At 62.1% G+C, this 111308-nt stretch carries 108 protein-coding genes, 4 tRNA genes, 1 rRNA gene and 1 pseudogene (1 of these 114 only partly in view); 51 read left to right on the top strand and 63 right to left on the bottom strand.

From position 1 onward, the window contains the following. The 4 genes in view from U1E20_RS06700 to U1E20_RS06685 are tightly spaced (at most 33 nt apart) and all read right to left on the bottom strand, a layout consistent with a single transcriptional unit that may run on beyond the window. Positions 1 to 417, bottom strand: the 5' portion of a protein-coding gene (locus U1E20_RS06700) for a DUF2182 domain-containing protein (RefSeq protein WP_409979819.1). It extends 393 nt beyond the left edge of the window; only the first 417 of its 810 coding nucleotides appear in the window; it begins with the start codon at positions 415 to 417; its stop codon lies beyond the left edge, outside the window. Continuing rightward, entirely contained in the window at positions 405 to 1028 is a 624-nt protein-coding gene (locus U1E20_RS06695; protein ID WP_409979818.1) for a DUF1326 domain-containing protein, read from the bottom strand. Before U1E20_RS06695 ends, U1E20_RS06700 begins: the two co-directional genes overlap by 13 nt. 33 nt (positions 1029 to 1061) lie before the next feature. Next, a complete protein-coding gene (locus U1E20_RS06690) occupies positions 1062 to 1808 on the bottom strand; it encodes an SDR family NAD(P)-dependent oxidoreductase (protein ID WP_409979817.1) in 747 nt (248 codons plus the stop codon). A gap of 25 nt (positions 1809 to 1833) precedes the next feature. Beyond that, on the bottom strand, positions 1834 to 2493 hold the full coding sequence (locus U1E20_RS06685; RefSeq protein WP_409979816.1) for a DUF938 domain-containing protein: 660 nt from the start codon (positions 2491 to 2493) through the stop codon (positions 1834 to 1836). 251 nt (positions 2494 to 2744) lie between these two features. Between U1E20_RS06685 and U1E20_RS06680 the strand changes: the two genes are divergently transcribed. Beyond that, positions 2745 to 3710 carry a LysR family transcriptional regulator gene (locus tag U1E20_RS06680; RefSeq protein WP_409979815.1) on the top strand — a complete coding sequence of 322 codons (966 nt, stop codon included), beginning with the start codon at positions 2745 to 2747 and terminating at the stop codon, positions 3708 to 3710. Positions 3711 to 3825: 115 nt separating this feature from the next. Here the strand turns inward: U1E20_RS06680 and U1E20_RS06675 are convergent, their stop codons facing one another. After that, positions 3826 to 4290 (bottom strand): SRPBCC domain-containing protein, encoded by a 465-nt coding sequence (locus tag U1E20_RS06675; RefSeq protein WP_409979814.1) that lies wholly within the window; start codon positions 4288 to 4290, stop codon positions 3826 to 3828. 10 nt (positions 4291 to 4300) lie between these two features. After that, positions 4301 to 4624, bottom strand: coding sequence for an ArsR/SmtB family transcription factor (locus U1E20_RS06670; protein ID WP_409979813.1), 324 nt, complete (start codon positions 4622 to 4624; stop codon positions 4301 to 4303). A gap of 212 nt (positions 4625 to 4836) precedes the next feature. On the opposite strand from U1E20_RS06670, the pseudogene U1E20_RS06665 reads away from it, so the two are divergent. After that, positions 4837 to 5595, top strand: a pseudogene (locus tag U1E20_RS06665) (IS5 family transposase). 14 nt (positions 5596 to 5609) lie between these two features. Here the strand turns inward: U1E20_RS06665 and U1E20_RS06660 are convergent. Next, a complete protein-coding gene (locus U1E20_RS06660; RefSeq protein ID WP_409979812.1) occupies positions 5610 to 6323 on the bottom strand; it encodes an MgtC/SapB family protein in 714 nt (237 codons plus the stop codon). A 310-nt stretch (positions 6324 to 6633) separates the two neighbouring features. Between U1E20_RS06660 and U1E20_RS06655 the strand changes: the two genes are divergently transcribed. Both U1E20_RS06655 and glpD read left to right on the top strand, forming a co-directional pair. Further along, positions 6634 to 7956, top strand: a complete 1323-nt coding sequence (locus U1E20_RS06655; RefSeq protein WP_409979811.1) for a DEAD/DEAH box helicase — start codon at positions 6634 to 6636, stop codon at positions 7954 to 7956. Positions 7957 to 7991: 35 nt separating this feature from the next. Continuing rightward, positions 7992 to 9458 (top strand): glycerol-3-phosphate dehydrogenase, encoded by a 1467-nt coding sequence (glpD, locus tag U1E20_RS06650; RefSeq protein ID WP_409979810.1) that lies wholly within the window; start codon positions 7992 to 7994, stop codon positions 9456 to 9458. A gap of 145 nt (positions 9459 to 9603) precedes the next feature. Here glpD and U1E20_RS06645 read toward each other — a convergent pair whose 3' ends face one another. Continuing rightward, on the bottom strand, positions 9604 to 11343 hold the full coding sequence (locus U1E20_RS06645; protein WP_409979809.1) for an acyl-CoA dehydrogenase: 1740 nt from the start codon (positions 11341 to 11343) through the stop codon (positions 9604 to 9606). Positions 11344 to 11489: 146 nt separating this feature from the next. Here U1E20_RS06645 and U1E20_RS06640 point away from each other — a divergent pair, with 146 nt between their 5' ends. The 5 genes from U1E20_RS06640 to U1E20_RS06620 all read left to right on the top strand — a co-directional run bounded on the left by U1E20_RS06640 (position 11490) and on the right by U1E20_RS06620 (position 14594). Continuing rightward, positions 11490 to 11714: an FmdB family zinc ribbon protein gene (locus U1E20_RS06640; protein ID WP_409979808.1), complete on the top strand. Its 225-nt coding sequence runs from the start codon at positions 11490 to 11492 to the stop codon at positions 11712 to 11714. After that, positions 11711 to 12586, top strand: a complete 876-nt coding sequence (locus tag U1E20_RS06635) for an alpha/beta fold hydrolase (RefSeq protein ID WP_409979807.1) — start codon at positions 11711 to 11713, stop codon at positions 12584 to 12586. The genes U1E20_RS06640 and U1E20_RS06635 overlap by 4 nt, the downstream gene beginning before the upstream one ends. Before the next feature lie 170 nt (positions 12587 to 12756). Beyond that, positions 12757 to 13296, top strand: a complete 540-nt coding sequence (gene infC, locus U1E20_RS06630) for a translation initiation factor IF-3 (protein ID WP_409980363.1) — start codon at positions 12757 to 12759, stop codon at positions 13294 to 13296. A 170-nt stretch (positions 13297 to 13466) separates the two neighbouring features. Continuing rightward, positions 13467 to 14372, top strand: coding sequence for a hypothetical protein (locus U1E20_RS06625; protein WP_409979806.1), 906 nt, complete (start codon positions 13467 to 13469; stop codon positions 14370 to 14372). A 24-nt stretch (positions 14373 to 14396) separates the two neighbouring features. Next, positions 14397 to 14594 carry a hypothetical protein gene (locus U1E20_RS06620; protein WP_409979805.1) on the top strand — a complete coding sequence of 66 codons (198 nt, stop codon included), beginning with the start codon at positions 14397 to 14399 and terminating at the stop codon, positions 14592 to 14594. 21 nt (positions 14595 to 14615) lie between these two features. Here U1E20_RS06620 and U1E20_RS06615 read toward each other — a convergent pair whose 3' ends face one another. The 6 genes from U1E20_RS06615 to U1E20_RS06590 form a co-directional block, all read right to left on the bottom strand. Next, a complete protein-coding gene (locus U1E20_RS06615) occupies positions 14616 to 15446 on the bottom strand; it encodes an ABC transporter permease (protein WP_409979804.1) in 831 nt (276 codons plus the stop codon). Continuing rightward, on the bottom strand, positions 15443 to 16189 hold the full coding sequence (locus U1E20_RS06610; RefSeq protein WP_409979803.1) for an ABC transporter ATP-binding protein: 747 nt from the start codon (positions 16187 to 16189) through the stop codon (positions 15443 to 15445). Before U1E20_RS06610 ends, U1E20_RS06615 begins: the two co-directional genes overlap by 4 nt. Positions 16190 to 16289: 100 nt before the next feature. Continuing rightward, entirely contained in the window at positions 16290 to 17231 is a 942-nt protein-coding gene (locus tag U1E20_RS06605; RefSeq protein ID WP_409979802.1) for a YVTN family beta-propeller repeat protein, read from the bottom strand. 143 nt (positions 17232 to 17374) lie between these two features. Beyond that, positions 17375 to 18553, bottom strand: coding sequence for an ABC transporter substrate-binding protein (locus U1E20_RS06600; protein WP_409979801.1), 1179 nt, complete (start codon positions 18551 to 18553; stop codon positions 17375 to 17377). Positions 18554 to 18619: 66 nt separating this feature from the next. Beyond that, positions 18620 to 19021, bottom strand: a complete 402-nt coding sequence (locus tag U1E20_RS06595) for an EF-hand domain-containing protein (RefSeq protein ID WP_409979800.1) — start codon at positions 19019 to 19021, stop codon at positions 18620 to 18622. Between the two features lie 71 nt (positions 19022 to 19092). Then, positions 19093 to 19824: a DUF1614 domain-containing protein gene (locus U1E20_RS06590; RefSeq protein WP_409979799.1), complete on the bottom strand. Its 732-nt coding sequence runs from the start codon at positions 19822 to 19824 to the stop codon at positions 19093 to 19095. A gap of 239 nt (positions 19825 to 20063) precedes the next feature. Here U1E20_RS06590 and U1E20_RS06585 point away from each other — a divergent pair, with 239 nt between their 5' ends. Together U1E20_RS06585 and U1E20_RS06580 are read left to right on the top strand one after the other, a co-directional pair. Next, positions 20064 to 23633, top strand: a complete 3570-nt coding sequence (locus U1E20_RS06585) for a plasma-membrane proton-efflux P-type ATPase (RefSeq protein WP_409979798.1) — start codon at positions 20064 to 20066, stop codon at positions 23631 to 23633. Between the two features lie 352 nt (positions 23634 to 23985). Beyond that, the gene (locus tag U1E20_RS06580; RefSeq protein WP_409979797.1) at positions 23986 to 24348 is read left to right on the top strand and encodes an STAS/SEC14 domain-containing protein; all 363 of its coding nucleotides are present in this window, start codon (positions 23986 to 23988) and stop codon (positions 24346 to 24348) included. Positions 24349 to 24353: 5 nt separating this feature from the next. On the opposite strand, the gene U1E20_RS06575 is transcribed toward U1E20_RS06580, so the two are convergent. Further along, positions 24354 to 25676 (bottom strand): ATP-binding protein, encoded by a 1323-nt coding sequence (locus U1E20_RS06575; RefSeq protein WP_409979796.1) that lies wholly within the window; start codon positions 25674 to 25676, stop codon positions 24354 to 24356. Between the two features lie 101 nt (positions 25677 to 25777). On the opposite strand from U1E20_RS06575, the gene U1E20_RS06570 reads away from it, so the two are divergent. Beyond that, positions 25778 to 26398, top strand: coding sequence for a response regulator transcription factor (locus U1E20_RS06570; protein ID WP_409979795.1), 621 nt, complete (start codon positions 25778 to 25780; stop codon positions 26396 to 26398). 172 nt (positions 26399 to 26570) lie between these two features. On the opposite strand, the gene U1E20_RS06565 is transcribed toward U1E20_RS06570, so the two are convergent. Both U1E20_RS06565 and pqqA read right to left on the bottom strand, forming a co-directional pair. Further along, positions 26571 to 27608: a cytochrome-c peroxidase gene (locus tag U1E20_RS06565; RefSeq protein ID WP_409979794.1), complete on the bottom strand. Its 1038-nt coding sequence runs from the start codon at positions 27606 to 27608 to the stop codon at positions 26571 to 26573. A gap of 160 nt (positions 27609 to 27768) precedes the next feature. Next, a complete protein-coding gene (gene pqqA, locus U1E20_RS06560; RefSeq protein ID WP_083481414.1) occupies positions 27769 to 27846 on the bottom strand; it encodes a pyrroloquinoline quinone precursor peptide PqqA in 78 nt (25 codons plus the stop codon). Between the two features lie 346 nt (positions 27847 to 28192). On the opposite strand from pqqA, the gene U1E20_RS06555 reads away from it, so the two are divergent. The 7 genes from U1E20_RS06555 (at position 28193) to U1E20_RS06525 (ending at position 36654) form a co-directional block, all read left to right on the top strand. Beyond that, positions 28193 to 29293 carry a formylmethanofuran dehydrogenase gene (locus tag U1E20_RS06555; protein WP_409979793.1) on the top strand — a complete coding sequence of 367 codons (1101 nt, stop codon included), beginning with the start codon at positions 28193 to 28195 and terminating at the stop codon, positions 29291 to 29293. Further along, positions 29284 to 30921: a formylmethanofuran dehydrogenase subunit A gene (locus U1E20_RS06550; protein WP_409979792.1), complete on the top strand. Its 1638-nt coding sequence runs from the start codon at positions 29284 to 29286 to the stop codon at positions 30919 to 30921. The genes U1E20_RS06555 and U1E20_RS06550 overlap by 10 nt, the downstream gene beginning before the upstream one ends. Then, positions 30909 to 31817, top strand: coding sequence for a formylmethanofuran--tetrahydromethanopterin N-formyltransferase (gene fhcD / locus U1E20_RS06545; RefSeq protein WP_409979791.1), 909 nt, complete (start codon positions 30909 to 30911; stop codon positions 31815 to 31817). Before U1E20_RS06550 ends, fhcD begins: the two co-directional genes overlap by 13 nt. Further along, positions 31814 to 32623, top strand: coding sequence for a formylmethanofuran dehydrogenase subunit C (locus U1E20_RS06540; protein ID WP_409979790.1), 810 nt, complete (start codon positions 31814 to 31816; stop codon positions 32621 to 32623). Before fhcD ends, U1E20_RS06540 begins: the two co-directional genes overlap by 4 nt. Positions 32624 to 32685: 62 nt before the next feature. Next, on the top strand, positions 32686 to 32901 hold the full coding sequence (locus U1E20_RS06535) for a hypothetical protein (protein ID WP_409979789.1): 216 nt from the start codon (positions 32686 to 32688) through the stop codon (positions 32899 to 32901). A 40-nt stretch (positions 32902 to 32941) separates the two neighbouring features. After that, complete coding sequence (gene putA / locus U1E20_RS06530) at positions 32942 to 36049, top strand: bifunctional proline dehydrogenase/L-glutamate gamma-semialdehyde dehydrogenase PutA (protein WP_409979788.1); 3108 nt, start codon at positions 32942 to 32944, stop codon at positions 36047 to 36049. A 95-nt stretch (positions 36050 to 36144) separates the two neighbouring features. After that, positions 36145 to 36654 (top strand): Hsp20/alpha crystallin family protein, encoded by a 510-nt coding sequence (locus U1E20_RS06525; RefSeq protein WP_409979787.1) that lies wholly within the window; start codon positions 36145 to 36147, stop codon positions 36652 to 36654. Between the two features lie 35 nt (positions 36655 to 36689). On the opposite strand, the gene U1E20_RS06520 is transcribed toward U1E20_RS06525, so the two are convergent. Then, on the bottom strand, positions 36690 to 37967 hold the full coding sequence (locus tag U1E20_RS06520) for an FAD-dependent monooxygenase (protein WP_409979786.1): 1278 nt from the start codon (positions 37965 to 37967) through the stop codon (positions 36690 to 36692). 104 nt (positions 37968 to 38071) lie between these two features. Between U1E20_RS06520 and U1E20_RS06515 the strand changes: the two genes are divergently transcribed. The 4 genes from U1E20_RS06515 to rlmH all read left to right on the top strand — a co-directional run bounded on the left by U1E20_RS06515 (position 38072) and on the right by rlmH (position 41180). Beyond that, positions 38072 to 38824, top strand: a complete 753-nt coding sequence (locus U1E20_RS06515; protein ID WP_409979785.1) for a CDP-alcohol phosphatidyltransferase family protein — start codon at positions 38072 to 38074, stop codon at positions 38822 to 38824. Further along, positions 38817 to 39788 carry a quinone oxidoreductase family protein gene (locus U1E20_RS06510; protein ID WP_409979784.1) on the top strand — a complete coding sequence of 324 codons (972 nt, stop codon included), beginning with the start codon at positions 38817 to 38819 and terminating at the stop codon, positions 39786 to 39788. The genes U1E20_RS06515 and U1E20_RS06510 overlap by 8 nt, the downstream gene beginning before the upstream one ends. Before the next feature lie 421 nt (positions 39789 to 40209). Further along, complete coding sequence (gene rsfS, locus U1E20_RS06505; RefSeq protein WP_409979783.1) at positions 40210 to 40638, top strand: ribosome silencing factor; 429 nt, start codon at positions 40210 to 40212, stop codon at positions 40636 to 40638. A gap of 62 nt (positions 40639 to 40700) precedes the next feature. Beyond that, a complete protein-coding gene (gene rlmH, locus U1E20_RS06500; RefSeq protein WP_409979782.1) occupies positions 40701 to 41180 on the top strand; it encodes a 23S rRNA (pseudouridine(1915)-N(3))-methyltransferase RlmH in 480 nt (159 codons plus the stop codon). Positions 41181 to 41316: 136 nt separating this feature from the next. Here rlmH and U1E20_RS06495 read toward each other — a convergent pair whose 3' ends face one another. After that, positions 41317 to 41673: a hypothetical protein gene (locus U1E20_RS06495; protein ID WP_409979781.1), complete on the bottom strand. Its 357-nt coding sequence runs from the start codon at positions 41671 to 41673 to the stop codon at positions 41317 to 41319. Between the two features lie 992 nt (positions 41674 to 42665). On the opposite strand from U1E20_RS06495, the gene U1E20_RS06490 reads away from it, so the two are divergent. Then, positions 42666 to 45263 (top strand): TonB-dependent receptor, encoded by a 2598-nt coding sequence (locus U1E20_RS06490; RefSeq protein ID WP_409979780.1) that lies wholly within the window; start codon positions 42666 to 42668, stop codon positions 45261 to 45263. 361 nt (positions 45264 to 45624) lie between these two features. Here the strand turns inward: U1E20_RS06490 and U1E20_RS06485 are convergent, their stop codons facing one another. Next, complete coding sequence (locus U1E20_RS06485) at positions 45625 to 45780, bottom strand: hypothetical protein (protein WP_409979779.1); 156 nt, start codon at positions 45778 to 45780, stop codon at positions 45625 to 45627. A gap of 489 nt (positions 45781 to 46269) precedes the next feature. Continuing rightward, positions 46270 to 46345: transfer RNA gene (locus U1E20_RS06480), tRNA-Ile, on the bottom strand. 103 nt (positions 46346 to 46448) lie between these two features. Here U1E20_RS06480 and U1E20_RS06475 point away from each other — a divergent pair. After that, the gene (locus tag U1E20_RS06475) at positions 46449 to 47099 is read left to right on the top strand and encodes a class II aldolase/adducin family protein (RefSeq protein WP_409979778.1); all 651 of its coding nucleotides are present in this window, start codon (positions 46449 to 46451) and stop codon (positions 47097 to 47099) included. An 18-nt stretch (positions 47100 to 47117) separates the two neighbouring features. Here U1E20_RS06475 and mtnA read toward each other — a convergent pair whose 3' ends face one another. Further along, positions 47118 to 48206: an S-methyl-5-thioribose-1-phosphate isomerase gene (mtnA, locus tag U1E20_RS06470; protein ID WP_409979777.1), complete on the bottom strand. Its 1089-nt coding sequence runs from the start codon at positions 48204 to 48206 to the stop codon at positions 47118 to 47120. 118 nt (positions 48207 to 48324) lie between these two features. Here mtnA and U1E20_RS06465 point away from each other — a divergent pair, with 118 nt between their 5' ends. The 3 genes from U1E20_RS06465 to U1E20_RS06455 all read left to right on the top strand — a co-directional run bounded on the left by U1E20_RS06465 (position 48325) and on the right by U1E20_RS06455 (position 51320). Then, entirely contained in the window at positions 48325 to 49509 is a 1185-nt protein-coding gene (locus tag U1E20_RS06465; protein ID WP_409979776.1) for a GNAT family N-acetyltransferase, read from the top strand. 90 nt (positions 49510 to 49599) lie between these two features. Beyond that, a complete protein-coding gene (locus tag U1E20_RS06460; protein WP_409979775.1) occupies positions 49600 to 50358 on the top strand; it encodes a peptidase in 759 nt (252 codons plus the stop codon). After that, entirely contained in the window at positions 50355 to 51320 is a 966-nt protein-coding gene (locus U1E20_RS06455) for an L-threonylcarbamoyladenylate synthase (RefSeq protein ID WP_409979774.1), read from the top strand. Before U1E20_RS06460 ends, U1E20_RS06455 begins: the two co-directional genes overlap by 4 nt. Here the strand turns inward: U1E20_RS06455 and U1E20_RS06450 are convergent. Next, positions 51317 to 52357, bottom strand: coding sequence for a hypothetical protein (locus tag U1E20_RS06450; RefSeq protein ID WP_409979773.1), 1041 nt, complete (start codon positions 52355 to 52357; stop codon positions 51317 to 51319). The two genes, U1E20_RS06455 and U1E20_RS06450, sit on opposite strands and share 4 nt — an antisense overlap. A 165-nt stretch (positions 52358 to 52522) precedes the next feature. On the opposite strand from U1E20_RS06450, the gene pgi reads away from it, so the two are divergent. Beyond that, positions 52523 to 54157, top strand: a complete 1635-nt coding sequence (pgi, locus tag U1E20_RS06445) for a glucose-6-phosphate isomerase (RefSeq protein ID WP_409979772.1) — start codon at positions 52523 to 52525, stop codon at positions 54155 to 54157. Positions 54158 to 54254: 97 nt separating this feature from the next. Here the strand turns inward: pgi and U1E20_RS06440 are convergent, their stop codons facing one another. From U1E20_RS06440 to U1E20_RS06420, 5 genes are all read right to left on the bottom strand, one after another. Continuing rightward, entirely contained in the window at positions 54255 to 54542 is a 288-nt protein-coding gene (locus U1E20_RS06440; RefSeq protein ID WP_409979771.1) for a GIY-YIG nuclease family protein, read from the bottom strand. 107 nt (positions 54543 to 54649) lie between these two features. Next, on the bottom strand, positions 54650 to 55765 hold the full coding sequence (locus tag U1E20_RS06435; RefSeq protein ID WP_409979770.1) for a methyltransferase: 1116 nt from the start codon (positions 55763 to 55765) through the stop codon (positions 54650 to 54652). Positions 55766 to 55907: 142 nt separating this feature from the next. Then, positions 55908 to 57065 carry a glutathionylspermidine synthase family protein gene (locus tag U1E20_RS06430; protein WP_409979769.1) on the bottom strand — a complete coding sequence of 386 codons (1158 nt, stop codon included), beginning with the start codon at positions 57063 to 57065 and terminating at the stop codon, positions 55908 to 55910. Next, the gene (locus U1E20_RS06425) at positions 57065 to 57421 is read right to left on the bottom strand and encodes a hypothetical protein (RefSeq protein ID WP_409979768.1); all 357 of its coding nucleotides are present in this window, start codon (positions 57419 to 57421) and stop codon (positions 57065 to 57067) included. The genes U1E20_RS06430 and U1E20_RS06425 overlap by 1 nt, the downstream gene beginning before the upstream one ends. Before the next feature lies 1 nt (position 57422). Further along, positions 57423 to 57815, bottom strand: coding sequence for a DUF350 domain-containing protein (locus U1E20_RS06420; RefSeq protein WP_409980362.1), 393 nt, complete (start codon positions 57813 to 57815; stop codon positions 57423 to 57425). A gap of 388 nt (positions 57816 to 58203) precedes the next feature. Between U1E20_RS06420 and U1E20_RS06415 the strand changes: the two genes are divergently transcribed. Then, positions 58204 to 58280: transfer RNA gene (locus tag U1E20_RS06415), tRNA-Arg, on the top strand. Positions 58281 to 58381: 101 nt separating this feature from the next. Here the strand turns inward: U1E20_RS06415 and U1E20_RS06410 are convergent. After that, a complete protein-coding gene (locus U1E20_RS06410) occupies positions 58382 to 59200 on the bottom strand; it encodes a hypothetical protein (protein ID WP_409979767.1) in 819 nt (272 codons plus the stop codon). Between the two features lie 440 nt (positions 59201 to 59640). Between U1E20_RS06410 and U1E20_RS06405 the strand changes: the two genes are divergently transcribed. Further along, positions 59641 to 61965 (top strand): arylsulfatase, encoded by a 2325-nt coding sequence (locus U1E20_RS06405; RefSeq protein ID WP_409979766.1) that lies wholly within the window; start codon positions 59641 to 59643, stop codon positions 61963 to 61965. Positions 61966 to 62027: 62 nt separating this feature from the next. Beyond that, entirely contained in the window at positions 62028 to 64457 is a 2430-nt protein-coding gene (locus U1E20_RS06400) for an arylsulfatase (RefSeq protein WP_409979765.1), read from the top strand. A gap of 70 nt (positions 64458 to 64527) precedes the next feature. On the opposite strand, the gene U1E20_RS06395 is transcribed toward U1E20_RS06400, so the two are convergent. Next, on the bottom strand, positions 64528 to 66861 hold the full coding sequence (locus U1E20_RS06395; RefSeq protein ID WP_409979764.1) for a multiheme c-type cytochrome: 2334 nt from the start codon (positions 66859 to 66861) through the stop codon (positions 64528 to 64530). 356 nt (positions 66862 to 67217) lie between these two features. On the opposite strand from U1E20_RS06395, the gene U1E20_RS06390 reads away from it, so the two are divergent. Further along, entirely contained in the window at positions 67218 to 68954 is a 1737-nt protein-coding gene (locus tag U1E20_RS06390) for an outer membrane protein (RefSeq protein ID WP_409979763.1), read from the top strand. Positions 68955 to 69075: 121 nt separating this feature from the next. On the opposite strand, the gene U1E20_RS06385 is transcribed toward U1E20_RS06390, so the two are convergent. The 3 genes from U1E20_RS06385 to U1E20_RS06375 all read right to left on the bottom strand — a co-directional run bounded on the left by U1E20_RS06385 (position 69076) and on the right by U1E20_RS06375 (position 71575). Further along, the gene (locus U1E20_RS06385; protein ID WP_409979762.1) at positions 69076 to 69294 is read right to left on the bottom strand and encodes a hypothetical protein; all 219 of its coding nucleotides are present in this window, start codon (positions 69292 to 69294) and stop codon (positions 69076 to 69078) included. 338 nt (positions 69295 to 69632) lie between these two features. Continuing rightward, on the bottom strand, positions 69633 to 70721 hold the full coding sequence (locus tag U1E20_RS06380; RefSeq protein ID WP_409979761.1) for a GSCFA domain-containing protein: 1089 nt from the start codon (positions 70719 to 70721) through the stop codon (positions 69633 to 69635). After that, the gene (locus tag U1E20_RS06375; RefSeq protein ID WP_409979760.1) at positions 70718 to 71575 is read right to left on the bottom strand and encodes a WcbI family polysaccharide biosynthesis putative acetyltransferase; all 858 of its coding nucleotides are present in this window, start codon (positions 71573 to 71575) and stop codon (positions 70718 to 70720) included. The genes U1E20_RS06380 and U1E20_RS06375 overlap by 4 nt, the downstream gene beginning before the upstream one ends. Before the next feature lie 485 nt (positions 71576 to 72060). Between U1E20_RS06375 and U1E20_RS06370 the strand changes: the two genes are divergently transcribed. Beyond that, complete coding sequence (locus tag U1E20_RS06370; protein WP_409979759.1) at positions 72061 to 73110, top strand: hypothetical protein; 1050 nt, start codon at positions 72061 to 72063, stop codon at positions 73108 to 73110. Positions 73111 to 73226: 116 nt separating this feature from the next. Here the strand turns inward: U1E20_RS06370 and U1E20_RS06365 are convergent, their stop codons facing one another. Next, entirely contained in the window at positions 73227 to 74390 is a 1164-nt protein-coding gene (locus U1E20_RS06365; RefSeq protein ID WP_409979758.1) for a hypothetical protein, read from the bottom strand. Positions 74391 to 74755: 365 nt separating this feature from the next. Here U1E20_RS06365 and U1E20_RS06360 point away from each other — a divergent pair, with 365 nt between their 5' ends. Then, positions 74756 to 75688 carry an alpha/beta hydrolase fold domain-containing protein gene (locus U1E20_RS06360; protein WP_409979757.1) on the top strand — a complete coding sequence of 311 codons (933 nt, stop codon included), beginning with the start codon at positions 74756 to 74758 and terminating at the stop codon, positions 75686 to 75688. Between the two features lie 193 nt (positions 75689 to 75881). Here U1E20_RS06360 and U1E20_RS06355 read toward each other — a convergent pair whose 3' ends face one another. Together U1E20_RS06355 and purE are read right to left on the bottom strand one after the other, a co-directional pair. Next, positions 75882 to 76949: a 5-(carboxyamino)imidazole ribonucleotide synthase gene (locus U1E20_RS06355; RefSeq protein WP_409979756.1), complete on the bottom strand. Its 1068-nt coding sequence runs from the start codon at positions 76947 to 76949 to the stop codon at positions 75882 to 75884. Beyond that, positions 76949 to 77413, bottom strand: coding sequence for a 5-(carboxyamino)imidazole ribonucleotide mutase (gene purE, locus U1E20_RS06350; protein WP_409980361.1), 465 nt, complete (start codon positions 77411 to 77413; stop codon positions 76949 to 76951). Before purE ends, U1E20_RS06355 begins: the two co-directional genes overlap by 1 nt. 202 nt (positions 77414 to 77615) lie before the next feature. On the opposite strand from purE, the gene U1E20_RS06345 reads away from it, so the two are divergent. Continuing rightward, positions 77616 to 78818 (top strand): cation:proton antiporter, encoded by a 1203-nt coding sequence (locus U1E20_RS06345; protein ID WP_409979755.1) that lies wholly within the window; start codon positions 77616 to 77618, stop codon positions 78816 to 78818. A 52-nt stretch (positions 78819 to 78870) separates the two neighbouring features. Here the strand turns inward: U1E20_RS06345 and U1E20_RS06340 are convergent, their stop codons facing one another. The 4 genes from U1E20_RS06340 to U1E20_RS06325 all read right to left on the bottom strand — a co-directional run bounded on the left by U1E20_RS06340 (position 78871) and on the right by U1E20_RS06325 (position 81358). Further along, on the bottom strand, positions 78871 to 79248 hold the full coding sequence (locus tag U1E20_RS06340) for a VOC family protein (RefSeq protein ID WP_409979754.1): 378 nt from the start codon (positions 79246 to 79248) through the stop codon (positions 78871 to 78873). Between the two features lie 6 nt (positions 79249 to 79254). After that, positions 79255 to 79470, bottom strand: coding sequence for a YdcH family protein (locus tag U1E20_RS06335; protein ID WP_409979753.1), 216 nt, complete (start codon positions 79468 to 79470; stop codon positions 79255 to 79257). Between the two features lie 99 nt (positions 79471 to 79569). Continuing rightward, the gene (locus U1E20_RS06330; RefSeq protein ID WP_409979752.1) at positions 79570 to 80988 is read right to left on the bottom strand and encodes a protein adenylyltransferase SelO; all 1419 of its coding nucleotides are present in this window, start codon (positions 80986 to 80988) and stop codon (positions 79570 to 79572) included. 190 nt (positions 80989 to 81178) lie between these two features. Continuing rightward, positions 81179 to 81358: a YdcH family protein gene (locus U1E20_RS06325; RefSeq protein WP_409979751.1), complete on the bottom strand. Its 180-nt coding sequence runs from the start codon at positions 81356 to 81358 to the stop codon at positions 81179 to 81181. Positions 81359 to 81610: 252 nt separating this feature from the next. On the opposite strand from U1E20_RS06325, the gene U1E20_RS06320 reads away from it, so the two are divergent. From U1E20_RS06320 to U1E20_RS06310, 3 genes are all read left to right on the top strand, one after another. Beyond that, positions 81611 to 81685: transfer RNA gene (locus tag U1E20_RS06320), tRNA-Val, on the top strand. 767 nt (positions 81686 to 82452) lie between these two features. After that, entirely contained in the window at positions 82453 to 82884 is a 432-nt protein-coding gene (locus tag U1E20_RS06315) for a hypothetical protein (RefSeq protein WP_409979750.1), read from the top strand. Positions 82885 to 83320: 436 nt separating this feature from the next. Further along, the gene (locus U1E20_RS06310; protein ID WP_409980360.1) at positions 83321 to 84178 is read left to right on the top strand and encodes a patatin-like phospholipase family protein; all 858 of its coding nucleotides are present in this window, start codon (positions 83321 to 83323) and stop codon (positions 84176 to 84178) included. A gap of 198 nt (positions 84179 to 84376) precedes the next feature. On the opposite strand, the gene U1E20_RS06305 is transcribed toward U1E20_RS06310, so the two are convergent. After that, a complete protein-coding gene (locus U1E20_RS06305) occupies positions 84377 to 84538 on the bottom strand; it encodes a hypothetical protein (RefSeq protein ID WP_409979749.1) in 162 nt (53 codons plus the stop codon). A 96-nt stretch (positions 84539 to 84634) separates the two neighbouring features. Between U1E20_RS06305 and U1E20_RS06300 the strand changes: the two genes are divergently transcribed. Next, positions 84635 to 85246 (top strand): hypothetical protein, encoded by a 612-nt coding sequence (locus tag U1E20_RS06300; protein WP_409979748.1) that lies wholly within the window; start codon positions 84635 to 84637, stop codon positions 85244 to 85246. Between the two features lie 131 nt (positions 85247 to 85377). On the opposite strand, the gene U1E20_RS06295 is transcribed toward U1E20_RS06300, so the two are convergent. Further along, the gene (locus tag U1E20_RS06295; RefSeq protein WP_409979747.1) at positions 85378 to 85584 is read right to left on the bottom strand and encodes a hypothetical protein; all 207 of its coding nucleotides are present in this window, start codon (positions 85582 to 85584) and stop codon (positions 85378 to 85380) included. 586 nt (positions 85585 to 86170) lie between these two features. On the opposite strand from U1E20_RS06295, the gene U1E20_RS06290 reads away from it, so the two are divergent. Beyond that, positions 86171 to 87442: a hypothetical protein gene (locus tag U1E20_RS06290; protein ID WP_409979746.1), complete on the top strand. Its 1272-nt coding sequence runs from the start codon at positions 86171 to 86173 to the stop codon at positions 87440 to 87442. Positions 87443 to 88086: 644 nt separating this feature from the next. Here the strand turns inward: U1E20_RS06290 and U1E20_RS06285 are convergent. The 15 genes from U1E20_RS06285 to U1E20_RS06215 all read right to left on the bottom strand — a co-directional run bounded on the left by U1E20_RS06285 (position 88087) and on the right by U1E20_RS06215 (position 97419). Further along, entirely contained in the window at positions 88087 to 88599 is a 513-nt protein-coding gene (locus U1E20_RS06285; protein WP_409979745.1) for a hypothetical protein, read from the bottom strand. Position 88600: 1 nt separating this feature from the next. Next, positions 88601 to 89020, bottom strand: a complete 420-nt coding sequence (locus U1E20_RS06280; RefSeq protein WP_409979744.1) for a hypothetical protein — start codon at positions 89018 to 89020, stop codon at positions 88601 to 88603. A 1-nt stretch (position 89021) separates the two neighbouring features. After that, the gene (locus U1E20_RS06275; RefSeq protein ID WP_409979743.1) at positions 89022 to 89354 is read right to left on the bottom strand and encodes a hypothetical protein; all 333 of its coding nucleotides are present in this window, start codon (positions 89352 to 89354) and stop codon (positions 89022 to 89024) included. 242 nt (positions 89355 to 89596) lie between these two features. After that, the gene (locus U1E20_RS06270; protein ID WP_409979742.1) at positions 89597 to 89887 is read right to left on the bottom strand and encodes a hypothetical protein; all 291 of its coding nucleotides are present in this window, start codon (positions 89885 to 89887) and stop codon (positions 89597 to 89599) included. 42 nt (positions 89888 to 89929) lie between these two features. Then, positions 89930 to 90433, bottom strand: coding sequence for a hypothetical protein (locus U1E20_RS06265; protein ID WP_409979741.1), 504 nt, complete (start codon positions 90431 to 90433; stop codon positions 89930 to 89932). Between the two features lie 28 nt (positions 90434 to 90461). Next, complete coding sequence (locus U1E20_RS06260) at positions 90462 to 90719, bottom strand: hypothetical protein (protein ID WP_409979740.1); 258 nt, start codon at positions 90717 to 90719, stop codon at positions 90462 to 90464. Continuing rightward, on the bottom strand, positions 90712 to 91491 hold the full coding sequence (locus U1E20_RS06255; protein ID WP_409979739.1) for a hypothetical protein: 780 nt from the start codon (positions 91489 to 91491) through the stop codon (positions 90712 to 90714). The genes U1E20_RS06260 and U1E20_RS06255 overlap by 8 nt, the downstream gene beginning before the upstream one ends. Next, entirely contained in the window at positions 91436 to 91630 is a 195-nt protein-coding gene (locus tag U1E20_RS06250) for a hypothetical protein (RefSeq protein WP_409979738.1), read from the bottom strand. The genes U1E20_RS06255 and U1E20_RS06250 overlap by 56 nt, the downstream gene beginning before the upstream one ends. Before the next feature lie 9 nt (positions 91631 to 91639). After that, a complete protein-coding gene (locus tag U1E20_RS06245; RefSeq protein ID WP_409979737.1) occupies positions 91640 to 92098 on the bottom strand; it encodes a single-stranded DNA-binding protein in 459 nt (152 codons plus the stop codon). Continuing rightward, positions 92095 to 92340 carry a hypothetical protein gene (locus U1E20_RS06240; RefSeq protein WP_409979736.1) on the bottom strand — a complete coding sequence of 82 codons (246 nt, stop codon included), beginning with the start codon at positions 92338 to 92340 and terminating at the stop codon, positions 92095 to 92097. Before U1E20_RS06240 ends, U1E20_RS06245 begins: the two co-directional genes overlap by 4 nt. Beyond that, complete coding sequence (locus tag U1E20_RS06235; RefSeq protein WP_409979735.1) at positions 92337 to 93908, bottom strand: YfjI family protein; 1572 nt, start codon at positions 93906 to 93908, stop codon at positions 92337 to 92339. Before U1E20_RS06235 ends, U1E20_RS06240 begins: the two co-directional genes overlap by 4 nt. Next, on the bottom strand, positions 93905 to 94804 hold the full coding sequence (locus tag U1E20_RS06230; protein WP_409979734.1) for a toprim domain-containing protein: 900 nt from the start codon (positions 94802 to 94804) through the stop codon (positions 93905 to 93907). The genes U1E20_RS06235 and U1E20_RS06230 overlap by 4 nt, the downstream gene beginning before the upstream one ends. 305 nt (positions 94805 to 95109) lie before the next feature. Further along, positions 95110 to 95328 (bottom strand): hypothetical protein, encoded by a 219-nt coding sequence (locus tag U1E20_RS06225; protein WP_409979733.1) that lies wholly within the window; start codon positions 95326 to 95328, stop codon positions 95110 to 95112. A gap of 42 nt (positions 95329 to 95370) precedes the next feature. Then, positions 95371 to 96072, bottom strand: coding sequence for a hypothetical protein (locus U1E20_RS06220; protein WP_409979732.1), 702 nt, complete (start codon positions 96070 to 96072; stop codon positions 95371 to 95373). A gap of 66 nt (positions 96073 to 96138) precedes the next feature. Beyond that, entirely contained in the window at positions 96139 to 97419 is a 1281-nt protein-coding gene (locus U1E20_RS06215) for a tyrosine-type recombinase/integrase (RefSeq protein WP_409979731.1), read from the bottom strand. 574 nt (positions 97420 to 97993) lie between these two features. On the opposite strand from U1E20_RS06215, the gene U1E20_RS06210 reads away from it, so the two are divergent. The 3 genes from U1E20_RS06210 to U1E20_RS06200 all read left to right on the top strand — a co-directional run bounded on the left by U1E20_RS06210 (position 97994) and on the right by U1E20_RS06200 (position 98992). Further along, entirely contained in the window at positions 97994 to 98209 is a 216-nt protein-coding gene (locus U1E20_RS06210) for a hypothetical protein (RefSeq protein WP_409979730.1), read from the top strand. Positions 98210 to 98348: 139 nt separating this feature from the next. Beyond that, positions 98349 to 98573 carry a GCG_CRPN prefix-to-repeats domain-containing protein gene (locus U1E20_RS06205; protein ID WP_409979729.1) on the top strand — a complete coding sequence of 75 codons (225 nt, stop codon included), beginning with the start codon at positions 98349 to 98351 and terminating at the stop codon, positions 98571 to 98573. Positions 98574 to 98716: 143 nt separating this feature from the next. Next, a complete protein-coding gene (locus tag U1E20_RS06200; RefSeq protein WP_409979728.1) occupies positions 98717 to 98992 on the top strand; it encodes a hypothetical protein in 276 nt (91 codons plus the stop codon). Positions 98993 to 99051: 59 nt separating this feature from the next. On the opposite strand, the gene U1E20_RS06195 is transcribed toward U1E20_RS06200, so the two are convergent. Next, a complete protein-coding gene (locus U1E20_RS06195; protein WP_409979727.1) occupies positions 99052 to 99255 on the bottom strand; it encodes a hypothetical protein in 204 nt (67 codons plus the stop codon). A gap of 233 nt (positions 99256 to 99488) precedes the next feature. On the opposite strand from U1E20_RS06195, the gene U1E20_RS06190 reads away from it, so the two are divergent. From U1E20_RS06190 to cmk, 4 genes are all read left to right on the top strand, one after another. Beyond that, positions 99489 to 101012 carry a PLP-dependent aminotransferase family protein gene (locus U1E20_RS06190; protein WP_409979726.1) on the top strand — a complete coding sequence of 508 codons (1524 nt, stop codon included), beginning with the start codon at positions 99489 to 99491 and terminating at the stop codon, positions 101010 to 101012. Between the two features lie 129 nt (positions 101013 to 101141). Next, positions 101142 to 101216, top strand: a tRNA-Gly gene (locus tag U1E20_RS06185). 115 nt (positions 101217 to 101331) lie between these two features. After that, positions 101332 to 102681, top strand: coding sequence for a 3-phosphoshikimate 1-carboxyvinyltransferase (gene aroA, locus U1E20_RS06180; RefSeq protein WP_409979725.1), 1350 nt, complete (start codon positions 101332 to 101334; stop codon positions 102679 to 102681). Continuing rightward, complete coding sequence (gene cmk / locus U1E20_RS06175; protein WP_409979724.1) at positions 102678 to 103316, top strand: (d)CMP kinase; 639 nt, start codon at positions 102678 to 102680, stop codon at positions 103314 to 103316. Before aroA ends, cmk begins: the two co-directional genes overlap by 4 nt. A 21-nt stretch (positions 103317 to 103337) precedes the next feature. Here cmk and U1E20_RS06170 read toward each other — a convergent pair whose 3' ends face one another. Both U1E20_RS06170 and U1E20_RS06165 read right to left on the bottom strand, forming a co-directional pair. Beyond that, entirely contained in the window at positions 103338 to 104387 is a 1050-nt protein-coding gene (locus tag U1E20_RS06170; protein ID WP_409979723.1) for a helix-turn-helix transcriptional regulator, read from the bottom strand. Positions 104388 to 104657: 270 nt separating this feature from the next. Then, complete coding sequence (locus tag U1E20_RS06165) at positions 104658 to 104903, bottom strand: hypothetical protein (RefSeq protein WP_409979722.1); 246 nt, start codon at positions 104901 to 104903, stop codon at positions 104658 to 104660. Between the two features lie 125 nt (positions 104904 to 105028). On the opposite strand from U1E20_RS06165, the gene gluQRS reads away from it, so the two are divergent. After that, complete coding sequence (gluQRS, locus tag U1E20_RS06160) at positions 105029 to 105943, top strand: tRNA glutamyl-Q(34) synthetase GluQRS (RefSeq protein WP_409979721.1); 915 nt, start codon at positions 105029 to 105031, stop codon at positions 105941 to 105943. Here the strand turns inward: gluQRS and U1E20_RS06155 are convergent. Beyond that, on the bottom strand, positions 105938 to 106300 hold the full coding sequence (locus U1E20_RS06155) for a type II toxin-antitoxin system VapC family toxin (protein WP_409979720.1): 363 nt from the start codon (positions 106298 to 106300) through the stop codon (positions 105938 to 105940). The genes gluQRS and U1E20_RS06155 overlap by 6 nt on opposite strands. Continuing rightward, positions 106297 to 106494: a type II toxin-antitoxin system VapB family antitoxin gene (locus U1E20_RS06150; protein ID WP_409979719.1), complete on the bottom strand. Its 198-nt coding sequence runs from the start codon at positions 106492 to 106494 to the stop codon at positions 106297 to 106299. Before U1E20_RS06150 ends, U1E20_RS06155 begins: the two co-directional genes overlap by 4 nt. A gap of 154 nt (positions 106495 to 106648) precedes the next feature. On the opposite strand from U1E20_RS06150, the gene U1E20_RS06145 reads away from it, so the two are divergent. After that, a complete protein-coding gene (locus tag U1E20_RS06145; protein WP_409979718.1) occupies positions 106649 to 106915 on the top strand; it encodes a phosphopantetheine-binding protein in 267 nt (88 codons plus the stop codon). Positions 106916 to 106975: 60 nt separating this feature from the next. Here U1E20_RS06145 and U1E20_RS06140 read toward each other — a convergent pair whose 3' ends face one another. After that, the gene (locus U1E20_RS06140; protein WP_409979717.1) at positions 106976 to 108994 is read right to left on the bottom strand and encodes a M23 family metallopeptidase; all 2019 of its coding nucleotides are present in this window, start codon (positions 108992 to 108994) and stop codon (positions 106976 to 106978) included. Between the two features lie 663 nt (positions 108995 to 109657). On the opposite strand from U1E20_RS06140, the gene U1E20_RS06135 reads away from it, so the two are divergent. Then, a 16S ribosomal RNA gene (locus tag U1E20_RS06135) occupies positions 109658 to 111143 on the top strand. The last annotated feature ends 165 nt before the right edge of the window (positions 111144 to 111308 follow it).

The raw sequence follows: 111308 nt of genomic DNA, 5'->3' as shown, positions 1-111308 counted from the left end.
ATCGAGACGCGTCGCGATCGACTCCGCGGCAAGCGCGCCAACATAGGCTGCGACGCCTGAAGCGACCCAGACGACAAGATATCCGGCGAGGAAGACCCATGTTCTGACGAAGGCCTGTCTTCGTTTGCGCCGTGCGCTCTGCGCCTTGTGGAAGGTGAGCGCCATCGGCGCGGCCGTCGGAAACATCATCGCAATTGTCATCGCCAGCCAGACGGCGAGGAAGAGCGGCGCGCCGAGACCCATGGACGGGGAAGCCATGCGGACGTCGGTCTCATGCGCGGCGCCCTGCCAGATCAGAACGAGCCAGGCCAGAAGCGACAAGGCGATCAGCGCCGCGAAGATCGCCTTGCGGTAAATGGCGATCGGGTCCGGACGGCTCAGTTCCATGCGCTCAGCGACGCCATTCAGTTCGACCATTCGATCGGCGCGTAATGACCGTTGCGGCCGGAGTTGTTCCAGTTCCAGCCGTGATCGTTGAAGCCGTTGCCCGCGCGCCCAACGCCGAAGGCGATTTTCTCCGGGGCGAGCGGATGCCCGGTCATGCCCCAGATTTCGCCGCTCGGATGCATGCTGGCGAGCGGGTCGACGGCGACGGAAAGCACGCCGGGAATTTCGACCAAGCGCGATTTGCCCTCGATCGCATAGCGGATCGGAGCCTTCTTGACGCCGAGATGCGCTCCGACGAGCGCCCCGAAGATCGCCATCGGTCCGCCTTCGTCGCCGCCGAAAATTGCTTCGAGAGCCTCCGTCTGCTTGTCGGTTGCGCGCTCGTCGATATAGGCGGCAAGCGTCCAGTCGCCCTCCGCCATGGGACCCGGCGCATGCGCCGCAAGCACGACGTTCAGCCCGTCCAGCACGACGTCGCCATAAATTCCCAGGTTGATGTGAAACGCCAGAATGTTGTCACAGCAACCTTGCGTCGGCGTCGCCATCATGGCCTTGGTCGAGACCAGGCAGGGACAGACGATGTCGCAACTGCAGTTCTCGAGATAGTCGCCGATAAGCCGCCATTTTGTTCGCGTCGGCATTTTCCGATGTCTCCGCCGCCGTTATGTACGGTCCTAGAAGGGTTCTTTGAAGGGCCTGAGGTCCATTTCGTGAGTCCAGGCGCTGCGTTTCTGACAGTGCAGCGCCCAATAGGCGTCGGCGATGTCGTCCACGGCAAGGACGCCGTCCGGGCCCTTGGAGCGCGCGTATTCGGCAAAATTCGTCGCCGCATATTCGCCGGCAATGACGCCGTCGATGATGATGTGTGCGACATGAACGCCCTTTGCGCCATACTCGCGGGCGAGGCCCTGGGCGACGGCGCGCAAGGCGGCTTTGGCGGCGGCGAAGGCAAGGAAGGGCGGACGCGCCCGCAAGGACGCCGTCGCGCCGGTGAAAAGGATCGTGCCCTGTCCGCGTTCGGAGAAGCGCAGGGCGGCTTCCCGGCCAACAATGAAGCCGCCGAGGGCGTTTTGTCGCCAAAGGCGCTCGAAGATTTCGGGCGTCGTGTCCCGAGCGGAAGCTGCGAAATTGTTCCCTACATTATAGGCGACGAGCTTGAGGTCGCCGTCGCGATCCGCTTCCTCGATAAGGGCGGCGACATCGGCTTCGCTTGTGGCGTCGGCGGGTTTGATCGAGACTGCGCCGGCCGTCGCGGCGATTTTCTCGGCGACGACCCGCAGCCGCTCCGGCGTGCGGCCGGCGATCGTGACTCGCAGACCTTCTCGCGCAAAACGCCGCGCCAGCGCCGCGCCGAGACCAGTCTCGGCGCCGACGCCAACGACGATTGCGGCGCCCTCATTCAACGTCGGCTCTTGTGTCATCGCGCATCAACTCTCTTGGCCGCCCTCATGCGCGCCCAAAGAGAAGAATGAAGTTGTTCGCCGGCATGTCCACGATTCTCTTAAGCGCGATATTGTGCGGCTTGGCGGCGCGTTCGAGATCGCGCACGTCCTTGAGGCCCCATTCGGCGACCTTGGGGGCGAGTATTTCCTGATCGAAGGCGGCGTTCGACTCAGTCGTATATTTGCCGTCGACCTTGAAGGGCCCATAGATTGCGACAAACCCATCCTTGGTCAATACGCGGTCAGCGACTTGAGCGATGCCGTCGCAGATCGACGCTGGCGCGACCTGGAAAAGGTTGACGACGAAAATGACGTCGAAGAGCCGATCGCTGGCGCTGGGCCAGCTCTCGGGCGCCGTCAGATCGATCTTAATGGGATCGAGGATGTTCTTGGCGCCAGCTTCGGCGCGCTTCTTTTTGATCGAGTCGAACACCTCGACGTTATAGTCGGATGGCTGGAAAGACAGAGTCGGGAAATTCGGAGCGAAATAGCTTATGTGGTTGCCGGCGCCGCTCGCAAGTTCGAGCACATTTCCGCTTTTCGGAAAAATCTCCTTGAATACTGCCAGGATGGGATCCCGGTTTCGATTCCCCGCCCATGCGACATAGGGGCTTAGCGGATGCGGATCGATCTGCGGACGGTCTGCAGGCACATTGACGGACATGGCGGCCCTCCTCAGCTTTCCTTAAACGCTTGCGTCGCTCACCCGGCGGGGCGAAAGCGCCCTTAGGTGCATTGCGCGCGGTCTATTTTGGCTCTTTTCGTGAGCGAGCTCGCGCCGAAGAGCTTTATCGAACGCGGCCGACACGGTAAAATTCGAAAAATTCATGAGCCTATTCGGGAAATTAAAATCCCGGAAAAGCTGCAATGCGAGTGCTCGACCGCGGACGCCGCTCGCGATAGTCGGGCTGAGTCATGGTCAACCTCAGGTCTTTCGACCTCAATCTGTTGCTGGCGCTAAAAGCTCTTCTCGAAGAGAAAAACGTGTCGCGCGCCGCCGAAAAGCTATGCCTGAGCCAGCCCGCCATGAGTCATGTCTTGGGCAAGCTGCGCCGCCAACTCGACGATCCGATACTGGTGAAGTCGGCGTCGGGCATGGTTCCTACGGCGCGCGCGCTGGCGTTGCTGGAGCCGACGGTCGCGGTGCTTCGGGAGATTGAAAGGATCGTCGAGTCGCCGCCGAAGTTCGATCCGGCGACAAGCCGCCGGCGTTTCGTCATCGCCACAAGCGACTACGTCGTGTTCGCGGTGCTGCCGAAGCTTGCCGAGTCGATCATGCGCACCGCTCCCAACATAGAAGTGCATATTCGGCAGCCGATTGTCGGGCCGCCTCACATCGCGCTCGAGGAAGACAATATCGACGTAGCGATCGGCTTCGACGCCATCTTTGGCGCCACGCCGCATATCTGCTCGGACGCATTGATGGACGAGAGCATGGTTTGCCTGACAAGGCAGTGCAACGCCGCGGTCCCGGGCGATGAGATCACCCTCGCGCAATTTCTGGAATGCAAGCATATGCTGATATCATGGCGGGAAGTGGGGACGGGCCTCATCGACGACTGTCTCGCCAAGCAGGGACTGCGTAGAAACATATCCTTCATCCTACCGAATTTTTTGACGACCCCTTGGATTCTCGAGAGGACGGACTTGCTGCTCTGTCTGCCTCGGAGGATGGCCGATAAGTTCATAGAGCTCGCTCCGCTCAAAATCCTGCCGATCCCGATCGAGCTGCCTCACTACGAGTTGAGGATGCTCTGGCATCCGCGCCACGAGAAGGATCGCGCGCATATGTGGCTAAGAGAGCGCCTGCTTATAATTTGCCGCCGCGACAGCGACAAAAATGCGAAGGCCGAGGATGGGGCCATGGGACTGCTTCATTAGGCCGTGTGCTCATAAACGATAGCTGACCTATCTTCGCTTTCGGCGCAGCTACGAAGCCTATCAATCGACCGCGGAGGTCTGCGACGCGGACTAAGCTGTCATTCAATACCGTCGTTTAAGCTGTTTCCACTTCTGCGGCCAAGCGGTCAAGCAGCACTGACCAACCGCCTTCGTGTTCGGCCCGCATATTTCGGCCGTGGAACCACGCCACCTGCTCATGACAAGTAAGGCGTGTTTGTTCGCCCACTGCTCGAAATTCCGCCGTATGTTGCGAACAGGACATGGCGTTACCGCCTGCGACTGCGCGAACATGTGAGACCACCCGACTACAATCAACAATGTCAATAAACCTGGTTTCGAACTCGACCAATATTTGACCGTCCTTCGACATCCGGCTTTTTTCATAACCGCCTATCCGGAAATCGTGGCCATCATACTCGGCTGTAATTCCCTCCGGCGTCGGTTCCCAACGACGGCGTGCCTCATGATCCGTCCAAGCGGCGAACACGCGGGCAGGAGACGCTTTAAGAAGGCGTTCTGCCTTAATTGTATCGTGAACAATCGCGGGGATGTCTGACATGCGAAATTCCTCACTGTTGACGGTTGCGATCAAGATACGATTCAAGGGCATTCAGGCGCGATTCCCAGAGAGCGCGGCGGTCGGAAAACCAGTCTTCAATCCGGGCCATGGCTTTCGGATTGATCGCGCAAATTCGTATGCGTCCAACCTTTTTGCTCGTAATAACGCCAGAGCGCTCTAGGACGCTGAGATGTTTCATGAAGGGCGCCAACGCCATGTCAAAAGGCTTTGCAAGCTCACTGACCGTTGCGGCGCCCCTCAAGAGTCGCTCGACGACGGCCAACCGCGTCGGGTCTGCGAGGGCACGGAACTGCGCGTGCAATTGATTACCCATTTGGATAAGTTAGATCCAAATGTATGGTCCCGTCAACAACATTTATCCAAAAAGCTAAGTGTTTCATCAAACACTTCAACGCCGATTTCAATGCGGGCCACGGGCGCGGAACAGTCGGTTCGCCAAAATCAAATCACCGATTCTCGAGGCATAGTGGACATTGAACTTTGGCATGTCGACGTGATCCAACTCGAAAAAAAGGAGCCTGGAAGATTCGACACGCCCTTAGCGACGCCGAATGGCGGATGATTTGTCGGATCCTTCCCTGTAAGCCGGGAGGCGTCCCGAGTGCGGATGACAGGCGAGCGCTCAACGGCATCTTTTTAGTCTTGAAGTCAGGCGCGCCTTGGCGTGATCCGCCAGCGCATTACGGCCCCTACACGACCTGCTACAACCGGTTTGTTCGGTGGCGTCGGGCAGGCGTCTGGGACCGCATACTGATTGCCAGCTCGCATCGAGATAACTTCGACGTTCAAATGATCGATGGCACGATTGTGCGCGCCCAACATGCGACCTGTATCAAGCACGGGGCTAGCGAACAGCTTGGCCGCTCCCGGGGCAGGCTGACGACCAAGATTCATGCCATAGTCGATTCGAACGGTCTGCCGCTGCGTGTTGCTATCACGGGCGGTCAGCAGCATGACGGTTTGGCGGCGCGTGCACTTCTTGATGGCTTGCCAAGCGGCGGAATGGTTCTCGCCGACAAGGCTTACGACTCAGCCGAGATCAGAACGTTTGTGAATTCACGCGGAAGTTGGGCGAACATCCCGCCTCGACGGAACCGGCCTGATCCAATCTGCTTCAGCCCCTATCTCTACCGTAATCGAAATTTGGTCGAAAGGTTCTTCAACCGTATTAAGAACGGTCGCCGCATTGCAACGCGCTAAGAGAAACGCGCCGCTAACTTCCTAGTCTTCGTCAAGCTCTCAGCCATCCGTCTATGGCTGCGGGTTTACGAATCCACGTCTTAGAGCGAAACATCTATTCAGTCGCTGGTGCGAGACGACCAGGTCGCATGGGAGACGCCGTCGAGGCGGGCGAGGGATTCGACCACGGCGTCGAGCTGTTCGCTGGTGGCGCTCGACGTCGCCAGCGTCGCGATGATTTCGACGTCGTCTTCGCGCTCATGTTCGGCGACTTCCTGAATGGGGTAGGCGGCGGCCTCCAGCCTTTCGATCATCTGGTCGCGAATGGCGTCGCGCCGCGTTTCGCTCGTCGCGACGCGGACCTCATAGACCGCCTCGGTCGCACTCTCGTCGATCGGCGCGCGTTCGATGAGATGCACCAGCGGCCGGAGGAATGTATTGCCCGCAAGAATGAACGCCGTCAGCAAGACGGCTTCCGCCGGCCGGTCGGCGCCGGCGAAACCGCCCATCACCGCCGAGCACCATATGGTCGCGGCGGTGTTCAGCCCGCGGATGTTCATGCCCTCCTTGAGGATGACGCCGGCGCCGAGAAACCCGACGCCCGACGCGACATAAGCAAGGACCTGGGTCGCGCCCTGATTGCCCATCAGCCGCATGCCGAGATCGACGAAGGCCGAGGCGCCGAGCGCGACCAGCGCATTGGTGCGCAGCCCGGCGGTGCGCTGGCGATATTGCCGCTCGGCGCCGATCGCGGTGCCGAGAGCGAGCGCCACGGTGAGCGAGACGAAGGTGTTGAGAATTTCCGCGCCGTCGAAATTTGCGATTGCGTTCATAGCGCCTGGTCCATCGGCATTTCGCTTTCGGGCTTATAGTCGGACCGACGAGGGCTGTCGCGCCTAACGCCGACCTCGCGGTTTTGTTTTGACCGCAGCCCATTGCTCCTGTATGAAGGCTGCGCTGCGTCGCAGCATGAGGCGCTCCAGCCGCGTAGGGTCGATCTTTCGTCGACGAGCTGTCGAGCGCCCCCTCTTCCCATACCGACGGTCCGTTACGCGGGACCCGAACTCCTTTTTGGCCCTGGGCCGGCGCGATTCACGCGTCCGGTTCTCGCGGCTCGAATCGACAACTGAAAGCAACAACGAAGTGACCACATTCTCCGATCTCGGCCTGAACGAGATCCTGCTGCGCGCGCTTAACCGCGAAGGCTATGAAATTCCGACGCCGGTCCAGGCGCAATCGATCCCCGCGCTTTTGCAGGGACGTGATCTTCTTGGCGTCGCCCAGACCGGCACCGGCAAGACAGCGGCTTTCGCTCTGCCGATCCTGCATCGGCTGCTCGAAGACCGGCGCCGTCCGGCGCCGAACACGGCGCGCGCGCTGGTTCTCGCGCCGACGCGCGAACTCGCCACCCAGATCGCCGACAGTTTCCGCGCTTACGGCCAGTTTTTTCGTCCGAGCGTCGGCGTCATCGTCGGCGGCGTGTCGCATCGTCCGCAGATCGATATGCTGGCGCGCGGGCTTGACGTGCTGGTGGCGACGCCGGGCCGGCTCCTCGACCATATCGGCAGCGGCAGGCTGAAACTCTCCGCGACCGAGGCGCTGGTGCTCGACGAAGCCGATCATATGCTCGATCTTGGATTCATCGTGCCGATCCGCCAGATCGTCGCGAAACTGCCGAAGCGCCGCCAGACGCTGCTGTTCTCTGCGACCATGCCGCGCGAAATCGCGGCGCTCGCCGACGATATGCTGCATGAGCCGGCGAAGGTTTCCGTCACCCCGGCGGCGACCACCGCCGAGCGCGTCGAACAGCATGTCTATCTCGTCGCCAGCGGCGCCAAGCGTGACCTGCTGGTGGAATTGCTGGGCGATCGCGACATTGCGCGCGCCATCGTGTTCACCCGCACCAAGCGCGGCGCCGATCGCGTCGCGCAGCATCTCGAAAGCGCCGGCGTCGGCGCCGACGCGATTCACGGCAACAAGAGCCAGAGTCAGCGTCTGCGCGCGCTCGATGGATTTCGCAAGGGTCGCACGCGGGTGCTGGTCGCGACCGACATCGCCGCGCGCGGCATTGATGTCGACGGCGTGACTCATGTGGTCAATTACGAATTGCCGGAAGTCGCCGAAGCCTATGTGCATCGCATCGGCCGCACCGCGCGGGCCGGCGCGACGGGCAGGGCGATTTCGCTCTGCGACAATGGCGAGCGCCCGCTGCTGCGCGCGATCGAGAAACTGACCCGCCAGACGCTTGAATTCACCGACCGGCGCGGCGCTGATGCGCGGGAGGATGACGCCGCGCCGCCGCGCCGTCAGCCCAACCGGGCGCCCGCGCCGCATCGAAACGGCGCGCAGCATCCGCGCCGCGACGGCCAGCGTCCCGCGGCGAAGCGATCCGGCGCGCCGAACGGCCAGAAGCGGCGCGCCAATGGCGGCGCGCGCCATAAGCAGGCGGGCCGTCCGCAAGCGTAGCGCTATAGTCAAGGCGTCTCGAATCGAGTGACGCCATGATCTATGACCTTCTCATCGTCGGCGGCGGAATCAACGGTTGCGCGATCGCCCGCGACGCGGCGGGGCGCGGCCTGTCGGTGAGGCTCGTCGAGCAGGGCGATCTCGCGCAGGGCACGTCTTCGGCATCGACGAAGCTTATTCACGGCGGCCTGCGTTATCTCGAACTCTATGAATTTCGCCTCGTGCATGAGGCGCTCGCCGAGCGCGAATTGCTGCTCGGCGCCGCGCCGCATGTCATCTGGCCCTTAAAGTTCGTTCTTCCTTACGAGAAGGGGCTGCGGCCGGTCTGGCTGCTGCGTCTCGGACTTTTCCTTTACGACCATCTCGCGCGCCGCAAGCGGCTTGAAGGCTCGCATACGGTGCGGCTTGCCGGCGACGCGCTCGGCGCGCCATTGCGCGAGACGTACCGCGTTGGCTTCACTTACGCCGATTGCTGGGTGGATGATTCTCGCCTGGTCGTGCTGAACGCGCGCGACGCGGTGGAGCGCGGCGCGGCGATCAGCGTCGGCGCGAAGCTCATTCGCGCTGAACGTCACGGCGAGTATTGGCGGGCGACGCTTGCTGGCGGCGAGACGATCGACGCGCGCGCGCTCGTCAACGCCGCGGGGCCCTGGGTGTCGCAGGTGATCGAAGACGCGCTGCGCATTCCTTCGCGTAAACATGTGCGTCTGGTGAAGGGGTCGCATCTCGTGCTGCGCAAGCTTTTTGAGGGCGCGCAGGCCTATATTCTGCAGAACCCCGACGGCCGCATTGTCTTCGCCATTCCCTATGAGCGCGACTTCACGCTCGTCGGCACGACGGACGTTGCTTATGACGGTCTGCCCGGCGCTGTCGCGATCAGCGAGGAAGAGACGGATTATCTGCTCGCTTCGCTCAATCATTTTCTGCGTCAGCCGGCGACGCGCGACGACATCGTCTGGAGCTACGCCGGCCTGCGGCCGCTTTATGACGACGGTTCGCTCAAAGCGTCGGTGGTGACGCGCGATTACGCCTTCGATCTCGATGCGCCAGAAGACGCCGCGCCTTCGCTCTCGATTTTCGGCGGCAAGATCACCACGGCGCGCCGCCTCGCCGAACATGCGCTCGATGAACTCGCAAGCTTTCTTCCGGCGCATGGTGGCGCCTGGACGGCGGGCGCCGTCTTTCCCGGCGGCGACATGCCGCAAGGCTTCGATCAATTTCTCGATGATCTCAAACGCGACAGGCCGTTTCTCGGCGATGAGCTGACGCTGCGTCTCGCGCGCGCTTACGGAACGCGCGTCTTTCAAATATTGAACGACGCGCGTTCGCTCGACGATCTCGGCCGTGACTTTGGTTGCGGGCTGAGCGAAGCGGAGATCGCCTATCTGCGCGAACAGGAATGGGCGCGCACAGCCGACGACATTCTCTGGCGCCGCTCAAAACTCGGCCTGCATGTGAGCGATGCACAGCAGCAGGCATTGCGCGCGTTCGTCGGCGCCTGACGATTTCTCTCGCGTCATGGCCGCGCTTGTCGCGGCCATCCACGCATCGCCGCCACGGTCCATTGACGATTATTCGGCTAGGTCGTGGCGTGGATGGCCGGCACGAGGCCGGCCATGACGTCGTTGGACCGCGCCCGGAGTTTCCTTATTCCCCAAGCGCCGCATGCGACTCGTTTACCGACGCCGCGCCGTCGATCACCGTCTTCGCCAGCCCCGGCGCGGCGACCGCGAAATGGTCGGCGAAGAAGCGGGTGAGCGCGGCGTAGCGGGCTGCGTTGGGATTATTCTCTTTCATCGCAGTTTTGGCACCTTTCGCCTGCAGCGTGGCGCCGCGCGCCAGCGCGAAGAGCCGCAGATAGGGCGTCGCGCCGGCGAGCGCGGTAGTCGCGTCGGCCTTCGTCAGAAATTCGCTTGCCTGCGCCAGCGCTTCGACAGACTCGCGCAACGCCTCCTGCGAGAGCTCAGCTTCGCGTGCGATGGCGCGCATGTCCTCGATCTCGGCGGCGAGCGCCGCGCCGTCGCTGTCGCGGATTTTGCGCGTGACGAGATCGATCGCCTGAATGCCGTTGGCGCCTTCGTAGATCGCGCAGATGCGCGCGTCGCGCATGAGCTGCGCGACGCCGGTCTCTTCGATATAGCCCATGCCGCCGAAGACCTGAATGGCGAGCGACGTCGCCTCATTGGCGATATCGGTCGAAAACGCCTTGGCGATGGGCGTGAGCAGGCTGGCGCGCGCATGCGCCGCCGCTGCGCGCGCGGCATCGCTATCGCGGCGCGCGCGATCGATGGACGCGGCGGTTTCGTAGCAGATCGCCCGCGCGGCGGCCGTCGAACTCGCCATCGTCAGCAACATGCGTGCGACGTCGGGATGTTCGATGATCGCGCTCGTCTCCTTGGCGCCCGGCGCGTGGCCCTGTTTGCGCTCGCGCGCGTAGGCAAACGCCATCTGCGTCGCGCGCTCGGCAAGCGCCACGCCTTGCAGCCCGACGGCGAGGCGGGCGTTGTTCATCATCGTGAACATGCAGGCGAGGCCCTTGTTCTCCGCGCCGAGGAGAAAAGCGACGGCGCCGCCCTCATCTCCATAGATCATCGTGCAGGTCGGCGAGCCGCGGATTCCGAGCTTGTGTTCGATCCCGGCGCAGCGCACATCGTTGCGCCGCGTGAAGGCGCCCGCCTCGTCGGGCAGGAATTTCGGCGCGAGAAACAGCGAGATGCCGCGCGTGCCCGCCGGGGCGTCGGGCAGACGCGCGAGCACGAGATGCACGATATTGGGCGCGAGATCATGCTCGCCGTAGGTGATGAAAATCTTCTGGCCAAAGAGGCGGTAGGAGCCGTCGCCGGCGCGTTCGGCGCGGGTGCGCATCAAGCCGAGATCGGAGCCGGCGCCGGTCTCGGTCAGATTCATCGTCGCGGTCCATTCGCCGCTGACGATCCTGCGCAGATAGGTTTCCTTCAGGGCATCGCTCGCATGCGCCTCGATCGCCTCGATCGCGCCATGGCCGAGCAGTGGACAGACGGCGAAGGCCATGTTGGCCGCGTTCCAAATCTCGGTGCAGCCGGCGTTGAGCAGGGCAGGGAGGTCGAGTCCGCCATAATCCGCGCCGGCCGCGATGGCGTTCCAGCCGCCGTCCTTCCAAAGAGCATAGGCCTCTCGCCAGCCGGGCGGCGTCGTCACCGCGCCATTGGCGTAGGACGCGCCGACGCGATCGCCGATCTTGTCGAGCGGCAGCAGAATTTCTTCGGCGAATTTCGCCGCCTCGGTCAGCGTCTGCTCGGCGACCCCGTCGGCGAGATCGCTATAGGCGCCGCCGGGCTCGATCGCGCCTTCGCCGGCCGCGAGGCGAAGCGCGAAGAGAATGTCGTCGAGCGGCGCGCGGTATGTCATCCGAATGTCCCTGATACGAATTAATGGACCGGTTCTAGCGCGCCGCCTGAAAGGCAGGGCCCGTCTCGCTTCCCCGACACGCCTTGCGCCGGGCGAGCGGTCCGGTAAAATCGCTTATCCATCCGACGAGCCGCCTGAGAGGGCTAATGCCGCTTTTCGCCTATCGCTGCAATGATTGCGCGCATGAATTCGAGACCCTGTCGCGTTTTGACGAAACGCCGGAATGCCCGGCCTGTGGCGGCGCCCAAGTCGAGCGCCAGCTCTCCTTGATCGCGCGTCCCGCCGCGGGCGGAGAGTCCGGTGAAAGCTGCGCGGCCATGATGGGCGGTGCGCCCTGTCCGAGTTGCCCGGCGCTCGCGGGACAGATGTGACGTCGGCGGCGACCCTTCTCGGGGCGCGTCGCATCATCGTTCCAGCCAACGGCATTGAATTCGAGGTTTTCGAAGCTGGCGCGGGCGACCGTCTGGCGCTCCTGCTGCATGGCTTTCCCCAGCACGCCATCATGTGGCGCCACCTCGTGGGTCCGCTCGCCGCGGCGGGATTTCGCGTCTGGGCGGTCAATCAGCGCGGCTATGGCGCGACCACGCGCCCCGCGCAAAAAGACGCCTATTCGCTCGAGGCGCTGACGGCCGACGTCGCCGGATTAATCGACGCCGCGCGTCCCGCTTCGGTCGCGCTCATCGGCCATGATTGGGGCGGCTTCATCGCCTGGGTCGTCGCGATACGCCGGCTGCGTCGGATCGACGCGCTGGTGTTCTTAAATATTCCGCATCCTCTTTGCTTTCGGCGGGCGCTCGAACAGAAATGGCGGCAGAAGCTCAAATCCGCCTATGCCGCCTTTTTTCAGCTGCCCTGGTTGCCCGACCGGCTGTTATCGGCGCGCGGCGGCGCCTTCGCGGAGTGGCTGATGCGATGGTCGGCGGGCCGCGAAAGCATCTTCTCGAAAGACGCGATGGCGATCTATCGCGCCAATGTCGCTTCGCCCGGCGCGGCGACGGCGATGCTCAACTGGTATCGCGCCGCGGGGCGCGAGATTCTCGAAGCCGAGGACCTCGATTCGCCGATCGATTCGCCGACGCTGGTCGTCTGGGGGCTTCGCGACGCGGCGCTCGGCGAATCCTGCCTTGAGGGCGTCGAGCGTTACGTGCGCGATCTCAAGATCGAACTTCTGCCGGGCGTCTCGCACTGGACTCCGGAAGACGCGCCGAAAGAGGTTAACGCGCTGATTTTGGGTTTTGTCTAACAATATTCGACGCTCGCTGCGCAAAAAGCGGCGTCGGGGAGCCTCGAAAGGTTGACTTGGCGCGCTGGCGTGGGAATCTGTCCCATGGTCCCGGACCTGCGAGTCCGGCGGTCGCTGTTTTGCGCCTATGGCTCTGCGGCCGGCTATTGGCCAAGAGAAGGAGATGATCCATTCGCCGTCCACAGAAGAGCGTCGCAGCCCCCCAGAAGGAAGGGCCGCGCATCAATCGGGAAATTCGCGCGCGAGAAGTGCAGCTAATCGATTCCGAGGGGAAAAATCACGGCGTCATCCAATTGCCGGAGGCGCTGGCCATGGCCGAGGGCGCGGGCCTTGATCTCGTCGAGATCGCGCCAAATTCCACTCCCCCCGTCTGCAAAATTCTTGATTACGGGCGTTTCCGCTTCGCCGAGCAGAAGAAGGCCGCCGAGGCGCGTAAAAAGCAAAAGGTCGTCGAGGTTAAGGAAATCAAGCTTCGGCCCGGCATCGACGACCACGACTATGACGTGAAAATGAAAGCGGTGCGTCGCTTCTTCGAAGAAGGCGACAAGGTCAAGGTCACCCTTCGCTTTCGCGGTCGCGAAATCGCGCATCAGGACATCGGCTATCGGCTGCTGTCGCGCGTGAAGGCGGAAACGGCCACGCTGGCCAAGGTCGAACTCGAGCCGTCCATGGAAGGACGGCAGATGGTGATGGTGCTCGCGCCTCGATAGCGCGCGCCTCGCCGCTCGATCACGCTGCATTTTGGCGGAATCGCCAAAATGCAGATAACATGATTGATTTCAAAAGTATCGAGCGCGCTATGCGCGAAAGGCCGGTTCCCACTTTTTCGTAACGCGCTCTAGGGCAGGGGCCGGGCCGCGGCCGGGGGATGGCGAACGCCATGTTTGAATCAGGGTTTCGGACTTTGGCGGCGCGCCGCGCCCGCATGTTCGGCGCGGCGGCGCTCATTGCCGCCGGCGTCGCTTCCGCCAGAGCGCAGCTGGTGCTCCCCGGAGCGGTTGCGCCGAGCCCGGAGGGGACGGTCGCCGGCGGCGCGAAGAAAAAGGACGTCGGCGGCGAGATGGGCGCGGCGGCAGGCCCGGCGATCATGCCGAAGGCGCCCGCCGAAGACGCCATCGTCGGAAAATCGCTCAAGCGCGACGGCGAGGGGAGCGCCATCGAATTCTCCCGCGCCGGCGCCGAACTGCAGGTCGCGAAACTCACGCTCGTCGGCGATGACTTGCGGCGCTCGGGCGAAGCCTGCCGGGTCGAGGTCGCCGGCATGCCGCTGAAACTCACGTCGCGCGAGAGCGACACAGGACTGCGTCGCTATCAGATCGCCTTTCCCGCCTGTCCCTTTACCTTCAGCGTTCTCGACGGCGCGATCCTTGTCACCAATGAGGGCAAGGCCTGCGAATTGAAGGAGGCGGGCTGCCGCGCCGATCCGGAAGGGCTGTGGGGCATGGGCGCCGACGAAATCGACCCCAAGAAGGGCGCAGAAATGCTTGGCGCCCGCGCCCGCGTGGAGAAGACCGTCCGCAACACGTTTCGCGAACTCTACGACCGCAACAAGAAGGAAAAGCCGATCCGCAACTATCTCGTCAAGGAGCAGGCGGGCTTCTCCTCCTGGCGCGAGGAAGTCTGCCGCTCCTATGCGCGCGAACCGGATTTCGGCTATTGCGCCCTGCGACTGACCGAGGCGCGGGCGATCGCGCTCGGCGCCCAGCTCGCCTCCGGCGTCAAGCTGCCGCCGGGAGTCGCCGAGGAGATCGCGGCCGAGAACGCCAAGAAGGATGTGAAGAAATAGGCGCGAGCGGAAACGGAGGGCGCGATGTCGAGATTGGCCGTGACGACGATCTTTCTGGCGATGCTTTTCTGGCCGCATGCCGTTACGGCCAGCGCCTGGACCGAAGGGCAGGCCGAGTGGTTTAAACATGGCGCGCGGCACGGGCGCTGGGACTGCTACGGCAATTGTCCCGAAGGCCGCGCCCATCGCGAAGGGCGGCGCCACTATTATCGCCAGCGTTGATGCCGAGAGCGCCAGCGCTCCTCAGCCGCCTTTTCGCATCAACATGCCGCGCGCCGGGTCATAAGCGAGGATCGCGGCGATGAGGAACGCGCTCGTATAGGCGGCGACAACCGCAAGCGACGTCCAGGCGACTTTTTCGTAAAAGGCGAAACGGATCAGTTCGACCGCGTGGCTGAACGGATTCACCTCGCAGACGTAATAGAGCCAGGGGCTCGACTCTTTCACGCGCCACAGCGGATAGAGCGCGGAAGAGGCGAAGAACATCGGAAAGATCACGAAGTTCATTACGCCGGCGAAATTCTCGAGCTGTTTGATCAGCGAGGAGAGCAGCATGCCGAGCGCGCCGAGCATCAGCCCGCTGAGCGCGAGCGCCGGCAGCACGGTGAGATAACCCCATTTCGTCGGCGGCTCGATCTCCCAGAAATAGGCGATCAGCAGGAAGGCGTAGACCTGCAGAATCGAGATGGCGACGCCGGCGAGAAGCTTGGAGCCTAGCAGAAACCATCGCGGGAAAGGCGAGACGAGCAGGGTTCGCATATTGCCCATCTCGCGGTCATAGACCATCGAGAGCGATGATTGCATGCCGTTGAAGAGCTGGATCATCGCCATGAGGCCCGGCGCGATATAGACCTCATAGAGCACATAGGTTTCGTAAGGCGGGATGATCGATACGCCGAGCACCTGCCGAAATCCAGCCGCGAAGATGAAGAGCCAGACAAGGGGGCGCACCAGCGCCGAGACGAAGCGTTCGCGCTGATGCAGAAAGCGCAGGCCCTCGCGCCAGACGACGCCCGAGAGGCAGATGAGATATTGGCGAGGGGTAAAGCCCTTGGGCGCGGCGAATTCGCTCATGCCGAAAGCTTCTCCTCGCCAGCGCCGGTAATGCGCGTGAAGGCGTCGCTAATATTCGCGGCGCCGCGCTCGGCGACGATCGTCCGCGCATTGTCGGCCGCGAGCACTTTGCCGTGATGCAGGATGACCACCTGATCGTCGTCGGCGATCTCGTCGATGAGATGCGTCGCCCATAACACGCCGAGCCCTTCGTCGCGCACAAGGCCCCGCACAAGCGCGAGAAGATCGGCGCGCGCCTTGATGTCGAGTCCGACCGTCGGTTCGTCGAGCAGCACCAGTCGCGGATCATGCAACAAAGCGCGGGCGATTTCGACGCGGCGCATCTGTCCGCCGGACAGGGCGCGCGCCTTGTCCTTCGCGCGATCGGCGAGCCCCGCCCGCGCCAGCGCCGCCTGTGCGAGGCGATGCGCCTCGATCGGGCCGATGCCATGCAGCGCCGCGTGGTAGATGAGATTCTGCATCACGCTCAATTCGAGATCGAGCGTGCGCGCCTGAAAGACGACGCCGAGCCGGCGCAGCGCGGCGCCCGGTTCGCGCATGACATTATGGCCGAAAATATCGATCTCGCCGTGGCGCGCCGCGTAAAGCCGCGTGATCAGCGAGAACAGCGTGCTCTTGCCGGCGCCGTTGAGGCCAAGAAGCACGGTGAAACTGCCCGGCGGCACGCAGAAGCTCACGTCTTCGAGCGCCTGGCGCGCGCCATAGGAATGGCTGACGTTTCTGATCGCAAGCGCGGGGGTCATTGCGGCGCTCGCGTCATCGCGAGCGAAGCGAAGCAATCCAGAATCGCGCGCGCCGTTCTGGATTGCTTCGTCGCTGACGCTGCTCGCAATGACGTTGTCCTCATTGCGGCGCCACGACGACGCCCCAGGGGAAGGCGCCGACAGGAATCGACTTCACCACTTTCAGCGATGCGACGTCGATCACCGATACGTCGTTGGAGACGCCATTGGCGGTGAGCAGATATTTTTCGTCGGGCGTGAAGGCGAGATGCCAGACGCGCTGGCCGACCAGCAGATATTTTTCGATTTTCTTGGTTTCGGCGTCGATCACCGCGACGCGATTGGCGGGCCCGAGCGCCACGAAGGCGCGTTTTCCGTCGCGCGTGATGGAAATGCCGATCGGCTGAATCGCTTCCTTCGACATCGCCGGAATGTCAAAACTGATCTTCTGCTTCAACTCGCGCTTTACCGGGTCGATGATCGCGACCGTCCCCCCGACTTCCGACGACACCCAAAGCTCGGAGCCGTCCTTCTTGAACTCGGCGAAACGCGGCCTGCCGTCGACGAGAATATTGGCGACGATCTCTTTCGACTGCGTGTCGATGAGATGCGCCATATTGGTGGTCTCCGACGTGTTGACGAGCAGCCTGCCGTCGGGACTGACCGCCATGCCCTCGGGTTCGACGCCGACCGGAATGTCGCCGATCATCTCCTTCTTCTTCACGTCGATGAGCGTGACGAGATTGTCGTTTTCGTTCGAGACATAGATGATATTGCCGTCGGGACTGAGGGCCAGAAGTTCGGGATCAGGTCCCGACGGCAGCTTGCCGGTGATTTTCAGAGTCTTCGTGTCGAGCACCTGAATCGCGTCGTCGTCGCCGGCGCAGATGTAGAGTTCCGAGCCATCTTTGTTGAGTTCGATGCCGCGCGGTCGCCGGCCGACTTTGACCGTCGCCGTCGCTTCGAGCTTCTCAGTGTCGATGATCGTGATGGAATTGCCCTTCTCGTTGCTGACATAGGCCTTATAGGCGTGGGCGGGCGTGATCAGCATCGCGAACAGCATCGCGACGCCGAGCCCCCTCCCTCTCCCTCCCCCGTTTCGCGGGAGAGAGGACGCCAATGATCGGCGTTTCGCGAAAAGAAAGAAAAGGCCGAATCCGCTCCCTCTCCCGCGCCAGCGGGGGAGGGTTGGGGAGGGGGCTGTCGTCACTTCAATCTGCATTTCGTCTCCGGCTGGTCGAGACCCAGCGTGTCGAGTTCGCTGACTTGATGGAGGAAGCCTTCCTGCGGCGAAACCGAGACGACCATCCGTCCGTCCGACAGCAGGATCGGCTGGCGCAATTGCAGATTCCATGGCCGCAGCGTCAACCGCACGCCCTTAAAGGCAGCGATGGAGAATTCCTTGCCGAGCATATAAAGGCGCAGCGTCTCGGGATCGTTTGAAGCGGCGCGCGTCGCGGCTTCGCCGATCATCCGCATGGCGAGCCAAGCGGCATTGTCGCGGGCGTTCATCAAACGCCGGAACGTTTGGATGAAGCGGTTCTGCAATTGCAGCGCGCCCCATTGCTCATGCGCCGGATCCCAATTCGTCGGCATCAGACCGGCCGAGCCGGCGACGGGTCGCGGATCCCAGCTGCGATAGGGAAGATAGTTGGCGAAGACTTGGCTCTCGTCGGCGGCGATGAGCGCGTCATAGGCGGGCGCGTTCTGGGTCAGCACGGGAATCTGCCGCTGCGTCTGCACCGAGCCTGAGTCGCTGCGCCGCCCGCCGCCGGTGTCTTCATAGACTCGCTCTTCGACGATTTTCGCGCCGAATTTCCTGGCGCTGTTGCGCAAGGCCTGCGCCAGGAGCTCGTCCTTCGGATGCGATCCTTTGAAGAGCAGCCAGCGTCGCCATTGCTTCCAGACGAGATATTGCGCCAGACCGTCGGCGAGCATCGAACGCGTCGGCGCCACATGGACGACATTGGCGCGGCAGTCTTCCTCGCGCAGCCTGTCGTCCGGCGCGGAGACATTGAAAAGTAGCGCGCCCTTCGCTTTGGCGCGCTCGGCGGCTGCGAGCAGGCGCTCGAGCGAGAGATCGGCGATGATGAACAGCGCGCCCTTGTCGATCAGCGCGTCGAGAGCCACGACGGCATCGTCGCCTTCCTCGAGTCTGGCGTCGATCGCCTCAAAACTTTGGTTGGTGAACTTGCCCGTCGTATTGTTGTCGGCGACGCCGAGCAGGACGCCGGCGAGCGTGTCGTCGGCGGCCGGTATGTCGAGTATTGAGAGGGTCTCGCGCGAATGCGTTTCGCGCAGAACGCCGACTTTGAGATTGAGCGTTTCCGCCGCGACCGGCGCGGCGAGCAGCAGCAAACAGAAGGCGGCGACCAAGCTTTTCATCTCGCCTAAATGGCCGCTTTGGCGCGCGGGATCAAGTTGCTCGGCGCTCCCTGGCGCCCTCGCCAATCACCTCGTCATGCGCAGCAGCGCCTTGCCCTTCTTGGAGGCAAGCTCCTTGGCGTCGAGCGTGCCGTCGCTGTCGGGGTCCGCGTCCTTGAACATGCCGGCGACGAGCGCGAGAAATTCCTCCTTCGACAGCGTGCCGTCATTGTCAGGGTCTGCCGTATTGAAATCCTTCTTGGAGACGCGGCCCTTCATCTCCTTGAGGTCGACGGTCCCGTCCGCGTCGTTCTCGAGACGGGTAAACAGGTCGCTGGCGGATTTGTTGATCTCGTTGAGATCGACTGTGCCGTCATTGTCGGCGTCCAGCGCGGCGACCGGGCCGGCCGCCTTCGCGAGCGCCGATGTCGCCGGCGACGCCAAGACTCCGGCGAGCGCCAGCGCGACGAGCAGCAATGCTTTGTTCATTGGCGACTCCTTTGAATAAGTCTATCGGGAAGAATATAACGCGGGCGTCGTCGAACCGGCTAGAGCCGAACTTAAGGCGGCGCGTGCGACACGCCGGAAGGCTTCCGGCGCAACGGCAGGCTCGCGATCAGCACCGCAAGAATGCCGGTGACGAATATGCCGTCAAAAGTTCCCGCGCCGCCAAGCGACGCGATCGGCGTCCCGATCGCTCGCATCTTGTCGAGATTGAGCAGATCCGCGCCGATGAGCGTGCCCAGGCTGCCGCTGACATAGGCGACCGGCGCCGCATGGTCGCGCGACAGCAAGAGCGCCAGCGCCGCCGAAACCAGCGGCGGCGCGACGATCGGAACGCCGACGCCGACGCCGGGCACGATTCGCGCCAGGAGATGGACGACCAGAGCGACGATCGCCGTCGCCGCTGCGCCGACAATCCAGATACGGTTGCGGGCGAGCAGATAGATCGACAGGAAAAACGGAATCACGGCGCCGCCGACATTGACCGCCAGTATCATGCCCGGCCAATCGACGACCTTGGGAACGACATAGCGCCTCCCGAAAAAGTCGATCACTTCCTGCGGCACGACGCGCTCGCCGGAAAAATGCGCGATCGGTATATTGACGTAGCTGCCGAGAAGCGAAGCCAGCAACATAAGCGTCGCGGATTTAGAGCTAAGGCCGATGCGGCCATAGGCGTAGCTGAGGACGCCGATCTGGATCAGCACGAAGAGCGCCAGCAGCGCGCCCAGCAAGAGCGCATAGACGATCGGCGGCAGAGGAAGATAATGAAGATGTTGCGAGTACACGCGTCGCCCTTGGATTCGTCAACCGTTAAGCGGCATATAGCGGAAGAGCGACGCGGGTCGAGTTGACGCGCATCAAAGAGGCGAAAGACTGGCGAGCCGAACGGAAGGCTTGGACCAGACGCGAGCGCGGCCCAAGGATGCATCCTTGCGCGTCGTTCACAAGAGCACGGCTTGAGCATGCCCTAACGGTCGTTGAGAAGTTGTAGTCGTGTAGCTTGGTCGTTCGATTGGAGCGCAAAATGCTGATGGACCCTGCGAGTCGCAGCGACCTGAATGTCACGCCGCAAGACCTTGCGACCAATCCTGTGGAAGGCCTGACGCGGGACGAGGCGACGCGCAGATTGTCGCGCTTCGGCGAGAATAGGCTGGCCGAAAGCCGCGAAGGCCTGTTCTCGCGCCTCCTCCGCTTCTTCTGGGGTCCAATTCCCTGGATGATTGAAATCGCGGCGATCCTGTCGGCGGTGGTGAGGCATTGGGCGGACCTGGCGATTATCCTGCTGATGCTTGTCGTGAACGCCGCCGTCGGCTTTTGGCAGGAGTTCAAGGCGGACAATGCGATCGCGCTGCTCAAGCGGCGCCTAGCGCTAAAAGCGCGCGTGCTGCGCGACGGCCAATGGACGGAGACGCCGGCAAGTCAGCTTGTGCCCGGCGACATTGTCAAGATTGCGTTGGGCGCGGTCATTCCTGCCGACGTTCGGCTGATCGACGGCGAATATCTCAGCGTCGACCAGGCGGCGCTGACCGGCGAGTCGCTGCCGGTCGACAAGAAAGTCGGAGACGTCGCCTATTCGGGTTCGATCGCCAAGCTCGGCGAAATGACGGCGCTCGTGACCTCGACCGGAATGCACACCTATTTCGGCCGAACGGCGCGGCTTGTGCAGCAGGCGAGGACCGTCTCACATTTTCAGCGCGCCGTGCTGAAAATCGGCAACTTCCTCATTCTCTCGACGATGGGGCTCGTGGCGGTCATCGTCGTCGTCGGGCTGTTCCGTCACGATCCGTTGATCAAGACGGCGCAATTCGCGCTTATTCTCGCCGTCGCCTCCATACCTGTGGCGTTGCCCGCGGTGCTGTCGGTGACGATGGCCGTCGGCGCCGAGCAGCTGGCGAAACTCAAGGCCATCGTCTCCCGTCTGGTCGCGATCGAAGAACTCGCGGGAATGGACATATTGTGCTCGGACAAAACCGGCACCCTGACGAAGAATGAATTAACGCTCGGCGATCCGCAGCCGGCGCAAGGCGTCGATGCGCGCGAATTGGTTCTGGTCGCAGCGCTCGCGTCCGAACGCGAGGCGCCGGACGCGATCGATGCCGCGATTCTCGCCGCGGCGCCTGAAGACATGCAGCGCTATCGTCTCAAGGCGTTCCATCCGTTCGATCCGGTCAGCAAGCGAACCGAGGCCGAATTGACGCTGGACGACGCGCCCATTCGCGTCGCAAAAGGCGCGCCGCAGGTGATTTTCTCACTTTGCGAGATGCCGGAGGACGCAAAGCGGGTCGCCTCGGCCGAGGTCGACGCCGACGCCGCGAAGGGCTTTCGCACGCTCGGCGTCGCGCGCGCGGAGGAGAATGGCGCGTGGCGATTTTTCGGCCTGCTGCCGCTGTTCGATCCGCCCCGCGATGACTCCGCCCAGACGATCGCAGACACGCGCGCGATGGGCGTCGACATCAAGATGGTTACTGGCGATCACGAAGCGATCGCGCGCGAAATCGCGGGAAAACTGCAGCTCGGTCAGAACATCGTCGTCGCCGACAAGGTTTTCCGCGGCGAGGCGGCGAGCGTGAGGTTGCCGGCGATTCTTGCGGCCGACGGATTCGCCCGAGTCTTTCCAGAGCATAAATTCGCCATCGTCGAAACCTTGCAAAAGGCCGGCCGCATCGTCGGCATGACCGGGGATGGCGTTAACGATGCGCCGGCGTTGAAGCAGGCCGACGTCGGCATCGCGGTCAGCGGCGCGACGGACGCGGCCCGCGCCGCGGCCGATCTGGTGTTGACGGCGCCGGGCTTGTCGGTGATCACGACGGCGATCGGTGAAGCGCGCCGCATCTTCGAGCGCATGACCAGCTATGCGATCTATCGCATCGCCGAGACGATCCGAGTCTTGTTGTTCATCGCCGCGAGCATTCTCGTCTTCAATTTTTATCCGGTGACGGCGGTGATGGTCGTCCTGCTGGCGCTGCTCAATGACATACCGATCATGATGATCGCCTATGACAATGCGCCGGTGGCGGAAAAGCCGGTGCGCTGGGACATGGCGCGCGTTCTGACGATCGCTTCGGTTCTCGGCGTTTACGGCGTTATCGCAAGTTTCGGACTGTTCTGGATCGTGCGCGACTATCTGATGCTTCCCGAGCCGACCGTCCAAGCGCTCATATTTTTGAAGTTGCTCGTGTCCGGCCATATGACGATCTATCTCACGCGCAATAAGGGCCCGATCTGGGAGCGTCCCTGGCCGAGTTGGAAGCTCGTCGTTCCCTGCGAGGCGACGCAGCTCATTGGCACGCTTGTGGTTGTCTATGGCCTGTTCATGGAGCCGACCGGCTGGCGGCTCGCGGCGCTGGTATGGGCCTATTCGCTGACGATATTTCTCGGCGCCAGCGCGGTCAAGCTCGCCGCCTATCGACTGATGGAACATCGACTGCTCGAACAGGCGCGCCATCTCGCGCGCGTCGAACTCTCTTTCGTCGGCCGGCCCGCAGAGGCGTCAGTTTCGACAATGCTGCTTGGACTCGTGGCGGCGACGGCGATCGGCTTTGGCGCCTATTGGGCGGTGGAGCGGATAGAAGCGCCGCCGACTTATCGCACGGCGGAGATCACGCGGGGCGCCGTCACGCGGACGATCGAAGCGACGGGCGTGGTCGAGCCGACGCAAATGGCGGCGATCTCGGCGCGCGTTCCTGGAATCGTCGAGAGCGTGTCGTGCGACGTGGATATGGCCGTCCAGCCAGGAACGGTTTGCGCCAGGCTCAATCCCCGTCGCTACGCCGAAGCAGTCGCGGCCGCCTCGGCCAATCTTATTCAAGCCCAGGCCAAACTCGCCAGAAATGAGATCGCGATGGCAAAGACGAGAGTCGCGTTCGATGCCGCACAACGCAGAAGAGGGCGCCATCCCTTATCTCGTCGTCAGCGCATCGCTCGCAAGGCGGCGTATGATGCGGCGCAATCGCAAGTCGTTCTTGATCGAGCGGCGATTGACGATCAGGAAGCGCTACTGCGCGCCGCCAGGATCGATCTTGCCGCTACCGAGCTCATAGCGCCTTCGTCCGGCATCATCGTCGCGCGGAATATTGCTGTCGGACAAAGAGTGACTGCGACCGCCGATTCCGCCGCTCTATTCACCATTGCCAGCGAGACGGCGGAAATGCGCGCCGAGGCTCACGCGCCGGCGCGCGATATGGGGGAAATCAAGGTCGGCGACAAGGCGTCCGTCTACGTCGAGAATTTTCCCGGCCGCGCTTTCGAGGCTTCGATCTCAAAGCTGCGCCTAACTCGGACGACCCAAGACGCCGTGATCTATGACATCGCTCTTGATGTCGATAATTCGCAGATGGCGCTCAGGCCGGGAATGTCGGCGAGCGCGAAAATCATTGTGGCGCGCCGCACGGACGCGCTGAGAGTTCCGGATGAGGCGTTGAGCTTTTCGCCGCGCGGCGCGTCGCCTGTTCCAGAAGGAAAAGCCCGAGTCTGGGCGTTGCGGGAGGGAAGTCCAGAGCCGGTTCCGCTTACCCTCGGCCTGGATGACGGCGAGTATTCGGAAATTCTCTCAGGCGCCGTGGCGCCAGGAGATCAGGTCATCGTCGGCGACTAGCGCGCGCTTTCCACGCGCGTCGCTTACGATCGCCGCTCGACAAAATTTCAGGCGCCGTCTTCAAATCATTCGCGGAAGCGCGAACTGCTACGAATTCCAGCTGATCGGTTCGCTTGGGCTGTGTCATTCCCGGCAGGCCGAAAGCCTGACCGGGAATCCAGGGCCAGTCCAAGAACGCTGGTTTTGCACTGGATTCCCGATCGCGCTGCGCGCGTCGGGAATGACAGCCGAGCACATCAAAGGGATTACGTATGGCGCAATGTCCAGGGTTCTCGAGAGCGGAAAGTGTAAGGGTCAAGGCTTGCGCTCAGCGGCCATATATTCTCGCGCTCTTCATTTAGGGAGAACGCCGGTGATCGAGCGGCTGCCGAATTTCCCCGAGAATGTCGTTGCCATTCTCTGCAGCGGTCGCGTGACCAAGGCGGATTATGACTCCGTCCTGGTTCCGGCGGTCGAGAATGCGCTCAAGAAACATGAGAAGGTCAGAGTCTATTATGAGATTGCGCCCGACTTCTCGGGAATCGATCCCGGCGCAATGTTGGAAGATTTCAAGGTTGGGATGGAACATCTTTCCCGCTGGGAGCGAATCGCGCTGGTTGCCGACGTCGAGTGGATCAAGCACACGATGCAGCTTTTCAGCTTCATTACGCCTGGCGAGATGAGGCTGTTTCCAAGATCGCAAGCCGACGACGCGCGCGCCTGGATTTCAGCCTAACGAGGCTATTCAACGCCCTCGCGCAAAGGCAGCGATGCGGCAAGCCGCGCGCCGCCTTGCGGGTCGTTGGTCAGCGTGAGCGCGCCGCCAAGCGCGCCGACTCTTTCACTCATCCCGCGCAAGCCGAGGCCGCCGCTCGACGATGGATCGCGCGTCGCGTCGAGACCGGCGCCATTGTCGCGGACGACGATATGCAACGCGCCCTTTGCCCGCGCGACGCTCACCTCGACCTCTTCGGCGCCTGAATGCCGCAGCGCATTGGCGAGTCCTTCCTGCACGATGCGATAGGCGGTGAGCGCTATTCCTTCTTCGAGGTCGCCGGACGCGCCATCGAGCGAAAGCGCGATGGCGACGCCGGGGTTCGCCTCGCGCCAACCCTGCGCCAGCGCCTGCAAGGCGTCGGCGAGTCCCATCTCTTCGAGCGCGGCGGGCCGCAACCGCCCGAGAATGCGCCGGTTGACCTGCTGCAAAGCGGCGATCTGCGCATCGATGCGCGCGCAATCTTCGGCGAGACGCGCCGGCTCGGCGCCGGGCGCGGCGGCGCGGCGCGCTAATGCGCCGACGCCGGCGCGGACAGTGAACAGGAAGGGACCGATCTCGTCATGCAAATCGCGCGCGATGTCCTTGCGCTCTTCGTCCTGCACATGGATCATCCGCCGCACCAGCCGGCGATTTTCTTCATCGAGCTGCTGCAGCGTCGCGGCCAGCGCGTTGATCCGCTCGGCGATGACGACGAATTCCGGCGAGCCGTCGGCGGGAACGCGCAGAGAATGTTCTCCGCGCTCCAGACGCTGCAGGCCATCGGCGAGAGTCGCGACGGGGCGCAGCGTTCGGGACACGGCGAGCGAAACCAGCCCAAAGGCGGCGGCCGCGATGCCGGCGCCGCCGATCGTCAGCCAGACGATTTCCTGCCAAATCTCGGCGATTTCATCGGCGGGATTGGGGGAGATCAGGATCGCGCCATGGCCGGTCTCGATCCGCATTACGGCGGCGTTCGGCAGCACGAGACGGGCAAACCACCGCGGCGCGCGATCGACATCGTCCTTCGCTGGCGTCGTCTCTCCAGCGAGCGTAACGTTGATATGGCGCAGCCGCCGCACGTCGGCGAGAAGTCGCGCGATCTCGGCCTGTGGATCCGGCGCCGCTTCGAGTCGCGGCAGAGTGGCTTCGACAAGTTCGCGCGCCAGTCGCGTCGCGCCGTCGGCCTCGGCGCGAACCCGCGCGCCGGCATGCAGGACAAGCAGGCCGACGCCGAGCGCCAATCCCAGCGCAAGCACGGCGCCGAGCAGCAGCGACAGGCGAAGGCGCAGGGAGAGCCTTCGAAACATGGCCCTGTCTCTAGAGAAGCGCGCGACTTTACGAAAGGCCTTAATGCCGTCAATGTCCTGCCGCCGGTTCAGCAGATTGGGGCAGTGGAGCCAATTCGAATATGCGCGTTCTCATCGTCGACGACCATCCGATCATCGTTTCCGGCTGCGCGGCGATGCTCGCCGGCGAGGGCGACATCGAGGTCGTCGACGCGCGCGACGCGGAGACTGGCCTTGCCGCCTTCACGGCGGAAAAGCCCGACGTAACGGTTGTCGATATCGGGCTTCCGGGCGTTTCCGGCTTCGAACTGACGCGGCGGATTCTGGAATCCGATCCTGCCGCGCGCATCGTCATTTTCAGCATGAATGACGATCCGATCTTCGCGGCGCGGGCGATCCAGATGGGCGCCAAGGCATATGTGACGAAGAACGACGACCCCTATCTCCTGCTGACGGCAGTGCGCGAGGTCGCGTCAGGCGGCGTTTTTCTCATGCCGAAAATCGCCAACCGGCTCGCATTCGAAAAAAGCGGCGCGGCGGCCAGCCCGCTCTCGGCGCTGACTGCGCGAGAATTGGAGATTTTACGGCTGCTCGGACGCGGGCTCGGCATGGCGGAGATCGCCGAGGCGACGAAGGTCTCCTACAAGACGATCGCCAACAGCTGCTCGATCATGAAGCGAAAGCTCGGCGCCCGCACGCCGATGGAGCTGATGCGCATCGCGCTTGAGCACAGGCTGACGTGAGCGCGCGCATTCACCCGGGGAAGGTCGGCGCGAAGCGCCGGGATGGGGTGGAGCGACATCGCAAATCTTTGTGGCGGCGCGGTCCGCTTTTGAGGGATTCATCCGGGTGTTCACCCCTCCCCGTATTGCTTCGCAATGCGACCCTCCCCCTCAAGGGGAGGGTGTCTCCGCCCTACTTTCCTGGCGCGTCCGGATAGGGCTCCAGCGGCGAATAATTCGCCGGGACGGGGCCGGTCAGCGCGCCGAGAAAGGCGACGATGTCGGCCGCGTCCTTGTCCGACACATCCTGTCCGAGCTGAGTCTTGCCCATAATTTTCACGGCTTTGGTGAGATCGTCGACCGACCCGTCGTGAAAATAGGGCGATGTTTTCGCGACATTGCGCAGGCTTGCGACCTTGAAGACATAAAGGTCGGCGTCGTTCTTGGTGACGTCGGCGCGGCCCTTGTCGGGCGCCGCGACGCCGGTTTCCTTCCAATAGTCGCTTGCGACGCCAAATTTCTGGAAGGAATTGCCGCCGACGCCCGGGCCGTTGTGGCAGGAGACGCAGCCGAGATCGATGAATTTGCGCAAGCCCGCCTGCTGTTGCTTCGTCAGCGCCGAGGCGTCGCCGGCGAGGAAAGCGTCGAATTTGGAGGGCGTCAGCAAGGTGCGCTCGAAGGCGCCGACCGCGACGCCCCAATTATGCGAATTGATCGGGTCCTTGTCGCCGGGGAAGGCTTTGGCGAAGGCGTCAGCGTAAGCCGGAATCGCCTTGAGTTTGCTCATCGCCGTCGCCTGATCGGGATTGCCGAAGCTTGCGGCGCCGAGCAGCGATTTTTCCGCCTGGTCTTCGAGCGACTCGCGCTCGCCGCGCCAATGCTGCTTGAAATTCAGCGCGGCGTTGAAGACCGACGGCGCGTTGCGCGGATTCTCCTTGCCGAACACGCCAATCGCCTTCGGCAATCCGTCGCTCGCCTGATTCTCCGGCGGATGGCAATGGGCGCAACTAACATTGCTGTCCATCGACACGCGATTTTCGAAAAACAGCCGTCGACCAAGCTCGATGCGCGCGGCCGCCACGGGATCACTCGCGGGGGAGGGGACGGCGATCGGCTGAAAATTCTGCTTCGCGTCGTCGAGGAGCGACTTGGCGTTTGCACTTTCCGCTCGGGCGGTCGTCGCGGCGAATAGTGCGAAGACGCAGACGATGAAAAAAGTAGACTGACGCATTTTGAGGCCTCCCGCTGGCGGCCAGCCGCGCCGCCGTATCGCCGTAAAAACGATTCGAGCCGGCGTTTCGAAAAGCGCGGCCGCTTTGCGCAGCGCTCTTCATGCCGGCTCGATTCGGGAATTCTTTGTCGCCTTCGCCGGGGCGAAGGCCGCGCCGGATTTAGATCTCGGCGGACTCGTAGCTGGTGATTTCCATGCCGACGCAAACTTCGACAATCACGGGGGTCGTCCAGGCCATTTTTTCCTCCGTTTGGGACTCTCTTCGGCTTTGCCCTGCTTATCTTGGCGTGCGCCCGCAGGTTTAAGCTCGGCGCAGCATTTAACATGATCGCCGTCGCCGCGCAAATGGGATGCGGCGCACAATCGATATCTTCCGCCGCGCGTCAAAAATCCTCTTGTGGCGGCCGCTGATGCAAATGACGCAGCCGGACGTCTCGACAGGCGACGTGACGGCTGCTAGGCATAGCGAAACGCGGGAGGAGCCGCCCGGCTCGGCGAGTAGGCGCTAAAAAACAATTGGATAGCGCTAATTCGAGCGATATTATTTTGAGCTTGGCCGGGACAGGTCGCAAATCGGGGTAGGGATGGGGACAGCGACGCTCGACGGCAAGGCGATTGCGCTTGACGACGCCTATCGGCATGCCGCCAAAATTCTCAACAATGCAGCCTTTCCGCTGATCGCGGGCCTCGGCGCCGACATCGCCGGCGCGCGCGCCGCGATCCTTCTGGCCGAGCGGCTGAAGGGCGCCTTCGACCATCTAGCGTCGCGCGAGACGCTGGCCGACATCGACGTCAAGCGCTCCTTCGGCATGTTCACGACGACGGCGAATGAGGCGCGTCTGCGCGGCGACTGCGTCGTGCTCATCGGCCCCGGCCTCACGCAGGCGTGGCCCGGCATGCTGGAGCGGCTGGCGCTCGATCAGCCGCCGCGCCGCGGCGCGCAGGCGCAGCAGCCCCGCAAGGTAATCTGGCTTGGACCGGCGGAGGGCGAAGCCAGCGCCGTCCCCGGCGCCAAAATCATCCCGGCTTCCGTGCAGGAACTCTCGCATGTGCTCGCAGCGTGGCGCGCCCGATTCGGCGGACGACCCGTCGCGCTCGACGCCGCGAAGGTCGGCCTCATCGACGGTCTCGTCGAGACGCTGCGCAACGCCCGCTTTGGCGTGTTCGTCTGGTCGGCGTCGACGCTCGATGCTCTGGCGATCGAGATGATGCAGGGACTGGTGATCGATCTCAACGCCACGACGCGCTTCACCGGAGTCCATATCGGCGCCCGCGGCGGCGCTTCCGGCGTCACGCAAACCGCCGGCTGGATGACAGGCTTTCCGCCGCGCACCGGCTTTGGCCGCGGCTATCCGGAGCACGACCCGTGGCGCTTTGAAGCCACACGCCTTGTCGACAGCGGCGAGGCCGACGCCGCGCTGTGGATTTCCGCTTTCGACGGCGAGAAGCCGGGCTGGTCCCGCGCCGATATTCCCCTCGTCACGCTCGCGCCGGCGTCGGCGGCGCCGTCTCGCGGGCTTTTCATTGAGGTCGGTCAGCCCGGCGTCACCCATGATTCTGTGCTGATGAGTCAGGAAACCGGCGGCATGACGCTGCGCAAAGCCAGCGCGCCGACCGACGCGCCGAGCGTCGCGCAGGCGATCGACGCCATCATGGCGGAAGTTTCGGAGGGCGCATGGCGCTGACAGTTTTGCGCGGCGGCCATATCGTCGATCCGGCGACCGGCCAGGATTCGATCGGCGACGTCTGGTTCGAGAACGGCCGCATTGTCGAGCGTCCCGACGGCCGCAGCGCCGATGAGGAGATCGACGTCTCCGGCCATATCGTCATGGCCGGCGCGATCGACATTCATTCCCACATCGCCGGCGGCAATGTGAACACGGCGCGGCTGCTACTGCCGGAGCTTCATCGCGCGATTCGGGCGCGACTTGCCGGCACGCCGCTGTCGACCGCCAAATGGTCGAGCTATGAGATCGGGCGTCTTTACGCGCAGATGGGCTTCACCACCGTCGTCGAGCCGGCGATGGCGCCGCATCACGCGCTGCAGACCCATCTCGAATTCAACGACGCGCCGATCATCGACAAGGGCGCGCTCACCGTGCTCGGCAATGACGATTTTCTGCTCGGCATGCTGCGCGACGGCGAGACGGAAAACGCGATAAACGATTATGTCGCGCAGACCGTCGAGAACACCCGTTCGCTCGGACTAAAGTGCATCAATCCCGGCGGCGTCGAAGCCTTCAAGGAAAACATGCGCGCCTTCGGGCTCGATGATGTCGTGCCGTTTTACGGTCTGACGTCGCGCCAGATTTTCCAATCCTTGCAGAAGGCGACGCAAGCGGTGGGCGTCGCCCATCCGTTGCATCTCCATATGAACAATCTCGGCATCGCGGGAAATATTGACACGGCGCTCGCGACCATCGACGCGGCGCAGGGCCTGCCGCTGCATCTCGCCCATGTGCAGTTCTATGCCTATGGCAAGGAAGGCAAGAACGGCTTCTCGTCGGCCGGCGCGCTCTTCGCCGAGAAGATCAACGCGAATCCCAATGTCAGCGTCGATGTCGGCCAGGTGATGTTCTCCGACACGGTGACGATTTCTTCGGACGTTCTGAAACAGTTCAACAGCCTGCCGGGCGCGATCCCGAAGAAGGGCGCGATTTTCGACGGCGACGCCAATGGCGGCGGCATCGTTCCTTACGTCTACAAGATTTCGAACTACTACAACGCCATTCAATGGGCGGCGGGGCTGGAGCTGTTCCTGCTCATCAACAATCCCGAGCAGGTGTTCTTCACCACCGACCATCCGAACGGCGGTCCGTTCACGACCTATCCGGAACTCTTCGCGCTGCTGATGAGCGCCGACCTTCGCGCGCAATATCTCTCGCGCTTGCCGGCCGACGTGCTGGAGCACACCACGCTGCCGTCGCTCTCGCGCGAATATACGCTTTACGAAATCGCCCAGATGAGCCGCTCCGGCGCGGCGAAGCTGTTCGGCTTTAAAGACCGCGGCCGGCTTGGCGCCGGGGCGGTCGCTGACATCGCCGTCTATAAGCCGGGGCGCGACGTCGCCGGCATGTTCCGCCGCGCGGCCCTCGTGTTCAAGGACGGAAATCTCGTCGTGCGCGATGGCGAAGTCTCGCATTACACCCGCGGCAAGACGCTGCATATTCGTCCGCGCTACGATCAGCAGATCACCAAGCGCCTCGATTCCTATTACGACGATCTTTACGGCCTGCCGCGCAGCATTTTCGACGTGCCCGACGCCGCGCTGCCGCATAAGGACGCCTTTTCGGAGGTTCCATGCCGGATATAATTCGCAACGGCGTGAAGATAGACGACAATTTCGCCGAAGCCTTCCCGATGAGCGGGACAGGCATTCTGATCACCGCGCCGAACGCCAAATGGGCGCGGCAGGCGGGACTGACGATGACCGGGTTCGCCACGTCCGTCATCGGCTGCGGCTGCGAGGCCGGCATCGATCGCGAAGTGCCGCCGGAAGAAACGCCGGACGGGCGTCCGGGCGTGCGGGCGCTGCTCTTCGCCATGTCGTCGAAGGACGCGGAGAAGCAGCTCGTCAATCGACTCGGCCAATGCGTGCTGACTTGCCCTGGCTCGGCGGTCTATTCGACGGTCGCCGGCGAATTCGAGATCAAGGTCGGCGACGCGGTGCGCCAGTTCGGCGACAAATGGCAGATGTCCAAGGTCGTCGACGGAAGGCGTTATTGGCGCGTGCCGGTGATGGACGGCGAATTCTTCTGCGAAGGCAAGGTCGGGCTGACCAAGAAATCCGTCGGCGGCGGCAATCTTTTGATCATGGGCGCGGACTGGGACAAGACCATGCGCGCGACAGAGGCCGCCGTCTCGGCGATCGACGGCGTCGCCGACGCGATTGCGCCATTCCCCGGCGGCATCGTGCGCTCAGGCTCCAAGGTCGGCTCGCAATATAAGGGCATGAGCGCCTCGACCAATGACGCGTACTGTCCGACTTTGCGCGGCGTCACGAAGAGCGCGCTCGACGAAGATATCGGCTGCGTGCTCGAAATCGTCATCGACGGGCTGACTGACAATGCGGTGAGCGAAGCGATGCGCGCGGGGCTGCGCGCCATCATCGAGATGGGGCCGGAGCAGGGCGCCAAGCGCGTCGGCGCCGGCAATTACGGCGGCAAGCTCGGCCCGTTCCATTATCATCTGAAGGATTTGCTGCCGTGAAGCCGTTTACCTTCACGCTTCGTCAGGAGCCGTCCCAGCGCGTCGATCTTTCGCCGCTGACGCCCGATCGTCTCGCTGGAAAGTCGATCGCGCAGATCGAAGCGATCGAGCTCGGCGAGACGCGCATTTCGACGAAAGTCGGCGATCTTTTTAAAGTTTCCGAGGGCGATCTAAGAAATGTTCGCTACGAAGGCGGCTCGTCGCGCTTCGATCTTCTCGGCGCGAAACTTCTGCCCGGCTTCGCGATCCATGTCGAAGGCGACGTCGGCGCGCAATGCGGCCGCCTCGCCAAGGGCGGCAAGATCACGGTCGCCGGAAGCGCCGGGCCCCATACGGCGTCCGGCAATCTCGGCGCTGATTTGGAGATCAAGGGCGACGCCGGCGATTTTCTCGCCGGACCGCTCGCCGGCGAACTTACTGGGATGGCCGGAGGCCGGATCGTCCTGCGCGGCAAGGCTGGCGCCCGCGCCGGCGACCGGCTGCGCCGCGGCATTATCATCATCGAGGGCGACGCCGGCGAAGATCTGGGTGCCCGCGTCATCGCCGGCACGATTCTCTGCCTGGGCGAGGCTAAGGGCCGGATCGGCTATCTCAACAAGCGCGGCTCGATCGTGCTCGCGCGCGGCGGCTGCTTCGGCTCGACCTATGTCGATTGCGGCGCGCATGAGCTGACTTTCGCGCGGCTTTTCGCCCGCAGCCTGCGCGACCACAGCGCCGCGGCCGCCGATCTCCTGTCGCAGAAGCTGCGCCGCTACGGCGGCGACACGGCGGTCTATGGCAAGGGCGAGATATTGACCCCGGACTGACCGGCATTACCCTTGCTAAGAAGCAAACGTCCGCTGAGCGGGCGCTTAGCCAGGGGATTGCGATGAATTTCGTCGAACTCATCCTTACCGTCTGCACGCTGGCGCAGCCCGCCGCCTGCGACGAACGCAAAATCGTGCTCGAATCCGCCACGGGCTCGACCAACAATTGCATGATGCAGGCGATGCCTTATATCGCTCAGTGGTGCGGCGAGCACCCGCAACTGACCGTCACCAAATGGCGCTGCGCCCGGCCGGGATCGGAAGGCGACAAGATCTGATCAGCCTTCGGGCGCTGTCTATCCATGACGAATGAGTCGAATGGACGATTGGCCGGCGCCCTTTGCGGCGCCTTACGCGCCTCCCGACGAGAGCTTCGCCGAGGCTTTCCTGAAGTCGCGCCCGGACGCCGCGACGCGACACGCTACGGAAGAAACTGCGTTGACGCTGGTGCGCGGCATTCGCGCCAGGCGCGATCTTCTCGGCGGCGTCGAAGACTTTCTCCACGAGTTCTCGCTCTCGTCGCATGAGGGTCTCGCGGTGATGGCGCTCGCCGAGGCGCTGCTGCGGGTTCCCGACGACGCGACGGCCGATCAACTCCTCGCCGATAAGCTCGTCGAGGGCGATTTCTCCCATCACGAATCATTGAGCGACGCGCTTCTCGTCCAAGCCTGCGCTTTCGCTCTGGGGATTTCGGCGCGCATCGTCGATGTGACCGAAGCGCGCGGGCTGGTCGCCGATCTTACGCGCCGTCTCGGCGCGCCAGCGTTGCGGACCGCGTCCCGACAGGCGATGCGGCTGATGGGCGCGCATTTCGTTTTCGGCGAATCCATCGAAGCGGCGATCAGACGCGCTGAGGGACGGGGCGAGCGCTTTTCCTATGACATGCTCGGCGAAGGAGCGCGGACCGCGCAAGACGCCGAGCGCTATTTTACGGCCTACGCCCATGCCATTCGCGCCATCGGCGACTCTGCTGTCGCCGTGCGACTGCCGGCGCGGCCCGGCATTTCGATCAAGCTGTCGGGATTGCATCCGCGCTATGAGGCGATGTCGCGCGAACGCGTATTGCGCGAATTGCCGCCGCGCGTCCTCGACCTCGCCCGCCTCGCCAAGGACCGCGATCTTGCTTTCACCATCGACGCGGAAGAGGCGGATCGTCTCGAACTCTCGCTCGATGTGGTCGCGCGCGTGATCGAAGACGCGTCGCTTTCCGGCTGGGAGGGCTTCGGCCTCGCGGTGCAGGCCTATCAGAAGCGCGCCTCGGCGGTGATTGACTACGCCGCCTCGCTTGCCGATGCGTACCATCGCCAGTTGATGGTTCGGCTCGTCAAGGGCGCCTATTGGGACAGCGAGATCAAGCGGGCGCAGGAGCGCGGCCTCGCCGACTATCCGGTGTTCACCCGCAAGGCGATGAGCGATCTCAATTTCGACGCCTGCGCGGCGCGGCTTTTCGCGCAGCCGCGTCTTTTTCCGCAATTCGCCACCCATAACGCCCGCAGCGTCGCCGCCGTTCTGTTGATGGCGGGCGAGCGGCGCGACTTCGAATTTCAGCGTCTGCATGGCATGGGCGAACCGCTTTACGAGTCGCTTGCCGAGATCAGCGACGCTGCGGTTCGCGTCTATGCGCCGGTCGGGCCGCACCGCGATCTCCTTGCCTATCTCGTGCGGCGTTTGATTGAGAACGGCGCCAATTCTTCTTTCGTTGCGCGCGCGGCCGATCCTGATACGCCGGAAGGCGCGCTCGTCGCCGACCCATATGAAGCGCTCGGCGCGCCGGACCGCGCGCGCCATCCGCGCCTGCTTTTGCCGAGCGACATCTATTTGCCGCATCGCGCTAATTCGAAGGGCGTGGAGTTCGGCGATCGGAGCGCGCTCGCGGCGTTGACTGAGGAGACGCGCGCGCGCTTTCCATCGCCTTTTGCGCGCCCGAGCGTCGAGACGCGCAATGCGGCGCGCAATGTCCCGTCGCCGATCGACGGCTCCATTGTCGGTCAGGTGGTCGAAGCGGATGAAGCCGCCGCGCATGCTGCGATGGCCGCCGCCGCGCGCGCATTCCCGGCCTGGGCCAGAACGCCATCCGAAACGCGGGCGCGGATGATTGAACGCGCCGCCGATCTCATCGAAGCGCGACGCGGTCCGCTGATCGCGCTTCTGCACAGCGAAGCGGGCAAGACTCTCGACGACGCGCTCGCCGAAGTGCGCGAGGCGGCCGACCTTTGCCGCTATTATGCCGGTCAGGCGCGCATCGTTTGCGCCGACATGCCGCTCCCGGGCCCGACCGGCGAAGCCAATGTTCTGCGTCGTCATGGGCGCGGCGTTTTCGTTTGCATCTCGCCCTGGAATTTTCCGCTGGCGATTTTCATCGGCCAGGTCGCTGCTGCGCTGGTTACCGGAAATTCCGTCGTCGCCAAACCCGCCGAGCAGACGCCGCTTGTCGCCGCGATGGCGATTGAGCTCCTGCGCGAGGCGGGCGTTCCAAAAAATGCGCTGCAATTTGTTCCCGGCGACGGCGCGATCGGCGCCGCGCTTGTCGGGGATTTGCTGACGGCGGGCGTCGTCTTCACCGGCTCGGCCGAAGTCGCGCATCGCATCAACCGCGCGCTCGCCGCGCGCGACGGCGCGATCGCGCCGCTCATCGCGGAAACTGGCGGGATCAATGCGATGATCGTCGATTCGACGGCGCTGATCGAGCAGGTCGTCGACGACGTTTTGACCTCCGCCTTCCGATCGGCCGGCCAGCGCTGCTCGGCCTTGCGGCTTTTATGCCTGCAGGAGGAGATCGCGCCCGCCTGTCTGAAAACCCTGATCGGGGCGGCGAGCGAGTTGCGCGTCGGCGATCCGCGCGTGATCGGGACTCATGTCGGGCCAGTCATCGACGCCGAGGCGAAATCGAAACTCGCCGCCTATCTTTCGCGTCAGCGCGCATCGGGCAAAATACTTTACGCCGGCGCGGCGCCGGAAGCCGGAATCTTCGTCGCGCCGCATATTGTCAAGATCGATCGGGTCAAAGACTTACAGGAAGAAATCTTCGGGCCGGTGCTGCATGTCGCGACCTGGCGGTCGCAACGCCTGCCGCAACTCCTCGCCGAGATCGAAGCCAGCGGATATGGGCTCACATTCGGCATGCATACGCGCATCGAGCAGCGCATTCGCGCGCTGTCGCGCGAAGCGCCGGCTGGCAATATCTACGTCAATCGCAATATGATCGGCGCCGTCGTCGGCAGTCAGCCGTTCGGCGGATTCGGCTTGAGCGGCACCGGACCCAAGGCGGGCGGGCCGGATTATCTTTTGCGATTCCTTCATGAGACAACGCTGACGATCAACACCGCATCGTCCGGCGGCGACGCCAGCCTGTTGTCGCTCGAAGAATTCGACGAACTTGATCGCGACAAATTGGCGCAAACGCTCGGCTTGAAGTCACATCGCTGACGCGCCACTTCACTAACGTTTCCATATCGATCGTCGGCTCCATCGTTGCTGAAGAACGGCTGCCCGGCGATCGTTTGATCACGAGGGAGATCAGCATGGCCGAAGAAAGCAAGCTGCCAGCGTCAAAGCAATCGGATCAGCCGCCCGGCATTTTCGATTGGCATCCTTTGGAATCCTTTCGGCGCCAGTTCGATCGCCTGTTCGACGAGTTTCCGTCGCGCCGAAGCCTCGCCGAGTTTCAGCCGTTCGACCGGATGATGTCGCAATGGTCGGCGAGCCCGCCTGTCGATTTCGTCGAAAAGGACGGCGGCTATGAAATCACCGCCGAACTTCCCGGCCTCGACGAAAAAAGCGTCGACGTAAAGCTCTCGAATGGCGTGATTTCGATTTCCGGCGAGAAGAGCGAAGAGAAGGAAGAGAAAAAGGAAGGCTATTATTGTTCGGAGCGCCGCTACGGCTCCTTCCGGCGCGCGTTTCGCGTGCCTGAGGGCGTCGACCAGGACAAGATCACGGCGGATTTCGAAAAGGGCGTGCTGAAAATCACGCTGCCCAAAACGGCTCAAGCCAAGAAGGAAGAAAAGAAAATCGAAATCGCCGCGAAATAGCGCCGCGCTTTATTCGGCGCCAGTCGCCTGCGGTTTCAAGATCGCCAGCCGGCGCGCCCGTGCGGCGCGTCGTCGATTTCATGTTTATGCGCCGGCCGGCGCATCAGCCGCGGCAGCACGAGATGCGGCAACACGCCCTCGCGAATGACGGCGCGTCGCAGCGGACCGAGCGCCGCCATCGCGATGAAGCCGGCGCCGCGCAGCAGATCGACCGGCAGATAGGGAATGATCAGCGACCGGTTGAGCAGATCGACGCCATGCGTTCGAAAACCGATGTCGGCGCGCCGGTGACGGTCGTAGCGCGCCAGCGCGCGTGACAATTCGCGCGGATTCTTGAGATCGACGCTGGCGAGACAATCTTCGAGGTCGGCGACGTCGCGCAGGCTCAAATTCAAACCCTGCGCGCCGATCGGCGGAAAGATGTGACAGGTCTCGCCAACCAGAGCGAGACGCCCGGTCGCATGTTTCGACACCTGCATGCCGCCCATCCGGAACTGCCCGACGTCGCCTTCGATGCGCATCGCGCCGAGTTCCGACTTGGCGTAATCCTCGATTTCATATTCGAGCTCCTCGCGCGGCTTGGCGAGCCGCCGCCGCGCATCGGCGACGCTCATCAGCCAGACGAGGCTCGAACGATGCGGCGCATCCTCGCGCGGGGGCAAGGGCACCAGCGTGAAGGGTCCGGAGCGCGTGTGATATTCCGTCGAGACATTCTCGTGCGGAAACTCATGGCGCAGAAGCATGGTGAGCGCCATCTGCGGATAGGTCCATTCCTTCACGTCGATGCCGGCGACAGCGCGGGCGCGGCTGTTGCGGCCATCCGCCGCGACGATGAAATCCGCCTTCAGGCTTCGCCCGTCGGCGAGAATGACGACGGCGCCGTCGCTGTTGAATTCATAATCGGCGATATCGGCGTCGACGAATTCGATTTCAGGCCGATCGCGACTAAGATCGAGCAGGATCGCGACGAGGTCGTCATTCGACACATTGACGCCGAGCGCCGGCAGGCCGATCTCGCGGGCGCGCAGGCTGAGTTCCGGCACCGGCAGGAACTGGTCGGTGTCGTCGACCATATGGATCGCCTCGACCGCGCAGCCCCGCGCCCTGACGCGCTCCAGCGCGCCAAGCGCGTCGAGGAAGCGGACGGATGCTTCAAACAGCGCGACAGTGCGCCCCGGCAGCGGCGGTGGAATTCGTCCGGCGAGCGTCGTTTTGAATCCGGCGCGCGCGAAGGCGAGCGCCGCGGCGAGGCCGGTCGCCCCTGCGCCGGCGATAAGAATTTCCGAAGTGCCGTTTTCCTGCGCCGTTTCCATTTCGCCCAGTCTCCTTGCGACTGTTATAGCGTCAGATGTTTCGAAGCGCGAGCAACGCGGCTTTGGCGAGGCGGCTTTGGTCGCTGGCGCGCGGCGGTGTAGTCTTGCGCTCAGCGTCTTCACATTTCACCCGCGCCCCCAACGTGATCTCTTCCCGGCTCATCGGCCTTTCCATCCATCTTTTCACGGCGAGCGGCGCGGCGCTCGGCATTGTCGCGCTGTTCCTCGCGGCGGAAGGGCGCTTCGCCGCCATGTTTGCCTGGCTTGGCGTCGCGCTTGTCGTCGACGCGGTTGACGGCCCGCTGGCGCGGCGCTTCAAAGTGACCGAGACGGCGCCCTTCATCGACGGCGTCGCGCTCGACCTCGTCGTCGATTTTCTCAATTATGTGGTCACGCCGCTTGTGGCGCTGTGGCGCTCCAGCCTTCTCGAGCCGGGTGTCGCCGGCGCGGCGAGCGCCCTGGTCTGCGCCTCTTCGGCGCTCTATTTCGCCGATCGGCGCATGAAGACCTCCGATTGCTGGTTTCGCGGATTCCCGGCGCTCTGGAATGTGGTTGTGTTCTATCTTCTTGTCCTGCGGCCTTCGGCGAGCGCGAGTCTTGCGCTGATTTTGGCGGCGGCGGCGCTGATGTTCGCGCCGCTCGTCTTCATTCATCCTTTGCGCGTCAAGCGCCTGCGCGTCTTGACCATCGTCGTCACCGCCATTTGGGCCGCGGCGGCGATTGCGGCGGTGGCGCAGGACCTTACGGCCGCCTCATTCGGCGTGAAGGCGGCGTTGGTCGCGACCGGGTGCTATTTTATGGCTTTGCCGCTTTTTCGCGAGGGCGGCGCGGTCGCGAAAGGAGAGGTCGATGGTTAAGGCGATACGGGTGCATCAGCCCGGCGGACCGGACGTTCTTGTCATGGAAGAGATCGATCTGCCGGCGCCGGCGGACGACGAAGTGCAGATCCGCCACCGCGCCATCGGCGTTAATTACATCGACATCTATCGCCGCTCCGGCGCCTATCCGGCGGACTATCCCTTCATCCCCGGACATGAGGGCGCCGGCGAGGTGATCGCCGTGGGCGAAAAGGCGAAGTCGTTCAAGGTCGGCGAGCGCGTCGCTTATGTCGGGGCGCTCGGCGGCTATTCGGAAGCGCGCAATATCGCCGCCGATTCAGTGATCCATCTGCCGAAAGCCTTCAGCTATGAGCAGGGCGCGGCGATAATGCTAAAAGGGCTGACCGCGCAATATCTGCTGCGCCGCACCTTCAAGGTGAAGAAAGGCCATCGCGTGCTCGTCCACGCCGGCGCCGGCGGGGTCGGGCAAATCCTTTGCCAATGGGCGAGCGCGCTTGGCGCGAAGGTCATCGCCACCGTCGGTTCAGCTGATAAGGCGAAGATCGCTGAAGAGGCGGGCGCCAGGCACACGATCCTCTACCGGGAGGAAAACTTCGTCGAACGGGTAAGGGAATTGACCAAAGGCAAGCTCTGCGACGTCGTCTATGACGGCGTCGGTCGCGCGACCTTTCCCGATTCGCTCGACTGCCTGAAGCCTTTCGGCATGTTCGTCAGCTTTGGCTCGGCGTCAGGTCCGATCGCCGCTTTCGACATCGGCCTTCTGGCGCTTAAAGGTTCGCTTTACGCCACCCGTCCGTCGCTCTTTACCCATATCGCGCGCCGGCGCGATTATGAGGCGATGATGGACGATCTCGTCCGTGCGGCGAAGCGGGGCTTCGTGACTTTCGGCGAACCGGCGCGGTTTCCGCTGGCCGAAGCGGCCAAGGTTCATGCCGCGCTCGAATCACGCGCCACCAGCGGCTCCATGGTCCTGATCCCATGATTTCGCCATAATTGACCCCGTGAAAAGCAGCGCTTTAGCAACAAACTTGACATGTGTTGTAATTTGACCACTGGGCCGATTAGGCGCTTCCCAAGACATTGTTAACATGATCAGATTCTGCGCAAACGCTGCGGTTTTCGGGGCGCGATTCGGCGGCTTTTCCCCGCTTTTCGCCCCGCCGAAGCGGCTAACGATAAATTCGCACTACGTTTTCGTCGCAAATCGATTATGCTTCGCATGTTCCGGCTTTGAGGTTCCTCCCGCCTCTCGATTAGCCCGAACCGCCTTCAAAAACCCGGCGCCCGAGCCGGGTTTTTTTCTTGTTGGCGCTCGGCACACCGTCGTTTCTATTGCAATTTTTTGGGAAGGGCCGCATCCTTGTCGCGCGGTCCCCCTACTCGCGGGCTTTGGGCCGCGAAGCATGAGGGTTGCAACGCTGTCGACAAGTGTTCATCCGGGGGCGGATCCTGTGCCGCTCCGGCCGGGAATTGGCGCAGGAGCGCCGTTGGCCGGCTCAATCGTGCAAAAGGTTCTCGCCAGCCTGGACGAAACGAAGGCCGAGGACATCGTCTCGATCGATCTGCGCGGAAAGACCGCCCTCGCCGATGACATGATCGTCGCGACGGGACGTTCGACCGTGCATGTCGGCGCCATTGCCGACAAGGCGATCAAGGCCCTGAAGGCCGCGGGCGTGGTTGCGCCGCGCGTCGAGGGCCTGTCCCAGTGCGACTGGGTGCTGATCGACGCCGGCGACGTCATCGTCCATATCTTCCGCCCCGAAGTGCGCCAGTTCTACAATCTCGAAAAGATGTGGGGCGGCGACCGTCCGGTGGAGATTCGCCTGGTCTGACGGCGCCGACCGAGCGTCTCCCTTGGGCGCTTGTCGGTCCGCCCGTCTTGCTGGGCCGCCGGATGAAACTGGGCCTGATCTGCATCGGCCGCCTGAAAGCCGGTCCGGAGCGAGAGCTTTACGCGCGATACGCCGAGCGCATCGGCGCGTTCCGGCGGCTAGGCCTCGAAGGGCTCGACCTTAGGGAGATCGACGAGAGCAAGGCCGCGGCTGCTGCCGAGCGGGCGTCGCGCGAGGGCGCGGGACTGCTCGCGGCGCTGCCGCCAGAGTCGCGTCTAGCGGCGTTCGACGAACGCGGCCGCGCGATAACCAGCGCCGCTTTTGCGCAATTTCTCGCGGACGAGAGAGACCGGGGGCGTAAGGCGCTGTGGTTCGCCATCGGCGGCGCTGAAGGACTAGATGAGAGCGTGCGCGCGCGGGCGTCCGCGGTCTTTTCCTTTGGCGCGATGACTTTGCCGCATCAGCTGGCGCGCATTCTGGCGGCGGAACAGATTTATCGGGCGATGACGATTCTATCCGGCCAGCCCTACCACAGGGCGTGATCACCGACGAAGCCTGATGCCCGTTCGTCTGGCGTGGGGCTTTTGGAGCCCCGCGCTTTCCTGGATGCCGAGCCCCAATCTCCTCGTCGGCGCCGGCGCGGCGCATAGTTGGAGATCGGAGCGTCGGATTTTCAGCTTAATAGCAGACCCAAATCCAGCCGGCGGGAGTCCATCTCCAGCACCGACCGACGCCAAAGGGGTACCAGCGGCCGCCCCAGTAGCGGCCTCGTCCCCAGCCGCCGCCGTGTCCGCCCCAGCCGCCGTGTCCGCCCCAGCCGCCGTGTCCGCCCCAGCCGCCATGACCGCCCCAACCACCATGGCCTCCCCAGCCGCCGCCATGTCCGCCCCAGCCGCCGCCGTGGCCGCCACCGCCCCAGCCGCCGCCACCATGACCGCCGCCACCGCCGCCACCGCCGCCATGTCCGGCGAGCGCGGCCGATGGCAGCGCGAAGGCGCCGAGCAGTGCGAAGACTAAGGATATTTTGCGAAGCATAGCGTTCCTCCGTTTCAGATTCAAAGAGAGGGCATTGAGCGGCGCCTCTTTAGTTCCTCCGGTAGAAGCATTCTAACTATGTCACTCGGTTCAAGCGACAATAACAAGCGTCCCTGTTATTTTCTTGTGCGTCAAATAAATTAGCATAAGCTACTCCACCGCTGCGTATAATCCAAAAAACCTCGCGGATACCCTGTCTCGGATGTTTTTATTCTGGCCTGAACTTAATTGGAGTCAGCCAGGTTTTGCACTTGCCCGGAGGCCGGACTCGACCTGCGCTCAAGCCTTCAAGCTCGTTCCCGGTGCGACCAGGAACCGACTGTGACGCATTTGACACATAATAAGCTTTTTTTATCGTAGTACGATATGTTAGGTCTTGTCATGTCGCAAGTGATTGTAAAGGATTGATCGCTGAGTTTTCCTGAGGAATGGCGAATGCGCCTCCCACTGCTTCGCGCGCTGCTGCTTGTGCTCGCCATGGTCTCACAGACCGTGGCCGGTACGGCTGTCATGGCGCGCGCCGCATCGGGATCCGCGCAGCAGACGCTTTCGGCTCCGTGTCGGCTTTTGCCGGCGGCCGAAACCGTCGGGCAGGGCGATCAAGACAAAGCCCATCGACATCACGGTTGTGAGCCGTGTTGTCGACACTCCGAGCCGCCGCCCCTATGGAGCGCTGATTGGACCGACCATGCTCCAGCGTTTTTCAGCTATCGGCCGATCAGCTTCCAATTCGTAGAATTTCCTTCTTTAGCCGCGAGCGCCGATAGACGCGAGCGCGCGCGAGGGCCGCCGACCGCCTGACGCCATTAGGCTAGCGCGCGCCGCATCGGCGCGTGACGCGCATCCTTTGGGCTCTGCGCGCAATTCACCACACGCCGACATCGATACACGCCGACATTCCGTCCGGCGCGCCGCCTCGCCGCGTCCAACTTGAGTTGGCCGCGGGTTGCAATGGCGCGTCCGCGCGTCGGCATCGCCAGGAAGCTACTGTCATGAACCGTCGTTTTCATCACCTCGGAGGAGCATCCTTCTCCGTGCTCAGCCTATTCGTCGCCTCGGGCGCCGAAGCGCAGCAAGCGCTCCCCACCATCAACGTCGGCGGCGCGCGGGCCGCCGCGCATCGCGGCCCGGCGGGCCATACCGCCGGCGGACCGGGACGCGTCACCGCGGCGACGCCGTCGCCGGGGACCGGGTCTGGGAATGGGGTGGCGGATCGCTACGCCGAGCCAAAGCCCGCGCCTTTCAGCCGCACCTTGCCGGCCAATATTCCGGCGGTGGTCGAGAGCAGGACGCGCAAGGAAATCCAAAAAACCACGAATATCATGACGTCTGAAGACGCATTCAGATACATGCCGTCGATTCTCGTCCGCGAGCGCTTCATTGGCGATCGCAACGCGATCGTCTCGACGCGCACGAGCGGGACGATTCAGAGCGCCCTGGCGCTGGTCTACGCCGACAATGTGCTGCTTTCGAATCTGCTCGGCAACAGCTTCAACTTCGCCCCGCGCTGGGGCATGGTTTCGCCCGCCGAAATTTCGCGCGTCGATGTGATGTACGGGCCGTTTTCGGCGCTCTATCCCGGCAATTCGATCGGCGCCGTGCTGACCATGACGACGCGCATGCCGGACGAGTTCGAGGTCCACGCCATGGGCACCGCGGCGGTGCAGCCGTTCAGTCTCTATGGCACCAAGGAACTCAATCTCGGCGGCGTGGCCAATGTGCTGATCGGCGATCGGATCAACGATTTCCGTTACTGGGTTGGGTACGAGCATCTCGACAATCAGGGTCAGGCGCAAACCTTCCCCGGCAATTTCCTGACGCCCGGTTCAGGCGCGGCGTTCTTTGGCGGACACCAGGACTTCGACCAGCAGGGCCGGCCGCGCATCATCACCAATTCCGCCGGCGCCGATTACTTGCAAACGGATCTGGCGAAGGTGAAAGTCTCCTATGACATCGCGCCGCTGGTGCGCGCCAAATATCAGGTCGGTTTCTGGACGCTGAATGATACGACCAGCGTCGAAAGCTATATTCGCGACAGGAACGGCATGCCGATCTACAACACCCAGACCGGGCGTGTGCAGCTCGGTCCGTTCTCTGTCACGCCGGGCGGCGTCAATCCCAACCATGGCGCCGCCAACCATCTGATGCAGGCGTTCGAGCTGAGACAAGATACCGGCGGGGTCTTCGATTACGATTTATCGGCGACGTCATTCAATTTCCTCCGCGACTACACCAACAGCGCGCAATCCTACGGACCGCGCATCAATAATGCGGGCACCGCCTATAATATCGATCCGCGCGGTCGCAACACCAATAATGGCGGAACCTTTTGGCGCACCGGCGACGCGCGCTTCATCTGGCGCCTGCCTCAGGATTTACTCGGCAAGCATGAAGTGTCATTCGGCGCGCATGGCGACCTTTATTCGCTGGCCACGAAGCAGACCAGCACCATATCCTGGCCTAACAATTACTATCTGGGCATCCTGGCGCAGAACTATGGCAAGACCGAAACCAAGGGCGTCTATGTTCAGGAAGTCTGGCGGCCTCTGCCGGACTGGAAATTCACCGCTGGCGCGCGCGGCGAATGGTGGCGCGCCTTTGGCGGCATGAACGCCACCGGCGGCTTCGGCAATCCATCCAATCCTACCGGACTGCCAATCGTCGGCATTCCGCTTCGAGCCGCGAGCATCACCTATTTCCCCAATTCCTATAAGGGCGCGTTCTCGCCGAAGGCGGCGTTGGAGCACTATTTCACGCCGGAACTCTCCGTGCGTGGATCGATCGCCCGCGCCTATCGTTTTCCGACCGTCACCGAACTGTTCCAATCGCTTTCGAGCCCAAGTTCTGTGATCATCAACAACCCGAATCTGCAGCCTGAAATCTGCACCTGTTACGATGTGACCACAGAATATCGGAAAGTCGACGCCTTCGGCGGCGCGATCGGTCTCTTCAACCCGCGCATCAGCTTCTTTCTCGACGATAGGTGGAACGCCATCGCCAGCCAGACCGCGCTCTCGCCCTTCGGCATACAGGTCTCGCAGAACGCCAATCTGGACAAGGTGCGGTTTCGCGGCGTTGAGGTTGCGGCTCGCATGAAGGACATTTTCATTCCAGGGCTGGACTTCGAGGGCGGCTTCACGCTTACCGACGCAAAAATCCAGACCAATCTTTCGAGCCGCAATCTCGACAGCATTCTTTTCGCGGGCAATCAATTCCCGCGCGTGCCCAAATATCGCTTTCGCGGCGTCGCGAGCTACAGCCCCAATCCTGACATGTCCTTCGCCCTCGGCCTGCGCTATTCGTCCCCGGCCTACGTCACCTTCGCGAACACGGACTTCAACCACAACAACTATGGCAATGTGGACAGCGAAATCCTGGTTTTCGATATGAAGGCGAGATACCGGCTGGAGCCGAATTGGTGGCTGTCGGTCGGCGTCAACAACATCGGTCGCTGGAAGGCCTATGTGAATCCGAACCCCTATCCGCAGCGCACCTTCTTCATCGCGCTGAACTACGACTTCGGCGGCCCGGACGGCGCAGGCGTAACGATCGATCGGGGCGCCTCCGGCGGCACATCCACATTCAGGTGATGGTCGCTCGCCGGACCCGGCGGGCGTGCGGTCATGATTTCTTGGCGAGGCTGCCGGTTCGAAGGAGCCTCGCCGATTTTTTACGGCGGAGTTTCTGGAGGAACGCCAGGGACTCCCCACAATCAAAATGCCGAGACGTCACGGGATGTATTGGGCGAAGCGCGCGCAAAACATTGGCTAAGCCTGGTGGAGGAGACGGGTTCCTCGAACCGGTCTCCACAGGAGAATTCCCTGCTGATGCGGGAATTGCGTTGCAAGCGACGAAAAACGCTTCGTCCAGGTCTGGAAGGCTCGGCAGCCAAGACTAGTTGCGTGTTGAGTCCTGGCGAAAAGAAGAAACTTCGACCGAAAACTTCACGGTTTATCCTCGCGACTTGTAGGAGGTACAGATGTCGCTTTTCGCAAGAACCGCCGCGGCCAGTGCAATTTGCGCGGCAATGGCCATCGTGACGCTTCCGGCCAGCGCCGGTGTGATGACGGTCGTCGACAAGGCCAGCCTGGGCGTGGCCTCGGTCACGGATCAGGTCGATTGGCGACCCTATTGCCATCGCCATTATCGGCGCTTGGGCTACTATGGCTACGCCGCGCCCGCCTTTTACGGTTATTCCGCGCCTGTTGTGAATGGGGGAAGCGTGGCGGCTGGCGGAAATTATTGCGCAACCTCTGTTAAGACATGCCTGCTCTATGAGCCGGGATGGCTTGGAACTGGCTGTTCCTGCAGGGTTCCCGGCGGGCTCGCGCGCGGGACGGTCATTCAGTAGAGTTTCGCAAATTCGCACGATGCGAAACGTTCGACGAGACTGCGGCCGAGTGAGGGGCTCGGCCGCAGTTGAGCGTCGCTTCTACCGCAGTTGAGCGTATGACCCGCTCCAAAACGCGTGGACCGGACGGCGCGTCCTTGATTCGCGTCTATGAATTTTCGAATAGCAAAAGGGTTTTGATTGGCGGATTGGTGAGAAAAGTTTTGAACGATTTGCGAAAGAGGTCAGTATGACATTGATTTTGCTGGTGGGCCGGGCAGGACTCGAACCTGCAACCAGACCGTTATGAGCGGCCGGCTCTAACCATTGAGCTACCGGCCCCGAGAGGGGACGCCTCTCCTATACCGCAACCCCGAGGCGCGCAAAATCGCCCGGTCGGGTCCGCGCTTGTCATGGCGGGCGCCGCGCCTGTAAGGCTGTTCGCATGAACGAGAGCGACGCGCGCGCGGCGATCGTCGAGGCCGCGCGGGAGATGGAGCGGCTGGGCCTCAACCACGGCTCCGCCGGCAATCTGTCGCTGCGCGCGGGCGACGCCGCGCTGGTCACGCCGAGCGGCGTGCCAAGCCGCGAACTCTCGCCCGAATCCATCGCGCGCATGCCGCTCGCGGGCGAGGGCGCTTTCGACGGTCCCTTGCCGCCGTCGAGCGAGTGGCGCTTCCACCTCGACATCTATCGCGACAGGCCGGACGTGAACGCCGTCGCCCATATGCATTCGCCCTATGCGACGACGATCGCGACGCTGCGGCGCGAAATTCCGGCGGTGCATTACATGATCGCGGCCTTCGGCGGCCCGACGGTGCGCTGCGTCGATTACGCGCCTTACGGCACAGCCGAGCTGTCGCGGCTCGTCGTTACCGGACTTAAAGATCGCGACGGCGTGCTGCTCGCCAATCATGGCGCGATCGTCACCGGCGCGACGATGCGCCGAGCCCTGTGGCGCGCCGTGGAGCTTGAAGCGCTCGCGCAAGTCTTCTATCTCGGCGCGCTGGCCGGCGAACCCGTCGTGCTGTCCGACGATGAGATCATGCGCACCGTGGAGCGCTTCAAGAATTACGGAACGCGCGAGACCGCGTGAGCCGCTGGTTGTGAAGGCTTAGCCTGCGAGGTCCGGGAACAATCCCTGCAGCCCTTTTTCCGTTGCGGCGCAGACGCCGCGCTCGGTGATCAGCCCTGTGACGAAGCGCGACGGCGTCACGTCGAAGCCGAAATTGCGCGCCGGGGAACCATCGGGGGTAAGCTGAATCTCGATCGGCGTCCCGTCGGCGCCGCGTCCGCTGATATGGGTGACTTCGCGCGGGCTGCGCTCTTCGATCGGAATGTCGCGCACGCCGTCGGCGATGCGCCAGTCGACGGTCGACGAGGGGAGAGCGACATAGAAGGGCACGTTATTGTCATGCGCGGCGAGCGCCTTGAGATATGTGCCGATCTTGTTGCAGACATCGCCGGCGCGCGTCGTGCGGTCGCTGCCGACGATGACGAGATCGACAAGCCCGTGCTGCATCAGATGGCCGCCCGCGTTGTCGGCGATGACGGTGTGAGGCGCCTCTTCGCCTAAGAGTTCGAAGGCGGTGAGACTTGCGCCCTGGTTGCGCGGTCGCGTTTCGTCGACCCACACATGAATGGGGATTCCTTGCCGCGCCGCCGCATAGATCGGCGCCAGCGCCGTGCCCCAATCGACGGCGCAGAGCCAGCCGGCGTTGCAATGGGTGAGAATGTTGACCGGGCGGTCGCCCCGGCGCGCCTTGTCGATGAGTTCAGCGCCGGCGCGGCCGATCGCCTGACAGGCGGCGACGTCTTCTTCGGCGATTTTCGCGGCCTCCGCATAGGCGAGGCTGACGCGGTCCGAGACCGGCGCGGAAAGGAGAAGCGCGCGCAGCCGATCGAGCGCCCAGCGCAGGTTGACCGCCGTCGGCCGCGTGGCGAGGAGCAGGGCGTGGGCGCTCTCGATCGCGGCGTCGCTCGGATCGCGCCAGGCAGCGAGCGCCATGCCATATGCCCCCGTCACGCCGATCAGCGGCGCGCCGCGCACGTTCATATTCGCGATCGCTGCAGCGGCGTCTTCGCAACTTGCAAGCGTTTTCGTCTCGAAGCGATGCGGCAGCCTTGTCTGATCGATGATGTGGACGCGCCGTCCGTCCGGGTCGAGCCAAATCGTTCTGTAGTCGCGGCCGTCGATTCTCATGCTTGATTTTCGCCTGCTCAAAAGTCGCGCTTGGATGGCGTCGCGATGAGCGCCATGATAGCGGGCGCCGCGACGCCATGCCAGCAGGCGCTTGAAACGCGGCGGCTTCACTGGACAGATGGCGCAAGGATTTTCGGTTCGATACGCGGAATCGCTCGAGTCCGTCGCCGCGGCGGACTGGGACAAATGCGCCAATCCGCCCGGTCCGCCGGACTCGGTCGGCGAACGCTACAATCCCTTCGTTTCGCACGGCTTTTTACGCGCGCTCGAACTGTCGAAATCGGTGGGCGCGCGCAGCGGCTGGATCCCCGCGCATACGCTCGTCGAGGATTCGCACGGCCGTCTAGTCGCCTGCGCGCCAACTTATATCAAAATGCACAGTCTCGGCGAGTATGTGTTCGACCACAACTGGGCTCAGGCCTATGAACACGCCGGCGGGCGCTACTATCCAAAGATTCAGGTGGCTTCGCCCTTCACGCCGGTCACGGGGCGCCGGCTGCTGGTCGCGCCCGACGCCCCGGAGGGCGCGCGCGAGGCGCTGATCGGCGCATTGGAGGAATTACGCAAGGCGACCGGCGCCTCTTCCATCCATGTGACTTTTTGCACGGAGGACGAGCGCGTCGCGCTCTCCGGCGCCGGCTTCTTCGATCGCGCCGGAGAACAGTTCCACTTCGTCAATGACGGCTATGCCGACTTCGAGGATTTTCTGGCGCGGCTGACGGCGCGCAAGCGCAAGGCGATCAGGCGCGAGCGGCGCGACGCGCTCGGCGGCGGGCTTGAGATCGATCTCCTCACCGGAAACGACATTCGGCCCGCGCATTGGGATTCGTTTTTCGCCTTCTACATGGATACGGGGGCGCGCAAATGGGGCCACCCCTATCTGACCCGCGCCTTTTTCGACGAGATCGGCGCGCGCATGGCTGACCGCGTCCTGCTGGTCATGGCGCGCCGCGGCGCGCGGCATATCGCCGGCGCGATCAATTTTCTCGGCGACGACGCGATCTATGGGCGCAACTGGGGCGCATTGGAGGAAGTCCCCTTCCTGCATTTCGAGGTCTGCTATTATCAGGCGATCGACTTTGCGATCCGCCACGGTTTCAAGCGGGTAGAGGCCGGCGCGCAGGGCGAGCATAAGATCGCCCGCGGCTATCGGCCGGCGATCACCCATTCGGCGCACCTTTTCGCCGACCCCCGCCTCGGCGAGGCGGTTTCGGCCTATTTGGCGCGCGAGCGCGCCGCCGTGGCGGAATGGGCCGCCGAACATTCGGCCGAACTTCCCTACAAGGCCGAAAATGACGGCTGATTTCGTCGCGCTGTGGCTTCGCCGCACTTGTGCGCTGGCCTGAAACTTGTAAGTCGTGGGCCGTTTGGCGCGAACGGCGGCGGGACTCTCATGACCTATTGTTGCGGCATTCTGGTGCGCGATGGGCTGGTGATGATCGCCGATACGCGCACCAACGCCGGGCTCGACAATATTTCGACCTTCCGCAAGCTCTATCTCTTCGAGCGGCCCGGCGAGCGCGTGCTGATGCTCGCCGCCTCGGGCAATCTCTCGGTGACGCAGGGCGTCGTGAATTTCATCAGCGACGGGATCGAACGGCCCGAGACCGACGTGGTCGAAACGGTGATGAACACGCCCAATATGCTGCACGCGGCGCAGCTCGTCGGACGCGCCGTGCGCCTGTCGCGCGCGCAGACGAGCAGCGCCGAGGGCGAGCCGGCGGCGCAGGGCGTCAATTTCGACGTGTCTCTGCTGCTCGGCGGCCAGATCGCCGGCGGTCCGCTCCGCCTCTTCATGATCTATACCGCCGGCAACAGCATCGAATGCACGCCGGACACCAATTATCTGCAAATCGGCGAGCACAAATACGGCAAGCCGATCCTCGACCGCGCCGTCACCTTTGACACCGACATTTATGACGCGCTGAAAATCGGGCTGATTTCGATGGATTCGACCATGCGCTCGAATCTTTCGGTCGGCATGCCGATCGACGTCGCGCTGCTGCGGCGCGATGCGCTGCACATCGAAATGGCAACTCGGATCAATTCGGACGACGCCTATTTTCGCAGCCTGCGGAACAGCTGGTCGCAGGCGCTGCGCGACGCGCATATGGCGATCCCGAAGCCGCCTTACAGCGGCCGCGACGCGTGACGATCATCGCGCCGGCCGACGCCGCGGCGATCGGCAAGGCCGCGGCGATCCTGCGCGACGGCGGGCTCGTCGCCTTTCCGACCGAGACGGTCTATGGGCTGGGCGCCGACGCCACGCTGGCCTGGGCGGTGGCGCGCATCTACGATGCCAAGGATCGCCCGTCGTTCAATCCGCTGATCGCTCACGTCGCCGATATTGAGGCCGCGCGCCGCGAGGCGGCGCTGCCCGAGCTCGCGCTGCGTCTCGCCGCGGCCTTCTGGCCGGGGCCGCTGACGATCGTTGCGCCGCTCGCGCCGGGCGGCTCGATCTGCGATCTCGCCCGCGCCGGCCTGCCGAGCGTCGCTGTTCGGATTCCCGCGCATCCGGCAGCGCAAGCGCTGATTGAGGCGCTGGGCCGGCCGATCGCGGCGCCGTCGGCCAACCGGTCCGGCCATGTCAGCCCGGTGACCGCCGCGCATGTCGCCGAAGACCTTGCCGGCAAGGTCGACATGATCCTCGACGGCGGCCGCACGCCGGCCGGGCTCGAGTCGACGATCGTGTCGTTCTGCGAAGCTTCGCCGGTTCTGTTGCGGCCCGGCGCGGCGCCGCGAGAGGCGATCGAGAAAATCCTGGGCGAGAAGCTTTCAGCGCCGGCGCGGGCGGAAATCCTCGCGCCGGGCATGACGCCGTCACATTACGCCCCGGCCGCGCGGTTGCGGCTGGACGCGCATGAGATCAACGCGGGCGAAGCAGCGCTCGATTTCGGCGGCAGGCTCGCCACGCAGGCCGGACCGGAGACTTTGGTGCTCGACCTTTCGCCGTCGGGCGATCTCGTCGAGGCGGCGGCCAATCTTTTCGCTTATTTGCGCGAGTTCGACGCGCGCGCAATCGCCAACGTCGCGGTGGCGCATGTGCCCGAGCGCGGATTGGGCGAGGCGATCAATGACCGGCTGCGGCGCGCCAGCGCGCGGAAGCTGGATTAAGCCGCGAGCGCCGTCGGCGTCGCTGCGCGCAGGCAGAAATCCTGCGTCGCCGCGGCAGGTTGACCCTTAACATAGGGGCATTCGTAACCTCGCGCGGCAAAATCGCCGGCGCCGACCGAGCACATTTCCACCGCGAGGCGGGTCAGCCGGTTGAGCACCGGCTCCTGCACCCAAGAGAAACGCGGGGCGTCGGGCGCCACGGCGCGCATCGCCGCCTTGCGGCTCAAATTATTTTCATAGCTCATGCGCGCCTGCCATCCGGCCTGCGGCTCTTGCCAATCGTTCACGACGATGACCGGCCCGCGCAGAACCCGCGCGTCGTGCTCGGTGCGCTCGATCAGCGCCATTTCGCCGCGCCTGACGCCGGCCAGGGTAAAGAGCGTCGGACGCGCCAGCGGCGCGCTGGCGATGCAATCGACCGCCTCTTCAAAATTCGCGCAATTTTCAAAGGCGTAGCGCAGCAGATGGTCCGGCGGCCAGCCGCCTTCGCTGGCGAAGGCGTCGCGCAGATTGAGCGCGGCGTCATAGGCGAAGCCGAGCGTCCCCTGGGTGCGCCGCTTCATCGGCGCCTGGTTGATCGCGGCGCAAAAGCGCCCGGGCGCCATGGCGCTGAGCACGCCGACCGCGCCGGGCCAGGTGGCGTTGTAAAATTCGCCGGCCGCGCCGGACTGCCAGGCGATCTCGACCGCCTTTCCGAGACCTTGGAAGGGCCAATCGAGCGTGCGCCGCAGCCGCGGCCGGCCGTGTTTGTCCTCATAGGCCTGGGTGGTGCAGGCGAAAAGATAGGACATGTTCAGCGTCATCGCGCCGGGAAAGCCGAGAATGGCGACGATGCGCTCGAGTTCCGCCCGATAGGCGGAAGCGGAGCGCTTCAGCCAATTCGCCGCGATGCGGTCAATCGGCGGCAGGCACACGCGCCCCACCGGCGCCACCGCGCCAAGGCAGGCTTTGCGCAGCGCCGCGGCCGCATCGACCCGCGCCGTCGCATGGGCGACGGGACCGCCGTCGCGCACGTCGAGGAAGGGAATTGCGTTCATCGTCGACCTGCTGTCAGAAAACCGTCATGGAACGGATATGGATTTCACATCCCGCTGTCACAATACAGTAAAAATTTAGGGCGCTTCGTTGCGTCGCACAGGCCGGCGTTCCCAAGACTGCGAATCGGTTACAAAGGGCCTCACTGTTTGCTCGTCGAGAATCCAATGTCGGACGCCGTCGCCGTCGCTTTTGACGCACTGAAATTTCACGCCGCCGCCTTGGAGCGGACTCGAACGCTCGATCTCTTCTCCGAGGACCCGACGCGCTTTAAAAAATTCAGCGTCCATCTCGACGATCTCATCTTCGACTTTTCCAAGCACAAAGCGACGCGCGAAACGATCGCGCTGCTGGTTTCGCTCGCGAATTCGCGCGATCTCGAAGCGCGGCGCGATGCGCTGTTCTCAGGGGATCCGATCAACAACACCGAAAAGCGCGCCGCCATGCATATGGTGCTGCGCGATCTCTCCATGCGCCCGCTTCTCGTCGGCGGCGAGGACATGCGGCCGCTGATCGAAGCTGAACGCGAGAAGGTTTTCGCTTTCGCGCGGGCGGTGCGTTCGGGCGAGGTCCGCGGCGCGAACGGCGCGCCGTTCAGCGATGTGGTCAATATCGGGATCGGCGGCTCTGATCTCGGCCCGGCGATGGCGTCGCGCGCGCTTTCGCCCTTTGCCGGCGAGGGACCGCGCATGCATTTCGTCGCCAATGTCGACGGCGCCGATCTCGCCGATACGCTGCGCAATCTCGATCTGGCGCGCACGCTGTTCATCGTCTCGTCGAAGACTTTTACGACGCAGGAGACGATGGCGAATGCAAGAAGCGCGCGCGCCCAAATCGTCGCGGCGCTTGGCGAAGCCGCGGTGAAAGCCCATTTCGCCGCCGTCTCGACGCGGCTCGACAAGGTCGCGGAATTTGGAATCGATCCTTCGCGCGTTTTCGGTTTCTGGGATTGGGTCGGCGGACGCTATTCGCTGTGGTCGTCGATCGGCCTGGCGCTCGCGATCGCCGTCGGGCCCAAGCATTTTCTTGAGTTTCTGCGGGGCGGCCACGATATCGATACGCATTTTTGTGAAGCGCCGCTCGAACAAAACATCCCCGCGCTGATGGGATTGCTCGGCGTCTGGCACAGGAATGTGATGGGTTGCGGCGCGCATGCGGTCATTCCCTATGACCAGCGGCTCGCGCGGTTCCCCGCCTATCTGCAACAGCTCGATATGGAGTCGAACGGCAAGTCGGTGACGCGCGACGGCGCGCCGGTCAGATTTAAGACCGGCCCGGTGATTTTCGGCGAACCCGGCACCAATGGCCAGCACGCCTTCTTTCAGCTGCTGCATCAGGGAACCGACGTTATTCCGATTGATTTCCTGGTCGCGGCCGAACCCACCGCCGCTAACGAACATCACCACGAACTGCTCTTCGCCAATTGCCTGGCGCAGGCCGAAGCTTTTATGCGCGGCAGGACTCTTCAAGAAGCGAAGGCGCAATTGCGCGGGCAGGGGCTGAGCGAAGAAGAAGTCGAGCGTCTTGCGCCGCACAAGACTTTTTCCGGCGACCGTCCGTCGAGCGTGCTGCTCTACCGCCGGCTCGATCCGCGCACGCTCGGTCGACTGGTCGCGCTCTATGAGCACAAGGTCTTCGTTCAGTCGGTGATCTGGAACATCAATCCCTTCGACCAATGGGGCGTCGAGCTCGGCAAGGAGCTGGCGAACCGTCTGGCGCCGATCGTCGAGAACAAGGATGAATCGACCCAAGGACTCGACGGATCGACGGCGGGGCTGATTGCTTGGAGACGGGCGCATTGAGTCGCGCGTCATTGTGAGCAAAGCGAAGCAATCCAGCCTTCCGCGCCCTCTTGGATTGTTTCGTCGCCTTTGCCTCCCCGCCATGGCAGCTTGCCCGTCACAGCAACTGTTCATAGAGATCGCGCCATTCGGGATTCATTGTCTCGATCAACGAAAGTTTCGTTTTGCGCGATCCGGCTTTGATCTGTTTCTCTCGCGCGATCGCGTTTGGCATCGTGTCGTAGAATTCATACCAAACGAGCTTGTTGCATCCGTAACGAGACGTGAAGGCTGGCGACGCAGCCTGACGGTGCTGCCAGATGCGCTGCGACAGGTTTGACGTGACGCCGGTGTACAGCGTGCCGTTGCGTTTGCTCGCGACGATATCGACAGCCGGGCATTTCATAATCCCGGACGTTATGCCGTCATTGCGAGCGAAGCGAAGCAATCCAGCAGCACGCGGCGATTTCTGGATTGCTTCGTCGCTGCGCTCCCCGCAATGAGGAGCTGGTCTCACACCGCCTTCGCCACAAGAATGCTGGCAAGCGCCGGCAAGGCGTTGCGCAGCAGCCGAAAATCGCCAAACCCTGCTTCGCGCAGCAGCGCCTCGATGTCTTCGACGCGGCGTGGTTCGCCGCGGCCCATCGCCAGCGTGTAAAAGCCGTAATAGGCGTCGAGCGGCTCGGCGCCTTTGACGCCGGACATGCCCTCGATGATGAGCAGCGTCGCGCCGGGCGCGAGCGCCTTGCGCACATTGCGCAAGAGTCTGAGCGCCGACGCATCGTCATGATCATGCACGATGCGGATGAGCGTTGCGACATCGGCGCCTTCGGGCAGAGGATCGTTGAGAAAATCGCCGGCGCAAATGTTTGCGCGCGCGAGCAGGCCCGCCTCGTCGAGCCGCACTCTCGCCCGCGCCGCCACGGCGGGAAGGTCGAAGAGAGTTAGCTGCAAATTCGGCGCGCGGGCTGCGGCGGCTGTGAGGAACACGCCTTCGCCGCCGCCGATGTCGAGGAGGCGCCGATGACGCGAAATATCGTAAGCGTCGAGCGCTTCCTGCGCGACCATCGGCTGAGTCGCCGCCATGAAGGCGCTGTAGGGGGCGACTTGCTGCGCTGAAAGAGTCTCCGGCGCGTTCCCGTCCGAATAGGGCCAATAGTCGGCGAGGCGCCCGCGCTTTTCCCCGCGCAGCAGCGCCACCGGATCGATAAGATCGGCATAGAGCATCGGCTGATGCTCGACGATCATGAGCGCCGCGGCATTGCCGGCGAAGGCGGCGCCGAGCAGCCCGAGCCCATATCCGCCGCCGCGCCGCTCGGCGAGATCCAGCGAAACGGCCGCCTCAAGCAGGCGATGCGTCGCGGGTTCCGACAACGCGAGTCGCGCCGCGAGCGCGTCGAGGCTCAAAGGGCCGTCGCGCAGCGCGTCGAAGAGCTTGAGTTGCGCGCATGCGACGAGAACCTGCGAATAGACAAAGCCGGCGGCGAGATCGAGTCCGGCGCGCGCGCCGCGCCGCGCCAGAGGCCGCGTGAGAGGATTGTTCAGCGCAAAGCGCTGAAATCGAGGATCGGCGACGCGCCTGTCGCGGACGCGGCGCAACCGATCCAAGCATTTGTCGAGAAAATTCAAGACGACGCCTCGGGTTGACGGTTTTCGCCTTAGCATGGCGAGTGGACGTCGTCTTGTCGGGCGGAACCGGCGCTGCGGCGCAATGGTCCTTCCTACGGGAAAGCCGCGCGTCTGCGCCCGTAGCTCAGTTGGAGAGAATGCTTCAACCGACGATCGCATGCGGCGTGAAGCGCGAGCGGTTGGAGGTGATGAGCGCGGTATCCTCCCGGATGCCGAGACCAGCCGGCGCATCGCCAACGAGCCAGCAGCCGAGGACCGGATACCGACCGTCGAAAGCGGGCAGGGGGCAAAGCGCCTGGCGCACATATCCTTCCTGGCCATAGCCGTCCGTTTCTCCGCGGGCGACGCAGTCGCCGTCGATCAGCTCGACGTCGGCCCCCTCGCGCGAGTAGAGCGGCTTGCGCGCATAACGCGCGCCGAGATCTTTCGCTCGCGGGTCGTCCTCGAAATAGCAGGGCAGAAGGTTCTTGTGTCCCGGCGCCATGTCCCAGAGCAGCGCCAGCGCGCCCTTGTTCGACAAAATCATCCTCCAGGGCGGCTCGACGAAGCGCGTCCGCCCGAGGGCGGCGGATTTGCCGAAAGGATCGGCGAACATCCATTCCCAGGGATAGAGCTTGAACAATAACTCGATCTTGCGCCGGTGCGGATCGACGAACTCCTCGCGCCACAACCCTATTCCACTCATGTCGAGAAGCTTCGTCCTGACCCCTGCCTCTCGGGCGCATTCGGCGAGATAGGCCGTCGTTCCCGCATCTTCTGCGTTTTTCGACATGCAGCAGAGATGCAGCAAGCGGCCCCGCGTAATCTCCTGCAATCGCATCACAAGTTTCTCATGCAGCGCGTTGAACTGATCCGCTTCTTGCGGCAGCTCGCCCCGCGCGATTTGCGATTGGAGCCAATGCCAGTGAACGACCGAGGATTCATAAAGGCTCGTCGGCGTGTCGGCGTTGAATTCGAGGAGCTTGGGATCGCTCTTCCCGTCGTAGACGAAATCGAAGCGGCCATAGAGCGAGGGATCGCGCCGCATCCAGCTCGCGCGAATTACGTCGAAGGCGCATTCCGGGATTTTCAGTCGCCGCATCAGATCGTCCCGTTCGACAACCTGCTCGATGAGCGAAAGGCAGAGCGCATTGAGCTCGGCCGTCGTCGCCTCGATCCTGTCCTCAATCTCCGCGAGCGAGAAGACGTAGCGGGCGCTTTCCTCCCAATAGGGCTCGCCATCCGCGTAGGCGTATTCGAAACCCATCTTTTTTGCTTCGGCTTCGAAATTGGGACGCGGCGACGAGGCCTCGCGCTTCATTAGCCGCCTCCGCCATGCCAGCCGCCGAAACCTCCAAAGCCGCCGAAGCTTGCACGTCCCTCACCGCCGCCCCCGCCGCCGCCTCCGCCACCGGACGATCCCGAGTGGGAGGAGCGTCTGGTCTCATCGGCCGAGTCCGTCGTGTCCCCCGACGTGCATCTTACCTGTTCAGCCCATAGAATCAGGAGAAGCAGCAGAAACGCCACCGCGAAAGGCGCGCCTATCGCGAGATAGACCGCCCGCTGCTGCTCTGCGTCGGACCGCGCTGGCGCGCCGGCGAAGCCTTTCGGCGCATGGGAGATGATTGGCGGCGGGTTGAGTCCGCGCTTGCCGGAGCTTCCGTCCTCTTGCGTCATGTCACGGACTCATGCAAGCGGCGCTGAGGATTCCGGCCGAAATCGATACGGCCGCGACCCAGAGCGCGGCGGCGATCGCATTCTGCTGGATGGCGTGCGACAAGCCCGGATGTCCGAATTTGGCGAGGCCATAGGCGAGGACTTGGACGGCGAAAGCGACGAGTCCCCACGCCAGGAACTCGATTGGCGACCGCGTATTGTGGATCGCGCCGGCGAGCGCGATGGAAAAGCCGATGAGGCTTCCCCCGAGCGCGACCGAGGCTGAGGCGTTGTGCTCGCGAACGATGAGTTGAAACTCGCGATGCGGCGTCAGCCGAACATAGACGGCGCAAAAGGCCACACAAAAGACGATGGCTGCGGCAAAGTAGGCCGCAAAAGCAAGGAGTCCAGATATAAGCTCGTTCAGAGCCGCGCCTCCGAAATCGAACTATTCGCCTGGTCAGGGTAACAGGCGTTACCGCTCCGCACAAGCTGTGCGCGCCTTCTCAAGTTCCGATTAGGTCGTGATGTTACGATCGTTGTATTCTATGCGAAGGAGGCTGCGCCGCTGCCATCAATGCGATAGAGGGAGCGATCTAAACGATCTATTGCGCCGAGAACGTTTGCTGCACGACCGCGACGCGCCCATCGCCGGCGCGGCGCCATCGCTCCCGCACTGGGTCGAGAACGGTCAAGAGACTCCTGACGCTTGCGGGCCGCCATAACACGAGGCTGTAACATTTATCTCATGGGCCGAGCCGCCGTTGCGGGGCGGCGGCCCTTCCTGTAGAAAAGCTACGCGTGCGCCCGTAGCTCAGCTGGATAGAGCGTTGCCCTCCGAAGGCAGAGGTCAGAGGTTCGAATCCTCTCGGGCGCGCCACTTTAGAACAAAACCGGGAACGCCAATTTCCGCCGAGATTCCGCAGCGGCGACGAGCGTGCGCAACAAGGCGCTCTTGCTGCCAATGATGCGATGTCGCAGCTAACGTGTCGGTCGCGCGCCCGGCGACGGCGCAATCGGCTCCGGGAGTCTCGGACCCGTCGTTCCCCCGGATGCGGGAAGCAGATCCGAAATGGCGTGGGCGGCGTCAATCATTGGCTGTTGGCTGATCGCTACGAAGCCGGCGCTCGGTCGTTCGATGTCCTGTATCAACAGGATGACGGCGGAAACCAGCGCGGCGGCGAAATACACGGGCCCGCGGCGGTGGCGGCGGCGAATGCCGCCCGCATAGGCCGTAAAGCCGAAGGCGAAAGCGGCGATTCCGTAAAGCGACAGCAGCACCGAGTCAGGCACATGCGCTCTCGCCGCCGTCAAGCGCTTTTCCTGGTCGTCGAACATTTCGTTCAGCGCCTGAATATAGAGGCCGCCGCGCGTCATTGAATCGTCTTTCGCCAGCGCGGCCACAGCCTGCGTCCACAAGGCTTTCTGCAATGCGTTCGACCGGGCTATTTCTGGCGCAAGTTTTTCGGGCGGCAACAGGCGCGTTGCGAGATCAGCGCGAATTTGCACGTATTCCCGGAACAGGTCGAGAGATTGGGCGCCATGCGGCGAAGGCAACAGACTCGCCCGCAGCGCCGCCGTGCCGATTGCGTTCGCTTCATTCAGCACTCCCTGGCGCCGTTCCTCGAAGCGCGCCAGTCCCATGGAGAATGTAAAGCCGAGCATAAGCGCCAACAGGCCAAGCACGGAAGCTTCGATGGGAGAGACATCCGCTTCCGACGGCGTGCGGAAACCGAGCCACGCCCCGACTTCGATCGCAACAAAGAGCGCCAGCGTGCTGACGACAAATATCAGAATCAACGGATAGCTAGATAATGTAATCATCATAGATTGGCCCGGAGAGCCGGCGTCTGACAAGGCGCTTGCCATGTTTGGCATATCCAGCACGCCCTAAGCAAGGCGCTGAGCGAGGATCTGGCAGACGGTGCTCGATGATCGTCTGCAACCTGGATGTTCGATCACGGGATTGGACGACGCAGTCCTTTCCATGGAGCGGAAGGATGCGCTATGGGCCGGATTCTGCTTGGCAGCGCCCACGCTATTGATGCGGCGCGTCGAGCGCTACATCGAAAAGTCCCTTGTAACGCTCGGCGTTGAGCCTTGGCGGCGCCACGCTTTTCCAGGGTTCTGGCGCGTCATGCGAAAGCGCCCAGCGCCGCTGGCCAGGGCATTGAAACGCCCTAGTTGGCAAGCGACGCAGGGCTTTCAACAGCGCGGACGGAAACATGAAACGACATTGCATGGCGGCCATCGTTTTCATCTGCGTGGCGGCCTTGCATGCGCGTCCGGCGGGAGCGGAAAAGGTCCTGCCGAAGCCGGAGCCGACGTTCAACGGCGTCATCGGCGAGACCTACAAGAATTCCAAGCCAGACTTTCCGAAGCAAATCCAGGCGCCAAAAGAGGCGCCAAACGTGCTGATTGTGCTCCTCGACGACGTTGGCTTCGGCCATGCCGGAACGTTCGGCGGCGCGGTGGCGACGCCAACGCTCGACAAGCTCGCAAAGGAAGGGCTGCGTTATAACCAGTTCCATACAACCGCGCTCTGTTCGCCCACGCGCGGCGCGCTGCTCACCGGCCGCAATCATCACAGCGTCGCCACCGGCGTCATCATCGAGATGGGAACGGGATTTCCCGGTTATACGGGCGTCGTCCCGAACGCCACGGTAGGTCTACCAGAAATTCTAAGACAAAACGGATATGCCACCGCCGCTTTCGGCAAATGGCACAATACGCCGGACAATGAAATTTCGCCCGCAGGGCCATTCGACCGCTGGCCGACCGGAAAGACCTGGGGCTTCGAATATTTTTACGGCTTCATGAATGGCGAAACGCATCAGTATTATCCGGTGCTCTACCGTAACACGACGCCGGTCGCGCAGCCTAAGACGCCCGAGCAAGGCTATCATCTCACCGAAGACCTGGTCGACAACGCCGTCGGCTGGCTCAACCAGGTCAACGCCACAAATCCGAAAAAGCCGTGGTTCATGTATTTCTCGACTGGAGCGATCCATGGTCCGCACCACGCGCCTCGAGCCTATCGCGAAAAATACAAGGGTAAGTTCGATGCGGGATGGGACAAATATCGCGAGGAGACATTTGAGCGGCAGAAACAACTCGGCGTCATTCCCGCCAATACGAAGCTGACCCCGCGTCCCAAAGAACTTCCTTCCTGGGATGATCAGCCCGAAAACGCCAAGCGCGTTTATCGCCGATTGATGGAGAACTATTCCGGCTTCCTCGAGCACACCGACGACCAAGTCGGACGCCTCATCCAAGCGATCGAGAAGGCCGGCGAAATGGACAATACGCTGGTCTTCTACATCGTCGGCGACAATGGCGCCTCGGGCGAAGGCGGTCTCGAAGGGACGGTAAATGAAGTCGCGAGCCTCAACGGGATTCAGCTCGGTCTCGCGGGCCTCGAGGCCAAATTCGACGAAATCGGCGGACCGGAAACCGAACCGCATGTGCCGGCGGCGTGGGCGTGGGCGGCTGACACGCCGTTCCAATGGACCAAGCAGGTCGCCTCGCATTTTGGCGGCACCCGCAACGGCCTTGTCGTTCACTGGCCCAAGGGTATCAAAGGGAAGGGCGAACTGCGCGCGCAATTCCATCACGTTATCGATGTGGCCCCGACCGTGCTGGAGGCGGCGCATATAGAGACCCCCGAGGTCGTTAATGGAGTGAAGCAAAAGCCCTTCGAGGGCGTGAGCATGCTTTATTCGTTTGACGCCAAGAACGCTAAGTCGCGCCGGACCACGCAATATTTTGAAATGCTCGGCAATCGCGGGATTTATAAGGACGGTTGGATGGCGACGACGCGACATGGCCGTCTGCCATGGCAAACATCCGGCGCCGCCACGGGCGATTTCGACAACGACTCCTGGGAGCTTTACAATATCGTCGAAGACTTTTCGCAAGCCGACAATCTGGCCGCGAAATATCCGGAAAAGGTGAAGGCGCTGAAAGCCGCCTTCATAGTCGAAGCAAAAAAATACAATGTGCTTCCCCTCGACGACCGCATGTCAGAACGTTTCGACGCGACCCTTCGGCCCAATCCTCTCGCAGGCCTGAAAAAATTCACCTACGGCCCGGGAGTCACTGGGATCAGCGAATCGGCCGTGCTCAACACCCATAATGTTCCCTTCGCGGTCACTGCGGATGTCTTGGTCGGCGACGGGGGAACGGATGGCGTGCTGGCGGCGATTGGCGGCGTCACCTCGGGCTGGTCCTTCTATGTAAAGGACGGCAAGCCGACCTTCTATTACAACTTCTTCGAAGTCGATCACGCAAAGGTCCAGTCATCTGAACAATTGCCGAAGGGCAAGTCGAAGCTGCGCGCCGAGGTGACGCCGACAGCGCAGGGGCCAGGCAAGCCGGCCGACGTCAAGATCCTCGTCAACGGCAAGGAAACCGCCCACGGCGTCGTGAGCAAGACTGTTCCCTTCCGCTACAGCGTCGAGCCTTTCGACATCGGTCGCGACTCTGTCTCTGCCGTGTCGAATGATTATAAGCCGCCCTTCGCCTTTCAGGGACGGATCGAACAGGTAACAGTGGAAATCCGATAAGCTCTCGGGATGCCGGGTCGGCCAGCTGCCCCGACGCGCACGAGAATTCCGCGGGAGGACAAATGATGGTCTTATCGAGCAAGAACGAGGCGCTCGCCGCCAGTTTGGCTCTCCTGGCCTTCGCCGCAGCTACCCCTGTTTGCGCTGCAGCAGAATTTGATCGGCGCGTGCTGCCGATACGTGAGCCGAAGCCGCCGATCTACAGGGAACTCGACGCCCGCGACGCCAAGCCGCCGCCGCGCTTTGAAGTCAAGGCCCCGGATGGCGCGCCCAATATTCTGATCGTGCTCATCGATGACATGGGCTTCGGCCAATCGAGCGCCTTCGGCGGACCAATCCATATGCCAACCGTCGAGGCGCTCGCGAATGAGGGCCTGCGCTTCAATCAATTCCATACGACGGCTCTGTGCTCGCCGACGCGTTCGGCGTTGCTTAGCGGCCGCAACCACCACATGAACAATATGGCGGGCATCACCGAGATCGCGACCGCGTTTCCCGGCAATACGGGGCAACGTCCTAACAGTGTTGCGTCTGTCGCCGAGATGCTTCGCCTCAACGGCTACAGCACGGCCCATTTCGGCAAGAACCACGAGACGGCCGCCTGGGAGGTCAGCGTTTCCGGCCCGACCGACCGCTGGCCGACGCGACAGGGCTTCGACAAGTTTTACGGCTTCATGGGCGGCGAAACGAATCAATGGGCGCCGCTCGTCTACGACGGGACAACCCAAGTCGAACTGCCGAAAGATCCAAACTATCACTTCATGACCGACATGACCGATCAGGCGATCAAATGGGTGAAGGCGCAAAAATCGCTGACGCCAGATCGGCCGTTTTTCGTTTATTTCGCGCCGGGCGCGACCCATGCGCCGCACCAGGCGCCCAAGAAATGGATCGACAAATATCGCAGCAAATTCGACCAGGGCTGGGATAAGGTGCGCGAGGAGACTCTCGCCCGCCAGAAGGCTCTGGGCGTGGTTCCGACCGATACGCCGCTTGCGCCCAAGCCTTCTTACATCAAGGACTGGGACAAGCTTTCGGCGCAGGAGAAGAAGCTCTTCGCGCGGCAGATGGAGGTTTTCGCGGGTTTTGGAGAATACGCCGATACGGAAATCGGCCGGCTGATCGACGCGATCCGCGACGTCGGCCAGCTCGACAATACGCTGGTGTTTTACATCGTCGGCGACAATGGCGCGAGCGCTGAAGGCAGCGAAAACGGCCTCTTCAACGAAAATTCCTATTTCAACGGAGTCGAGGAAAATCTGCAGAACGTGCTCGGCCATCTCGACGATCTCGGCGGTCCCGGCGCCTATAATCACTATGCCGCCGGTTGGGCGGTAGCGGGCGACGCGCCTTTCGCTTGGACCAAGCAGGTGGCGTCGAGCTATGGCGGCACGCGCAATCCTTTAGTGATGTATTGGCCCAAGCGCATTAAGGGCCATGGCGAGGTGCGATCGCAATGGCATCACGTCATCGACGTGGCGCCGACCATTCTCGAGGCGGCTGGACTACCTGAACCCAAGGTCGTGAACGGCACGCCGCAGACGCCGATCCAGGGCGTCAGCATGCTTTACGCCGTCGACGATCCGAAGGCCGCCGATCGCCACAAGACGCAATATTTCGAGATTACCGGCAACCGGGCGCTTTATAGCGACGGCTGGCTCGCCGGCACAATTCACCGCGAACCGTGGCAACAAAAGCCTCCGCATCGGCTCAAGGATGACGTTTGGGAGCTTTACGATACCCGACGCGATTTTTCGCTCGTCAACGATCTCGCCGCAAAGGACCCGAAGAAACTCAAGGATATGCAGCGCCAGTTCATGCGCATCGCCGCGGAAAATCATGTGCTGCCGATCGACGATCGCGCCGCGGAGCGCTTGAACCCGGCGATCGCCGGCCGTCCCGATCTGATGGCGGGACGCAAATCGCTTACCGTCTATCAGGGCATGCGCGGCATGTCAGAAAACGCATTCATCAACGTCAAGAACCAGTCGCACGGCATCACAGCCGACATCGTGGTTCCGCAAGATGGCGCGGAGGGCGTGATACTCGCGCAGGGAGGACGCTTCGGCGGTTGGTCGCTTTACGTGAAGGACGGCAAACCGACCTACGCCTATAACTGGCTCGGCCTGAATCACTACAGTGTCGCCTCCAAGGAGAAGCTCGCGCCAGGCAAAGCCAGCATCCGTTTCGACTTCGCCTATGACGGCGGCGGCGCCGGCAAGGGCGGCGCGGCGACTCTGTCGGTCAGCGGCAGAAAGGTCGCCGAAGGACGGATCGAGAAGACGCAGTGCTGCACCTTCTCCCTCGACGAAGGCGCCGACGTCGGCCGCAACGAGGGAACCTCAGTCACGACGGACTACGAAGTCCCCTTCGCCTTCACAGGAATCATCGAGAAGGTGACGATCTCGCTCGCCGAACAGGCTGAGAAGGAGCACGCCGAGTCCGATCTTATTCGGCGGGAGAATCGGACGAGACGACTGATGAGCGACTAACGCCCTCCCCACAAGGGGCGCGCCGGTTAACTTCCCCGTTAAGCAATCGACGCGTCGAAAGGATCACGAACTATTGAAGTTTTTCGAGAGATGTCGCCAACTGCGCGATCCCGGCATCGTCCGGAGCCAACTCGGCGAGCGTGCGCGCGACTGACGCCGCGCGCTTGGCGTCCTGAATCTGCAACGCGTCCTGCAACTCCAACTGCAACAGTTGCGGATCAAAGGGATTAAGACGCAATGCCTGCCCTTGCGCTGCGCGCGCTTCCTTTTCTTGACCGAGCGAATTCAACGCGACGATGAAAACGTAAGAAAAGCGCGCTTCCCCAGGCGCCAATTCCGTCGCACGACCCAGTTCAACGATCGCTTCGGAATACCGTTTCTGGCGAATGAGACTCAATCCGAGGGCGTGATGCGCGGCGGCGGCGTCGGGAGAGAGCAAGATCGCTTCGCGCAGGGCTTTTTCCGACTCAACTTCTTTTCCCTGCGCGCGGTAGAAATCAGCCAGGTTGACGGAGAGAGGCGCCGCCGACGGCTCCAGCCTCAGACCGGCAAGATATTCCGCCTCGGCTTCAGCGGGTTTGCCGCGCCGAAGCAGAAAGCCAGCAAGATTGGCGCGTCCCTCCGGCCGATCGGCATTCAACTTTTGACTTGCCTCATATTCCGCCCAAGCGGCCTCCAACCGCGCACGCTCTTCCGAGGATAACGCCTCGACGCTTTGGTCGGCTAGTGCGACGGCGGCTTCCAGGCGTACCGCCTTGACCGGGTCAGACAGCAGAGAATTGGCGCGACGCCAGCGTTGATTTATCGGCGACGATGGCCGAAGCGCGCGTAAGGCGGCGATGCGCACGAGCGGATCGGCGTCATTGAGCGCCTTGATCGTCGCCTGCTCCACTGAATTCGACGGCAGTCGTTGCGCTTCATTGACGGCGGTCGCGCGCACGACCGCGGGCGTCATGGGATCATTGGCGAGCTTAAGCAGCAGTTCTCGCGCCGCAGGTTCGCCGAGGCGCACTTTGTGGAAGCCCTCTGCCCAGGTCTGGAAGCCCTTGCGGCGTGGTCCATGCCACCGCTCGATCGCCTGAGTCGCCCATTCCGCTGATTTGTCCTTGTGGCAAGCATTGCATGTGTTCGGCGCGCCAAGCGTTGCGGAAAGGTCAGGGCGGGGAATACGAAATGAATGATCATGGCGTTCGTCAACAACCATGTAAGTGCGCGCGGGCATGTGGCACGACACGCAATCCGGCGCCTTCGGCCCGCTTTGATGTCCCGTATGCGCTGCGGAAGAAAAGCGATCCGCTTGATGACATTGCGAGCAGACCTCCGTCCGCGAGGCCTTAAGCCTGCCGGAATGAGAATCGTGACAATCGGAGCAATTAACCCCCCTGGCGTACATCAAACTCTGCTTGAATGATTGATCGTTGAAGACTTCGTCCTTCATCTGGCCGTCGTCTTCAAAGAGCTCCTGCGTCAGCAGCGCCGGCATATGCGTATCGGTTAGCGGCCTGCCGGGGCGCCAGTCTTCGCTGATTTGACCGCGCCGCGAATGGCAATGCGCGCAAAGCTCCACTTCATCGCCGATTGGGCGCGCCGCTGCTTGTGTGGGACTGCCCGTTTTCGGATCAGGCGACCAATCGACATGTTCTCGGCGCGCATGAACCGAGACGAAGCCCTTGTTCGCGACGCTTCCATCACGACCGCCATTCGCCCAAGCCACATGTCCCGGCCCTGGACCATGGCAACTCTCGCACCCGACGCCACTCTCAAAGAAGCTCGTATTGAAGCGATCCTTAACGGCGTCGTAATTCTTGCGCAGGCCTGTCGTGTGGCATTCAGCGCACATGAAGTTCCAATTCTGCATGGAGCGCGTCCAATGCAGCGGATCGGCGCTTGGCATTGGCCGATCCGGATAAAGGTGGAGCCAGCGCTGGCCGCCGGCTTCCTTTGGTCGCGTATCCCAGGCCCAGGGCAGCGCCTGCAGACGCCCGTCCGGAAATGTCACAAGATATTGCTGGAGCGGCTCGACGCCGAAGGTGTGGCTAACCTCGAAGCGCCCCGTCTTTCCGTCGCGTCCCTCCGTCTCGACGACGAAGCGATCGCCGTCTTGAAAAAACTTCCCAGTCGAGCCTCGAGTCTCGATTGCGGCTCCTGAGAAATCACCCTGCACGCTATCCTTCGTCGCAACCGCCATCGCCGCCGCGTGATGCGAACCCTTCCAGGCGGCGGTTTCCGCCGCATGACATCCGGCGCAAGCCTGGGAGCCAGCATAGAATGGCGCGGATGACTGTTCTTGTGCGGCGGCACAATAATCGGCAACGACAACGAGGCCGAATATCGCGCAGATGGACGCAGCCGCCAACGCAAGGCGCCGCGCGAAATATATCGCCCTCCGCGTGGCGAGCCGCATGCATCCACTCTTCTCCAAATTGCAGTTCCTTTGGCTGAGCGGTCGATATTTATTGTTGGGAGACATTTTTGTTGATTCTGGAATGCGATTGACGTTGTCACAAGTTCGAAGGCCACTCTATCGGCTAGCGCCAGCTGCGCAGTTTCGATCCGCCTTTTCGGGTTTTCTCCGGTTCAAGGGCCCTTCTCGGCGCCGTTGCGCTTTTGCCACGCCGCGAAATAATTTTTCGGCGGGCCATGATGAAGCGCGATTTTGACCTACTCTTGCACGAAGTTCGAACGACGTGATTTTGACGGGGACTTGCGCGGCATCGCTCCAGCATCCCTCGGTAGCGCTCTCGAGACGTATGATTTGTGATGTTCGTCGGCAATTTGAAAATTCAATCTCTTGCAGCGAGCGTGCTCGCGTTGGCCTGTTTGACGACGCCGTCGTTTGGCGCGGACCTTCCAGCGCAAAAAGCGCCGCCTGTCCCAACGCCGCCAGTGTTCACCTGGACAGGCTTTTACGTCGGCATGAACTTCGGACATGCCTGGACGGGCAGCGATCCTATCGCTGTCGCTTCCGCTAACGCGCTTGATCTCACGGCCGGCGGTTTCGGCCAGGCGTCGGGGCTTGGCGGCTCCGGCGTCACCCGCGCGCGACTCGACGACTACTATTTTGGCGGCCAGGCCGGCTACAATTGGCAATTCGCTGAAAAGTTTGTCGCCGGGCTCGAAGGCGACATCCAGGGCGCGGGAGTGCGCGGCGGCGGCGGTCTCGCCAATGTAACCGCTGCGCCCGGCGGTTTCGCCGTGACCAGCGCGAGGCTGCGTCGCAGCCTTGAGCATTTCGGCACGGTTCGCGGTCGCTTCGGCTATGCGGTGACGCCGACGATTCTTGTCTATGCGACCGGCGGCCTTGCCTATGGCGGCGTCAACATCATTTCTGCGATGGCGCAGACTCTGACGCCCTCCACTCTGTTCGCAAAAGTCGCGGAGGGCGATCGCTATGAGAATCGTTTGGGCTGGACGATTGGGGGCGGCGCCGAGATGGCTCTTGGCCATAATCTGAGCGCCAAACTCGAATATCTTTATTATGATCTCGGTTCCGCTTCCTTCGCCGTTCCGCTCGCGTTTACGGATCTCACGATTGGCGCTCTACAGCTTATCAACGTCATGCGCGTCTCGACGCGCTTTAATGGTCATCTCTTACGCCTGGGACTGAATTACCGTTTCGATTGGAGCATCCCGCCGACTTCCAATTCGGCGGCGACGCCGCTATTCGCCTCTCCCGAATTCGCAATGACGGAACGGTCAGCCTTTGCCGACTGGCGCATCAAGGTCATGCCCTATTTGTGGGCCATCAACACGAATGGTACATTGATCGCACGCGGCGACGCGATCGGGACTGATACGACGATCGTCGACGCATTCACGAAGACCAGCTCGTTCCCGCTTGCGTTTATGGGGCGGCTAGAGGCGAGCAACGGACCCTTGTCCCTTTATGGCGACTTCGCTTGGGCGCGGCTGCGCTTCTCCGGCTCAACCCTCAAGTTGCGTTCGCCGGTTGCGGATGTTGCGCTGGCGATCAGCGCGAGCGGACGTTTGCGGCAAACGCTCGCGATCGGCGAAGCCGGGGTCGGTTACGAACTTGCGCGCTGGAAGTTTCTTGGCGGGACGAACTCATCGACTGCGCTCGACGCTTACGCCGGACTTCGTTACGGCTATATTGGGTTGGATCTTACCCTCAATGCGTTCGGCGCCGCCAACTCAGAACTTCTTGAACTGGACGTCGTTGGCGCGCGGAGCACCGCAAGGTCTGGCAAGATTCAATGGGTCGATCCGGTTGTGGGACTGCGAGTCCGCCATGAATTCGCGCCCGGCGAGGAATTTCAGATGCGAGGCGACATCGGCGGCTTCGGCGCAGGCAGCAAGTTCAGTTGGCAGTTCTATGGGGGTTATAGCCGAGACTTTGAATTCAAAGGCCTGAAGCTCACCGGCATGGTCGGCTATCGCGCGGTAGGCATTGACTATTCCACTTGGCAAAATGGTCAGGAAAACGGTCTCAACGCCATCATCCATGGCCCCGTCACCGGGGTAGGCATGCGCTTTTAAAGCGGCGTCGCGCGCCGCCCCCGGCGTATGAGGCTGGCCGCCGAATTGCGCGCCGGCTCACATTCAAGGACGCTATCGGTTTCAGTCGAGCGCTTGGCGCTGACGTGCGACTGCATTTAAGTCAAACTTCCGGCGGCGGCGCGACATTCAAGCTGTCGTTCGATATCAAACTGATACGGTCAAAGGCGTCCGGACTGTGCGAACCGCCGCATCCCAGCGTCCGAGCCCTGTTGAAGAAGTCGGCGGCGTTCGCGGCGTGCTTGAAGATCGAGGTCGTGGAGTGGCGCGACGATGGACAGGTGTCATCGCGGGATCGCGCAGGCGTGTTGCCCATCTTCATCGACCGCTGCGCCCTCTGCCGGGCCAAACTCGCTGGCGCCTTGGGCGTGAGAATCGCTCCGGCTCTTTCGACTTCCGCCGCCGTATGCTCGGCGTCGAAGCGCGGCGCATCTCGCCGTCGGCGCCGAGGCGCAGTCTTTGATTCAATGATCGGCAAGATCGGCGACGCCGTTTTCGATCGCCTCGTAGAGCCGCGCGACGCCATTATTGACGCCGGTCGCGACGCATGGCGAAGGGGTCGTCGAACAACCCCAGACATTCGTCTCGATCGGAATGCGCGAGTGAGCGCATATCGCTTACGCGCCATCGCCTTTGGCAAGATAAATAAGGCCTGCCGCGCTATGATGCGTCGACAGAGGTTCCGCCTTTAATCGCGTCGATCGCTTCCTCGTCGCAAACTATTTCATATGACATTTGCGAATTCGCTGAATCGTCCAGCTCGTCCATGCGAGAAACGCTTCGGACATTGCTGGGGCGGAATAGGTACGAATCGAGGAAACATCGCATCGCATGAGCGACGCCCAAGGGATTCACTTCACGATGACTCTTTTCGTAATAGAGCCCGCCAGCGAACGAACCCGTTACGATTTCGTAAGACGGAAAATAATCAACAAAGTCGAAGCGCGAAACGGCGATTCCAGCGGCTACGCGCAAAACCGACTTGGTATATGTATTTGAAACGAGAACGTGTCGCTTTTCGAACGTCGCAATCATGGGAACGGGGGATACCGTCAGCAGCACCTTTATTTTCGGATTGCGCTCCTTCAGCTTTTTAAGAAAAGTGCAAAGATCGCCCGACACCTCATCCACGCCTAGGTGCAAAAATTCATGAAGCTCCGGATCGAAGGAGCCGCCCGCGACTCCCGGAGCCAGCGGGAACACCGAACCATCTTTTTTCGAACGCCACGTTTCGGTAAGTCCCAAAGTGAAAACCAGAACTTCGGACTGGAGAAAAACCGCGCGGACGGCTTCCAAATGCCGCTCCCGGGATTCGGCGACGGACCGAATGTCGGCGAATCCTTCCGGTTCGATCTGCGGTCGATACGGGTCGACAAAGCGGTTATCGGAGCTGCGAATCCACGCCCGTTCGTATCGGTTGCGTTGTTCAAAGGCTTCCTCGAACAATTGAAGCAGCTGCCGAGTGGTGTAGATATTCCCGTAACGGGCTGAGAATACGCCAAAATTGCGTCTAATTCTTTCTTCGACGGTAAATTCCTCTCCCTTCTCCGGGACAAAATATGAAAAACCAATTTCACGAATTTTGCGCGCGATGTGCTGCGCAAAGCAACTGCCCGCAGTTCCTATGATGCTCGACTTGTCAATCTTAAATTTTGGTTCGATGACGGGATTCAGTAAATGTGGCTCGACGTTAGAAACCGCCCGCCGCCACAATTGATGATCTTCGATATTATCGTACGGTGAGGTCATTGGATACACTCTTTGATCACGGACTTTACCCGCTCATAGCGATCCTTAAACAACGGATCGATTTTTATGCGGTCTCTTGGGAACTGTCCATAAACATGAAAACTTGCTTCGATAAATTGATCCAACGTTAGAAATTGCTGCTTGGTGTTCTTGAACAAATAAGAGCCGCGTACGCCTGTTCTTTCAGCAATGTCCGGATATATCGGGTAGCAAGGCCCATTCACCAAGTTATCGATGGGCAATATATCATTCTCAAAAATTTCAATGTCGTTGGCGATCAAATAAAGCCGCGCAATATCGAACAGACATCTGATCTTTGGGTGGTTGGTCGTATACATAAAGGCGTCGCTGCGCCCCCACCCAACAAAACATTTGATTATGTCTAGGTTGTATCTCTTAAACCTAGTAAACATTCGGTCACGCGCCAGATGCCAAACATCGTAGAAACGGCATTGCTGGAAAATCTCGTCAGCGAAAATTCTTCTTACCTTGTTTTTTGGGACGTCGAGCTCATAGGCGGCGAGGATAAGCATGGAATGGTATGAGTCCAACGGACCCTTCAACACAGAATTGTTATAGTAAGCGTAGCAAATATCCGGATGATATGCATCAAAATCGATGCTGGGTAAGACATGTAGCTTTCTGGCGACACTTAAATCGACGCCATCCGTGGTAAGAAATATTGGATTCACGATGACACGCGAATATTTATGGATTTCGCTATTGTTTTTTTCAGAATCCTTTTTGAAATCGAAAAAGCTAATTGCATTTATGTTTACTTTTGGATTCAAAAGGCGAACCGAGGCGGCAAGACCATAAACTTGGCAATTACCCAACATTAACCACGAGTCCATGGGCAGTCTCTGAACGTGAGCGCGTTAAACAGTCCAATTGGTGAGCGCCGGAAGACTACCCGACTTTCCGTCTGTCGTCGAATGATTCTTTGCGTTCCTGTCGGGCGATTTTGCCTTGCGATATTGCTGCTGAGGCTGCTTTCCGCACCCGCGCTCCGCGCTCGATGCTTTCGCGTAAATTCTGCGCAGATGAGAGCGGTCAGTCGTCTGTCGAACATGCAGAGTTCGTTCCGGACGTGAAACCCAAATTCGCTTTCTTCGTCATGCGCCATAGGGCGCAAAGTTTCGCTTTGGCGATGCATGGCGCGTAAAGCGACGCAGACCATTTACACCTTGATGACGTCGATCTACTGTCGGTTTTCCTGAATTCGACGGTGATTGGAAAAGCGGGCGTCGCCGTCTGCGACAGGATCAGACCAAACTCTACCGCCGTCGTCGGCGAACCTGCGATTGGTCGCATTGGAGATGGATCGGGACGATTGCAGATGGAAGGCGCTGTCGATTACGTCTCGGCGACGGAGATCGCCGGGTGGATTGCTTCCCACGATCAAAACAACGCGCTCGAATCCGTCTTCGTCGAGACGGACCGAATGGAAAAGCTCGAGTTCAAGGCGATCGTCTTTCGAACTGATATCGCTGATCGGTTCGCGCGCAACAAAAAGTTCGGCTTCGCGATTCCGCTCTCGTCGCTGCGTTATGATTCCGAAATACGGATTACCGACCGCAACCACAAATTGCTGGAGAACGGCGTCATACGCATGTCTGTTCCGTCGGAGCCCGCGACTCCCGGAGACGGACGTTGCCGGGTGTTTCTTCATATACAGAAAACGGCGGGCACCGCGTTCTCTTCCGCGATCAGGAGCCAGCTTGCGCACAGCGAGACCTGCCTCTTCTATCAGGGCCATTTCGCGGCGCTCGACTGGGATGAGGCGAATTCACTGCCCGAGCATCAATGCCGCGCGTTCAGGCAACTCATCGGTCACACGTTTTTTGGTCTCGACGGGTTCCTGAGACAGCCGACGAGATATTACACTTTTATGCGCGAGCCCGTCGCGCGCGTCAGATCGCACTACTGGCATTATCGAACCAATGGGTTCGATTCGTTGGAAATCGACGGCCAATCCGTGCCGCTGCATCAAATCGTCAATGAGGGTCTCACCGGCGAATTTGATAATCTTCAGACACGCATGATCGCGGGCGTCGGAGACAGGAATGTTCCGCTCGGCTCCATGTCGGATCACGTGGTCGAACTAGCCATGAGGAATATCGACCGCTTTTTCGATTTTGTCGGGATGACCGAAAATTTCGACGCTCATTCGAAGATGATGTTGGAAACGATGGGATTGGAGCCGGTGTCGATCGGGCGCCACAATGTCACCAATGTCGGACGCATCGACGAGAACGATGAAGGTTACCGCCTTATTGACTGGGCGAAGGTGGCCGAGATCAACAGATTCGATCAAGCGCTCTACCAGCGCATCGCTGCGCGCCACCGGGATCGCCAAAGCGACGCGCCCGAGCGCGAAGGCGCGTGAATTTCGATAAGGGCGAATTTGCCGCGGCATGGCAGCACGGCCCAATGCCTGCGATCTCACGTCGCCCGATGGGGGCGCGCCGCAAATATCTTTGCTCTTCCTGCTTGGGGCGCCATCTATTGACCCGCATTGTTTGCGCTGGAATGGACGCTCCATCGTCCCCTGCGTACAGCTCCGCCATAAACGGGACAGAACGGGTAGGGATGGGCGCGACACTGCGAGCGCGTCATGTCCGTCCAATAGAATTCCATACCGCCATTTGAGTCCGGCGAGTCGAGATTGCCCCACCGGTCCGTGAGCCAATAGGGTTGCGCATATGATCTTGCTCGTCCGTCGCGCGCGAGACCAAGCGCGAACTCCGAGGAGGTCAGGCGGAGATCGCTGAGGCCGCCTGGACCGAAGACATTCAGATTTCGCGTGTACTGAACGCAGATGTCCTGAATTTTTCCGACATAACAGCCGTACATCACGGCCCATCTGTCGAGCTTCCAGGCTTTCGCCACGCGAACCATCCCATGGCCAATCGCGGGACTGACGCGCTTCTCGGGCGACCATCCGTTGCGGCGAAGATCCGCGCTGGTGCGCAGGTATAAATTGACATCGTCTCCCTCCGGTCCGTAATCGAAATAGAAATAATAATAGCGGCCGTTCACGAATGAGATCGAGCCGATGAGACCCTGGGTGTGGCCGAGGACGCGCGCCGAATTGCTGCGTATGATGGCGCCCGACGTGTCCCGCACCGGCGCTGGCCGCACTTCGGGCGAGAACGGCGCCCATCCCCCTTCGGTCATCAGGTCGAAGGAAACAAAGTCCCGCGTGCGCGCTTCAAGCAGATAGTGGCGCCAATGGCTATGCGCGCGATCGCGCATGTGTTCGTCGTCATTGACGCCCAGAAAGAACACATAAAAATAAGGGTCGCCGCGGAGGCCCGAAATCGCGATTGGATTCGCCGCGCCGCCAACGCCCGCCGACGCCATCAATGACGCGGGATCGTCTTCGGGTCCCCACAGGCGAAAGTCATGCGGCGGCATTGTGGAAGCGTATGGGCCCTGATGAACGCCCGCCTTGACGCCGTCGCCGGTCTTGTAATGGGTTTTGGGCTCGGAATGATAGATTGTATAGAATTTATCGCCGTCATGTATCGTCTGAACGCTGTAGGCGACCTCGTTCTCCGGCGTCGCGTAAAAAACCGATTCGTCATTTTCGTAACAAACGGAAATCCCGCTGGTCTCGAAACAGGGAGCCTCGGCTTTCGCCGCGCCGCCTCCCAGCAAAACCATGGCGCTGATCAATAAGCTTACGGCTTGGCGTTTTGCTTGACGATGGCACGGCATGATCTGCGTGCAGTCTCCCGAGAGTTCGTTCGCCCCAGCTGAGTGACGAAATCATGTTTGGACGGCGCCTTCCCGTCAAGGCGAATTCGAAATTTCAATGCATCCAATAACTTCATTTTCTGCGACTCGCGGTTCGCGGTTAGGAGATCGGAAGCGTTTGCCGCGACTACGAAGTCGGCTCATTGGCTTCGCTGACGGCCTGATGCGGCGAGCCGCGGCGGCCAAGGCCACTTGAAGCGGGATATGAACCGAGTTAGCTTGTTTCAATCAAACAACGACGGAAGCCTCAGTTCTTAAGCATGACGAATGTTATGGCGCCGCGCTTTCGGAATCGTCTTTTAGTTTATTCAATTTTTTCGATGATATTTGGCGGCGTTTGCGCCCAACCGCTGGAAGATGCAGAATCCGCCGGCGAAAAAAGTCCCCGTGCTGAGTATCAGCGAGATATTGCCTACGGGTCGCAGAATGAGCAGAAGCTCGACTTATGTTTCAATCCGAAGGCGCCGCCCGGCGCGCGGCCGGGCCTGATACTCATTCATGGCGGAGGCTGGACTCACGGAAGCAAGACCGTGATGGCGACCGTCTGCAAGAATTTTGCGTCGATGGGATATATCGTTGCGAATGTCGAGTATCGACTGGCCAATCGAACGGATCAATTGTCGAGATGGCCCGGGCAGCTCGCAGATGTTCAACTCGCCGTCAGATGGCTTCGGCACAACGCCAAAATGCTTGGGTTGGACGCCAAGCGCATTTGCGCGATGGGCAATTCCGCCGGCGGTCAGCTCGCGATGTTTTTGGGGATGATGGACGCGCCGGCGCGCGGCGCTGCGGAGGGATCGAGCCTTAGTCAATATTCTTCAAAAGTACAATGCGTTATCTCACTTTCCGGTCCGACCGACCTTGCAACAATCGGCGCCCAGTTCCAAAATGTAATATCCGGGCCGCTGTTCGGCGGCGTTCGTCCCGAAGAGAATATATCCCTGTATAAGGCTGCGTCTCCTTTGTATAGCGTGTCCAAGAAAGCCGCGCCAATGCTTCTGATTTATGGCACGCAAGACAACATCGTCCCAATTTCTCAGGGACTCGCGCTAGCTAGCTCATTGCAAGAACACGGTGTGAACGCCAGGCTGCTGCAGTATAACGGCGGGCATTTGATGATTGGCATCAACATGAAAGAGCGACAGGAGATATTTCAGGCCATGGTTCAATTCCTGCGCGAACATCTGGGACCCATTGGCAATTGAACCAAACTTGAGTCAGAGCGCTTGGCCTCGCGCACGTCGAACCGGCGAAGCCGTTGAACGCCCTTTGACGCAAATCAGCGCGATCGTCTCGGCATGTTTTGATTACGTGCGCAGCCAAGAATCGTCGCCCCAGACGGCTGCGAGAAATTTAGTCGCGCTTCGATCGTAGCGCGTGGCCGCAGGTAGATCGGGGCTACAGAATGCGCGTCACATGGCCCATTTTTCGGCCGGGGCGCGTTTCCTTTTTGCCATAGAGATGCACGCAGGCGCCGTCCTCGCGCGCCAGTTCCGGCCATGCGTTGACCTCAACGCCGATCAGATTGCGCATTTCGACGCGGCCATGGCGTCGCGTTGAGCCGAGCGGCCAACCGGCGATCGCGCGCATATGTTGCTCGAACTGCGAGGTCAGCGCGCCGTCGAGCGTCCAATGTCCGGAATTATGCACGCGCGGCGCGATTTCATTGACGATCAGCGCTTCGCGTCCCTCATCGACGACCACGAACAATTCGACGGCGATCACGCCGACATAGTGCGCGGCCTCGGCGATGCGGCGAGCGATGTCGATCGCCCTTATCGCGGTTTCTTCGGCGATCTCGGCGGGCGCTAGCGTTCGCGCCAGAATGTGATGTTCGTGGAGGTTTTCGCAAACGTCATAGGCGCGAAATTCGCCATTCAATCCGCGCGCGGCGACGACCGACGCTTCCTTCGCGAAGGGCACTACGCTTTCGAGAATGCAGGGCGCGCCGCCGAGCGTGCGAAAGGCGACCGCAAGGTCGCCGCCGTCGCGCAATTGGGTCTGGCCCTTGCCGTCATAGCCGAGACGTCGCGTCTTGAGGATCGAATTGCGGCCGAGCCGCGCGACGGCGCGGGGAAGCGCGCCGGCATTGTCGACCGCGACGAAATCGGCGGTGGCGATTCCGAGACTCTGGACGAACTCCTTCTCGACGAGCCTGTCCTGAGTGAGCGCCAATGCTCTCGGATTGGGCCGCACCGGACGATGCGCCTCGAGCACCTGCGCCGTGCGGGCGGGAACATTCTCGAATTCATAAGTGACGACGTCGACCGATTCGGCGAAGGCGGCGAGCGCGGCTTCGTCGTCGAATTCGGCTTGCGTGCGCGCCGCGCAAACGTCGAAGGCGGGGTCGTCGGGGAAGGGGGAGAAGACATGCGACTTCAGCCCCAACCGGGCGCCCGCCAGCGCCAGCATGCGCGCGAGCTGGCCGCCGCCGAGAATGCCGATCGTCGCGCCGGGCGGCAGCATCACGCGCCGTCGCGCGGCGTCGACGCCACGTTCTCCGTCTGGCGCGCACGATAATCCGCGAGCCGCGCAGCGAGCGCCTTGTCGGCGCGGGCGAGAATCGCGGCGGCGAGCAGCGCGGCGTTGATCGCGCCGGGTTTGCCGATCGCGAGCGTCCCAACTGGCACGCCGCCCGGCATCTGCACGATCGAGAGCAGCGAATCCATGCCCTTCAGCGCGTCCGATTCGATCGGCACGCCAAGCACTGGGAGCGGCGTCATCGAGGCGGTCATTCCCGGCAGATGGGCGGCGCCGCCGGCGCCCGCGATGATCACCTCAAAGCCTTCCGATTCGGCGGACTTTGCGAAAGCGAACAGCCGATCAGGGGTGCGATGGGCGGAGATGACGCGCGTATCGCAGGCGATGCCGAGCGCCGCCAGCGTTTCGGCGGCATGGCGCATCGTCGCCCAGTCGGATTGCGACCCCATGATGACGGCGACGGGCGGTTTCAACTTGCCCACTCTTGCTTCCTCTCCAAAGGGAAGCCATGCGGCATAGACGATGGCGCCACGATAGGCAAGCACGGCGTCGGCGCCGATTGGCGTCGGCGGCGAACCGATTTCGCTTCGTGAAACTGGGGCGCGCGGCTAAAAACCCTGCACGATTTTGGTTGAGCGGAGCGGAGGCGTCATGGACGAAGGCCTGAGGCAAGCGGTTGCGGTGCTCGCCGTGGCGATGATGGTTGCGATCGCCGCCCGTCAGATCAGATTGCCTTACACCGTCGGGCTGGTGATCGTCGGCGCGGTCGTCGCGCTGTCCGACGCCGAATTGGCGCCGCATCTGACGCATGATCTCATTTTCGATCTGATCCTGCCGCCGCTCCTGTTCGAGGCGGCGCTGACTCTGTCGTGGCGCGAGCTGATGCGCGACTCGCTGCCTCTGCTTGCGCTCGCCGGCGCCGGAACGCTCGTTTCGGCGGTCGTCGTCGCGACGTCGATGACCGCATTCGGCTGGCCTTTGCTCTCGGCCATGGTTTTCGGCGCGCTGATCGCGGCGACCGATCCAGTCGCGATCATCGCCATGTTCAAGGACAATCGAATTAAGGGCCGCATGCGGCTTCTGGTCGAAAGCGAAAGCCTGCTCAATGACGGCGCCGCGGCGGTGCTGTTCGTCATGGCGCTCGCCTTTGCGCAAAGCGGCGGCGCCGAGCAGAGCGCTGCGGCCACCGCCATGACCCTGGCGAAAATCGTGCTCGGCGGAGTCGCGGTCGGCGCTTTATTCGGCGGCGGGGCGATTCTTGTCTCGCTGCGCACCTCCGAACATTTGGTCGAAGCGGCGCTGACGACGATCGCCGCATTCGGCTCTTTCCTGGTCGCCGAATATTTTCATGTTTCCGGCGTGCTGGCGACGGTGACGGCCGGACTGATCATGGGCAATCTCGGCATTTTGAGCGAGAAGGAAGGCGGCTATATCAGCCTCAGGGGCCGGGAATTCGTGCTGTCCTTCTGGGATTTTGCGGCGTTCCTCGCCAATTCGGTGGTGTTCCTGCTGATTGGCGCCGATGTCGCCACGATACCTTTCAACCGCGTCGGCGCGATTCCCGTGGCCGTGGCGATCGCCACGGTTTTGTGCGCGCGCGCCATTACGGTCTATCCGATAAGTTCGCTCTTCTTCTTCTCGCGCTGGAAAATCTCATTTCGCGAGCAGCATGTGTTGTGGTGGGGCGGCTTGCGCGGCGCGCTTGGGCTCGCCCTGGCGCTGTCGCTCCCCGATAGTCTGCCGATGCGCGACGAGATCGTCGCCGTCACCTTCGCGGTGGTCGGCTTTTCAATCGTCGTTCAGGGGCTCACCATGCCGCTGCTGCTGCGCGCGCTGGGCTTTCTGCCGAAATAGAGGCGATGCGGCCGCCTCCGGGAAGCGAGACCGAAAATCCCGGCCTGCGGCGTCATCCAACGATGCAAAAGCCATTTCCGAACGGATCGCTGCAGAACGCAATCGGCGGACGCCCGCCGCCTTCGAATTTCTGCTCGCATGTAGCGCCGGCGTTCACGGCCTTGGCCAGGAAGGCGTCAAAATCGTCGACATGAAAATCAATATGGACGGGCGTCCAATGACGCTCATAGCGGCGAACGTCATCCGTTCCTTGAGCGGGCTTGCTTCCGGCTGATTTTTCGATCAATCCGATTTGCGAAGCTCCACATTTCAAAATGACATAAGTCGCGACAGGTCGAGCGATCTCGGCAAGTCCCAAGGCGTCGCGATAAAATCGCAGCCCGTCTTCAAGCAGCGGAACGTCGATCGAAACTGAATAGCTGACGCTCATCTTCAATTACGCGATGATGTCGGGCGTGAGCTGGTCTTCGAGATAGGCGATGCGGTCGCGCAGCCGCAGCTTGCGCTTCTTCAGCCGCTGAATCTGAAGCTGATCGGCGACGCCCACGGCGAGCAACGCCTCGATCGCGGACTCCAGATCGTGATGCTCCAGCCGCAGCCGTTCCACTTCGGCGCGGATGGCGCTGATGTCGATCTCGCTGGCGTCATTCATCGAAGGCCGCCCTGGACCAACCACAAGCGCTCGGGAATCGATCGCTCTAATACGGAATTATCGCGCCGCAGGCGATAGGCGTTCAAGCGAATTGCTCGATTAAGATTCATAGGCGCTCCGCATCTCCTCGATCTCGGCGATTTTGGCGTAAAGCGGCGCCCAGTCGTCGCGCTCGGCGATCGGCGCCCAGAGCGCCTCCACCTCATCGATGAGCATGGTGCAGGGCGCCGGCCGCTGAAAATAGGGGTGATCGAGCCGCATATTCGGCGCCGGCCGATATTGGGCGAAAGCGGCGCGGATCGGCGCGAAAGCTTCCGCTTGGTAGTGGATCGCCGACGGGCTGCGTTCCGCGCGTTCGGCCGACGCCAATCCGCCGCGCCAGTCGAAGAAACATTGTTCGAACGGCGCTTTCGTCGCTGTAAGAAAATCGACGAAGGCTTTCGCCAGCGCGGCGTCGGCCTCGTCGCCGGCTGAAACGAGGCCGAGCCGATCGAGCAGGGCGCTTCGAAATTCCTTCTGGATGCGGCTCGGAAAACTCACGAGAATCTGTTCGGCGGGCTTCAGTCCGATGAGGTGAATCAGGCACTCGGCCAGCCGCGACAGATTCCAGCCGAGCGCGCCCGGCTGACGGCCAAAGGCGTAAAGCCCGATTTCATCGAAATAGGCGGCGGTGAAGGTCGGGTCGTAGACCGGCGCGAAGCGCCACGGACCATAGTCGAAGCTCTCGCCGGTGACATTGATATTGTCGGAGTTCAGCACGCCGTGAACGAAGCCGGACGCCATATAGCCAGCGCCGAGTCTGGCCACCCGGGACACTGTCTCGTCGAGAAAGGCGAGGGCTCGTTCCTTCGCCGGCAAATCCGCGATGGCCGGAAAATAGTGGCGGCATACATATTCGACGAGCCGGTCGATCGCCGCGGAATCGTCATGGAAGGAAAGGCGCTGAAAGGTGCCGATGCGGATATGCGAATGCGACAGACGCACCAGCACGCTCGAGCGCGCCGGCGAGGGCTCGTCGCCGCGCATCAGCGCCTCGCCGGTTTCGATCAGGCTGAAGGTCTTGGAGGTGTCGACCCCCAGCGCCTCGAGCATTTCGGTCGCCAAAATCTCGCGAACGCCGCCCTTGAGCGTCAGCCGCCCGTCGCCGCGCCGCGACCAGGGAGTCTGGCCGCTGCCCTTGGTGCCGAGATCGAGCAGACGGCCGTCTTGAGAGTCGCGCAATTGCGCGAATAGGAAGCCGCGCCCGTCGCCAAGATCAGCGTTGTAAACGCGGAACTGGTGCCCGTGATAGCGCAGCGCCAGGGGATGCGCGAAGCCGCCCGGCAGTGGCGCAAAGCGCCCGAAATGATCGATCCATTCCGCCTCGCTGAGGCTGTCCAATCCGACCCGCGCGGCCCAGCGCTGATTACGGTAGCGCAGTCGATGCTGCGGAAAGGCCGCGGGTTCGACACGGTCAAAGAACGGCTCGCCGAGGCCTTCGTGCAGCGTCTCGGCGCGGTAAAGCTCGGTGACGGGCATAAGGACGAGGTCTCGCAAATCGCGCGCCGCGGCGCGAATGCTTCAAAAAATATGGCGGAGAAATCTCTCCGCCCATGGCGTAAAGCGATCGTGAACTAGTCGGGAGGAGCCCGAGCGCGCTTAAAGCGCGCTCGAAGCTTTGAACCGATCCCGCGAATTGCGTCCAGGGTTCGTCCGGACGCGGCGTGATCTAGTGGCGCGTTTCGCTGATCGCCAGTTTGGCCAGCTCGTCCTTGATCAGCAATTTCTTGCGCTTGAGTTCCGCTATTTTCAATTCGTCCGCGTGGGGGTGCAGCTGTTCCTCCTCGATCTCCTTCTTGAGCGCCTCATGGCGGCGCTGGAGTTCGACGATATGGCCCTGCAAGGACATGCGAAACCTCCTTAACTGCTCTCCGCTGCGACCAGCGGGAGCCGTAATAAGTCTGCCACAAAGCCGGCCCGTCGCAAGACTTGAAATCATGCATCGTCACAATTCTTTTGCACAGAAAAGCTGCGGTCTTTACCGAGTGTCAATTTTTTCCATGACTTGCGCTGAGCCGCGCTCCCCAACGTCGCAGGGAGGGGGCGCTTGCGCGGCGCCACGTACGCCATTATAGACGGCGCGCCGGCCCACTGGGCCCGAGGGCGCGTAGCTCAGCGGGAGAGCACTACGTTGACATCGTAGGGGTCACAGGTTCAATCCCTGTCGCGCCCACCATCAAAATCAAAGACTTAGTAAGATACAAGAAATCCGCTCAGGGATTGGGGAAGCTCCGGGGAAGCAATCTCGCACTGCTTATAAGGCGTTGCTTTTGTTAGGTGATTTCTCACGCGCGAGGGTTAGTGTGTTGAGGGCCAATCTACGGCGTCGAAAGGTGGTGCCTGACTCGCGCAAGAGACGGTCGCCAACATTTTCCCCGCGCGTCGACGCGGCCTCGAATAGCTGTGGTTGCTGCTTACCACACGCTTATATAAATATGATTTAGAACATATCATGAACATATATGTATATCAGATAGTTACAGATATTCGTGAAGAGATTTACCGCTATGCTTCTCGGCCTCGTGTTCTCAAAAGCGCCTATCGTGGTCACTGCCATTACTGACAAAAGGTCTAGGCGCGATCTGGGAAAACGCCTATGAGACGGACTGCCAAAGCTGACAAAAGGTAGGGCGCAACCGCCTCCAGCCGCTCGCTTACTATCGCGGTCACCGGCCGGAGAGACTGCCTGTGCCGCGCTTCCGACAGTTCGCGGCTGCTCGTCGAGCGCTAGCGGCCCGGAACCCGAATTCCGCCATCCCCCACGGTCTCACCGAAGGGGATACACATCAAAAAAGCTATAAATAGTTCGTAAATTCAAGCATATGACTGCAACATACTCGCCAACTCCCCATTGGGGAAGCGCTGGGGAAGCCTATTGCCTCTTTTCGACGCTTATGCTCAAACAAAGCATATGCTTCGCGAAGGCTTGCGGGAGCGCGCTTTATGGAGCCCTACACGATCGTCCGGACGACGACCGATCTGCGCCGCGCGATCGATGAGCGCAGACGCGAGATCGGCCTCACGATGTTGGAGCTCGACGACGCGGCTGGCGTTCAATCGGGATATTCCTCGAAGCTCCTGGGTCCGGGCCGCATGAAATGCTTCGGCGAAATGTCGCTGAAAAGCCTCCTGGGCGCATTGGGCCTCAAGCTCGTCGTCGCGCTCGAAGATGCGCCGCACCTGCTCGAAGAGAGCGCGCCGATCGGCGACCTTGCCCTATCGTCGCTCTTGGGCGTCCTGGGGCTCCGGCTCGCGCTCGTGGCGGATGACGCCTTGATCCCGGCGCTCACGCGCCGCCTGCAGGAAGCGCGCTTGTCCGCCGCCCAGGTCGAGCGCCTCGAGCGCCCCGACCGACGGACGCCGCTTGCCGCCTGAACGAGCCGGCGCGGCCCGCTGATGCGCTTCACGGCGCCGGCGCGCCACTCCGCCCGCGATCGAGGAGCAATCCACCCGGGCGAGGCGTGGGAGGGGCGCGGCCGCGGCGCCGGGGGTGGGGGTAAAATCGAACTCCTGACCACGAGTTCCACCCTCCCGCGCGCGATTCTCGCTCCCGAAAACCCGGCTGACATGGAATTTTTCAACCTTCCGAAAAATTCGGAAAGTTGACGGACGAGCGTTCGGCGGGTCGCTTGCCTGAGTGGGAGGAAATCAGCCCCGCCGCCATATTTTTTCTCGGTCTTCGGGGATTTTAGCCCTCCGAGGAGATCGCCGTTTCAGCTGAGGCGAACACGTGACGCGGCGGAGCCATCAAATCATGGAGTGTCCTGTCCTAAATTAGGTTCGTCGATACCCGCGAAAGGGGGTGGTCGCCATGAATGAAGCCACACGCAAGACGGCGTTTGTGTTTGCGGGCGGCGGGAGCCTGGGAGCGGTGCAGGTTGGCATGTTGCGCACCCTCTTGGCGGCAGGTGAGCGGCCGGATTTCGTCGTTGGCGCATCGGTCGGCGCACTGAACGCAGCTTACTTTGCTGGCGCGCCAACGCGCGAAGGCGTGAAGAAGCTCGAGCAAATCTGGTGCGGACTGCGGCGCGTCGACGTGTTTCCGATCACTTGGGCAAGTGCATTCGGCTTGCTTCGGCATCCCGACAACATTATCGATCCCTCTCGCCTGCGGCGCGTGATCGAAACTCACCTGGCGTTCTCGCGTATCGAGGATGCAAAAATTCCTTTGCACGTCGTTGCGACCGACCTGCAAGGCTTAGCAGTCGCTCTTTCACACGGACTGGCGGTCGAGGCGATCCTCGCGAGCGCAGCAATTCCCGGCATCTTCCCGCCCGTCGAAATAGACGGTCAGATTTTGATGGACGGCGCCGTCGCCGCCAGCACTTCGATCCGAATGGCCGCGAAACTGGGAGCGTTGCGAATTATCATCCTCCCGACGGGTTACGCCTGCGCATTGAAGGAGCCGCCGAGGGGAGCCGTCGCCAAGACGCTGCACGCAATCACGTTATTGATTGCATGGCGGCTCATGAATGATCTTGAACACCTTCCAGATTGGATCGATGTGCATCTCGCGCCGGCGCTCTGTCCACTCGACATTTCCCCGTTTGACTTTTCGGCGTCGAGATATCTCATCGAACGCGCCGCCGAGAACACCCAGAAATGGGTCGAGCGCGGCGGCCTGACGCGCCGCGCTCTGGCGAGTGAACTCGCCGCACATCGCCATTGATCGACGCGATCGAGCCGGCCTGCTCGGATGAAAGCCAAATCCCCAATTTGGTGACTGCCACGCTGTCAGGAGCCATTTTGGCGGCCCTTGGGAGTCAAGCGCGTGCATCCGCTCAGCTTCTCCGACGTTGACGGTTGATTACACCCGCGGGTGCGCGCATCTCCTCGGGATCAGCCGTCTGGCTCTCCGACGATAGGATCAGAAGAAGCCGGTTCCCAAGGGATATTGGGCTTGACGAGACTGGCGCGCGGGGGGAAAGGCGTGCCGATAAAAAAAATTATCGCTGACGCCGAGTTCGAGTCCGATCAATGACTTGCGCGCAATAAAAAATTTATTCAAAACACCTTTATAAACAGACATTTACATCAATCGCGGGCGCTGCTATAAGGATGCGGCCGGGCGCGGCACTCGCCATGCCTTGCCCGGCCTGACCACACCGAACAACAGGAGTTCGACATGGCTACTGCTCAGAATACCAGAACCGCGCCCACGCAAGCATCCCGTCGGCAAGGACAGGCCGGCGCAGACCCGATTTTTGGGGCGATCGCGGCCTTGGACCGCGCGACGACCAAAGCTGAAACTGCGGAAGCCGCCTACGAGAAAGCGCAAAAGGCTTACGACGCCGCCTGCCGGAAGATCGGGCTCGTGAAATATCGAGGTGAGTATGTGCGCAGCATTGGGCGCTTTGAAGTAGTTGCAGGAGTAGCGGGTATCGGGATGCCGGTTTTCGGCAAAGAAGCTCGAATTGAACGGCTCCTTGAAAGTCCTGGGCGTGCTCGATCTGATTATCTCCGAGCGCGCGCGCAGCTCGAAGAGCGCGTTGGCGCCTTTGAGGAGGCGGAGCGTGACAGCCGCGTTAAAACACTCGAGAAAGCTCTGTCGCGCGCTTGGAGCGCTCAGTGGGAGGCCGAACGCGCCGTGATCGAAATGGAGCCGACGACGGGCGCAGGTGCGATGGCGCAGCTGCGCGTCCTGGCCACGGCCATAGAAGGGAACCCCGATTATTCGTTTGAAGCCCCCGACGTGATCCGGTTTGCGCTCGCTCTCATCGAGGCGCCCGCACGCTGATCCATCGCGGTCGCAACAGAACGCCCCGACCGTGGATGGAACGGCGGGGCGTTTTTGATTTTTTTAGCAAGGTTGCCAGCGTGCCGCTTTGATAACGATCATGCGTAAATCTGGTGGTTATATGAGACACGCTAGACCATGATCGCGACACTGTCGGTCGCGACCAGAAGGCCGATCGAGTAGAAGCGACGCTGCAGCATCTCAGCGTGATGTGCTTCCAAGAAACCGTTTCCCTCGATCCATGAGACCTGTTCGATCGACAAGCCCGTCCGGTCAGCGAATGTCTCTTTCGAGATTTCGTGAACCCGCCGATACGCGCGAACTGCAGAGCCAAACATTACGTATCTCCATAATCTTGAATCACTTTTTGCAAAATATCTCATTCCGCCCTAGATGGCCATCCGGCTCAAATCAAAGCGCCGCATGGCGCAAATCACGGATTGTTGCGGCAAGTTGCGCAAATCGCCGCGCGGCTCGGTGTCCGGCAAGAGGCCGAAAATTTATTTCTATAGGCAGTCCTTCGGGTCCGCTGTCAGCGCCCGCGCGATCGTCTGCGCGACGGGCGCGCCGCCATCCGCGCCTGAGAGGCGATTGACGAGCGCTCGCCTGGTCGGCTCGTCTTCGAAATAGACATAGGCGAGCGCAACGCCGCTCGCGTCTTCGACGGCTAAGGACTCACCGCCATTGCGGATGCGCGGCGCTGCTCACATCGCCCCTTACACGAAGCCGGACTAGCGTCGCCGCACAAGGAAGTCCTGGTTCTGCCCTTCGATCACGCTTTGCGCGTCGGCGCGAAAGCGAAACGGTACTCAGAATCGGTTGACGCCGTAGCCGATCAGCGTTGTCGCCTTGTCGAATTTGGGGCACCGGGCTACGATCGGTCGTCGATTGAAATCGCTCTCGCTACCGGCTCAGAGATATTGCATGGTTTCGCCTGTAATTAAATTGGAAGAACCCGCCGTTTCTAACCCGACTGCAATTGCTGGATGGGACACGACCGTGCTTTCGGTTATCATTTTACTTGGCGTGATCGGGCTGCTTGCATTTTTGGTCGGTCCACTGCGCCGACAGCGACGGGAGACATCGTCGCAATCAGAAACTAGATCGCCTGGTATCAAACTAACGGGAGAAACCGAGGCGCTTGCAAGGAGACTTGCAAGCGCTCAGAATTGTTCAATAGACGACACAATACGTCTCGCCTTGGAAGAAAAGGAGGATGAGGAGGAGGAAGGTGGATCGGTGCCAAAAGCTAATTGGAAGAAGGCTCTACACACAAGAAGTCATTTGCTTTTCTGGTTTGGTATCGTTTTAATTCTTGCGGGGGCTGCGCTCGGCAAAACGTGGGTCGAGTTCTTCGTTCCATCGAAAGAAATCGTGGCTACGTTCGTCGGCGAGCTAGGCTTCGCGACGCTGATCGCATATTTTGTAAGTACCGGAATAGAGTCTATTGCACGTGAGCGGCACAACGCAAACGTCCTCAAACAGATCAAGAGAATAAAGCGTGATGTTTTCGAGGCGATATATAAGAAGGATCATGACCCGCGATTGATAGATTTCATCGACAGCAACATTTTCAGGCATCCGTTTTATCGGACTGACTTCTCTTTAAGAGTGAGAATTTGCTACCTCGACGACTGTGATTACGCCAAGGTCCCCAACGCAGAAGACCCGGTTCTGGTGCACGTCACTTCCCGTAATGTCGTCAAGAACATATCTACGGTCGACCATGAGTATCCAATAAATGTCTTCATTGAGAAGCCATACATTCAAACGCTTAAGCCGAGAGTGGGCTTGAAGGGCCTGACTATCAACGGCGCTCCGCTGAGTGCGGCAGACCTGCAAGATGCGCTGAAGGAAGAAACCGAGGATTTTCTCCGATACGAAAAAATCGTACCGATCGGGAAAAAAGAGAGTGTCGTTGTCCAATCAGATTTGTGCTGCGTCAAATTTGCACGAGATGAAATGCCTTGGCGTAGTCACGATACATCCAATGGATTTTACGTGTCTGTGGAGCATCCGCCGGGGATCAAGGCCGACGCATTGCCCATTCACAGAAACACCTCAATCCGACCGCAGCATAATGCCGGCGCTCAGCTTGAACTACGAATCGACGAGCCGCTCTTTCCGCACAACGGGGTTACTATTTGGTGGGCTCCGCAAAATGTGACAACCAGGAACGAAGCAGATGGAACTTGATGCCTCTTGATACGTTGAGGTGTCGTAGCGATATGCCGGGTTGACTAAGACCGCACCAAGCAGATTCGACTCTTGCGAGAAGGGGCGCTATACCCTGAGAATGCCGAAAACTTAACGGTTCTTTAATAAGTCGGTGAGGATGCTGGCGCCGATCAAACAGGAAGCGATATGATCATGTCTATCCATGCAACTCCGGGCGGCGGCGGCGGTGGCTCTTGAGCGATCAAAACGTGGGTTTTCTGCGGGCGTGGAACGTCGAGGGAAGGTTGCTCAGTAGCTTTTCCACGATAACGGCATAATCCCCCCAGCCCATTGGAGCAAGCTCCTAGCGGTCCGCCGCTGGCGGATGACTTCGATCCTGGTCGTCGGCGCGATGTTGTAGCGCGGCACGAGGTTCCTGGGGTGGCCGATCAAGTCGGCGAGCCGTTGAAGCTCTTCCCAAGACGATGCTGCGCAAAACGTCCGCACATGGCGTTAGCATAGCATTAGCCGCTGCGGATGGTCGCGCTTGTTCGGATCGCCCGGCGCGCTTAGGAATCGGCCTGTCGCCTGCTAGCAGACGACGATCCTTTCAACCGCAAGACTCCAGCCCGGCCGGCGACGACCGGGCTTTTTCGTGCGTGGCCACGCGAGCCGCCCGTCGCTCAATAATCCTGGTTCGCGAAGCCGAGGCGCTTAAATAGCGACCCGCCCGCGAAAAGCAGCCCCGTCACATCAAGCTGTTGAGCATTCCGGTTTGCCGCGTTGATCGCATTCACGCCGCTGAGCGCGTAGAGCGCCGCGGAATTCTTGTCAGCCTGCGCCTGCATCCGAATGTTACTCGTCGCCGTCGTGCGCGCTTCGTCGGAAAGCTCCGAGAACCGATTCTTGACCGCCCAGGAGGACGGAGAACTGTCGGTTGTTCCAGTCGTCGCCAGCACGGCGTCGATGTTCGCCAACGCCTTCTGCTGCTCGCGGCGGAACGCCGTGTCAGTCTCAGTGGCCTTCAGTTCTCCAGCCTGCGCGGCGAGCTGCGCCTGCGCGGCGTCGTAGAAGCGCGATATCGCGGTATCCTGACCTTGGGCGCGCGCGTTCGCGGCGGCCGTGCGGCCTTTCAGGAAATATCCGCCCGCTGACAGGCCGGTTGCGGCGAGGGAGAGGCCGGTCGCGAGGCCCATGTCACGCAACTCCTTGGGGTTCGGCTAAGATCATCGCGTGCAATTGCTGTTCGGCCTCGGTGGGGAGCAAACAGTCGAGGGAAGGGATCATCCCCATCTCGAAAGGCGTAGGCTGATGACCCTCGCCGCGCGGCGGCGACGGCTCGCGTTCGATCCAGGCCAGCGCATGATCCGGGAAAACGCCGCTGCTCTCGGTGGGCCGCAGCGCGAGCACCGCGAAGCCGGCCGGGATGAATGGACTTAAGAGCCGTGCGAGCTCGACGGCGCTGCGATCGGATTTTACAAAATACTGATACGGCACGAACGAGAGCACGTCGCGGATCGTCGGGCCGCGCAACAGAACATCATGCAGCCCGACGATGTCGATGCCGACCGATGAAACGTTTAAAGCGTAAAGCTCGACAGCCCGGCGCGTCGCCATTTTAGAAATTCCCGAAACATGTTCCCGGATCACGCGCCGTAACGGGCGCGCCGGGCAAATTTCGCTCGCACGCTTCAATGTTAACGAGTTGCTGGGGATGGAATTGATCGAGATTGAGCAGCTTCATAAATTGCCGTTCATCAATCTTGGCGAGCGCCTGCTCCATCGCCTCAAGGTCGATACCTTGGCTCTCGATCTGACGGCGATTGAAGCCATGAATTTCGAGGGTGCGCAGAATGCTCCGTAAGATGCCCTTAGGAGTGCTTGTGGAGCCGAACGCCTTCGTCTCGCCGCCGACGTAGAATTTAATGACGCCTCTGTTTTCGAGTGACATGGTTTTCCCTTTCAGTTTTGCGCTATGTGCGCTTATTCACCACACGCGTCTCTTCGAACGCCGACGCCTTTTTGCTTCGCGCAATTCTTCCTCGGTCGGCATATTGCGCCTGTCCCGATTGCGCGCGACATGGGCGGCCCAAGTGGCGTCCCACGACGGGATGGCCGCGAACTCGTGGCGCGAAACGACGCGCCCGTTCGGGCCGTAGTCTGACCGATGGCCTGGCGGCGCGTCGTCGTTCACTAACTCAAGTCCCCGAAATGCGATGTGATCGGCCCGTTGTGCGAGGCTGCGCTGCCGTCCGGAATCGGCGTCGACTGCTCGATGACAACCAGCGCGGCGTGCGACGCGTTGAGTGCCTTTCGGAGGTTTTCCGCGTTTGCGCTTCCGAGCGCGGCGCTGAGGTCATCCCAGTCGTTTTGCGTGATCCCGGCGCGCGACAAGAGCCTTGCGCGCGTCTCGTTGCGCTGCGCTGCGCGCTTATCGATCGCGCTTAAAATTCCGAGAGGTGCGGCGATGCTTGCTAAGATCATTGTAGGTTCCTTTGCGCGTTGCGCTCATGGCTTCTTCACAAATCAGCAGCCGCCGTAAGCGATCCAGGTATTGGCCGTGACCGACGGCGTGGTGCCGCCGATCACCGCGTAGCAGCGCAGATAGCGGTAGGTGATTCCGCACTTCAAATTTGCGAATGGAAACTGGCTGCGCGTTCCGGCAGGACCGGGAGTCGAGCCGGGCGCCGGAGTGGCGCCGGGGATCGTCGCTAACAAACGGCCCGACGCTCCGCCGAAATTCTGCGATTGCAGGATTTCGACATTGCCGTTCGCCCAGCTCACATCGTTCGAGCCGAGTAAGTGGAATGTGTAAGACTCGTCGCCGGTGGCCTGGTCCATTGCGGTCATGCTGATCACCCACTCGCCGCGCACGTGACCATTGCCAATGTCGATCTGCGCGGGCGCGCCGAAATAGCCGGTCGAGGTTTTCGTTTCGGCGACGCCATTCGCGCCGAAAGCAAGCGTAGCGTCGAAGGGAGCCGCCAGAGTCGGCGGGGCGAAGGGTAATGCATTTGGCGTGAGCGGCATGTCTCTTTTCCTTGTTCTGTAGCCGGGGCTATTTCGAACCCTCGATCTGTTCCTTCAGCGCCGCATGATGTCGTGCGGCCGTCCACTTCTGCTCGAACGACATCGACTCGTCCTGCTCGCGCGCCATGGTGCGGAGCTCTTTTTCGAACGTCGCGCGATCGGCTGGCGACAATGCGCCGACGCGGCGCTCAATCTCGAGTTCTGCTGCGGTCCTCTTCAGCGGGTCTAAGTCGGCGGCATCGGCGGTCGGGAGGGATCGAACAAAATCGCGAATTTTGTTAGTCATCGCCGGCCTCGTTGTCAGCCGCGCGCGTGAGCATTCGCTCGTCGCGTGTCAGCGGATTGGTTTCGATGATCGATTTGGGTTCTATCCCGTTTTCGAGCGGCGTTGTCGGGATGTTCGCAGGCAAGCGGATCACGATGCCGGGCTGGAGATTTACGCCGACGCCAACATTCACATTGACGGAAGGCCCGCGCGCTTCGTCGCCGATGATGGTCTGCGCAGCTTGCAGCCTCACCTTTCGATCCGCTGCGGTGTTCTCCCCGCGATCGGACAATATCTCGCCGACCGTCATCAGCGCGTGCGCCTTCATGCCTGAACGGAGCGCTTGGAGTTGAAGGGCAAGTTCCTTCTGTGCAATCGGCTGCGAAAGAATGAACCTCGCGTGACGGCGACGGATGCGCAACAGGTCCGCCGCTTCTTCGAGCTTCATCGGCTCGCCGGGCTCAAGCGGCCGGCGGTTATCGGGGTCGAACTCCGTTGGCGCGGCTCTCGTGATTTGACTGACGTAGGCATGCGGGCATCCGCTGACCATGTAGCTGATCAGGAGTTGCGACTTGGCGTCGAGCGCGGTGAGCGGCTTTTTTTTCGATGCGCGCTGATGCCCGAGCACCTGCAAGCGGTTGCGCGGCGCAAGAGTCGAATTGCTGTTGTCGATGTCAGCCGTGTCAGACAAGTCCTTGATCCTTTGGCCGATCTTTACGCGCGAAGCCCGAATGCCTTCAACGCACCATGGGCGGCGCGCGGCGGGGCCGCGTGTATTCCTCGGGAATTTCAATTCCGGCGAGGCGCATCCATCCAATCACGCCGCTGACCGGCGCGCCGGTGAGTTTGGCGGCTTGCTCGATGGTGATCTTACCGCGGCGCAGTTTCGTGAGCGCTTCGCGTTTCTTGGGATTTTCGGCTGAGCGGACCATATCGCCTCGCTAGAGAGGAATGTCGTCGTTGAGGTCAGTGTCGGCAGCATGCCAACCATGAGGCGCGCTGGGCGAGCGATGGCCGCTGGCGCGCCTGGAGCCGCTCGACGAACGATTGGTGCGGGCAGGGTCGTTCGGCGAGCCGGCGAGCTGCTTTTCGGGCTTGCGCGGGGGCTGCTGCAGGGCGAGGACGCGATCGGCGACAAGCGAAAAAGAAAGGCGCGGCTCGCCGTCGTCGGGGCGATATAGTTCGGCGCGCATCGCGCCCTGCACTGACACGGCGTCGCCTTCGGACAGGCGCATGATCTCTTCGCTGGCGCTTTCGCTGAAGATGGTGACGCGCCAAAATTGAGAGCCTTCGCCGTCGCGAACGCGGATGGTGGCTGACACATAGGACTTGCCCGCGCGCGAGGTTTTGCGCTCGGGCGTGCGATAGAGCGCGCCTTGAATGAGAACATGCGCGGTCATGGCGCGGCCCTCCATTTCTGAAAATCGACAACGACCGTTTCGTCGCGGACGATGTTGCGGATCGTCAGCCGGCCGGCGCGCCAGCCTTCGACGGGCTGTTTCCACCAGTCACGGCGGCGCGCGTATTCGGCGGCCATCTCTTCGAATAGGCGTGCGACAGATGTGGAGGGATCGCGGTTCGCCATCGATGGCTCGGTCGTTTGGGCATCGAGCGCTTTGAGGCGGGCGAGATAGCCGCTCATTTCGCGGCCCTCGGATTGATCGCGAACGTTATGCGGGGACGGCCGGCGGTCTTGATTTCATTTGGCGCGATCCAATCAAGGTCGCAAAGTAAGTCGAGGCCGGCCTGCACTTGTTCGCGATTCGCTAAGTTCGTCCACTGGCTTCGGTAAATGTCGCGCGCCGAAAAGCGGTCTGTCAGATCGCCTTTACGGATGCGCGACAGGATCGCCTTTGCCGTCGTCGTCTCGGCCTGTGAACCCGCCGCGTAAGCGCGCCGCGCATGGCTTTCGAGATATTCACACAAGGCGAGCGCTCGAACGATCGCGCTCTCCCCGATTTTATCTTGTCCGCCGTCTGCGAGGTGGTTGATAAGCGCCAGAGCCGGAGCGAGCTTGCGATATTTCGCGATGTGACTTTCGAGCGCCTCGGACATTCCACCACCGGCGCGAAGCTTCTTTTCAAGTTCGGCGCGCCATTCCTTGAAAACGTCCAGCGCGGGGGCGTCGAAGCGCAGGAACGGCACGGGTTCGAACTGATCTTTTTCGGCGCCGATGGCGAGAGGGTTCAAATTGTCCAGACGCTCGAACGTCTCCCAAGCGGCCTTGCGGGCGGCGCTGTCCGGGTAATCGTCGACATCGCGCCATTCTGGCGATTGGTCGGGCCAAACAAGCAAGCCGAATCGCTGAATCAAACCGTCGTCGCCATCGTTTCCCGCATTGGCGCGCAGCATATATTCCGCGAGTTTCCCCGGCTGCGTCGATCCGAGCAACGAGACGCATGCGCACTCGACACGGGTCTTCCCGCGAATTATGCGATCGAAAGTGTAGCCGGTCTTACCGTTCCACGCCGACAGATAGAAACCACGCGCGGCGGCCTGCTCGTCGCGGTCCAACGTCTTCAACAGCGAAACAATCTCGTCCCGAAAGGCCAGCACGCCGTTTGGGTTGTCGGACAATATCTCGCCGAGCTTTTCGTAGCTCGTGTCATCAACGATGTATCGGCGCGGCTTTGGCTCTGCCGGCTCTTCGAATGACAGGTGCCGTTCGGCGTTTTCCTCGCCTTTCTTGATCGCCTCGCGGACTTTTCGCTCTGCCTCTTCTTTGCGAATTTTGAGAACGGTGCGCTCTTTTTCGTAGTCCTTAGCGGCGGCCTCGTTCGCCAGGCGCGCGTCGGCTTCGAGGCGGCGGAGAGGTTTCAGCGCCTCGCTCATTGCAGGCGACTTCATGACGCCGGGCCGGCCAATGAGCATGCCCCAAAGGTTCGGAACTTCGAACCAGTCGGTTTTAAGTTGCGGACGGATCGCCACCTTGCGGCCGAGAACCGCGCCAAGAGCGACGATCGCCGAAACGCCCACGAAATCCGGCGGACATTGCATGCGATCCGATATGTCGGCGGCCCAGGGACGAAGCGCATCTGGGAGAAACGCGTTGTCGAAGCGCGCGACAGGTAGAAGCCCCTCAGGGAGAGGCTTCGGCTCCGGCCATGGCGTCTTATCGCGACCGTTCACTTTCACGCTTTCCCCTTTCGGAAATTCAATGACGGCGGGCGGCCCATTGTCGAAAGGGATGTCGCTTAGTTCGTCTGTCATTGCGTCGCGCCTTTTTTCGATCTGGCGGCCGCAACGTCGGCGAAGTCGCCGTGTGGATGCTGCGGGGTGTGAATGAACCGACGCAAGTTAATGTGCGCGTCTGCGGCGTCGCGGGCCGCTTCCTGGCCCGGCGTGTCGGCGTCGGCGAAGATGCGAAGGCGCTTCACCGTGTGTGGAATTTTAATGCTCGCCATGCGTTTTGCGCCGAGGCAGGCCCAGACCGGAACGCTGTGCAGCTGCATGGCTGCGATTGCGGTTTCGATACCCTCGGCGATGCCGAGCTCTTCGCCGGCAGCGCCAAGCCGAACCGCGCCATCACGCAGCGCGCCGATGGTCAGGCGAGGCGGATCGGTCTTCGCTTTGCCGCAACCATCTGGCGCGATCCAAGTGAGCTGCGCCGCGATGATCTGACGATCCGGCGCTTGCACGGCGGCGATCAGCGCGTTGAACGGAACGCGTGACATGAAGCCGTGCGCGTCGCGGGGCAAAAAGCGCAAACTCGGCATTGCGTCGACGCGCAAGCCGCGATTGCGCAGATAGGTCTGCGCCAGGGTTCCGGCGATGGGCTCGCCTTGTCGCCAAAGATCGAGAGCGAGCGGATTCGGCGTTTGCGGCGGCTCGGCCATCGCCTCACAGCGCGAAGGCGCCCGGCGTTCGCGAAGGGCGCGATCGTTGTCGAGCAACCCGCGCTGACGCAGCGCGTCGAGCACGTCGAGCGGATCGCAGCCTGCGAAGCAATGGACGAGTAGGCGGCCGTCGTCGCCGTCGCGGATCGATAGGCTGGGGTTGCGATCGCCGCGCCCGTTTCCGTGTGACGCGACAGGGCAGCGGCAGAGGAATCCGCCGCCGTGACGATGGCCCTTCAAGGCGCGAGATATGGCAGCGGCGCTGGTCATTCGCGCCCCCCTCTGATCGCGAACAAAGCCGGCGCGAATTGGTCGCCGCCGTAGCCGCGAATTAAGGCCACCGGGAGGGCGGCATAGACTTCGAGGCGTTGGCGAACGTCCGCGCCAGCTTCGATCTCCCGAAGAAATTCGAAGAGCGGGCGCGGTCCGAGCGCGTGCAGTGCGGCGGCGAGATGTTGAAGGCGAATCGATTTTTCGCTATTGGAAGGATCGAGCCGGCCGCCAAGCTGCTCATTCCGAGGGTCGTTCCCGCATCGCGCGGGCGCGGCCCTCGCCGCTTTTGAGGGGCTCATTTCTCAAGCGGCCTCCGACGTGGAATGGATCGGGGCGCTCATGCGCGACAACGCCCATTCGTCGAGCGCAGCGGGCTCATAGACGACGATGCGTCCGATCTTGCGGAAAGCAGGCCCGCCGCCGATGACCGCCAACTTGGCGAGCGTTTTGGGGGAGCCGTGACCGTATCGCATTTTGAGATATTCTGCCGCTTCCGTGCGGCGCAGGAATTTTGTATTCATTGTCGCCTTCCTGAGATGGAGCGACCCTTCAATTACGGCCGGTTACTCGTTGGCCAAACGTGGGCTTTTAAACGAGACGGATTTGTCCACAGGGACAGCGACCGCAAAATATTGGAGGTATAGCTTCAAACCCTCGTCGAGCGCCGTGCTCTCCGCCAGTTTGGCGCGCTTCAAAATGTCAGTGGCGAAGGCGTCTGGCCCGGGCTCATTTTCGCGTTTGAACGCGTTGCTCCATCCGCGAATTGTATCGGCCGTAAATTCAAATCCACTGTTCTCGAATTTGGCGACACAGAGGCGCAACGCGACGCTTTCCTTAAGCTCTACGCCTTCCTTCATTAAATGCTCGGCTTGAACGGCGCGAACCGTGCCAACAACTACGATGTGCGATAATTTTCCAAGCTCGTCAGGCGACTGGCGGTTTGGACGAAATGCCGAACGAATTCCGGCGATATGTTTCGCGATCGGATGCGTTTTACCCGTGGTCAGATAGTCGAGAATTCCGTATGCTTCTCGCATGCCGCTGGCAGCAATATCGTCGGAAAGCGGTGTGACCGCTTTCATGTGCTGGTCCAGAAGCTTCCGGATCAGCGCGAGGCCGTTCGCGCATTGACGGACTTCACGGTCGGGCTTGCCAGGAGGCGGCTGTGACTGATCGGAAATTGCCCACTTGTAAAGTTTGACGACGGAACGAGCAAAATCGCCTTTGTCTTCAGGCGCTGGCGTGGTAATTTTTTTATCAGCCATGCGAAGCTCCATTTCGCTTGGTTCCTGGCCCGGCTGGCGTTGTGAGCGCCTTGCCGGGCCGATTTATCAGGCGGACCCTCCGCCAGATTTCGTGAAGGGCAAAACGTCGCCCGTATGCTCGTCGATCGCTCGCGCAATGCGCTCCGATGTCTTGTCAGCGGCAGCTATAAGCGCGGCGTCGGGACGCCGGATGTAGTGACGGGCCGTCACACCGCGCCGAGCGTGCCCGAGCAATTCGCCGATCGTCGCGTCGCCATACCCTTCGTCGGCCGCCATGCTGGCGAACGTCCGGCGCAGATCATGCGAGCGCGCATCGGCAAGGCCGGCGGCGTCGAAAGCATCCGCAATCTGTTTCTTGAGGTCTGTGCTTCCGGTCCCGTCGCGGTTGGGGAACACGAAGGCCGTGGAGCGTGGCAGGGCGGCGAGCAAATCGAGGGCCGGCTTCCCGATAGGGCGCATCGACCGGCCCGTCTTCGTCGCTTCGAGGCGCAGGCAACCCGTGGAAAAATCGATTTCGCTCCAGCGCAGGCCACAAGCTTCCTCGCGGCGAAGGCCGGTGAGCGCAATTAAGCGAAGGGCGGCCGTCGCGGCCGGATATTGCTCCGAGCGCTCGCGCAATATGGCGCCGAGCCGAGCGAGTTCGTCGCCTGACAATGTGCGGTCTTTTGCCTCGCCGCGATGCTTTTCTACGCCTCGCGCCGGGCTTTGCCCGCTGACCAGGCCGCGCCGGTCGGCCCAAGTCCACAGGCCGCCGAGCAATTCGACCGTTCGCGCCGCCGTGGCGGGGCCGCCTTCGACGACCGCCTTGCCGCGCGGACCGGTCACGAAGGTTCCGGCGGTCTTTCCCGCGGCGATGTCGTCGGCCATCCGCTGAACGTCGGAGCGCGAGAGTTTTCCGGCGACTTTGCGGCCGATCAACGGGACGATATGGCGACAGATGCGGCCTTCGTCGATCGCAATCGTGGAGGCGCGCTTGGGCTTGCCAAATCTGGTCATGACGAGTCCGGCGCGCGCCGCCTCGAGGTATTGGGCGCAAAGCTCTTCGACTGTCAGGGCGCTCCGCTCCTCATGGCGCTTGGCCGAGGGGTCGCCGCCGTCGTGGACTTCGGCCAGGAGCCTGCGCGCCTTAACGCGCGCTTCGTCCGGCGTGAGAGTGCCGACGCGGGCGAAGGCGAAGCGACGGGTCGCGCCCTGGGGCGTGCGATATTGGATCAGCCAGGACGCCGCGCCGGACGGCTTCATGCGAACGCCAAAGCCGCGAAGCTCGCTGTCCCAAGCCCACACGTCGCGGTCTGGATCGGGCTTTAGCGCGGCGATGACGCGCTTGGTCAGCTTATCCTTTGACATTGGAGAGGGCCTTTTGTCAGCTTTGTCAGTGGCCCCTATAGGCGTTTTTGGGGACAGGGGGCTTGCCATCGGTGTCGGTGGAGCAGAGCGGGGAAGCTCCGGGGAAGCGAGCGGGGGAAACCGTCACCTATCCCGAGTAAATGTTGGTAACGGAGAGATAAAGCTGATTCAGTATGATGTCAACGTCGGCGAAGCCTGGGGAAGCGCGAGAATACATGGGAAACGCTGCTACCATTACGTTGACATCGTAGGGGTCACAGGTTCAATCCCTGTCGCGCCCACCATTCAAGCGGCCCGGTCGAGGGTTCGCTCATCGTCGCGAAGCACCGAGAACTTTGGCGCGAACTGGAGACGCGGCGATCGCCGTCCGGCGAGCGAGAGACGGCTTGCTTCCCACATACGACCGCCGAACGCTCGGTCGCTCAAACACTTGCCCGCACAATCGAACATGAGCGAGCCGGCGTTGCGCGCGCGAGCGTCAAGATGTCCATCTGACTGAGGCTTTACCCTTAAATTCAATATATTACGTGGAACTTCGGACAAGCCGGTTCGTTTAGGTGTCAGGAGGTTGGTCATGTATCCGGCCAATCAAACCGACGACGATCGGTTCTCGCTGGTGATCCAGCGGGAAGTGGGAATGGCGCTGCGATTGTCGTTCGAGGCAGTTACCCGCGAGCCGCTGCCCGAACGAATGGTCCTTTTGCTGTTGCAGCTGGCTTTGGCCGAGTCGCTCGGACTCGCCGCCGCTGAGGACGGGGCGGAAGGCGAGGCCGGGCGAAACGAGGATTAGCGCGCCGACTTCGTTATCTTCGCTTGGACGCCGCTTAACCGCGATCTTCGCCGGTTCTGGCTCATTACGCCGATTGGCGATACCGTCTCGCGGCCAGGTCACTCGACCGATAGGCGACAAGCGCGAAGGACTGTCTCTAATGACTTACAAAAAACTGCTGGGCGCCGCAGCGCTCAGCGCGAGTCTAGCGTTCTCGTTCATTCCGGAGGCGGACGCCATGCCGATTCAGGCGCCGGACAATTCGCAGAGTTCTGTGCATCTCGTCTATGGCGGCTGCGGCCCCTATGGGCATCGAGGGCCTTGGGGCGGATGCCGTCGGGGCGGCCAATGGAGCGGCTGGCGGCGCGGTTGGCGCCGCTGGTGAGCGTAAGCGCTTGATGACGCATTCGCCCGCTCTTCGGGCATAGCAATCGCAGGGCGAGGCTTTTCGCTCGGTTCGGATTGCCTCGCTCGATTCCCCCGTCCATAGCTGCCTCCGCCTCGAACCGGGCCAGAGTGGAGGAGTTCATGGACCTGCCCAACATTGACCCGTTGATCGGGATCGGCGTCGCCGCTTCGACCGCGATCACCGACGCGGTCTATGTGTTCTTCAACGCCGCCGTGTCCGAACGCCGGCGCGTGGCCGCCGCCAGCTGGAGCAGCGTCTGGTATCTGCTCTCGGCCTTTGCTGTGATCAGCTACACCTCGAACTGGGCGTACGTGGCCTTTGCGGCGGTCGGCGCATGGATCGGCGGCTTCCTGTCGATCACGGTTCTGAACCGCCTTGTGCCCCGGCGCAAATAGAAATTCCGCGCAAAAAAAGCGCCGCTTGCGCGGCGCCGAATTACGCAAATGTCGGGGGTTCAGTCGCGCAGGACGGTCTCGCCTGCATTTTGGATCAACAATAGGGGCAGGCGCTTGCCGGCCGCGCTGGCGACGCTCATTTTCCGCTCGTCGCTCACGAGGCCGCGGGCCTTTGGCGCCGGAGCGAAATGGGTGGCGAGGCCCAGGGCGAGAAAGCCGACCCAAAACGCCAGCGGCATGAGGCGCGAGTTCGAAAACGGCATTTCCGGTCTCCATGGATCATTTGGGCGCTCTCAATGCGCCATCGCAAGATTGCGCAATCCGCTGTCGAGCAAAAGCGCCAGGAAAGAGAAAGCGGATGGCGCCAGACCCAAACTTTTTTCTGGCCGGCGGCATCGCCTGCAAGCCGCCTTGTTTGGCGCCAAAGCTTACATTCCCTGTGGACCTATGCGCGTTAAATAAAGCCGCATTAGCCTGCGCCCAGGAGAGTGCAGCGATGAGCTTTACGACCACGGATCGCCCGGCGCCCGTCGTTAAGAGCGGGCATGTGCAATTGTCGATCATTCTGGCCGAGTCGGAGAAGACCACGCTCCAGAACCAGATTTTCGACCAGATCCGCTCGATGATCCTCAATGGTCAGCTCAAGGGCGACGATCCGATGCCGACGACGCGCGAATTGAGCAGCCAGCTCGGCGTGTCGCGCAACACGGCGGTTCTCGCTTATGAGCGGCTGATCGCCGAGGGCTATATCCGCACCAAGCCCTATGTCGGCACCTTCGTCTCGCCCGACCTGCCGGATACGGCGTTTCTCTCGGCTGGGCGCCGCGCGCCCCCGGCGGCAGAGCAGGGCGCCGCCGACGAAGCGCCGCCGCCCTGCGGCGCCTTGCGCACCCATCGCCTCGCCGATCCTGAGCGGCGCCGTCTTGCCGCCGATTTCTGGGTCGGCCGGCCCGACGCGCGATCCTTTCCGCTCAAGGCCTGGTCGCACCACATCAAGAACCGCCTGAAGGCGGTCGGCTCGAATCTGACGAGCTACAGCGATCCCGCCGGACTGATGGAGTTGCGGCGCGCGATCGCCAAACATCTCGCGCCGGCGCGTGGCGTCATCGCCGATCCGGATCAGATCATCATCGTCGGCGGCTGCCAGGACGGCTTCAACTTGGTCGGGCGGCTGCTGGTGACGCCGGGCTGCGCCGCCGTCGTCGAATCCCCCTGCTATCAGGGCGCGGCCTTCGTGCTCGAAAGCCTCGGCGCGACGCTTCACCCCGTTCCCGTCGACCAGGACGGGCTCGACGTGTCGCTGCTGCCGAAAACGACAGGCGCCGTCGCCTATGTGACGCCCTCGCATCAATATCCGATCGGCGTGACCATGAGCCTGCAGCGCCGGCTCGAACTCCTCGCCTGGGCGACGCAATATGACGCCTATGTGATGGAGGACGACTATGACAGCGACTTTCGCTTCATCGGCTCGCCGCTGACCGCGCTCAAGGGCCTCGATCGCAATGAGCGCGTCATCTATCTCGGCACTTTCTCGAAATGCATGGGGCCGGGACTGCGTCTCGGCTATGTCGTGCTGCCCCGTCGACTCGCCGAGGCCGGTCGTCGGATGAAAATGCTGATGAACAATGGCCAGAGCTGGCTCGAACAGGCGGCGATGGCGGATTTCATGACGAGCGGCGAATTCGGCCGCCATTTGCGGCGCATCCGCCAGCTCTATCGCGATCGGCGCGACGCGCTGCTGAATGCGCTCAAGAATCACTTTGGCGATTGCGAGATTTACGGCGATCAGGCCGGCATGCATCTCGTGTGGAGACTGCCGGACGGCTTTCCGGACGCCGCCGAAGTCGAGAGGCGGGGACTCGCCGCCGGCGTCGGCGTCTGTTCGCTGGCGACCGGCTCGGCGCTGCGCTTCGACGAAAATGACGGCGGCGACCGGCTGCTGATGCTCGGCTTCGTCGCGCTCACCGAAAAAGAGATCGAGAATGGCGTCGCGCGCCTCGCGCAGGCGCTGAAGGCGTAACGCAACCCTCTCCCATCGGGAAAGGGTGGCTGCGAAGCAGCCGGGTGAGGGGGGCCCTCGCAGGACCGAGCCAAGCCGGCATCGATGCTCCGTTGAAACCGATCGCCCGCCGCGTTACACAAGACGGGCGCGGGCGTAGTTCAGGGGTAGAACGTCAGCTTCCCAAGCTGAATGTCGTGGGTTCGATTCCCATCGCCCGCTCCAATTTTCGTCAACAGGCGAGAAAAGCGCGGCGCGGCGCCGGCCGCCGCCTGTTGAGCATATTCGCCAAAAGTGCGAAGCGGGTGGCGATTGAATCGCGCTTCATCCGAAAGTGACCATGTCCAACGCCGCCGTCCATGCTCACGCGCCCGCCGCGCCGCTCAGCGCCCATAAGTCTGGGCCGCTTTTCGGCCGCGTGCGGCCGCCGGGCGACAAATCGGTCTCGCATCGCGCGCTGATCTTCGGCCTGCTGGCGATCGGCGAAACCAGGATCGAAGGGCTGCTCGAGGGCGACGACGTGCTGCGCACGGCGCAGGCCTGCCGCGCGCTCGGCGCGAAAATCCTGCGCCATGCCGAGGGGCGCTGGAGCGTCTGGGGCGCCGGGCTCGGCTCGCTGCTGCAGCCCGCCGAGACGCTCGATTTCGGCAATGCCGGGACCGGCTCGCGGCTGATGATGGGCGTCGTCGCCGGTCATCCGATCGTCGCGCGCTTCGACGGCGACGCTTCGCTGCGCAAGCGGCCGATGAAGCGCATCCTCGATCCGCTCGCGTTGCAGGGCGCGCAGGTGTTGGAGGAGGCCGAGGGCGGCCGGCTGCCGCTAGTGCTGCAAGGATCGAGCGAACCCTTGCCGGTCGAATATAAGACGCCAGTGGCCTCGGCGCAGATCAAATCCGCGGTGCTGCTCTGCGGGCTGAATTCGCCCGGCCAGACGACGGTGATCGAGGCCGAGGCGTCGCGCGATCACACCGAGAAAATGCTGGCGCATTTCGGCGCCAAGGTGACGAGCGAATCTTACGGCGCGCATGGACGGAAGGTCACGCTCGACGGGCGTCCGGAGCTTTTGGCGCGCGAGGTGCGGGTTCCGGCCGATCCGTCGTCCGCCGCCTTTCCGCTCGTCGCCGCGCTGATCGTCGAGGGCTCCGACATTGTCATCGAAGGCGTGATGACCAATCCGCTGCGCAGCGGGCTCTTGACGACGCTGCTGGAAATGGGCGCCGATATCGCCATGGAGAACCGGCGCGAGGAGGGCGGCGAGGAAGTCGCCGACATGCGCGTCCGCGCCTCTCGTCTGAAAGGCGTCGACGTGCCGGCCGAGCGGGCGCCCTCGATGATCGACGAATATCCGATCCTCGCCGTCGCCGCGTCTTTCGCGCAGGGCGAGACGCGGATGCGTGGACTGTCCGAATTGCGGGTGAAGGAATCTGACCGGCTGGAGGCGGTCGCCGCCGGTCTCAAAGCCAATGGCGTCGATTGCGAAATCGTCGGCGACGATCTCATCGTGCGCGGCGGCCGGGTCGCCGGCGGCGGCATGGTCGAGACCCATCTCGATCATCGCATCGCCATGAGCTTTCTCGTCATGGGGCTCGCGGCGGAGCAGGCGGTCGCGGTCGACGACGAGACGATGATCGCGACGAGTTTTCCGGCCTTTCGCGCGCTGATGGAGCGGCTCGGAGCGCGCTTCTCGTGAGCTTCGTCATCGCCATCGACGGCCCCGCCGCGTCGGGGAAGGGCACGCTGGCGCGCCGGCTCGCGGCCCATTTCGGCCTGCCGCATCTCGACACCGGATTGCTCTATCGGGCGACCGCCTGCGCGCTTCTGGACGAGGGCTTGCGGCTCGACGATGTCGAGGCCGCGGTGGCGGCTGCACGCAGCCTGTCGCTGGTCGATTTCGACGAGTCTCGGCTGCGGGCGCGCGACATGGGCGAGGCGGCCTCGGTGGTCGCCGCCATGCCGGCGGTGCGCGCCGCGCTCATCGACATGCAGCGCGGCTTCGCGTCGCGTCCGGAAGGCGCCGTCCTCGACGGACGCGACATCGGCACGGTGATCTGCCCCGACGCGACGGTAAAGATTTTCGTCACGGCCGCGCCGGAGACGCGGGCGCAGCGCCGCGCGCTGGAGCTGGCGCGCGCCGGCGAAGCGGCCGACTACGCCGCCATTCTCGAAGATGTGAGGAAGCGCGACGCGCGCGACAGCGCCCGCAGCGCCGCGCCGCTGAAGCCGGCCGCCGACGCGGTGACGCTCGATACGACCGACCTCGATATTGAGGAAGCATTCGCCGCGGCCCTCGCGATCGCCGAAAAAGGTCGGGTCACGGGACGATAATTCGCGGTGCGTCGGCGGTCGTCAGTCGGTTGGCGCATCAATATCGCGGCGCTTCGGCCATTCGACAGGAAAATGCGGCTGCGCAGCGAGCAACGCGGCGAGCTCGGACTGGCGGCTCGATCCCGTCTTGGCGAAGACCGATTTAATCTGTGTGCGAACGGTCGCCACCGTGACGGCCTGTCGGCTAGCGATCTGATTGACGGTTAATCCTTCGGCGACGCCGCTCGCGACCCGCGCTTCCGCCGGAGTGAGGTCGAACAGACCCTGGATGACCGTGACATTGGCTGCGGACGAGCCAAGCGGCGTGAGCGCCAGCACGCCGAACCCGCCGTCGAAAAGATCGCGCGCCTCGCCCGTTGTCGGGACCAGATGAACCACGACCGGAGCGCCAGCTTTCCCTTTCGCGGGAAAAGAGCGGACGGATGTTGCGGCCGGATCGGCAATCTCTGTTAGGGCTACTTGTAGTAGCGCATTGGCTCCAGGATCGACGAAGGCGAAGCGATCCCTCGGCAGCCATCTGACATGCGACGTCATTGTCTCGAAAAGCGCGTTGGCGGCCAAGGTCGTACCCTGCGCATCTAGAATTGCCGCAGGGAGCCCAATCATTTCTAACGCATCGGCTGCGGCGCGCAGCCGCTCCAGTCGCCAGCGGGCGGCTAGCAGGCCCGCCCGCGCGAGATGTGGGCGGAAGGCGTCGAGGCGGCAAAGGTCCGCATGGGTAAATCGAGGCTCGCCACTGCGGCGATTTATCTGGACCACCACTAAATCGCCAGTCGGAACAGGGATGGCGGTGGCGGTGGCATGGTGGAGACCGGCGGGCGTGCCCCATTCTGTCATCATCGGATCGGCAAGATATTCTTCTTCGCTAAACACTTCCATTGCGTCGACAAAGCCCGCTCGGTTAAAGGCGAGGAGACGGGCGGTGGCTTGACTGCGTGCAGCTGGGCCCGTCAAATATGCGTCGGCTCCCGGCTTGATCGCGTCCGAATAACGCCAGCCGATCCAGGCGTCGGCCCGCCGGGTGAGGATAATGCCGCCGGCAGCATCGACAGATCGAGCGAGGTCGTGCATGACCCGGGGCCATAAATCAGGCTTCGCTGCAGCTCGATATATATCGTCCACGACGGACTCGAAATTTGGCATCGCTCAGCCTGAACGCCTCATCCTGAGTGACCGAAGCGTCGCGTCGACGTCGGAGTCCGTGGTCTCGTCCGCCATTGACCCGCCCAGGTCACACCGGAGCTTCTTCAATGGGCTGCGGCGGAAAACACTGCGTCGTCGCAAGCAGGCGACAATCTGCGACTTCATGTTCGAGCCCGTCATTGTGACGACCGACTTCACCTAGCTGCGAACCGTGCTCAACTTCACATTATGCCGTTCGGCGGGGTGACCGAGCGTCAGCCCTTCGGCGAGGCTCCCGGCGACGCGAGCCTCGGTCGGCGTTAGATCGAAGAGAATTTGGACCAATGCGGCGTCCGGCGCGCTCCGCCGCGCGAGCGGCGTGACGTCATGCATGATCCGCGGCCAGCGCTCAGCCTCGGCCGCGGCTTCATAGATATTCTCGACGAGCGAATCGAAGTCTGGCATGCGCATTTCCAATAGCGTAAAGAGTTTAACTCAACATTTTGAAGCAGAGGCCGGCGCTCGTCCACCTGACGCGGTGACGTTCGATCAATTCGCCAGCCGCCAGGGGCGGCCTCGCCAAGTCGCTGATGATCATCGAAAAACAACGGGTCTTCCGCTTTGCGCCGTCGCCGAACGGCTATCTGCATCTCGGTCATGCCTATTCCGTGCTGTTGAATTTTGATCTCGCGCGGCAGTGCGGCGGGCGCCTGCTTCTGCGCATCGAGGATATCGACACGGGCCGCGCCCGTCCTGAGTTCGAGGCGGCGATTTATGAAGACCTCGGCTGGCTGGGGATCGAGTGGGAGCGGCCGGCGCGCCGCCAGTCCGACCATTTCGATGACTATGCCCATGCGCTCGAGCGGCTGGACGCGATGGGTCTCCTCTACGCCTGCGACTGCAGACGTTCGGACATCGCCCGGGCGACGGAAGGCACGCCGGACTGGCCGCGCGATCCGGACAGCTCGCCGCTTTATCCCGGAACATGCCGCGCCAAACCGCGCCGCGCCGCGCGCGAGGCGCTCGCGGCAGGCGGCGTCGCGTTGCGGCTCGACATGGACGAAGCGTCCGCGCGCGCTGGGCAGGGGCTGAAGTGGCGTGAATTCGGCGCGCTCCGGCCGTCAATTCGAGCAGGCGTAGCCGACGAAGCAATCCGGTCGAGCCGCGAGGGGAGAGGGCTTGTTCCGGCCGACCCGGCGCGATGGGGCGACGTGGTCCTCGCGCGCAAGGACACGCCGGCGAGCTATCACATCGCCGTCGTCGTCGACGATGCGCTGCAGGGCGTGACCGATGTCGTGCGCGGCCGGGACCTGTTTGAGGCGACCAGCCTGCACCGCCTGCTGCAGCGATTGCTCGACCTGCCGGCGCCGGACTATCGGCACCATGATCTCATTCTGGACGAGAAGGGCCAGAAACTGGCGAAGAGTATGGCGCCGACGGCGCTGCGCGCCTTGCGCGCCGACGGCTGGACGCCGGCCGACGTGCGCCGGCGGATAGGGCTATAGAATAGGAATTTCGAGGCGCTCGGCGACCGCTTGCAGTCGCTTGTCCCGAGTCCATAGCGATGCGGGGGCGGCGAGCAGGGCGCTCGCGAGAAGATGGGCGTCGACGTATCCGATGCCCGCACTGAACAGCGACCGCCGGTCGATCAATTCCATGACCTCGTCATAGTCGGCGAGCGGCGCCCTCGGAAGGTCGCGCAAGAGCGACAGCGCCATATTCCGATTGATGAAATTGCCGAGCGCGAGCTCGCCGATGACGAATGCGTGGGTCAAAACCTGCGCGCCATTCAGCAACGCGGCGAGCCGAAAATCCGGCCGGCGGAAATGGTCGATCCATATCGAACTGTCGACGAGAATCACTTCGGAGCCGACCGCCGTCTCGGTATGTCCTTGAGTTGCGGCTCCGTGCCGCCGAGAAGCGCCAGTCTTCGGGCGCTTTCCCGTTCAATGAGCGCCTTGAGCGCCTCCCGGATCAGCGCAGACTTTTCCGTAAGTCCAGTGAAATCCTGCGCTTTCGCGACGAGCTCATCGTCGAGCGCAACCGTCGTACGCATGCGCAGCCCCCTCGATAGGCACGAAAAATAACATCAAACGATGCTAATATCAATGCGGCAAACCGTGTCGAGGCTGTGCGTCGCCGCACGAACATTTGCGCGGACTCCCGCTAGCTTTTGATCATTGAGTTCTGAAGCGCCACGGGAGAGCGAAATGTTCGAGATCATTCAAAGCCTGATCGACCAGGAAGCCCAAATCCGCATTCCGGCGTCGCATCTGACGCCGCGCGCGAATCTCTATGAGCTGGGAATGACGCCCTATACGGCGATCCGTCTGCTGCTCGCGGTCGAGCGCGAATTCCGTATCGAATTCCCGCGCGACTCGCTCAATCGGGAGACGATGGCGACGATCGAAAATATCGTCCGCCGGGTTCGGGACAGCCAGTTCGTTCCGGCTTACGAGTGGCGCGACGCCGCCTGAGAAGACGCCGCTCGCCTCGCCCGCGCAAGGCGTTAATTGCAAAAACCATTTCGAGTAAAGCTATTTCGTCTGGCGAGTCGCGACCTTGGCGTCGCTATTGGGCGCCCTCGCCATGAGCCCATCGATGCGGTCGCGCTCTTTCTTGAAGTCGACGAGAAGCCGGCCTTCGATTTCACGCGTGCGCGCCAGCTTGACGCGCATCGGATCGACGAAATGGCCATTGACCATCACCTCGTAATGGAGGTGCGGTCCGGTGGACAATCCGGTCGAGCCGAGGAAGCCGATGACCTGACCCTGTTTGACCCGCGAGCCTTCCCTCACGCTGCGCGCAAAGCCCGACATGTGATTGTAGGTGGTGATGTAGCCGTTGGCGTGCTGGATTTCGACCCGGCGCCCATAGCCCGAATCCCACTGCGCCTTGATGATCGTGCCATTGCCGGCCGCCAGGATGGGCGTGCCGATCGACGCCGCCCAATCGACGCCCGTATGCATCTTGTAGTAGCCGAGGATCGGATGGCGGCGCATGCCGAAGCCGGAGCGCGTTTCGCCACTCGCAATTGGCTTGCGCACCAGGAATTTCCGGCTCGAACGGCCGTTCTCGTCGTAATAGTCGAGGAGCCCGTCGTCGGGCGTGAAGAAGCGGTAATATCGATACGACTCGGTACGGGTGGTCAGCGAGGCATAGAGCAGCGCGTCGCGTCCGACGGCCATCCCCTCATCCGCTTCGTCGTAGAAGACATCGAAGGAGTCGCCGGCGGCGACGGCGCGTTGGAGATCGACGTCATTAGCGAAAACCCGCACCAGCTCATTGATGATCGGTCGCGGAATTTGCTGCTTGAGGGCGGTTTCGTAGAGGGAGTCGTAAAGGCGCATCGCGCCTTCGTCCTCGTCCATCTCGTTTCGCGACTTTGACCCGCCTTCCGAGGCGAAGGACGAGGGGCCGGTCGGCGTTTGCACGAATGCGCCCTTGTCGGTCGCGGCGACGATCGATTCGATCGTTTCGTCGGTATAGACCGAGACGCGGGCGAGCTGCATGTTCTTGCCCGATCCGTCGAAATCCGCGAACAGCAGCTTGACTCGCTGGCCCTCGCGCACCGGCTCGCCGCGCCTGTCCTTGAAGGCGGCGGCGACCATGGCGGCGCGGGACTGAGGCACGCCGCCGGCGTCCAGAACGTCGAAAAGCGTCTGTCCGCGTTTAACGACGACGAGCTTCTCCTCCATTTGCGTCGGCTGCGGCGTGTCGCGCGGGGCGACGGTGACGTTTTCCGCCACCATGCGCACTTCGATTCCGGAGAAGGGCGTCGTGAGATTCCCGCCCGGCGTCGCATAGGCGAGCGCCAGCGGGTCGATCGCCGCGCGGCTGGTGCGCGTCAGCAGCATCTGGCCGGGCAGGGGCAGCGCCGAGGCCTGCGGTCCAGCGGCGAGGCTGGATTTGACCTGTTCGACGACCTGCGCCTGCGCTTCGGCGAGGGTGAGCTGAGCGCTCTGCGTCGTGACCGTGAATGCAGCCAGATCATGGGTTTCGAACGACACTTCCGCCTGATCCGGCGCGAGATCGGCCTCGGCGGCGTTTTCGGGGGCGCGGGCGTCGGTAATCAGCTTGAGCGGATTATAGGCCGGCACTTCGCTCGCGAAGGTCGAGGGCGCGAGCGAGAGCGTCGCGGCCACTCGGGTGAAGGCGCGGGTGCGCACGACCTCCTTCTCGCCAGCGCGCGAGGTGGTGGCGGTCTTGAAGGTCTGCTTGGCCGCGACGACGTCGACCGCCCGCATCAGCCGGTCGCCTTTCTTGGGATTGACGGTCTGCTGCTCTTCGGAGTCGGCGCCGCGGGCCGTCTGCGCGCGGGTCGGCGCCTCGGCGAAGCGGGTCTGTTGATCGAGCGCCGTATAGGCCGCGGCGCTGATCAGCAGCGCGCCGGACAGCCCGGTCAGCACCGTGCCGGAGAGCCAGCGCGTCGAGACGCGCCGCCGGTCGTCCGGCGTATGGCGACGGCCGTCAACCTCGATCGCGGGTTCGTCGCCCAACCAGTCGGGGCCGCCTTGCGCCGCGGGGACGAGGCGGCCGGTCATCTGCACTGCCATTCAATCTAGCCGTTACGTTTCTCTTGTTGGTTTGGGGAGAGGCGTCCTGGCCGCCTTCTCCCGCGCCCCGCCGTCAGCGACCTCTGTCGACTGGCGGTTTCGTCTGGCGCGCCTTAGCTCTTGCGCCGATGCTCAAATATTGCGCCCGGTTCGTCAAACTGACGGATAGGACGAAGCCTCGCCATTATGGCTCTATTGCGGCGGAGGGTAACCCCCCTTGTCCACCGGCTAACGCCATGAAAATCAGGGACTCCCCGGGGTCGCGACGAAATTGTAAAGTTTTTTTAGAACCGTGTTGACACCCGAAAGGCAGCCGAATATATACCAATCCATCGACGGCGGCGCTGCCAACGTGCAGCGAACGGTGTCGCTTCTTCGTCTGACGGCAGGAACCAGCCACCCGGCTGATTGGTCGGGACGAAGACGCTTCGCCGGAAAAGCGCGAGCTTTTCGCCTCAGTAATGCGCTGTTTGACAATCGAATCGGAAGAAAGAGAAACGTGGACGGCGGAGGTCCTTGCGGACCGCCTCTCCTCGGAGAGCGGTCGATGAGACACTCTGACGGTCACGTATTCTAAGTACACCATTGTCTTCATCGTCGTGAGACGAGAAGGCGAGTGTGCTTGGGACTCGTCAAGAGAAGTGACCAGTCAGGACAAATCTCAAACTTGAGAGTTTGATCCTGGCTCAGAACGAACGCTGGCGGCAGGCCTAACACATGCAAGTCGAACGCCCTAGCAATAGGGAGTGGCAGACGGGTGAGTAACGCGTGGGAACGTACCCTTCGGTTCGGAATAAGCCGGGGAAACCTGGTCTAATACCGGATACGTGCGAGAGCAGAAAGATTTATCGCCGAAGGATCGGCCCGCGTCCGATTAGCTAGTTGGTGAGGTAATGGCTCACCAAGGCGACGATCGGTAGCTGGTCTGAGAGGATGATCAGCCACACTGGGACTGAGACACGGCCCAGACTCCTACGGGAGGCAGCAGTGGGGAATATTGGACAATGGGCGCAAGCCTGATCCAGCCATGCCGCGTGAGTGATGAAGGCCCTAGGGTTGTAAAGCTCTTTCGCCAGGGACGATAATGACGGTACCTGGATAAGAAGCCCCGGCTAACTTCGTGCCAGCAGCCGCGGTAATACGAAGGGGGCTAGCGTTGTTCGGAATCACTGGGCGTAAAGCGCACGTAGGCGGATCTTTAAGTCAGGGGTGAAATCCCGAGGCTCAACCTCGGAACTGCCTTTGATACTGGGGATCTCGAGTCCGGGAGAGGTGAGTGGAACTGCGAGTGTAGAGGTGAAATTCGTAGATATTCGCAAGAACACCAGTGGCGAAGGCGGCTCACTGGCCCGGTACTGACGCTGAGGTGCGAAAGCGTGGGGAGCAAACAGGATTAGATACCCTGGTAGTCCACGCCGTAAACTATGGATGCTAGCCGTTGGGGAGCTTGCTCTTCAGTGGCGCAGCTAACGCTTTAAGCATCCCGCCTGGGGAGTACGGTCGCAAGATTAAAACTCAAAGGAATTGACGGGGGCCCGCACAAGCGGTGGAGCATGTGGTTTAATTCGAAGCAACGCGCAGAACCTTACCAGCTTTTGACATGCCCGGTATGATCGTCAGAGATGACTTTCTTCCCGCAAGGGGCCGGTGCACAGGTGCTGCATGGCTGTCGTCAGCTCGTGTCGTGAGATGTTGGGTTAAGTCCCGCAACGAGCGCAACCCTCGCCCTTAGTTGCCATCATTCAGTTGGGCACTCTAGGGGGACTGCCGGTGATAAGCCGCGAGGAAGGTGGGGATGACGTCAAGTCCTCATGGCCCTTACAGGCTGGGCTACACACGTGCTACAATGGCGGTGACAATGGGATGCGGAAGGGCGACCTCGAGCAAATCTCAAAAAGCCGTCTCAGTTCGGATTGCACTCTGCAACTCGAGTGCATGAAGGTGGAATCGCTAGTAATCGCAGATCAGCACGCTGCGGTGAATACGTTCCCGGGCCTTGTACACACCGCCCGTCACACCATGGGAGTTGGTTTTACCCGAAGGCGTTTCGCCAACCGCAAGGGGGCAGGCGACCACGGTAGGGTCAGCGACTGGGGTGAAGTCGTAACAAGGTAGCCGTAGGGGAACCTGCGGCTGGATCACCTCCTTTCTAAGGATGATCCTTTATGGCGACGGCCCTTCGGCCCGAGCCTATCGGATCTCTTCAGAACAAAACGGCCAGTCAGGCCGATCATGCGGGACAGCCGCCGTCTTCGTTTCTCTTTCTTCATCAAGGACGAGCCCGCCCGGCGCAGGGCGCGGGGCGCAGCATTGC

Source organism: Methylocystis sp. (assembly GCF_046349115.1).
Classification (GTDB): Bacteria; Pseudomonadota; Alphaproteobacteria; order Rhizobiales; family Beijerinckiaceae; genus Methylocystis.
Note: the sequence above shows the minus strand (reverse complement) of the source record. Positions and strands in the feature narration are given on the sequence as shown.

What these genes read in the sequence shown, in the direction of transcription:
- U1E20_RS06695 (WP_409979818.1), bottom strand. Translation starts at nt 1,028, where the DNA reads ATGCCGACGCGAACAAAATGGCGGCTTATCGGCGACTATCTCGAGAAC.
- U1E20_RS06690 (WP_409979817.1), bottom strand. Translation starts at nt 1,808, where the DNA reads ATGACACAAGAGCCGACGTTGAATGAGGGCGCCGCAATCGTCGTTGGC.
- U1E20_RS06685 (WP_409979816.1), bottom strand. Translation starts at nt 2,493, where the DNA reads ATGTCCGTCAATGTGCCTGCAGACCGTCCGCAGATCGATCCGCATCCG.
- U1E20_RS06680 (WP_409979815.1), top strand. Translation starts at nt 2,745, where the DNA reads ATGGTCAACCTCAGGTCTTTCGACCTCAATCTGTTGCTGGCGCTAAAA.
- U1E20_RS06675 (WP_409979814.1), bottom strand. Translation starts at nt 4,290, where the DNA reads ATGTCAGACATCCCCGCGATTGTTCACGATACAATTAAGGCAGAACGC.
- U1E20_RS06670 (WP_409979813.1), bottom strand. Translation starts at nt 4,624, where the DNA reads ATGGGTAATCAATTGCACGCGCAGTTCCGTGCCCTCGCAGACCCGACG.
- U1E20_RS06660 (WP_409979812.1), bottom strand. Translation starts at nt 6,323, where the DNA reads ATGAACGCAATCGCAAATTTCGACGGCGCGGAAATTCTCAACACCTTC.
- glpD (WP_409979810.1), top strand. Translation starts at nt 7,992, where the DNA reads ATGATCTATGACCTTCTCATCGTCGGCGGCGGAATCAACGGTTGCGCG.
- U1E20_RS06645 (WP_409979809.1), bottom strand. Translation starts at nt 11,343, where the DNA reads ATGACATACCGCGCGCCGCTCGACGACATTCTCTTCGCGCTTCGCCTC.
- U1E20_RS06640 (WP_409979808.1), top strand. Translation starts at nt 11,490, where the DNA reads ATGCCGCTTTTCGCCTATCGCTGCAATGATTGCGCGCATGAATTCGAG.
- U1E20_RS06625 (WP_409979806.1), top strand. Translation starts at nt 13,467, where the DNA reads ATGTTTGAATCAGGGTTTCGGACTTTGGCGGCGCGCCGCGCCCGCATG.
- U1E20_RS06620 (WP_409979805.1), top strand. Translation starts at nt 14,397, where the DNA reads ATGTCGAGATTGGCCGTGACGACGATCTTTCTGGCGATGCTTTTCTGG.
- U1E20_RS06615 (WP_409979804.1), bottom strand. Translation starts at nt 15,446, where the DNA reads ATGAGCGAATTCGCCGCGCCCAAGGGCTTTACCCCTCGCCAATATCTC.
- U1E20_RS06610 (WP_409979803.1), bottom strand. Translation starts at nt 16,189, where the DNA reads ATGACCCCCGCGCTTGCGATCAGAAACGTCAGCCATTCCTATGGCGCG.
- U1E20_RS06605 (WP_409979802.1), bottom strand. Translation starts at nt 17,231, where the DNA reads ATGCTGTTCGCGATGCTGATCACGCCCGCCCACGCCTATAAGGCCTAT.
- U1E20_RS06600 (WP_409979801.1), bottom strand. Translation starts at nt 18,553, where the DNA reads ATGAAAAGCTTGGTCGCCGCCTTCTGTTTGCTGCTGCTCGCCGCGCCG.
- U1E20_RS06595 (WP_409979800.1), bottom strand. Translation starts at nt 19,021, where the DNA reads ATGAACAAAGCATTGCTGCTCGTCGCGCTGGCGCTCGCCGGAGTCTTG.
- U1E20_RS06585 (WP_409979798.1), top strand. Translation starts at nt 20,064, where the DNA reads ATGCTGATGGACCCTGCGAGTCGCAGCGACCTGAATGTCACGCCGCAA.
- U1E20_RS06575 (WP_409979796.1), bottom strand. Translation starts at nt 25,676, where the DNA reads ATGTTTCGAAGGCTCTCCCTGCGCCTTCGCCTGTCGCTGCTGCTCGGC.
- U1E20_RS06570 (WP_409979795.1), top strand. Translation starts at nt 25,778, where the DNA reads ATGCGCGTTCTCATCGTCGACGACCATCCGATCATCGTTTCCGGCTGC.
- U1E20_RS06565 (WP_409979794.1), bottom strand. Translation starts at nt 27,608, where the DNA reads ATGCGTCAGTCTACTTTTTTCATCGTCTGCGTCTTCGCACTATTCGCC.
- pqqA (WP_083481414.1), bottom strand. Translation starts at nt 27,846, where the DNA reads ATGGCCTGGACGACCCCCGTGATTGTCGAAGTTTGCGTCGGCATGGAA.
- U1E20_RS06555 (WP_409979793.1), top strand. Translation starts at nt 28,193, where the DNA reads ATGGGGACAGCGACGCTCGACGGCAAGGCGATTGCGCTTGACGACGCC.
- U1E20_RS06550 (WP_409979792.1), top strand. Translation starts at nt 29,284, where the DNA reads ATGGCGCTGACAGTTTTGCGCGGCGGCCATATCGTCGATCCGGCGACC.
- fhcD (WP_409979791.1), top strand. Translation starts at nt 30,909, where the DNA reads ATGCCGGATATAATTCGCAACGGCGTGAAGATAGACGACAATTTCGCC.
- U1E20_RS06535 (WP_409979789.1), top strand. Translation starts at nt 32,686, where the DNA reads ATGAATTTCGTCGAACTCATCCTTACCGTCTGCACGCTGGCGCAGCCC.
- putA (WP_409979788.1), top strand. Translation starts at nt 32,942, where the DNA reads ATGGACGATTGGCCGGCGCCCTTTGCGGCGCCTTACGCGCCTCCCGAC.
- U1E20_RS06525 (WP_409979787.1), top strand. Translation starts at nt 36,145, where the DNA reads ATGGCCGAAGAAAGCAAGCTGCCAGCGTCAAAGCAATCGGATCAGCCG.
- U1E20_RS06520 (WP_409979786.1), bottom strand. Translation starts at nt 37,967, where the DNA reads ATGGAAACGGCGCAGGAAAACGGCACTTCGGAAATTCTTATCGCCGGC.
- U1E20_RS06510 (WP_409979784.1), top strand. Translation starts at nt 38,817, where the DNA reads ATGGTTAAGGCGATACGGGTGCATCAGCCCGGCGGACCGGACGTTCTT.
- rsfS (WP_409979783.1), top strand. Translation starts at nt 40,210, where the DNA reads ATGAGGGTTGCAACGCTGTCGACAAGTGTTCATCCGGGGGCGGATCCT.
- rlmH (WP_409979782.1), top strand. Translation starts at nt 40,701, where the DNA reads ATGAAACTGGGCCTGATCTGCATCGGCCGCCTGAAAGCCGGTCCGGAG.
- U1E20_RS06495 (WP_409979781.1), bottom strand. Translation starts at nt 41,673, where the DNA reads ATGCTTCGCAAAATATCCTTAGTCTTCGCACTGCTCGGCGCCTTCGCG.
- U1E20_RS06490 (WP_409979780.1), top strand. Translation starts at nt 42,666, where the DNA reads ATGAACCGTCGTTTTCATCACCTCGGAGGAGCATCCTTCTCCGTGCTC.
- U1E20_RS06475 (WP_409979778.1), top strand. Translation starts at nt 46,449, where the DNA reads ATGAACGAGAGCGACGCGCGCGCGGCGATCGTCGAGGCCGCGCGGGAG.
- mtnA (WP_409979777.1), bottom strand. Translation starts at nt 48,206, where the DNA reads ATGAGAATCGACGGCCGCGACTACAGAACGATTTGGCTCGACCCGGAC.
- U1E20_RS06465 (WP_409979776.1), top strand. Translation starts at nt 48,325, where the DNA reads ATGGCGCAAGGATTTTCGGTTCGATACGCGGAATCGCTCGAGTCCGTC.
- U1E20_RS06460 (WP_409979775.1), top strand. Translation starts at nt 49,600, where the DNA reads ATGACCTATTGTTGCGGCATTCTGGTGCGCGATGGGCTGGTGATGATC.
- U1E20_RS06450 (WP_409979773.1), bottom strand. Translation starts at nt 52,357, where the DNA reads ATGAACGCAATTCCCTTCCTCGACGTGCGCGACGGCGGTCCCGTCGCC.
- pgi (WP_409979772.1), top strand. Translation starts at nt 52,523, where the DNA reads ATGTCGGACGCCGTCGCCGTCGCTTTTGACGCACTGAAATTTCACGCC.
- U1E20_RS06440 (WP_409979771.1), bottom strand. Translation starts at nt 54,542, where the DNA reads ATGAAATGCCCGGCTGTCGATATCGTCGCGAGCAAACGCAACGGCACG.
- U1E20_RS06430 (WP_409979769.1), bottom strand. Translation starts at nt 57,065, where the DNA reads ATGAAGCGCGAGGCCTCGTCGCCGCGTCCCAATTTCGAAGCCGAAGCA.
- U1E20_RS06425 (WP_409979768.1), bottom strand. Translation starts at nt 57,421, where the DNA reads ATGACGCAAGAGGACGGAAGCTCCGGCAAGCGCGGACTCAACCCGCCG.
- U1E20_RS06405 (WP_409979766.1), top strand. Translation starts at nt 59,641, where the DNA reads ATGGCGGCCATCGTTTTCATCTGCGTGGCGGCCTTGCATGCGCGTCCG.
- U1E20_RS06400 (WP_409979765.1), top strand. Translation starts at nt 62,028, where the DNA reads ATGATGGTCTTATCGAGCAAGAACGAGGCGCTCGCCGCCAGTTTGGCT.
- U1E20_RS06395 (WP_409979764.1), bottom strand. Translation starts at nt 66,861, where the DNA reads ATGCGGCTCGCCACGCGGAGGGCGATATATTTCGCGCGGCGCCTTGCG.
- U1E20_RS06390 (WP_409979763.1), top strand. Translation starts at nt 67,218, where the DNA reads ATGTTCGTCGGCAATTTGAAAATTCAATCTCTTGCAGCGAGCGTGCTC.
- U1E20_RS06385 (WP_409979762.1), bottom strand. Translation starts at nt 69,294, where the DNA reads ATGAAGATGGGCAACACGCCTGCGCGATCCCGCGATGACACCTGTCCA.
- U1E20_RS06380 (WP_409979761.1), bottom strand. Translation starts at nt 70,721, where the DNA reads ATGACCTCACCGTACGATAATATCGAAGATCATCAATTGTGGCGGCGG.
- U1E20_RS06375 (WP_409979760.1), bottom strand. Translation starts at nt 71,575, where the DNA reads ATGGACTCGTGGTTAATGTTGGGTAATTGCCAAGTTTATGGTCTTGCC.
- U1E20_RS06370 (WP_409979759.1), top strand. Translation starts at nt 72,061, where the DNA reads ATGGAAGGCGCTGTCGATTACGTCTCGGCGACGGAGATCGCCGGGTGG.
- U1E20_RS06365 (WP_409979758.1), bottom strand. Translation starts at nt 74,390, where the DNA reads ATGGTTTTGCTGGGAGGCGGCGCGGCGAAAGCCGAGGCTCCCTGTTTC.
- U1E20_RS06360 (WP_409979757.1), top strand. Translation starts at nt 74,756, where the DNA reads ATGGCGCCGCGCTTTCGGAATCGTCTTTTAGTTTATTCAATTTTTTCG.
- U1E20_RS06355 (WP_409979756.1), bottom strand. Translation starts at nt 76,949, where the DNA reads ATGCTGCCGCCCGGCGCGACGATCGGCATTCTCGGCGGCGGCCAGCTC.
- purE (WP_409980361.1), bottom strand. Translation starts at nt 77,413, where the DNA reads ATGGGGTCGCAATCCGACTGGGCGACGATGCGCCATGCCGCCGAAACG.
- U1E20_RS06345 (WP_409979755.1), top strand. Translation starts at nt 77,616, where the DNA reads ATGGACGAAGGCCTGAGGCAAGCGGTTGCGGTGCTCGCCGTGGCGATG.
- U1E20_RS06340 (WP_409979754.1), bottom strand. Translation starts at nt 79,248, where the DNA reads ATGAGCGTCAGCTATTCAGTTTCGATCGACGTTCCGCTGCTTGAAGAC.
- U1E20_RS06335 (WP_409979753.1), bottom strand. Translation starts at nt 79,470, where the DNA reads ATGAATGACGCCAGCGAGATCGACATCAGCGCCATCCGCGCCGAAGTG.
- U1E20_RS06330 (WP_409979752.1), bottom strand. Translation starts at nt 80,988, where the DNA reads ATGCCCGTCACCGAGCTTTACCGCGCCGAGACGCTGCACGAAGGCCTC.
- U1E20_RS06325 (WP_409979751.1), bottom strand. Translation starts at nt 81,358, where the DNA reads ATGTCCTTGCAGGGCCATATCGTCGAACTCCAGCGCCGCCATGAGGCG.
- U1E20_RS06315 (WP_409979750.1), top strand. Translation starts at nt 82,453, where the DNA reads ATGGAGCCCTACACGATCGTCCGGACGACGACCGATCTGCGCCGCGCG.
- U1E20_RS06310 (WP_409980360.1), top strand. Translation starts at nt 83,321, where the DNA reads ATGAATGAAGCCACACGCAAGACGGCGTTTGTGTTTGCGGGCGGCGGG.
- U1E20_RS06305 (WP_409979749.1), bottom strand. Translation starts at nt 84,538, where the DNA reads ATGTCTGTTTATAAAGGTGTTTTGAATAAATTTTTTATTGCGCGCAAG.
- U1E20_RS06300 (WP_409979748.1), top strand. Translation starts at nt 84,635, where the DNA reads ATGGCTACTGCTCAGAATACCAGAACCGCGCCCACGCAAGCATCCCGT.
- U1E20_RS06295 (WP_409979747.1), bottom strand. Translation starts at nt 85,584, where the DNA reads ATGTTTGGCTCTGCAGTTCGCGCGTATCGGCGGGTTCACGAAATCTCG.
- U1E20_RS06290 (WP_409979746.1), top strand. Translation starts at nt 86,171, where the DNA reads ATGGTTTCGCCTGTAATTAAATTGGAAGAACCCGCCGTTTCTAACCCG.
- U1E20_RS06285 (WP_409979745.1), bottom strand. Translation starts at nt 88,599, where the DNA reads ATGGGCCTCGCGACCGGCCTCTCCCTCGCCGCAACCGGCCTGTCAGCG.
- U1E20_RS06280 (WP_409979744.1), bottom strand. Translation starts at nt 89,020, where the DNA reads ATGGCGACGCGCCGGGCTGTCGAGCTTTACGCTTTAAACGTTTCATCG.
- U1E20_RS06275 (WP_409979743.1), bottom strand. Translation starts at nt 89,354, where the DNA reads ATGTCACTCGAAAACAGAGGCGTCATTAAATTCTACGTCGGCGGCGAG.
- U1E20_RS06270 (WP_409979742.1), bottom strand. Translation starts at nt 89,887, where the DNA reads ATGATCTTAGCAAGCATCGCCGCACCTCTCGGAATTTTAAGCGCGATC.
- U1E20_RS06265 (WP_409979741.1), bottom strand. Translation starts at nt 90,433, where the DNA reads ATGCCGCTCACGCCAAATGCATTACCCTTCGCCCCGCCGACTCTGGCG.
- U1E20_RS06260 (WP_409979740.1), bottom strand. Translation starts at nt 90,719, where the DNA reads ATGACTAACAAAATTCGCGATTTTGTTCGATCCCTCCCGACCGCCGAT.
- U1E20_RS06250 (WP_409979738.1), bottom strand. Translation starts at nt 91,630, where the DNA reads ATGGTCCGCTCAGCCGAAAATCCCAAGAAACGCGAAGCGCTCACGAAA.
- U1E20_RS06245 (WP_409979737.1), bottom strand. Translation starts at nt 92,098, where the DNA reads ATGACCGCGCATGTTCTCATTCAAGGCGCGCTCTATCGCACGCCCGAG.
- U1E20_RS06240 (WP_409979736.1), bottom strand. Translation starts at nt 92,340, where the DNA reads ATGAGCGGCTATCTCGCCCGCCTCAAAGCGCTCGATGCCCAAACGACC.
- U1E20_RS06235 (WP_409979735.1), bottom strand. Translation starts at nt 93,908, where the DNA reads ATGACAGACGAACTAAGCGACATCCCTTTCGACAATGGGCCGCCCGCC.
- U1E20_RS06230 (WP_409979734.1), bottom strand. Translation starts at nt 94,804, where the DNA reads ATGACCAGCGCCGCTGCCATATCTCGCGCCTTGAAGGGCCATCGTCAC.
- U1E20_RS06225 (WP_409979733.1), bottom strand. Translation starts at nt 95,328, where the DNA reads ATGAATACAAAATTCCTGCGCCGCACGGAAGCGGCAGAATATCTCAAA.
- U1E20_RS06220 (WP_409979732.1), bottom strand. Translation starts at nt 96,072, where the DNA reads ATGGCTGATAAAAAAATTACCACGCCAGCGCCTGAAGACAAAGGCGAT.
- U1E20_RS06215 (WP_409979731.1), bottom strand. Translation starts at nt 97,419, where the DNA reads ATGTCAAAGGATAAGCTGACCAAGCGCGTCATCGCCGCGCTAAAGCCC.
- U1E20_RS06210 (WP_409979730.1), top strand. Translation starts at nt 97,994, where the DNA reads ATGTATCCGGCCAATCAAACCGACGACGATCGGTTCTCGCTGGTGATC.
- U1E20_RS06205 (WP_409979729.1), top strand. Translation starts at nt 98,349, where the DNA reads ATGACTTACAAAAAACTGCTGGGCGCCGCAGCGCTCAGCGCGAGTCTA.
- U1E20_RS06200 (WP_409979728.1), top strand. Translation starts at nt 98,717, where the DNA reads ATGGACCTGCCCAACATTGACCCGTTGATCGGGATCGGCGTCGCCGCT.
- U1E20_RS06195 (WP_409979727.1), bottom strand. Translation starts at nt 99,255, where the DNA reads ATGCCGTTTTCGAACTCGCGCCTCATGCCGCTGGCGTTTTGGGTCGGC.
- U1E20_RS06190 (WP_409979726.1), top strand. Translation starts at nt 99,489, where the DNA reads ATGAGCTTTACGACCACGGATCGCCCGGCGCCCGTCGTTAAGAGCGGG.
- aroA (WP_409979725.1), top strand. Translation starts at nt 101,332, where the DNA reads ATGTCCAACGCCGCCGTCCATGCTCACGCGCCCGCCGCGCCGCTCAGC.
- U1E20_RS06170 (WP_409979723.1), bottom strand. Translation starts at nt 104,387, where the DNA reads ATGCACGACCTCGCTCGATCTGTCGATGCTGCCGGCGGCATTATCCTC.
- U1E20_RS06165 (WP_409979722.1), bottom strand. Translation starts at nt 104,903, where the DNA reads ATGCCAGACTTCGATTCGCTCGTCGAGAATATCTATGAAGCCGCGGCC.
- gluQRS (WP_409979721.1), top strand. Translation starts at nt 105,029, where the DNA reads ATGATCATCGAAAAACAACGGGTCTTCCGCTTTGCGCCGTCGCCGAAC.
- U1E20_RS06150 (WP_409979719.1), bottom strand. Translation starts at nt 106,494, where the DNA reads ATGCGTACGACGGTTGCGCTCGACGATGAGCTCGTCGCGAAAGCGCAG.
- U1E20_RS06145 (WP_409979718.1), top strand. Translation starts at nt 106,649, where the DNA reads ATGTTCGAGATCATTCAAAGCCTGATCGACCAGGAAGCCCAAATCCGC.
- U1E20_RS06140 (WP_409979717.1), bottom strand. Translation starts at nt 108,994, where the DNA reads ATGGCAGTGCAGATGACCGGCCGCCTCGTCCCCGCGGCGCAAGGCGGC.